Source organism: Glycomyces algeriensis, assembly GCF_027622855.1.
GTDB lineage: Bacteria > Actinomycetota > Actinomycetes > Mycobacteriales > Micromonosporaceae > Glycomyces > Glycomyces algeriensis.
In genome coordinates this window covers 226,006-340,440 of the sequence record NZ_JAPZVR010000001.1, presented here as the reverse complement: position 1 = coordinate 340,440, position 114,435 = coordinate 226,006, and the positions used below count along the sequence as shown (strand labels likewise).

The 114,435-nt window shown below is 71.0% G+C and carries 89 protein-coding genes (1 of these 89 only partly in view); 44 read left to right on the top strand and 45 right to left on the bottom strand.

What is annotated here, in order from left to right:
- Positions 1–96 precede the first annotated feature (96 nt).
- The 4 genes from O2L52_RS01310 to O2L52_RS01295 all read right to left on the bottom strand — a co-directional run bounded on the left by O2L52_RS01310 (position 97) and on the right by O2L52_RS01295 (position 4,523).
- Positions 97–786: a YesL family protein gene (locus O2L52_RS01310; RefSeq protein WP_270113484.1), complete on the bottom strand. Its 690-nt coding sequence runs from the start codon at positions 784–786 to the stop codon at positions 97–99.
- Between the two features lie 25 nt (positions 787–811).
- Complete coding sequence (locus O2L52_RS01305) at positions 812–1,735, bottom strand: carbohydrate ABC transporter permease (protein ID WP_270113483.1); 924 nt, start codon at positions 1,733–1,735, stop codon at positions 812–814.
- A complete protein-coding gene (locus O2L52_RS01300) occupies positions 1,732–2,751 on the bottom strand; it encodes an ABC transporter permease (protein WP_270113482.1) in 1,020 nt (339 codons plus the stop codon). Before O2L52_RS01300 ends, O2L52_RS01305 begins: the two co-directional genes overlap by 4 nt.
- A gap of 89 nt (positions 2,752–2,840) precedes the next feature.
- Positions 2,841–4,523: an ABC transporter substrate-binding protein gene (locus tag O2L52_RS01295; RefSeq protein ID WP_270113481.1), complete on the bottom strand. Its 1,683-nt coding sequence runs from the start codon at positions 4,521–4,523 to the stop codon at positions 2,841–2,843.
- On the opposite strand from O2L52_RS01295, the gene O2L52_RS01290 reads away from it, so the two are divergent.
- Positions 4,522–4,851, top strand: a complete 330-nt coding sequence (locus O2L52_RS01290) for a hypothetical protein (protein WP_270113480.1) — start codon at positions 4,522–4,524, stop codon at positions 4,849–4,851. The two genes, O2L52_RS01295 and O2L52_RS01290, sit on opposite strands and share 2 nt — an antisense overlap.
- Before the next feature lie 266 nt (positions 4,852–5,117).
- Complete coding sequence (locus O2L52_RS01285; protein ID WP_270113479.1) at positions 5,118–6,221, top strand: PQQ-dependent sugar dehydrogenase; 1,104 nt, start codon at positions 5,118–5,120, stop codon at positions 6,219–6,221.
- Between the two features lie 86 nt (positions 6,222–6,307).
- On the opposite strand, the gene O2L52_RS01280 is transcribed toward O2L52_RS01285, so the two are convergent.
- Positions 6,308–7,297: a LacI family DNA-binding transcriptional regulator gene (locus tag O2L52_RS01280; protein ID WP_270113478.1), complete on the bottom strand. Its 990-nt coding sequence runs from the start codon at positions 7,295–7,297 to the stop codon at positions 6,308–6,310.
- Between the two features lie 593 nt (positions 7,298–7,890).
- On the opposite strand from O2L52_RS01280, the gene O2L52_RS01275 reads away from it, so the two are divergent.
- Positions 7,891–10,149: a rhamnogalacturonan lyase family protein gene (locus O2L52_RS01275; RefSeq protein ID WP_270113477.1), complete on the top strand. Its 2,259-nt coding sequence runs from the start codon at positions 7,891–7,893 to the stop codon at positions 10,147–10,149.
- A 71-nt stretch (positions 10,150–10,220) separates the two neighbouring features.
- Here the strand turns inward: O2L52_RS01275 and O2L52_RS01270 are convergent, their stop codons facing one another.
- Both O2L52_RS01270 and O2L52_RS01265 read right to left on the bottom strand, forming a co-directional pair.
- Positions 10,221–10,976, bottom strand: a complete 756-nt coding sequence (locus tag O2L52_RS01270; RefSeq protein ID WP_270113871.1) for an SDR family oxidoreductase — start codon at positions 10,974–10,976, stop codon at positions 10,221–10,223.
- A 2-nt stretch (positions 10,977–10,978) separates the two neighbouring features.
- Complete coding sequence (locus O2L52_RS01265) at positions 10,979–11,983, bottom strand: zinc-dependent alcohol dehydrogenase (RefSeq protein WP_373897063.1); 1,005 nt, start codon at positions 11,981–11,983, stop codon at positions 10,979–10,981.
- 145 nt (positions 11,984–12,128) lie between these two features.
- Here O2L52_RS01265 and O2L52_RS01260 point away from each other — a divergent pair, with 145 nt between their 5' ends.
- Together O2L52_RS01260 and O2L52_RS01255 are read left to right on the top strand one after the other, a co-directional pair.
- The gene (locus tag O2L52_RS01260) at positions 12,129–13,139 is read left to right on the top strand and encodes a LacI family DNA-binding transcriptional regulator (RefSeq protein ID WP_270113474.1); all 1,011 of its coding nucleotides are present in this window, start codon (positions 12,129–12,131) and stop codon (positions 13,137–13,139) included.
- A 139-nt stretch (positions 13,140–13,278) separates the two neighbouring features.
- The gene (locus O2L52_RS01255) at positions 13,279–14,598 is read left to right on the top strand and encodes an L-fuconate dehydratase (RefSeq protein ID WP_270113473.1); all 1,320 of its coding nucleotides are present in this window, start codon (positions 13,279–13,281) and stop codon (positions 14,596–14,598) included.
- 94 nt (positions 14,599–14,692) lie between these two features.
- Here O2L52_RS01255 and O2L52_RS01250 read toward each other — a convergent pair whose 3' ends face one another.
- The 5 genes from O2L52_RS01250 to O2L52_RS01230 all read right to left on the bottom strand — a co-directional run bounded on the left by O2L52_RS01250 (position 14,693) and on the right by O2L52_RS01230 (position 21,792).
- Positions 14,693–16,957: a glycoside hydrolase family 127 protein gene (locus O2L52_RS01250; protein ID WP_270113472.1), complete on the bottom strand. Its 2,265-nt coding sequence runs from the start codon at positions 16,955–16,957 to the stop codon at positions 14,693–14,695.
- A 70-nt stretch (positions 16,958–17,027) separates the two neighbouring features.
- Entirely contained in the window at positions 17,028–18,035 is a 1,008-nt protein-coding gene (locus tag O2L52_RS01245; RefSeq protein WP_270113471.1) for a LacI family DNA-binding transcriptional regulator, read from the bottom strand.
- Between the two features lie 125 nt (positions 18,036–18,160).
- Positions 18,161–19,813, bottom strand: a complete 1,653-nt coding sequence (locus O2L52_RS01240; RefSeq protein WP_270113470.1) for a type 2 periplasmic-binding domain-containing protein — start codon at positions 19,811–19,813, stop codon at positions 18,161–18,163.
- A gap of 111 nt (positions 19,814–19,924) precedes the next feature.
- Positions 19,925–20,884 (bottom strand): carbohydrate ABC transporter permease, encoded by a 960-nt coding sequence (locus O2L52_RS01235; protein WP_270113469.1) that lies wholly within the window; start codon positions 20,882–20,884, stop codon positions 19,925–19,927.
- A 14-nt stretch (positions 20,885–20,898) separates the two neighbouring features.
- The gene (locus O2L52_RS01230; RefSeq protein ID WP_344474465.1) at positions 20,899–21,792 is read right to left on the bottom strand and encodes an ABC transporter permease; all 894 of its coding nucleotides are present in this window, start codon (positions 21,790–21,792) and stop codon (positions 20,899–20,901) included.
- A gap of 513 nt (positions 21,793–22,305) precedes the next feature.
- Here O2L52_RS01230 and O2L52_RS01225 point away from each other — a divergent pair.
- Positions 22,306–23,709: a glycoside hydrolase family 43 protein gene (locus O2L52_RS01225; RefSeq protein WP_270113467.1), complete on the top strand. Its 1,404-nt coding sequence runs from the start codon at positions 22,306–22,308 to the stop codon at positions 23,707–23,709.
- A 246-nt stretch (positions 23,710–23,955) separates the two neighbouring features.
- Positions 23,956–25,356 (top strand): glycoside hydrolase family 43 protein, encoded by a 1,401-nt coding sequence (locus tag O2L52_RS01220; protein WP_270113466.1) that lies wholly within the window; start codon positions 23,956–23,958, stop codon positions 25,354–25,356.
- A gap of 76 nt (positions 25,357–25,432) precedes the next feature.
- On the opposite strand, the gene O2L52_RS01215 is transcribed toward O2L52_RS01220, so the two are convergent.
- Both O2L52_RS01215 and O2L52_RS01210 read right to left on the bottom strand, forming a co-directional pair.
- Positions 25,433–26,743, bottom strand: a complete 1,311-nt coding sequence (locus O2L52_RS01215) for a ricin-type beta-trefoil lectin domain protein (protein ID WP_270113465.1) — start codon at positions 26,741–26,743, stop codon at positions 25,433–25,435.
- A gap of 256 nt (positions 26,744–26,999) precedes the next feature.
- Positions 27,000–27,770 carry a FadR/GntR family transcriptional regulator gene (locus O2L52_RS01210; RefSeq protein WP_270113464.1) on the bottom strand — a complete coding sequence of 257 codons (771 nt, stop codon included), beginning with the start codon at positions 27,768–27,770 and terminating at the stop codon, positions 27,000–27,002.
- Between the two features lie 139 nt (positions 27,771–27,909).
- Here O2L52_RS01210 and O2L52_RS01205 point away from each other — a divergent pair, with 139 nt between their 5' ends.
- From O2L52_RS01205 to O2L52_RS01170, 8 genes are all read left to right on the top strand, one after another.
- Positions 27,910–29,175 carry an ABC transporter substrate-binding protein gene (locus O2L52_RS01205; RefSeq protein ID WP_270113463.1) on the top strand — a complete coding sequence of 422 codons (1,266 nt, stop codon included), beginning with the start codon at positions 27,910–27,912 and terminating at the stop codon, positions 29,173–29,175.
- A 2-nt stretch (positions 29,176–29,177) separates the two neighbouring features.
- Complete coding sequence (locus O2L52_RS01200; RefSeq protein ID WP_344474225.1) at positions 29,178–30,134, top strand: carbohydrate ABC transporter permease; 957 nt, start codon at positions 29,178–29,180, stop codon at positions 30,132–30,134.
- Entirely contained in the window at positions 30,134–30,961 is an 828-nt protein-coding gene (locus O2L52_RS01195; protein WP_270113461.1) for a carbohydrate ABC transporter permease, read from the top strand. Before O2L52_RS01200 ends, O2L52_RS01195 begins: the two co-directional genes overlap by 1 nt.
- 1 nt (position 30,962) lies before the next feature.
- Complete coding sequence (locus O2L52_RS01190; protein WP_270113460.1) at positions 30,963–32,201, top strand: mandelate racemase/muconate lactonizing enzyme family protein; 1,239 nt, start codon at positions 30,963–30,965, stop codon at positions 32,199–32,201.
- A gap of 35 nt (positions 32,202–32,236) precedes the next feature.
- Positions 32,237–34,657, top strand: coding sequence for an RICIN domain-containing protein (locus O2L52_RS01185; protein WP_270113459.1), 2,421 nt, complete (start codon positions 32,237–32,239; stop codon positions 34,655–34,657).
- 192 nt (positions 34,658–34,849) lie between these two features.
- Positions 34,850–35,284, top strand: coding sequence for an RbsD/FucU family protein (locus O2L52_RS01180; protein ID WP_270113458.1), 435 nt, complete (start codon positions 34,850–34,852; stop codon positions 35,282–35,284).
- A gap of 2 nt (positions 35,285–35,286) precedes the next feature.
- On the top strand, positions 35,287–36,501 hold the full coding sequence (locus O2L52_RS01175) for an alpha-L-fucosidase (protein ID WP_270113457.1): 1,215 nt from the start codon (positions 35,287–35,289) through the stop codon (positions 36,499–36,501).
- 316 nt (positions 36,502–36,817) lie between these two features.
- Complete coding sequence (locus O2L52_RS01170) at positions 36,818–37,501, top strand: EF-hand domain-containing protein (RefSeq protein WP_270113456.1); 684 nt, start codon at positions 36,818–36,820, stop codon at positions 37,499–37,501.
- 41 nt (positions 37,502–37,542) lie between these two features.
- Here O2L52_RS01170 and O2L52_RS01165 read toward each other — a convergent pair whose 3' ends face one another.
- From O2L52_RS01165 to O2L52_RS01130, 8 genes are read right to left on the bottom strand one after another with little or no spacing between them, the layout of a single operon-like run.
- The gene (locus O2L52_RS01165; RefSeq protein ID WP_270113455.1) at positions 37,543–38,550 is read right to left on the bottom strand and encodes a glycosyltransferase family 2 protein; all 1,008 of its coding nucleotides are present in this window, start codon (positions 38,548–38,550) and stop codon (positions 37,543–37,545) included.
- Positions 38,544–39,950, bottom strand: a complete 1,407-nt coding sequence (locus O2L52_RS01160) for a cytochrome P450 (RefSeq protein ID WP_270113454.1) — start codon at positions 39,948–39,950, stop codon at positions 38,544–38,546. Before O2L52_RS01160 ends, O2L52_RS01165 begins: the two co-directional genes overlap by 7 nt.
- The gene (locus tag O2L52_RS01155) at positions 39,947–41,041 is read right to left on the bottom strand and encodes a hypothetical protein (RefSeq protein ID WP_270113453.1); all 1,095 of its coding nucleotides are present in this window, start codon (positions 41,039–41,041) and stop codon (positions 39,947–39,949) included. The genes O2L52_RS01160 and O2L52_RS01155 overlap by 4 nt, the downstream gene beginning before the upstream one ends.
- Entirely contained in the window at positions 41,031–42,260 is a 1,230-nt protein-coding gene (locus O2L52_RS01150; protein ID WP_270113452.1) for a glycosyltransferase, read from the bottom strand. Before O2L52_RS01150 ends, O2L52_RS01155 begins: the two co-directional genes overlap by 11 nt.
- On the bottom strand, positions 42,257–43,492 hold the full coding sequence (locus O2L52_RS01145) for an MFS transporter (RefSeq protein ID WP_270113451.1): 1,236 nt from the start codon (positions 43,490–43,492) through the stop codon (positions 42,257–42,259). Before O2L52_RS01145 ends, O2L52_RS01150 begins: the two co-directional genes overlap by 4 nt.
- Before the next feature lie 4 nt (positions 43,493–43,496).
- Positions 43,497–44,120, bottom strand: a complete 624-nt coding sequence (locus tag O2L52_RS01140) for a flavodoxin family protein (RefSeq protein WP_270113450.1) — start codon at positions 44,118–44,120, stop codon at positions 43,497–43,499.
- Positions 44,117–44,713, bottom strand: coding sequence for an anthranilate synthase component II (locus O2L52_RS01135; RefSeq protein WP_270113449.1), 597 nt, complete (start codon positions 44,711–44,713; stop codon positions 44,117–44,119). The genes O2L52_RS01140 and O2L52_RS01135 overlap by 4 nt, the downstream gene beginning before the upstream one ends.
- Positions 44,710–46,239: an anthranilate synthase component I family protein gene (locus O2L52_RS01130; protein WP_270113448.1), complete on the bottom strand. Its 1,530-nt coding sequence runs from the start codon at positions 46,237–46,239 to the stop codon at positions 44,710–44,712. Before O2L52_RS01130 ends, O2L52_RS01135 begins: the two co-directional genes overlap by 4 nt.
- A gap of 679 nt (positions 46,240–46,918) precedes the next feature.
- On the opposite strand from O2L52_RS01130, the gene O2L52_RS01125 reads away from it, so the two are divergent.
- Genes O2L52_RS01125 through O2L52_RS01100 form a run of 6 tightly spaced genes read left to right on the top strand, consistent with a single transcriptional unit; the run spans position 46,919 to position 55,034 of the window.
- The gene (locus tag O2L52_RS01125) at positions 46,919–48,154 is read left to right on the top strand and encodes an ATP-grasp domain-containing protein (RefSeq protein WP_270113447.1); all 1,236 of its coding nucleotides are present in this window, start codon (positions 46,919–46,921) and stop codon (positions 48,152–48,154) included.
- Positions 48,151–49,860: a carbamoyltransferase N-terminal domain-containing protein gene (locus O2L52_RS01120; RefSeq protein ID WP_270113446.1), complete on the top strand. Its 1,710-nt coding sequence runs from the start codon at positions 48,151–48,153 to the stop codon at positions 49,858–49,860. The genes O2L52_RS01125 and O2L52_RS01120 overlap by 4 nt, the downstream gene beginning before the upstream one ends.
- A 33-nt stretch (positions 49,861–49,893) precedes the next feature.
- Complete coding sequence (locus O2L52_RS01115) at positions 49,894–51,630, top strand: carbamoyltransferase family protein (RefSeq protein ID WP_270113445.1); 1,737 nt, start codon at positions 49,894–49,896, stop codon at positions 51,628–51,630.
- A 2-nt stretch (positions 51,631–51,632) separates the two neighbouring features.
- Positions 51,633–52,580, top strand: coding sequence for a diiron oxygenase (locus O2L52_RS01110; RefSeq protein ID WP_270113443.1), 948 nt, complete (start codon positions 51,633–51,635; stop codon positions 52,578–52,580).
- 19 nt (positions 52,581–52,599) lie between these two features.
- Positions 52,600–53,823 (top strand): ATP-grasp domain-containing protein, encoded by a 1,224-nt coding sequence (locus tag O2L52_RS01105; RefSeq protein ID WP_270113442.1) that lies wholly within the window; start codon positions 52,600–52,602, stop codon positions 53,821–53,823.
- On the top strand, positions 53,820–55,034 hold the full coding sequence (locus O2L52_RS01100; protein ID WP_270113441.1) for an MFS transporter: 1,215 nt from the start codon (positions 53,820–53,822) through the stop codon (positions 55,032–55,034). Before O2L52_RS01105 ends, O2L52_RS01100 begins: the two co-directional genes overlap by 4 nt.
- 87 nt (positions 55,035–55,121) lie before the next feature.
- Here O2L52_RS01100 and O2L52_RS01095 read toward each other — a convergent pair whose 3' ends face one another.
- The 3 genes from O2L52_RS01095 to O2L52_RS01085 all read right to left on the bottom strand — a co-directional run bounded on the left by O2L52_RS01095 (position 55,122) and on the right by O2L52_RS01085 (position 58,334).
- Positions 55,122–56,447, bottom strand: coding sequence for an ABC transporter substrate-binding protein (locus tag O2L52_RS01095; RefSeq protein WP_270113440.1), 1,326 nt, complete (start codon positions 56,445–56,447; stop codon positions 55,122–55,124).
- Between the two features lie 82 nt (positions 56,448–56,529).
- Positions 56,530–57,447, bottom strand: coding sequence for a carbohydrate ABC transporter permease (locus O2L52_RS01090; RefSeq protein WP_270113439.1), 918 nt, complete (start codon positions 57,445–57,447; stop codon positions 56,530–56,532).
- Positions 57,447–58,334, bottom strand: a complete 888-nt coding sequence (locus O2L52_RS01085; RefSeq protein WP_270113438.1) for a carbohydrate ABC transporter permease — start codon at positions 58,332–58,334, stop codon at positions 57,447–57,449. Before O2L52_RS01085 ends, O2L52_RS01090 begins: the two co-directional genes overlap by 1 nt.
- Positions 58,335–58,519: 185 nt before the next feature.
- Here O2L52_RS01085 and O2L52_RS01080 point away from each other — a divergent pair, with 185 nt between their 5' ends.
- Positions 58,520–59,596, top strand: coding sequence for a LacI family DNA-binding transcriptional regulator (locus tag O2L52_RS01080; protein WP_270113437.1), 1,077 nt, complete (start codon positions 58,520–58,522; stop codon positions 59,594–59,596).
- Here O2L52_RS01080 and O2L52_RS01075 read toward each other — a convergent pair whose 3' ends face one another.
- Together O2L52_RS01075 and O2L52_RS01070 are read right to left on the bottom strand one after the other, a co-directional pair.
- Positions 59,597–61,828 carry an RICIN domain-containing protein gene (locus O2L52_RS01075; protein ID WP_344474470.1) on the bottom strand — a complete coding sequence of 744 codons (2,232 nt, stop codon included), beginning with the start codon at positions 61,826–61,828 and terminating at the stop codon, positions 59,597–59,599.
- Between the two features lie 156 nt (positions 61,829–61,984).
- Positions 61,985–62,593: a TetR/AcrR family transcriptional regulator gene (locus tag O2L52_RS01070; RefSeq protein ID WP_270113435.1), complete on the bottom strand. Its 609-nt coding sequence runs from the start codon at positions 62,591–62,593 to the stop codon at positions 61,985–61,987.
- Positions 62,594–62,682: 89 nt separating this feature from the next.
- Between O2L52_RS01070 and asnB the strand changes: the two genes are divergently transcribed.
- Entirely contained in the window at positions 62,683–64,500 is a 1,818-nt protein-coding gene (gene asnB, locus O2L52_RS01065; protein WP_270113433.1) for an asparagine synthase (glutamine-hydrolyzing), read from the top strand.
- A gap of 36 nt (positions 64,501–64,536) precedes the next feature.
- Here the strand turns inward: asnB and O2L52_RS01060 are convergent, their stop codons facing one another.
- Positions 64,537–65,403, bottom strand: coding sequence for a deoxyribonuclease IV (locus O2L52_RS01060; RefSeq protein ID WP_270113432.1), 867 nt, complete (start codon positions 65,401–65,403; stop codon positions 64,537–64,539).
- Positions 65,404–65,482: 79 nt separating this feature from the next.
- Between O2L52_RS01060 and O2L52_RS01055 the strand changes: the two genes are divergently transcribed.
- Both O2L52_RS01055 and O2L52_RS01050 read left to right on the top strand, forming a co-directional pair.
- Complete coding sequence (locus tag O2L52_RS01055; RefSeq protein ID WP_270113431.1) at positions 65,483–65,752, top strand: glutaredoxin domain-containing protein; 270 nt, start codon at positions 65,483–65,485, stop codon at positions 65,750–65,752.
- 215 nt (positions 65,753–65,967) lie between these two features.
- Positions 65,968–70,560 carry an ATP-dependent helicase gene (locus tag O2L52_RS01050; protein WP_270113430.1) on the top strand — a complete coding sequence of 1,531 codons (4,593 nt, stop codon included), beginning with the start codon at positions 65,968–65,970 and terminating at the stop codon, positions 70,558–70,560.
- 149 nt (positions 70,561–70,709) lie between these two features.
- Here the strand turns inward: O2L52_RS01050 and O2L52_RS01045 are convergent, their stop codons facing one another.
- The 3 genes from O2L52_RS01045 to ku form a co-directional block, all read right to left on the bottom strand.
- Positions 70,710–72,026 carry a cellulase-like family protein gene (locus O2L52_RS01045; protein ID WP_270113429.1) on the bottom strand — a complete coding sequence of 439 codons (1,317 nt, stop codon included), beginning with the start codon at positions 72,024–72,026 and terminating at the stop codon, positions 70,710–70,712.
- Between the two features lie 88 nt (positions 72,027–72,114).
- Positions 72,115–72,513: a hypothetical protein gene (locus O2L52_RS01040; RefSeq protein ID WP_270113428.1), complete on the bottom strand. Its 399-nt coding sequence runs from the start codon at positions 72,511–72,513 to the stop codon at positions 72,115–72,117.
- A 10-nt stretch (positions 72,514–72,523) separates the two neighbouring features.
- Positions 72,524–73,429 carry a non-homologous end joining protein Ku gene (gene ku / locus O2L52_RS01035; RefSeq protein WP_270113427.1) on the bottom strand — a complete coding sequence of 302 codons (906 nt, stop codon included), beginning with the start codon at positions 73,427–73,429 and terminating at the stop codon, positions 72,524–72,526.
- Positions 73,430–73,605: 176 nt separating this feature from the next.
- Here ku and O2L52_RS01030 point away from each other — a divergent pair, with 176 nt between their 5' ends.
- The 5 genes from O2L52_RS01030 to O2L52_RS01010 all read left to right on the top strand — a co-directional run bounded on the left by O2L52_RS01030 (position 73,606) and on the right by O2L52_RS01010 (position 78,277).
- Positions 73,606–74,178 carry a DNA polymerase ligase N-terminal domain-containing protein gene (locus O2L52_RS01030; protein WP_270113426.1) on the top strand — a complete coding sequence of 191 codons (573 nt, stop codon included), beginning with the start codon at positions 73,606–73,608 and terminating at the stop codon, positions 74,176–74,178.
- A complete protein-coding gene (ligD, locus tag O2L52_RS01025; protein ID WP_270113425.1) occupies positions 74,175–75,119 on the top strand; it encodes a non-homologous end-joining DNA ligase in 945 nt (314 codons plus the stop codon). Before O2L52_RS01030 ends, ligD (O2L52_RS01025) begins: the two co-directional genes overlap by 4 nt.
- Complete coding sequence (gene ligD, locus O2L52_RS01020) at positions 75,116–76,030, top strand: non-homologous end-joining DNA ligase (protein ID WP_270113424.1); 915 nt, start codon at positions 75,116–75,118, stop codon at positions 76,028–76,030. Before ligD (O2L52_RS01025) ends, ligD (O2L52_RS01020) begins: the two co-directional genes overlap by 4 nt.
- A 212-nt stretch (positions 76,031–76,242) precedes the next feature.
- Complete coding sequence (locus O2L52_RS01015; RefSeq protein ID WP_270113423.1) at positions 76,243–76,758, top strand: SigE family RNA polymerase sigma factor; 516 nt, start codon at positions 76,243–76,245, stop codon at positions 76,756–76,758.
- A 16-nt stretch (positions 76,759–76,774) separates the two neighbouring features.
- Positions 76,775–78,277 (top strand): hypothetical protein, encoded by a 1,503-nt coding sequence (locus O2L52_RS01010; protein ID WP_270113422.1) that lies wholly within the window; start codon positions 76,775–76,777, stop codon positions 78,275–78,277.
- 214 nt (positions 78,278–78,491) lie between these two features.
- On the opposite strand, the gene O2L52_RS01005 is transcribed toward O2L52_RS01010, so the two are convergent.
- Positions 78,492–79,109, bottom strand: a complete 618-nt coding sequence (locus O2L52_RS01005; protein ID WP_270113421.1) for a class I SAM-dependent methyltransferase — start codon at positions 79,107–79,109, stop codon at positions 78,492–78,494.
- Between the two features lie 104 nt (positions 79,110–79,213).
- On the opposite strand from O2L52_RS01005, the gene O2L52_RS01000 reads away from it, so the two are divergent.
- The gene (locus tag O2L52_RS01000; RefSeq protein ID WP_270113420.1) at positions 79,214–79,807 is read left to right on the top strand and encodes a helix-turn-helix domain-containing protein; all 594 of its coding nucleotides are present in this window, start codon (positions 79,214–79,216) and stop codon (positions 79,805–79,807) included.
- A 7-nt stretch (positions 79,808–79,814) separates the two neighbouring features.
- On the opposite strand, the gene O2L52_RS00995 is transcribed toward O2L52_RS01000, so the two are convergent.
- On the bottom strand, positions 79,815–81,422 hold the full coding sequence (locus O2L52_RS00995; RefSeq protein WP_344474473.1) for a GH39 family glycosyl hydrolase: 1,608 nt from the start codon (positions 81,420–81,422) through the stop codon (positions 79,815–79,817).
- A gap of 221 nt (positions 81,423–81,643) precedes the next feature.
- Here O2L52_RS00995 and O2L52_RS00990 point away from each other — a divergent pair, with 221 nt between their 5' ends.
- Positions 81,644–82,687 carry a LacI family DNA-binding transcriptional regulator gene (locus tag O2L52_RS00990; RefSeq protein WP_270113419.1) on the top strand — a complete coding sequence of 348 codons (1,044 nt, stop codon included), beginning with the start codon at positions 81,644–81,646 and terminating at the stop codon, positions 82,685–82,687.
- A gap of 68 nt (positions 82,688–82,755) precedes the next feature.
- Here O2L52_RS00990 and O2L52_RS00985 read toward each other — a convergent pair whose 3' ends face one another.
- Positions 82,756–84,177 (bottom strand): endo-1,4-beta-xylanase, encoded by a 1,422-nt coding sequence (locus O2L52_RS00985; protein ID WP_270113418.1) that lies wholly within the window; start codon positions 84,175–84,177, stop codon positions 82,756–82,758.
- 332 nt (positions 84,178–84,509) lie between these two features.
- Between O2L52_RS00985 and O2L52_RS00980 the strand changes: the two genes are divergently transcribed.
- The 4 genes from O2L52_RS00980 to O2L52_RS00965 all read left to right on the top strand — a co-directional run bounded on the left by O2L52_RS00980 (position 84,510) and on the right by O2L52_RS00965 (position 89,216).
- Positions 84,510–86,000 (top strand): non-reducing end alpha-L-arabinofuranosidase family hydrolase, encoded by a 1,491-nt coding sequence (locus O2L52_RS00980; RefSeq protein ID WP_270113417.1) that lies wholly within the window; start codon positions 84,510–84,512, stop codon positions 85,998–86,000.
- A gap of 168 nt (positions 86,001–86,168) precedes the next feature.
- On the top strand, positions 86,169–87,155 hold the full coding sequence (locus O2L52_RS00975; protein WP_270113416.1) for an ABC transporter substrate-binding protein: 987 nt from the start codon (positions 86,169–86,171) through the stop codon (positions 87,153–87,155).
- Positions 87,152–88,186 carry a FecCD family ABC transporter permease gene (locus tag O2L52_RS00970; protein WP_270113415.1) on the top strand — a complete coding sequence of 345 codons (1,035 nt, stop codon included), beginning with the start codon at positions 87,152–87,154 and terminating at the stop codon, positions 88,184–88,186. Before O2L52_RS00975 ends, O2L52_RS00970 begins: the two co-directional genes overlap by 4 nt.
- Before the next feature lies 1 nt (position 88,187).
- Entirely contained in the window at positions 88,188–89,216 is a 1,029-nt protein-coding gene (locus tag O2L52_RS00965; RefSeq protein ID WP_270113414.1) for a FecCD family ABC transporter permease, read from the top strand.
- Between the two features lie 140 nt (positions 89,217–89,356).
- Here O2L52_RS00965 and O2L52_RS00960 read toward each other — a convergent pair whose 3' ends face one another.
- Complete coding sequence (locus tag O2L52_RS00960; protein WP_270113413.1) at positions 89,357–90,637, bottom strand: poly(ethylene terephthalate) hydrolase family protein; 1,281 nt, start codon at positions 90,635–90,637, stop codon at positions 89,357–89,359.
- Between the two features lie 381 nt (positions 90,638–91,018).
- On the opposite strand from O2L52_RS00960, the gene O2L52_RS00955 reads away from it, so the two are divergent.
- A complete protein-coding gene (locus O2L52_RS00955) occupies positions 91,019–91,870 on the top strand; it encodes an SDR family oxidoreductase (RefSeq protein ID WP_270113412.1) in 852 nt (283 codons plus the stop codon).
- Between the two features lie 194 nt (positions 91,871–92,064).
- On the opposite strand, the gene O2L52_RS00950 is transcribed toward O2L52_RS00955, so the two are convergent.
- From O2L52_RS00950 to O2L52_RS00935, 4 genes are all read right to left on the bottom strand, one after another.
- On the bottom strand, positions 92,065–92,478 hold the full coding sequence (locus tag O2L52_RS00950; protein WP_270113411.1) for a nuclear transport factor 2 family protein: 414 nt from the start codon (positions 92,476–92,478) through the stop codon (positions 92,065–92,067).
- Positions 92,469–93,272: an MBL fold metallo-hydrolase gene (locus O2L52_RS00945; protein WP_270113410.1), complete on the bottom strand. Its 804-nt coding sequence runs from the start codon at positions 93,270–93,272 to the stop codon at positions 92,469–92,471. Before O2L52_RS00945 ends, O2L52_RS00950 begins: the two co-directional genes overlap by 10 nt.
- A gap of 132 nt (positions 93,273–93,404) precedes the next feature.
- Positions 93,405–93,893 (bottom strand): MarR family winged helix-turn-helix transcriptional regulator, encoded by a 489-nt coding sequence (locus tag O2L52_RS00940; RefSeq protein WP_270113409.1) that lies wholly within the window; start codon positions 93,891–93,893, stop codon positions 93,405–93,407.
- A 236-nt stretch (positions 93,894–94,129) separates the two neighbouring features.
- A complete protein-coding gene (locus O2L52_RS00935; protein ID WP_270113408.1) occupies positions 94,130–97,495 on the bottom strand; it encodes a DUF5107 domain-containing protein in 3,366 nt (1,121 codons plus the stop codon).
- Between the two features lie 55 nt (positions 97,496–97,550).
- Here O2L52_RS00935 and O2L52_RS00930 point away from each other — a divergent pair, with 55 nt between their 5' ends.
- From O2L52_RS00930 to O2L52_RS00920, 3 genes are all read left to right on the top strand, one after another.
- The gene (locus O2L52_RS00930) at positions 97,551–98,453 is read left to right on the top strand and encodes an AraC family transcriptional regulator (RefSeq protein ID WP_270113407.1); all 903 of its coding nucleotides are present in this window, start codon (positions 97,551–97,553) and stop codon (positions 98,451–98,453) included.
- Between the two features lie 232 nt (positions 98,454–98,685).
- The gene (locus O2L52_RS00925) at positions 98,686–99,639 is read left to right on the top strand and encodes an NAD(P)-dependent alcohol dehydrogenase (RefSeq protein ID WP_270113406.1); all 954 of its coding nucleotides are present in this window, start codon (positions 98,686–98,688) and stop codon (positions 99,637–99,639) included.
- 154 nt (positions 99,640–99,793) lie between these two features.
- Complete coding sequence (locus O2L52_RS00920; protein ID WP_270113405.1) at positions 99,794–100,348, top strand: EF-hand domain-containing protein; 555 nt, start codon at positions 99,794–99,796, stop codon at positions 100,346–100,348.
- A gap of 187 nt (positions 100,349–100,535) precedes the next feature.
- Here O2L52_RS00920 and O2L52_RS00915 read toward each other — a convergent pair whose 3' ends face one another.
- Positions 100,536–101,126, bottom strand: coding sequence for a TetR/AcrR family transcriptional regulator (locus O2L52_RS00915; RefSeq protein ID WP_270113404.1), 591 nt, complete (start codon positions 101,124–101,126; stop codon positions 100,536–100,538).
- A 148-nt stretch (positions 101,127–101,274) separates the two neighbouring features.
- Between O2L52_RS00915 and O2L52_RS00910 the strand changes: the two genes are divergently transcribed.
- From O2L52_RS00910 to O2L52_RS00900, 3 genes are all read left to right on the top strand, one after another.
- Positions 101,275–102,726: an MFS transporter gene (locus O2L52_RS00910; protein WP_344474264.1), complete on the top strand. Its 1,452-nt coding sequence runs from the start codon at positions 101,275–101,277 to the stop codon at positions 102,724–102,726.
- Between the two features lie 103 nt (positions 102,727–102,829).
- Positions 102,830–103,045, top strand: a complete 216-nt coding sequence (locus tag O2L52_RS00905) for a hypothetical protein (RefSeq protein WP_270113402.1) — start codon at positions 102,830–102,832, stop codon at positions 103,043–103,045.
- Between the two features lie 129 nt (positions 103,046–103,174).
- On the top strand, positions 103,175–105,280 hold the full coding sequence (locus tag O2L52_RS00900; protein WP_270113401.1) for an Hsp70 family protein: 2,106 nt from the start codon (positions 103,175–103,177) through the stop codon (positions 105,278–105,280).
- A gap of 92 nt (positions 105,281–105,372) precedes the next feature.
- Here O2L52_RS00900 and O2L52_RS00895 read toward each other — a convergent pair whose 3' ends face one another.
- Positions 105,373–106,767: a hypothetical protein gene (locus O2L52_RS00895; RefSeq protein WP_270113400.1), complete on the bottom strand. Its 1,395-nt coding sequence runs from the start codon at positions 106,765–106,767 to the stop codon at positions 105,373–105,375.
- Positions 106,768–106,963: 196 nt separating this feature from the next.
- The gene (locus O2L52_RS00890; RefSeq protein ID WP_270113399.1) at positions 106,964–107,941 is read right to left on the bottom strand and encodes a DUF389 domain-containing protein; all 978 of its coding nucleotides are present in this window, start codon (positions 107,939–107,941) and stop codon (positions 106,964–106,966) included.
- A gap of 441 nt (positions 107,942–108,382) precedes the next feature.
- Here O2L52_RS00890 and O2L52_RS00885 point away from each other — a divergent pair, with 441 nt between their 5' ends.
- Positions 108,383–109,648 carry a TrkH family potassium uptake protein gene (locus O2L52_RS00885; RefSeq protein ID WP_270113398.1) on the top strand — a complete coding sequence of 422 codons (1,266 nt, stop codon included), beginning with the start codon at positions 108,383–108,385 and terminating at the stop codon, positions 109,646–109,648.
- 88 nt (positions 109,649–109,736) lie between these two features.
- On the opposite strand, the gene O2L52_RS00880 is transcribed toward O2L52_RS00885, so the two are convergent.
- The 3 genes from O2L52_RS00880 to O2L52_RS00870 form a co-directional block, all read right to left on the bottom strand.
- Positions 109,737–110,561, bottom strand: a complete 825-nt coding sequence (locus O2L52_RS00880; protein ID WP_270113397.1) for an alpha/beta fold hydrolase — start codon at positions 110,559–110,561, stop codon at positions 109,737–109,739.
- Positions 110,562–110,796: 235 nt separating this feature from the next.
- Entirely contained in the window at positions 110,797–114,102 is a 3,306-nt protein-coding gene (locus tag O2L52_RS00875) for a DUF4132 domain-containing protein (RefSeq protein WP_270113396.1), read from the bottom strand.
- On the bottom strand, positions 114,099–114,435 hold the final stretch of the coding sequence (locus tag O2L52_RS00870; protein WP_270113395.1) for a DUF4132 domain-containing protein. It continues 2,996 nt past the right edge of the window; only the last 337 of its 3,333 coding nucleotides appear in the window; its start codon lies off the right edge, out of view — the gene reads right to left on this strand; it ends in the stop codon at positions 114,099–114,101. The genes O2L52_RS00875 and O2L52_RS00870 overlap by 4 nt, the downstream gene beginning before the upstream one ends.

Sequence of the window (114,435 nt, the reverse complement as noted above, 5' to 3'; positions counted from 1 at the left end):
GGGGGCCCCCCGCCGGTCCGCCCAAAGGCCGCGGGCCCTCCGGATACCGGCGCGGTATCCGGAGGGCCCGCGGCGAACGGACCGGCCCTGGGGGGGTCAGTCGTGCGCGGTGAAGCGCTTGGTGATGTCGGCGACGACCGGTCGCACCACGAGCCACAGCAGGGCCGCGAACGCCCAGCCGAGCACGAGGAGGAGGCCCTCGGAGCTCACGACCACCGCGGCCGCGGCCACGATGAGCAGCGAGAGGAGGCCGAGCGAGGACTTCCAGGAAAGGAAGAACTCCGCCGCCGCCACCCGCAGCACGTCGCGGAACCGGAACGAGAAGAACGAGGACACCACGAGCAGGTGCCCCGCCCACACGGCGAGCATCACCAGGAGCACGATGCACACCGGCCGCAGCATCCCGCCGCCGGCGACCTGCCCGGCGAACAGCACGTTCACCGAGAGGACCGAGGCGAGCACGAGCACCGGCACCCACCAGGCCAGCGTGTCCCGCAGGTTCATCTTGAGGCCGCGGAAGAGCGGCTTCGCCGGGCTGAGGTCGGGCTCCTCCGCCCACGCCCGCTGCGCGTACAGCGCCGCCGAGAGCGCGGGCGCCACCGGCAGGAGCGCGGCGACGAACCAGACCACGTTGCCCGGGTCAGGGGCGAGCAGCGCCCACAGCAGCAGCGTCGGCACTCCCGCGACCGCGAGGAACACCCCGAGGACGAGGAACCGGTAGACCCCGGCGGTGAACCGCGAGAGGACCCCCGGCCCGATCTCGTCCGCCTGCTGCTGCGTGCTCATGCCGCCGCCCCTTCCCTGGCTCGCATTAACCCTTGACCGATCCAAGCATGACGCCCGACACGAAGTACCGCTGGACGAAGGGGTAGATGGTCAGGATCGGGATGACGGTGAGGATCATCGTCACCGCCTGGATGTTCGCCGAGACCTGCGCGGTCGTGCTGCCCGCGGCCGCCGCCCCTTCGGACGCCGTCGTCGAAGCGCCCGCGATGAGGTTGCGCAGGTACAGCGTGATGGGGAACAGCTCGCTCTTGTCGAGGTACAGGAACGCGGCGAACCAGTCGTTCCAGAACGCGACCGAGTAGAACAGCACCATCGTGGCGATGACGGCCTTCGACAGCGGCAGCACGATCCGGCCGAAGATGCCGTACCAGCCGAGCCCGTCGATCTGCGCGGCCTCCTCGAGCTCCTTCGGCAGGTTCTCGAAGAACGCCTTCATGACCAGCAGGTTGAACACCGAGATCGCGCCCGGGAGCACCAGCGCCCACATGGTGTTCTTCATGCCCAGCGCCGAGATCAGCACGTAGTTCGGCACGAGGCCGCCGTTGAAGAACATCGTGAACACCGCGATGCCGATGAGCACCTTGCGGCCCTTCAGATGCGGCTTCGACAGCACGAACGCGTAGGTCGTGGTCAGGACCATCGCGATAATGGTGCCGACCACCGTGTACAGCACCGTGTTGCCGTAGTTGCGCCAGAAGATGCCGTCCGACATCACGATCGCGTAGGTGTCCACATTGAAGTCGACGGGCAGGAAGTTCACCTGGCCGGCCTTGATCGCCCCGGAAGAGCTGAACGACTGGGCGAGCACCGTGATGAACGGGTACAGCATCCCCAGGCACAGCAGGACGAGGAAGGTGGCGTTGAACGCGCCGAAGACGCGCTCGCCCCTCGACCGCTGCGTCGTCCGCGGCTTCACCGCCGCGAGGTCGGGCGTGCGAATATCGGTCACCACAGGCTCGTTCCCGTCGTCCGCCGCGAGATCAGGTTCGCGGTAAGCACCATCACGAGGCCGATCAGCGCCTGGAACAGGCCGATGGCGGTCGCGTAACTGAGGTTGTTCGACACCAGGCCGACCCGGTAGAGGTAGGTCGAGATGACGTCGGCCGTCTCGTATGTCAGCGGGTTGTAGAGCAGGAAGACCTTCTCGAAGCCCACGTTGAGGAACATGCCGATGTTGAGGATCAGCAGCGTGACCATCGTGGGCCGGATCCCCGGCAGCGTGACGTGCCACGTCTGCCGCCACCGGCCCGCGCCGTCGATCTTCGCCGCCTCGTAGAGGGTGTCGTCGATCGAGGTGAGCGCCGCCAGGTAGAGGATCGTGCCCCAGCCGATGGTCTGCCACACTTCGGAGCCCACGTAGATGAAGCGGAACCACTCCGCGCGCTGCAGGAACGGGATCTCCTCGGCGCCGAAGGCGCGGATGATCTGGTTCGCCGTGCCCTCCAGCGAGAGGATCTGCATGACCATGCCGACGATGATGACGATCGACAGGAAGTGCGGCAGGTACGAGATCGACTGCACGAGCTTCTTGAAGTACTGCTGCCGCACCTCGTTCAGCAGGAGCGCCAGCACGATCGGGAGCGGGAAGCAGACCACCATGGTGAGCGCGCCCAGGACCACCGTGTTCGTGAAGACGTGCCAGAACGACGGGTCGTTGATGAACATCTCGATGTAGCGCACGCCGACCCATTCGTCGCCGAAGATGCTGCCGCCGGGGCGGAACCTCCGGAACGCGATGACGTTGCCGAGCATCGGGCCGTACTTGAAGATCACGAAGAAGATCAGCGGCACGATCGCCAAGGTGTACAGCTGCCAGTCGCGCTTGAACGCGGTCTTCCAGCTCAGCTTGCGCTTGCGGGGTCGCGCCTTCGGGTTCGCCGCAGGCGGGCGCGGCGGCGCCGGGGGCGCCGCGGCGCCCCCGCGGGCCTCGGCCCGCGGGGACTGCTCGTCTTGTGTGAGGGACATAAGCACTCCCTCCCGTCCGTGCCGGGGTAGAGCGGCTGGTTCGCGAGCCCGGCGAAGCCGTGCTCACCAGCCGCCCCCCGGCGGGCGGACTAGGAGTTCTCCTCCTCGAAACGCTGGCGGGCGGTGTTGATGAGGTCGACGTAAGTCTGGAGACCGGCGGATTCGAGCTCGCCGACGTAGGCGTCCCATTCGGCGATGTCGCGGTCGCCCAGGATGAACTGCAGCGTGGCGGTGTCCACGGTGTCCTTCAGCGGGGTGGCCTGGAGCGAGGCCTGCTCCAGCTCCATCTCGTCGAGCGGGGCCGGCGGGTTCGGGTCGCGAGGCGTGCGGCTGGAGAGCACGGAGTCGATGTACTCCACGAAGGTCGGGGAGTTGTAGGACTCCTTCAGCGCCCGGGACTCGGTCGAGTCGGCGAACACCGCGTTCGACCAGCCGAGGTCCTTCTGGATGTCGGTGGGCGCGCCGGGGTTGATGCCGTACGCGTCGAGGCGGAACTCCGGCTTGAGGGTGATCTTGCCGGAGGCGTCCTTGGTGTAGGTCTGGTCGAGCACGCCCCAGCGGAGCAGCTCGCGGGCCTCCGGGTTGTAGTACAGCCAGTCGAGGAATTGCAGGATGGCGATGAAGTTCTCGGAGTCCGCGATCTCCGCGTTCAGCATGAAGCCGTTCCAGAAGTTGCGCGGCTCGCAGATCTGGCCGGCCGGGCCGCCGGGCGGGGCGATCTGCAGGATCTCGTAGTTGCCTTCGCCCACAGTCTCGTTGAGGGCCGTCGCGAACTCGATGGCGGTGCCGGCCGAGCCGGACGCCGCGAACACGAGGTTGGCCGCGACCTTCTCGGTGACGCTGCCGCCGCCGGTGCCGTCGTTCGCCGCGGTCATCGAGTCGGTGTCGAGCAGGCCGTCCTCGACGAGGCCGCGGAAGAACTCGACCATCTGCTTGTAGCCCTCGGTCGCGGCGGTGTACACCAGGCTGCCGGAGCCGTCGTCGATCATGCCGCTGCCGAAGCCCCAGCCGGCCTGCGCGCCGAACGCGTGGGCGGCGTAGTTGAGCATCGACGCGCCCTCGAACCCGTCAGCGAGGGGCTTGGAGTCGGGGTACTCGGCCTTGATCTTGACCAGCGCCTCGCGCATCTCGTCCCAGGTCTGGGGAATGCCGCCGGCGACCGACTCGAAGACGTCCTTGCGGATGACGAGGGTGAACACGGGCACCGACACCTCCTGGAGGCCCGGCAGCATGTAGTACTTGCCGTCGGCCTGCTTGAGGTTGTCGATCATGTCCGCGAGGTCCCACTCCGCCACGTACTTCTGGAAGTTGGGCATGTGCTCGACGTACTCGCTCATCGGCAGGATCGCGCCGGAGGAGACGAACGAGTTCTCCTCGCCCGTGTAGACCAGCGGGATCACGGTGGGGGCGTCACCGGCGCTGATCAGGAGACTGCGCTTCTCGGTCGCGTCGCTGAACGGGATGTTCGTGACGTCGATCGTGACGTTGGTGCGCTTCTCGATCTCCTTGAAGAACTCCCACTTGTCCGTGATGGGAAGGTCGGGCCAATCCGTCCAGAGCACCGAGAGATTGAAGGGCTCCGTAGCCGTGAACTGGGTGTCAGCGGCGAAATTGTCCATCGCGCCCTTGGACTGCGCATCGACGTCGATTTCGTCGCTGCCGCCGTCGTCGCTGCACGCCGCGAGTGCGGCCATGCTCGACGCGGCCAGCGAGAATCCGATGACCCCGCGGCGGGTGGCTCCGATGGGCGAACGCCCGAACACACCTGACATGACTCTCCTCCTTGAGATGGACCAAACAGTCCGCCCCTCCGTCCACTCCGGCGGGCAAGATTTCACTGCCGTAACGATCGAAACTTTCGGGGCTATTTCCGATAACTTCCAGAGCTTAGTGAGAACGAGCAGTGATGTCAATGAATCTCTTTTCGTGATCCGTGAAATACGTTCAGTGATGATCCATGCGGCTCGAGCAATGCGGAGGAACGGCTACAAACCGAGCGATCGGACGGACTTTTCCCAGGCAGGAATGGCCAAAGCGGCGATCCTCCCCCGCTTTTCCGGAACGCCCGCGTTTCGCGCCCGATCGCCGGTTCAAGAGTGAATGCTCCTGCGCTCGGCAAGCCTTCTCCATCGTCGAACACGCGTCGACGGGACCGCGAAACGCCCGGAACTTTCAAAGGTCTGACGATTCCGCGGGTGGGCGGGGCCACTGGGCGCGGTGGGACGCGGGCGGCACAGGAGTCGGACCCGGCCCGTGGAGGCGGAGGGGAGCTCCGGCGCGGCCTGCCGGATCCGTTCGGGCGCACCTACAGTGGAGGCCTCCGAGACGACCGCGCCCGCAGGGGCGACGAGAGCAAAGGACGGGCCATGGCCTCCAGACGTCAGACGCTGCGCTACGCGGGTGCCGCGCTCGCCGGGATCCCGCTGGCCGCGTGCACCGCGGAACCGAACGAGGAAGCCGAGCCGGACACGGGTTCGGCACCCGCCAACGAACCGGCGCCGACCACCGCCGCGACCGCGCTCGGCGAGCCCGAGGTCGTCGCGAGCGGCCTGGAGGCGCCCTGGTCGATCGCGTTCCATGAGGGCACCCCCCTGGTGAGCGAGCGCGACAGCGCCCGCGTCCTGGAGCTGGACGCCCAGGGCGAGGCGCGTGAGGTAGCCGTCGTCGACGGCGTGGCCGGGGGCGGCGAGGGCGGGCTGCTCGGGCTCGCCGTCCGCGACGGCTTCCTGTACGCGTACTTCACCGCCTCGGACGGGAACCGGATCGAGCGGTTCGCGCTCGAAGGCGCCGCGGGCGCGCTGACACTCGGTGCGCCGCAGGCGATCCTGTCCGGCATCCCCTCGGCGGGCAACCACAACGGCGGGCGCATCGCGTTCGGCCCCGACGGGATGCTGTACGCCACCGCCGGGGACGCCGGGAATCCCGAGAACGCCCAGGACCGCGAGTCGCCGGCGGGCAAGATCCTGCGCATGAACCCCGACGGGACCGCGCCGGACGACAACCCGTTCCCCGGCTCGCTGGTCTACACCTGGGGCCACCGCAACCCGCAGGGGATCGCATGGGACGAGGAGGGCGGCATGTGGGCCGCCGAGTTCGGGCAGGACACCTGGGACGAGCTCAACCGCATCGAGCCCGGCGCGAACTACGGCTGGCCCGAGGCCGAGGGCATCGCCGGGATCGGCGACTACACCGACCCGGTCCAGCAGTGGGGCACCGACGACGCGAGCCCCTCCGGCATGGCGATCGCGGGCGGCACCGCCTACATCGCGAACCTGCGCGGCCGGCGCCTGCGCGCGGTCCCCCTCGGCGACCCCGGCACCTCGGTCGAGCACTACGTGGAGGAGTACGGACGCCTGCGGGACGTCGTGAACGCCCCTGACGGGTCGCTGTGGGTCCTCACCAACAACACTGACGGCCGCGGTGACCCCGGGCCCGACGACGACCGCGTCCTGCGGATCGCCCTCACCTGACCGGGCGGCGGTTCAGGGCCTGCCTTGTGTATCAGGGAGCGGGCGAACGGACCGGACGACGACCGGTCTGGTTCACAGGACCGGCCCTAAGCTGTGGACTCGCGGACGACGAGGTCGAACGGGGCCGTGTACTGGCGGGGCGGGGCGGCGGGGTCGGCGATGCGGCCGACGATGAGGTCGAGGGCCCGGGCGGCGATCCAGTGGTGGTCCGGGGCCACGGTCGAGAGCGCGGGGATGACCTGCTCGGCGACCGGGATGCCGTCGAAGCCGATGACGCGGACGTCGCCGGGAACCGAGGCGCCGCCGTCGGTCAGGCCGCGCATCACCCCGATCGCGGTGGTGTCGTTGAACGCGACGACCCCGTCGACGCCGAGGCCGGAGGCCGCAATGTGGCGGCCGGCCTCGCGGGCGCCGTCCCAGGAGAGCGAGTCGAGGGCGAAGCGCAGCTCCGGATCGGGCCGCAGCCCGCGGTCCTCGAGCGCGGCGCGGTAGCCGTTGTAGCGGCGGGTGACCGTGTTGAGCCGGTCCAGGCCCGACCCGGTGACGATCGCGATCCGCTTGCAGCCCTGGTCGATCAGGTGCCCGGTGGCCGCGGCGGCGCCGGCCTCGTTCGGGAGGGTGATGTGGTCGAACCGGCCGCCCGCGCCCTGCTCGCCGAACAGGACGATCGGGAAGCCCGCGTCGGCGAGCAGCGGCATCTGCGGGTCGAGCTCGATCGCCGAGAGGAAGAGGCCGTCGACCTGGAGCCAGCGCGACTGCGCGACGGCCGCGGCCTCGCCGTCGGCGAGCGCGCCGGTCTGGCCGATCGTGACCTCGTAGCCGCGCTGGTGCGCCTCGTCGATGAGGAGGGCGCCGAGCATGCCGTAGTAGGGGTTGCCGACCTGGGGCACGGCGACGCCGATGACGCCGGTGCGGCCGGACCGGAGGCTGCGGGCGGTCAGGTTGACCTGGTAGCCGGAGGCGCGGATGGCCTCGAGCACGCGTTCGCGGGCGGCCTCGCTGACCTTGACGCGGTTGTTGACGACGTTGGAGACGGTCATCGTCGAGACGCCCGCGAGCCGCGCCACGTCGCTCATGGTGACTGTCCTGCGCCGCACCCGTCCTCCAGCCGTCGATGCCGATCCGGTCGGGCCGCGCAGCGCCGCTGCGCTCGGCAGGGGTGTCCGCGGCCGGACCGAGGCTCGAGTCTATCGGCCCGCAACCGGTGGCCGCCGCGCCGAGGCGGAGCGCCCGATGCCTTGGGCCGCAAAGCGGACACAATGGTGCGGACCGGCCCGGCGGGAGTGCGCCCGCCGGGCCGGCCCTCGCCGCCCGCGTCGTCGGGCGGCTGTCGGACAGCTTAGGGACGGCCTGCACTGTCGCACAATGCGATGAGCGGGGCATTTTATCGATTCATCGTCACATAGATGATCTCCCGTCACTCCAGTGCACCGCACGGCTCCTGAAATTGTTGCGCCGCAAGCGCGCTCGGCCGCCCATCGGCGCTAGGAACCGCCGTTGAACTGGCATTTCGCTCATGCTTGCGCATCGGGGCGTTCATCGCTACGCTGAAACGGTTCAAAATATCGATACAATGCAATCTCTCGATATTGAGCGGTCGGCGCGGCGAGTGCGAGACGCAGGCGGCCGAGCGCTCCAAGACCCTCACATCAGCACTCACGGAGTGAACATGCACAAGGCACCATCCCAACGGTCACGGCGACTGCGGGCACCCGCAGTCGCGGTGGCCGGTCTCGTCGCCGCGGCGGCGACGATGATCACCCTGCACTCGGCCGACGCCGCCACGGTCCGCTACGAAGCCGAGAGCGCCCCCGCCACCTGCCAGGGCGCGGTCGAGTCGAACCACGCCGGGCACTCCGGCAGCGGCTTCTGCAACTCGGACAACGTGGTCGGCGCGACCAGTCAGTTCACCGTCAACGCCGCGAGCGCGGGCACCGCGACCCTCGCGATCCGGTACGCCCACGGAGGCACCGACACCCGCTCGGCCGACATCGTCGTCAACGGCGCCGCCGTGCAGACCGCGAGCGCGTTCACCGCGACCGGGGCCTGGACCACGTGGTCGACCAAGACCGTCCAGATCCCCGTCAACGCCGGGAGCAACACCGTCCGCCTCGTCGCCTCCTCGGCCGCGGGCCTGGCGAACATCGACTACGTCGAGATCACCGACGGCGACCCGCCGCAGCAGGGCGACGGCCGGTACGAAGTGGAAGAGCTGACCCGCGGCGTCACCGTCGTGCCCTCGGGCGCCGGGCGGCTCGTCTCGTGGCGGCTCCTCGGCACCGATCCGTCCAATGTGGCATTCAACGTCTACCGGGACGGCACGAAGCTCAACGCCTCGCCCCTCACCGGCGCGTCGAACTACCTCGACAACGGCGGGTCCGCGTCCTCGCAGTACACGGTCCGGTCCGTCGTGAACGGCACCGAGGGCACCGCCTCGGGCACCGAACTGACGTTCAACTCCAGCGGCTACTACGACGTCCCGATCCAGAAGCCCGCGGGCGGCACCACGCCCTCGGGCGAGGCGTTCACCTACTCGGCCGGCGACCTCAGCACCGGCGACCTCGACGGGGACGGCGACTACGAGCTGATCGTGAAGTGGGACCCGAGCAACCTCAAGGACAACTCCCACGCCGGGTACACCGGGAACACCATCATCGACGCCTACAAGCTCGACGGCACCCGCATGTGGCGCATCGACCTGGGCCGCAACATCCGCTCGGGCGCGCACTACACGCAGTACCAGGTCTTCGACTACGACGGCGACGGCCGGGCCGAGATCGCCATGAAGACCGCCGACGCCACCCGCGACGGCGTCGGCACCGTCATCGGCAACGGAAGCGCGGACTACCGCAACTCCTCGGGGTACGTCCTCTCCGGCCCGGAGTTCCTGACCGTCTTCAACGGCCAGACCGGCGCCGCCATGGACACCGTCAACTACAACCCGCCGCGCGGCAACGTGTCCAGCTGGGGCGACAACTACGGCAACCGCGTCGACCGGTTCCTCGCCGGCACGGCATACCTGGACGGCGAGACCCCCTCGATGATCTTCGCGCGCGGCTACTACACGCGCTCGGTGATCTGGGCCGTCGACTGGAACGGCACCGACCTGACCACCCGCTGGACCTTCGACTCCAACAGCGCCGGTTCGCAGTACACCGGCCAAGGCGCGCACAGCCTCTCCATCGCCGACATGAACGGCGACGGCAACCAGGACGTCGTCTACGGCGCCATGGCCGTCGGGTCCAACGGGCAGGCGCTCTACAACACCCGCCACGGCCACGGCGACGCCCAGCACGTCACGGACCACGTCCCCAGCCGTCCCGGCCAGGAGTCGTTCATGGTCCACGAGTGCAGCTGCAACCCGTCCTCCAGCCTCAACGGCTCGAACGGGCAGATCCTGTTCCAGACCAGCGCCAGCGGCGACAACGGCCGCGGCGTTGGCGCGAACATCCTCGCCTCCAACCCCGGCTCGGAGTACTGGTCGGCGAACGTCGGCGGGCTGCTCAACGCCTCCGGCCAGAACATCGGGTCCAAGCCCGGGTCGATCAACTTCCTGTCCTGGTGGGACGGCGACGGCGAACGCGAGCTGCTCAACGGCACCTCCATCACCAACTACCCCTCCGGGACCTCGCTCTCCGGATCCGGTGTGTCCTCCAACAACGGCACCAAGTCGACGCCGGGCCTCTCCGCGGACCTGTTCGGCGACTGGCGCGAGGAAGTGATCTGGAAGAGCACCGACAGCACCCGGCTGCGGATCTACGCGACCCCGCACCAGACGAACCTGCGCATCCCGACGCTGATGCACGACATCCAGTACCGGGTCGCGATCGCCTGGCAGAACACGGCCTACAACCAGCCGCCGCACCCGAGCTTCTACATCGGCAGCGACAAGACCGCGTACGCGTGGCCTGACGTCCACACCCCTTAGAAGAAGCCCCGCGGGGCCCGGACGCCGTGCCGGTACGCCCGGGCCCCGCGGCCCACTCCATGTGCTGGGAGTCAGCGGCCGAGCCAGCCGCCGTCCACCGGGATGACCGTGCCCGAGACGTAGTCGGCGGCGGCGCTGGCGAGGAAGACCGTCGCACCGGCGAGGTCGTCGGCCCGGCCCCAGCGGCCGGCGGGGATGCGCTCGAGGATCGCCTTCGAGCGGTCCGGATCGTCTTGCAGCGCTTGGGTGTTGTCAGTGGCGATGTAGCCGGGGGCGATCGCGTTCACCGTGATGCCGCGGCCGGACCACTCGTTGGCCAGCGCGCGGGTGAGCCCGGCGATGCCGGACTTGGCGGCGGCGTAGCCGGGCACGTTGATGCCGCCCTGGAAGCTCAGGAGCGAGGCGGTGAAGATGACCTTCCCGCCGCCGCGCTCGAGCATGGTGCGGCCGACGGCGCGGGTGAGCGCGAACTGGCTGGTGAGGTTGACCTGGAGCACTTCGTCCCAGTACGCGTCGGGGTGCTCGGCGGCGGGGGCGCGGCGGATCGTGCCGGCGTTGTTGACGAGGATGTCGACCGGTTCGGCGGCGAGGGTGTCGGCGAGGGCGGCGACCTGCTCGGGGTCGTTGAAGTCGGCGCGTATCGCGCGGAAGGCGCGGCCGAGTCCGGTGACCCGGGCTTCGATCGCGGAGCCTTCGGGTTCGATGGTGGCGCTGACGCCGATGACGTCCGCCCCGGCGGCGGCGAGGGCCTCGGCCATGGCGAAGCCGATGCCGCGCTTGGCGCCGGTGACGACGGCGAGGCGGCCGGTGAGGTCGAAGAGGGTCATGGTCACTCACTGTCCTTGGAGGCGCGGTCGGCTTGGACGTCGATGAGGATCTTCATGGCCTGGCCGCCGGTGAGGTCGTCGAAGGCGGCCTGGACGGCGTGCAGGGGGACGGTCCTGGTGATGAGGGCGTCTGCGGGGATCGCGCCGGTGGCGAGGAGGGCGACGGCGGTATCGAAGTCGTCGCGCTGGTAGACGCGGGCGCCGAGGAGGCGCAGTTCGCGCCAGAAGACGCGCTGGAGGTTCACGGGGCGGGGCTCGGGGTGGATCGCGACGACGACGAGGGTGCCGCGCACCTTGGCGTAGTCGACGGCGCCGAGGACGGCCGCGGCGGCGCCGGAGACCTCGAAGACCACGTCCGCGCCCGCGCCGCCCGTCCACTCCTCGACCCAGGCCACGGTGTCGTCGCGGGGGTCGAGGACGGTGTAGCCGAGCTCGGCGATGGCCTTGCGGCGCTTGGGGTCGAGCTCGATGACGACGACCTCGCCGCCGAAGGCGCGGGCGACGGCGGCGATGAGGACGCCGATGGGGCCGCCGCCGATGACGACGGCCTTCTGCCCGGCTTCGAGTTCGGACCGGCGCACGTCGTGGACGGCGACGGCGGTGGGCTCGACGAGGGCCGCGTGCTGGAGCGAGAGGGTCGCGGGGAGGCGCACGAGCAGGTCGGCGTCGACGTTCCAGCGGGTCTGGAGGGCGCCGGGCGAGTCGATGCCGACGAAGTCGAGGTTCTGGCAGATGTGCGAGTTCCCGGCGAGGCAGGCGGGGCAGGTGCCGTCCCAGGCGAGGGGCATGACGGTGACGGGGTCGCCGACGGCCCAGCCCTCGACGCCGTCGCCGATGGCGGCGAGGGTGCCGCTCATCTCGTGGCCGATGACGGCCGGGACGGCGACGCGGGCGTCCATGTGGCCGCTGAGGATGTGCAGGTCGGTGCCGCAGATGCCGTTGTAGGCCACGTTGATCTGGACCTGGCCGGGCCCCGGCGGCGACGGCTCGGCGTCCACCACGGTCATGGTCCGGTTTCCTGCGTACTGTGCGGCGGGCACGGCTGCCTCCTCGGGGGTACGGGTGCGGGTCGGTCGCCGATGAGGATCGCACACATCCCGCGAATGCGCAATCGTTTGCTCAGGCGCGGCGGGGATAGGCGATACTGGAACCGTGGCGAAACTCAGCGATGTGGCGGCCCGCGCGGGCGTCTCGGTCTCGGCGGTCTCCAGGGTGCTCTCCGGCGACCCGTCGGCGCGGCTCAGCGAGGCGACCCGGGAGCGGGTGCGCAAGGCGGCCGGGGAGGTCGGGTACCACCCGAACTTCGCGGGCCGGGCGCTGAAGCTCGCGCGCACCGACGTCATCGCGCTCATCGTCCCGGACGTGACGAACTCGCTGTTCGCCGATCTGACCCGCGGCGTGGAGGACGAGGCGGTGGCGCGCGGCTGCGTGATGCTGCTGGCCCGCAGCGAGGACATGCACCCCGGCGGCGCCATGTTCGACCGGCTCGTGGGCGAGGGCCGGGTCGACGGCATCGTGCTCCAGCCGCGCGACGGCACCGATCCCGAGGAGCTCGCGCAGTCCGTGGGCGGACGCGGGCCGCTGGTCACCATCCACCAGCGGCTGCCCGGGGCGAGCTCGGTGGTCGTGCCGGACGCGCTCGCGGCGCGGCGGGCCACCGAGCACCTGATCGCGTTGGGGCACCGCAGGATCGGCTTCGCCGGCGGACTCGCGGAGTCGCCCACGGCGCAGCGCCGCGCCGCGGGGTACGCCGCGGCGCTCGAGGAGGCCGGTATCGCGCCCGACACCGGCCTGGTCACCTGGCGCGGGTACCGCGAACCGGACGGGCGGGCGTCCACCGCGGAGCTGCTCGCACTCCCCCAGCCGCCCACCGCGGTCGTGGCCGCGAACGTCAACGCCGCGGTCGGCGTCCTCGCCCAGGCGCGGGCGCAGGGCCTGGCCGTGCCCGGCGAGCTCTCGGTCGTCGCCGTCCACGACGCGTGGACCGCCGCCCACACCTGGCCGCCGCTCACCTGCGTGAAGCTCCCCCTCTACGAACTCGGCCGCACGGCCGCCGCCGCGCTCGCGCGGGTCGTGGACGGCGGCCCCGTCGAGCACCTCTCCGTGGAGGACCCGGAGCCGGTGCTCATCACCCGCGAGTCGACCGCGCCGCCGCGCGCCTGACGCTCCTCCCCTTGCGCCGGGCGGCGACCACGGCTAAGGTCAACGCCTGATCAATCGTTTGCGCAAACGGCGGCGCCCCTCCCCGCCGCGCGCCGCCACCGCGCCGCAGACCACCCGACCAGCACCTGAGGACCACCGCATGACCACCATCGAGGCCGTCGAGGCTCACGATGTCCGCTTCCCCACCTCGCAGACCCTCGACGGCTCGGACGCGATGAACAAGGACGGCGACTACTCCGCCGCCTACGTCATCGTCCGCACCGACGACCCCGAGCTCACCGGGTACGGCTTCACCTTCACCATCGGACGCGGCAACAACATCGTCACCGCCGCCGCCCTCCACTGGGCCGTCCGGCTCATCGGCCGCGACCTCGACGCCGTCGTGAACGACCCCGGCGCGCTCTACCGCGATCTCCAGTCCGACTCGCAGTACCGCTGGCTCGGCCCCGAGAAGGGCGTCGTCCACATCGCACTCGCCGCCGTCATGAACGCCGTATGGGACCTCACCGCGCGCGCCGCGGGCAAGCCCCTGTGGCGCCTCCTCGCCGACATGACCCCCGAGCAGCTCGTGGACGCCGCCGACCTGCGCTACCTCTCCGACGCGCTCACTCGCGAAGAGGCCCTTGGGATCCTGCGCGACAAGTACGACACACGCGCGCAGCGCATCGCCGAGCTCGAGGCCCGCGGCGGCTACCCCTGCTACACCACCAGCGCCGGCTGGCTCGGCTACAGCGACGACAAGCTCCGCCGCCTCCTCCAAGAGGCCGTCGACCAGGGCTACCGGCACGTCAAGCTCAAGGTCGGGGCCGACCTCGAGGAGGACCGCCGCCGCCTGCGGATCGCCCGCGAGGTCATCGGCTGGGACGCCAAGCTCATGATCGACGCCAACCAGGTGTGGGACGTGCCCGAGGCCATCGACTGGATCAAGGCGCTGGCCGAGTTCGAGCCGCACTGGATCGAGGAGCCGACGAGCCCCGACGACGTGCTCGGGCACGCGGCCGTGCGCCGCGCGGTGGCGCCGATCGGCGTCGCCACCGGCGAGCACGGCATGAACCGGGTGCTGTTCAAGCAGATGCTGCAGGCCGAGGCGCTCGACTACCTGCAGCTCGACTCCGCGCGGCTGGCGAGCGTCAACGAGATCATCGCCGTGTACCTCATGGCCGCCAAGTTCGGCGTGCCCGTGTGCCCGCACGCGGGCGGGGTGGGCCTGTGCGAGCTGGTGCAGCACCTGTCCATCTTCGACTACGTGGCCGTCTCGGGCACGTTGGAGGACAGGGTGACCGAGTACGTGGACCACCTCCACGAGCACTTCACCGACCCGTGCCTGGTCGAGAACGGCAACTACCTGCTGCCCTCCCGGCCCGGCTACTCGGCCGAGATGTACACCGCCTCGATCGAGGAGTTCAGCTACCCCGACGGCGGGTACTGGTCGGGCCGGGACGAAGCGGCAGTGCGCTAGCACGACCGCCGCCCGGTTTCCTATAGGAAATATCCTATAGGGTTTCAGGCCCGTCCGGAGCGCCGGACGGGCCTGAGTCCTCAGTGGAGTCCGGTCAGCGCAGCAGCCGCACCATGGTCACGCCCGGCGTCGATCCGCCTGCCGGGGCGGTGAACTCGAGTTCGCGCACGGCCGAGCCCGTCCCGGACTCCGCGGGCAGGACGTAGTCGACCTCGAAGGCGCCGTGCTCGCCTTCCCATGCCTCGGTCGCGACGGGCTCGCCGTCCAGTGTCACCGTGACGCCGGTGGTCCCGCCCGCGTGGCGGTAGCCCACGCGGAGGACGCGGCCGGCGCGGCCGGGGTCGTTGAGGCCCACGGACATCCGGGCGGCGGTGGCGCGGGAGCGGCGGCCCTGCGCGTCCACGGACACCTCGGTGGCCTCGCCGCGGAAGCCGTGGTCGCTCTCGGGCTGCTGCTCGCCGAACGCGACTTTGTCCACCGTGGTGGCGTCGAGCGTGAGCGACTCGCTGTCGGCAGCGAGCAGTGCGGCGCGGCGCTCGGCCACCCGGTCGGCGTCGGCCACGGGCCAGTAGACGGTGTAGCGGGTGTCGTGGACCTCGTGGAACGGGACCAGCTCGACCGCGCCTTCCGGGTCGGCGAAGGCCAGCCGGTAGCGCAGGGGCGCTTCGCGGGTGAGCACGTCCTCGGCGGGCGCGTCCGCGACCACAGGGAGGTCGGCGAAGCCCAGCAGCGGGCCGCGCGCGACGTGCCCCATGCGGCTGTCGTCGGCTTCGAGCCCGTCCAGGTGGTGCGCGCCGTCGCGGGAGGCCAGCAGGACCGGGCCGGCGAAGTACGCCTGCCACGGCGAGCCGTCGGGCAGCCGCTCGGCTCGCAGGCGCAGCGGCAGGCGGAAGGCCACGAGGTCCCCCGGCTGCCATTCCCGTTCCAGGACAAGGGCACCGGGGATCGAGGCGGCCTCGACCGGGTGGCCGTTGACCGTGAGACCCTCGAGGCCGTCGCTCCAGTCGGGGACGCGCAGCCGCAGGGCGAACGCGCGCGGCGCGTCGAGGTCGAGCGTGAGCCCGATGTGCTCGTCGGCCGGGAACGCGGTCTCCAGGCGGAAGCGGCCGCCGAACTCGGGCGCGTCCAGCTCGGCGGGAATGTACAGGTTGACCGCGAGGGCGCCCTCGTGCTCGCCGAAGACGAACTCGCCGTACTTGGCCTGGGCCTCGATGCCGGTGCCCACGCAGCACCACATGCCGAGGTCGGCCTGGGAGTAGACCCGGTAGTGGCGCGGGCGCATCGGGGTGAAGTAGACGAAGCCGCCGCGCTCGGGGTGCTGCGAGGCCAGCTGGTGGTTGTAGACCGCGCGCTCGGCGAAGTCCAGGAGGGATGGTTCGAAGGCGGTCTCGGCGAGGGCCTTCGCCAGCTTCAGCATGTTGTAGGTGTTGCAGGTCTCGGGGCCTTCGCGGTCCTCGATCATGGGCGTGAAGTCGCCGAGGGCGTGGAAGTGCTCGCGGACGCTGTTGCCGCCGATGGCCACCGTCCGGTTCGCGACCACCTCGTGCCAGAAGTACCGGGCCGCCTCGAGCAGGTCCTTGTCGCCGCGCACGGCGGCGGTGGCCGCGTACCCGACGGCCTTGGGGATCTGCGTGTTGGCGTGCAGGCCCGTGAGGCCGTCGCGGCGCTCCAGGAGCGGGTCCAGGATCGCGCGGTGGGAGAAGCGGCGGGCCATGTCGGCGTGGTCGCGGCGGCCGGTGATCGCGGCCAGGTCGGCGAACGCCTCGTTCATGCCGCCGAACTCGGTGTCCAGCATGGCTTCGAAGGCCTCGTCGTCGAGCGTCGCCGCCACCCCGAGCCACCAGTCGGCCAGCCGCACGACCACCTCGAGCGCCTGCACGCTGCCGAGGAGGCGGTGCGCGTCGATCAGGCCCGCGAAGGTCTTGTGCAGGTTGTACCAGGGCACCCAGTGGCCGCCGGCCCAGCCGAGCGCGGTCGCCGCCGCGGTGCCGCCGCCGCGCAGGGTCTCGAACAGCGCCGCGCCGCCCGGGACGCCGCCCACGTACCCGGTGCCGAGGGCGTCCTGCGCCCGCGCCAGCTCGGCGACCATGTACTCGAGGCGCCGCTGCGGTTCGGCCTCGCCGGTCGCGGCGGCGAGCAGGGCCAGCGCGGAGAGGCAGTGGCCGCCGATGTGGCCGTCCAGGCCGCTGTCCTCCCAGTTGCCGTAGGAGGCCGCGCGGGGTTCGAGGCCCGACTCGCGCAGGAAAGGGGCGAGGAGCCGGTCCGGTTCGAGGGCGAGCACGTATCCGAGGTCGGTGCTCACGGCGCGTGCGAACGGGCCCTCCAGCAGGGTGACCTGGCTGAGGGAGAAGGTCTTCATCGATGGCTCCTGGGTAGGTGGGGGCCGGGTCCGGAGAAATTTACCGGTAAAGATCGAGTGGGCGCAAGCCCTAGGCCGACTCGCGCCAGAGGATCGAGGACCCGACCCTGCGGTGGATCGGGTCGAGCCGGGCGAAGTCGGCTTTGGCGACGAGCTCGGCGATGTCCATGGTGTGCGAGGCCATGGCGCGCACGTCGAGGGCGATCGAGGTCAGCCTGGGATGGACCGCCTCGCCGAGGGCCAGGCCGTCGATGCCGACGATGCGTACCCGGCCGGGTACGTCGATGCCCCGCGACTGCGCGTACCGCACCGCGCCGAGCGCCATGAGGTCGTTGAACATCAGGACGGTGTCGACGTCCGGGTGCTGCTCGAGCAGCTCGCCGAAGGCCCGGCTCCCTGCGGCGATGCTCTCGTCCCCGATCGTGACGCCGGCGAGCGGCTCGCCCACGGCGCGTTCGAAGTACCGCCGCTTCGGCGAGGGCCCGTACCCGCCGCCCGCCCCGCGGGCACCGTGCGCCTGGAGCGAGTGCGCCGAGTCGACCATGCCGAACCGCCGGGCGCCGCGCGCGCGGAGCTCGGCGACGACCGCGACGATGCCGGACTCGATGTCGAGCGCGACCGAGTGGACGCCTGGCAGGAGGCTCTCGGCCTCGAGGCGCACCACGGGCAGGCCGCCGGCGAACTCGCTCAGCTCGGCACCGGATCCTCCGAAGTGGAGCGCCACGACGTCGGCCTGCGAGGCGAGCATGCCCAGCACCGCCTCGGTGTCGTCCTGCGCGGCCGCCATCATGAGCTGCCAGCCGCGCTCGGCGGCGGCGGTGAGCATCTCGGCGGCGATGCCGGTGTAGTACGGGTTGTCGAAGGAGGCCACCACCAGGCCGAGCGCGTGCTGCTTGCGCCGCGTGACCAGGTTGCGGGCGAAGCGGCTCGGACGGTAGCCGAGTCTCTCGACGGCTTCGAGGACCCGGAGGCGGGTCGCCTCCTTGATGTCGTCCCTGTCGTTCATCGCCCGCGTCACGGTCTGGCGCGACACGCCGGCCTCTGCCGCCACGTCGTGGATCGTCACCCGCTTGGCCACGGAGGCCCCGCCTCTCCTGTAGATCGTTGCTCGGAAGGTACAGCGGGGCACCGCCGCCGCTCGCGGCGGTGGGCCGCCCCCGGTCTCGACCCCTGGGGCGGCCCACCTGGTGGGGAGGAGAAAGCCTACTTCGAGGCGTCCCAGGCCTCTTGGTAGATCTGGACGTACCGCTCGGCGCCGAGGTCGGTGAGGTTCTGCTGGAACTCCGCCCAGTCCTCGTCGCTCTCGATGTCGCGGACGCCGCTCACGAACTCCGCGGCCGCCTGGACCACGAAGCTCTCCACATTGGTCTGGATCGTGGCGAGCTCCGTCGCGGTCTCGCCGGTCACCGATGCCTCCCAGTAGGGGAACAGCTCGTCGGACTCGTGGCCCGCGTAGAGCTCCGTGGCTTCGAACAGGCGGCGCTCGTAGCCTTCGGGCGTGTCGACGTCGGTCGCGGTGACCTGGGAGTTGCGGAACTCCTCGTCGGTGAAGAACTGCGCGATCGGACCCCAGGAGTTGTTCAGGCCCTCGCCCGCGGGCAGTGCGACGACCTTGAAGTTCGGTTCGAGGGTCTCGTCCAGGGCCACGTCGCCCGCCTCGGGCCGGACCCAGTTGACGCCCTCGACGCCGAACTCGCCCTGCAGGTGTCCGTCGTAGGAGATCATGAAGTCGACGATCTGCATGAGCTTCTTCTGCTTCGCCTCGCTGGAGCGGTTCGTGATGACGAAGGTCGCGCCGGGCGAGGCTCCGGCGGCGCCGCCGGTGTAGGTGGCGTCGCTCCCGTTCGGCCCGGTCAGCGGCGGGACCGCGTTGTACTGCGTGTAGCGCCCGTCTTCGTTGTCGTCGGAGACGAACCACGGGTGCATCAAGGCCGCCGATCCGACGATCACGCCCTCGGCGCTGTTGCCCTTCGCGATGAGCGCCTCGCCGTTCTGCGTGAAGGCGGCCTCGTCGATCAGGCCGTCCGCGTACAGGGACGCCGCATAGGAGATGCCCTCGCGCCATTCGTCGCGGGTGGGCTGCATGACGACCTCGCCGCCGACGACGCCGAGCGTGGCCGGGATGGTGCCCTCCGCACCCATCTCCGGGGTGTAGACGAACGGGTTCATCAGGTACGAGAGGAGGGAGCCGCCGCCCGTCGCGGAGAGCGGGATCTCGTCCGCCGCGCCGTTCCCGTTGGGGTCCTGGGTCTTGAAGGCCTCCAGGACCGCGCGCAGCTCCTCAGGCGTGGTGGGCTGCTCCAGGCCGAGCGTGTCGAGCCAGTCGGAGTTCATCCACAGCTTCGAGGGGTAGGAGCAGTGGAAGCAGTCGTTCCAGGTCGGCATGCCCCAGATCTTGCCGTCCGGGGAGGTCGCCAGCTCCTTGAAGCCGGGCTCCTTCTCGAACGCGGCGGTGATGTTCGGGGTGTCCTCGCCGATGAGGTCGTCGAGCGGCATGAGCACGCCCTGGCCGCCGAGCTTCACCAGCTCGTCGCTGGAGAACTGGTCGATCCACGGGATGAGCATGTACGCGTCGGGGTAGTCGCCGCTGGCGAGGGAGATCTGCCGCTTCTCCCCTGCCGCGGCCCCGTCCCAGGTGGTCGTCTCGAACTGGAGGTCGACGTCGAACTTCTCTTCGAGCAACTTCGTGAACGCGTTCTCGTCCAGGTTCTGCTCCTGGCCGGCGTCCTGGGGCGCGAAGATCGTGATCACGTCGTCCGGAGTGGTCTCCGGCTCCGAGGAGCACGCGGCGAACGCGGTGGCGGACACGGCCAATGCCGCTCCGGCCGCTGCCGCTCGGACGAATCTGCTGGTCATCGTTGACTGCCTTTCGATTTGAGGAGTTGATGGGAATGGAGGGGATTCGCCGGCGAGCCGGTCACGGCGAAGGTCGGGAGGCGGGTCAGCCCGCCCCGGGCATGCCTGCGATCAGCCCTTGACGGAGCCGAGCATCACGCCCTTGGTGAAGTGGCGCGCCACGAACGGGTAGACGAGGAGCACGGGCACTGTGGAGATGACGATGAGGGAGAACTTCATCAGGTCGGCCATCTGCTGGGCCGCCAGCTGGTCCGCGAGGTTCGTTCCGGCGCTGTTGTTGACGATGAGGATGTTCCGCAGCACGAGCTGGAGCGGATAGAGCTCTTCGCTGCGCAGGTAGATGAGGGCGCTGAAGTACGAGTTCCACTGCCCGATGCCGTACATGAGGGCGATGACCGCGAGCAGCGGCTTCGACAAGGGCAGCACGACCGACCACAGGAAGCGCAGGTCGGAGGCGCCGTCGAGTTGCGCCGCCTCGTACAGCTCGCCGGGGATCGAGGAGCGGAAGAAGGTCATCGCGATGAGCACCTGCCAGGCGCCGACCGCCGCGGGGAGGATGATCGCCCACCGGGTGTCGAGCAGGCCGAGGGCCCGCACGACCATGTAGGTCGGGATGAGGCCGCCCGAGAACAGCATGGTGAACAGGACGCCGCCGATGAGGACCTTGCGGCCCACCAGTTCCGAGCGCGACAGCGGGTAGGCGATCATCACCGTGAGGGTGACGCTGACGATCGTCCCGACGATCGCGTAGAACAGCGAGTTCCCGAATCCGGTGAGGACGGCCTTGTTGCCGAGCACCGCCTCGTACCCGACGAACGTGAAGTCGACCGGCCACAGGAACACCCGGCCGCCGGACACCGCCGCGGGGCTGGAGAACGAGCTCGCGAGGATGTTGATGAGCGGGATCAGCACGATGAGCAGGAAGGTCGTCAGCAGGATGTAGACGCCGACCATGAAGATCCGGTCCACCGGGGTGTCCTGGACCGGGGTGGGGCGGCGGCGCTTGGGCCTGTTCGGCTCGGACTCCGGCTCGGTGCCGAGCGCCGCGCCGGTCGCGGTCTCAAGGGTCATAGCAGAGGCTCCCTTCACCACAGTCCGTTGCCGGTCACGCGCTTGGACACGGTGTTGACAACCAGGAGCAGGATGAGATTGATGACGGAGTTGAACAGCCCGACCGCCGTCGCGAGACTGAAGTCGGCGTTGAGCAGGCCGATCTTGTACGTGTAGGTCGCGATGATCTCCGCGGTCGAGAGGTTCAGCGGGTTCTGCAGCAGGAACGCCTTCTCGAAGCCGATCGCCATGACACTGCCGACGCTCAGGACCATCACCACGACCACAGTGGGCGCGATGCCGGGCAGGTCGACGTGCCAGATCTTGCGCAGGCGGCTGGCCCCGTCGAGCCGGGCGGCCTCGTACAGGCTCGGGTCGATGCCCGCGAGCGCGGCCATGTAGATGATCGCCGAGTACCCGGCGGTCTGCCAGATGTCGCTCCACACGTAGACGCTGCGGAACGCGTCGGGCTGGGCGAGGAGGTTCGAGTCCATGCCGAAGAACCCGAGGAAGTCGGCCATGAAGCCGATCCGGGGCGAGAAGATCAGGATGAGCATCGACACGACGATCACCGTGGAGATGAAGTGCGGTGCGTACGTGACCATCTGGACGGTGCGCTTGAAGAACCGCGCCCGGACCTCGTTGAGCGCCAAGGCGAGGATGATCGGGACCGGGAAGCCGGCCAGGAATCCGTACAGGCTCAGCATGAGCGTGTTGCGGATCAGGTCCCACGCGACCGGGTTGGCGAAGAACCGCTCGAAGTGGTCGAGCCCGGCCCACGGACTGCCCCAGATGCCCTGGACCACGTTGTAGTCCTTGAAGGCGATCACGTTGTTGGCCATCGGGATGTACTGGAAGATCACGAAGTAGGCCACGGGAAGCACGAGCAGCAGGTACAGCTGCCAGTGGCGCTTGACGCGGTCCTTCACCGACTTCCGGCGCGGCTTCGGGACGGTCCGCGCCGCCGCCGCACGGCTGCCGACACCGCTTCCGACGCCACCTTCGACTCCACCTTGGACCACGGCGCTCACCGCACCGCCGCCTTCACTTCGCGCGCCTGCCGTGGGCGCTCTCGGGTCATCACTCGCACGCTCGCTCGCTCCTTCGCGACCTGGACTTCGTGAACGTTCACGATAGATACGACCAATCAGATCCGTCAATACATTGCACGCGGAAAGATCTGACCTCTTTTGTGGGAGCGATCTCGCAGGCCGTTTTCTGTCCAGATTTGGGCGACGACTTCTGAAATGACGCGGTCATTGATCAGATCTTTTTTGTCCGCATGTTGAGACTCGCAGGTCAGCGGGCATAGACGAGCAGCGACCAGATATCGCCCTATTTACATATCTGGAGGCCGTGCCTAGTCTTACCGGTAACACTCCCTTTCGACGCATCGTCGAAACGCTTCGACACCTGGCGCGCGAGCGCCGGAGAGGTTGCCCATGAGAACCCCGAACGCCGTCCGGCGCAGGCCCGCCGCGATCGCAGCGGCCCTGATCGCCGTGGTCGTCGCGGCCCTGCTGAGCACCGCCGCCGACCCGACGCCCTCCCCCGCGCGGGCCGACAACCCGATCATCCAGACCATGTACACCGCCGACCCCGCACCCCTGGTCCACAATGGTCGCGTCTACCTCTACACGGGGCATGACGAGGACGGCTCGTCCTCCTCGTTCAACATGAAGGACTGGCGGGTCTGGTCCTCCGACGACATGGCCAACTGGACCGACCACGGCTCGCCGCTCAGCCTCGACACGTTCAGCTGGGCGGGCGCGAACGCCTGGGCGGGCCAGGCCGTCGAGCGCAACGGCATGTTCTACTGGTACGTCCCCACCTCCGAGCGGACCACCGGCCAGTTCGCGATCGGCGTGGCCGTCTCCAACAGCCCCACCGGACCCTTCTGGGACGCTCTCGGCCACCCGCTCGTCATGAACGGCGAGATCGACCCCTCGGTCTTCATCGACACCGACGGGCAGGCCTATCTCTACTGGGGCAACCCGAACCTCTGGTACGTGAAGCTCAACGCCGACATGATCTCCTACTCGGGCGCCGTGACCCAGGTCCCGCTCACCACCCAGGGCTTCGGCACCCGGCCCGGGAGCACGGAACGGCCCACCCTCTACGAGGAGGGCCCGTGGGTCTACAAGCGGGGCTCCTTGTACTACAACGTGTTCGCGGCGCAGTGCTGTCAGGAGTTCATCGCCTACTCGACGGCCCCGACCGCGACCGGGCCGTGGACCTACCGGGGGACGGTCATGCCCGCACAGGGCAACGCCTTCACCAACCACGCCGGGGTGATCGACTTCAAGGGAAACTCGTACTTCTTCTACCACAACGGCGCCCTGCCGGGCGGCGGCGGTTTCACGAGGTCCGTGGCGGTAGAGCAGTTCAGCTACAACGCCGACGGCACGATCCCCCAGATGAACATGACCACGGCCGGCCCGCCGCAAGTGGGCACCCTCAATCCCTATGTGCGCCAAGAGGCCGAGACGATCGCCTGGGCCACGGGGGTCGAGACCGAGTGGACCGCCGCCGGCGGGATGAACGTCGGCTGGATCGAGAACGGGGACTCGATCAAGGTCAAGGGCGTGGCCTTCGGTACCGGTGCGCGGACCTTCAGCGCGCGGGTGGCCTCGGCGACCAGTGGCGGGACCATCGAGCTGCGGGTCGACGGACCGAACGGCCCGATCGTGGGCAGGTGCGCCGTCGCGGGCACCGGCGGCTGGCAGACCTGGGCGGACGTCTCCTGCCCGATCAGCGGCGCGACCGGCACCCGCGACCTCTACCTGAACTTCACCGGCGGCAGCGGCTTCCTCTTCAATGTGGACTACTGGCGCTTCGCCGTTTAGCGAGGATGAAAGGACGGGCCTCCCGCGAGGGGGCCCGTCTTTGCTTGCGCAGCAAAGAACGTGCGCCGCCGGCGCCGGGTCGGGCGCAGGGACGGACCCGGGCTCGATATCGACCTATTTACATATCTAGACACTATGGATAGGCTGACCGGTAACACTTGTTTTCGGCACGTCCATCGAAACTTTCGAAGGCGTCCGAGACTCCTGCGTGACACCTGTGGCGCGCGAGCGCCGGAGAGGTTTCCCATGAAGACCCCGAATGCAACCCGGCGCCGACCCGCCGCGATCGCCGCGGCCCTGGTCGGCGTGGTCGTCGCGGCCCTGCTCAGCGCCGCCGCCGATCCGTCGCCCGCCCCGGCACGGGCCGACAACCCGATCGTCCAGACCATCTACACCGCCGACCCGGCCCCGCTGGTCCACAACGGCCGCGTCTACCTCTACACCGGGCACGACGAGGACGGCTCGACCTGGTTCACCATGAAGGAGTGGCGGGTCTGGTCCTCGGACGACATGGTCAACTGGACCGACCACGGCTCGCCCCTGAACCTCGACACGTTCTCCTGGGCGCGCCAGGACGCGTGGGCCGGCCAGGCCGTCGAGCGCAACGGCAAGTTCTACTGGTACGTCCCGGTGATCAACGACGCCACCGGCAGGCCCGCCATCGGGGTGGCCGTGGCGGACAGCCCGACCGGCCCGTTCCGGGACGCCCTCGGGCGCCCGCTCGTCCAGAACGGCGAGATCGACCCGACGGTCTTCATCGACACCGACGGGCAGGCGTACCTGTACTGGGGCAACCCGAACCTCTGGTACGTGAAGCTCAACGCCGACATGATCTCGTACTCGGGATCCGCGACCAAGATCCCGCTCACCACCCAGGGCTTCGGCACCCGGCCCGGGAGCACGGAACGGCCGACCCTCTACGAGGAAGGGCCGTGGGTCTACAAGCGAGGATCCTTGTACTACAACGTGTTCGCGGCGCAGTGCTGCTCCGAGCACATCGCCTACTCGACCGCCCCGAGCCCCACCGGCCCCTGGACCTACCGGGGCACGGTCATGCCTACGCAGGGCTCGAGCTTCACCAACCATCCCGGGGTGATCGACTTCAAGGGGTCGTCGTACTTCTTCTACCACAACGGCGCTTTGCCCGGCGGCGGCGGATTCACGAGGTCGGTGGCCGTGGAGAAGTTCACCTACAACGCCGACGGGACCATTCCGCAGATCAACATGACCACGGCCGGGGCGCCGCAGGCGGGGACGCTGAATCCCTTTGTGCGCCAGGAGGCCGAGACGATCGCGTGGGCCACCGGCGTCGAGACCGAGCGCTCGAGCGCGGGCGGCATGAACGTGGGCTGGATCGAGAACGGCGACTCGATCAAAGTGAAGGGCGCGGCCTTCGGGACCGGCGCGCGCCAGTTCACGGCGCGGGTGGCCTCGGCGACCAGCGGCGGCACGATCGAGCTGCGGGTCGACGGACCGAACGGCCCGGTCGTGGGCCGGTGCACCGTGACCGGCACCGGCGGCTGGCAGAACTGGGCGGACGTCTCGTGCCCGATCAGCGGCGCGACCGGCACCCGCGACCTGTACCTGAAGTTCACCGGCGGCGGCGGATACCTGTTCAATGTGGACTACTGGCGCTTCGCCGTTTAGGACGCGGCAGAACGGGCCTCCCGCGAGGGAGGCCCGTTCGGTCATGCGCGGCGCTGAGGGCGTGCCACCGGTGGTGCTAGACGAACGTCCACTTCTGGCCGTTCGAGCCGTTGCAGCTCGAGAGGACGACGCCGGTGCCGTTGGCGGTGCCGCCGTTCGCGGTCGCCAGGCACAGGCCCGACTGGACGCTGGTGACCGAGCCGTCGGCGTTCACGTTCCACTGCTGGTTCGCCCCGCTGTGGCAGTCCCAGATGATGACCCGGGTGCCGGGGGCCGTGCCCGCGCCTTCGGCGTCGAGGCACTTGTTGCCGTAGACGTTCAGCTGCTTGGCCGAGGTCCGCGTCCACTGCTGGTTCGCGCCGGTGTGGCAGTCCCACAGCTGCGTCAGGGCGCCGTTCGAGGTCGACTGGGCCGCGACGTCGAGGCAGCGGTTCGCCCCGTTGTTGCGCACCTGGTCGGTCTCCGTGGGAGTGCTGGTGCCGAACTGGCTGATGAAGTTCCAGACCTCGTTCTTCACCCAGCTGCGGGCGCCGCTCTCGCAGCCCGTGCAGCCGTCCACCGGGCCCTGCTGGTGCCCGCCGTCGAAGGCGGCCCAGCGGACCGGTTCGCCTGCGCGGCAAGAGTAGTTGGAGGTGATGTGGGTGCCGCTGCCCGAGGCGGGCTCGCGCGGGCTCATCGCCGCGCAGCCGTTGTTGGCCACGAACCGGTCGCGCATCGACCGGGCGTTGGGCATGGAGTCGTTGACACCCTGGATGCCGAAGTACGCCACGGAACCCGTGCCGCCGCTGCAGCCGCTGACCGGGCCCGGGACGGCGATGGCGATCACCGCGCGGAACACGTCCGGCCGCGCGCAGGCGAGGGCGTAGCTGATCGCCCCGCCGTAGCTGAAGCCCAAAGAGAACCGCTGCGACTCGTCGACACAGAGGTCCGCTTCGATCCGGCGGATCATGTCGTCGAAGAACACGACGTCGATGCCGTTGGCGTTGGCCCAGGCGTTGTTCTGGCCCTGCGGGGCGACGAAGATCGCCGATCCGCCCGCCAGCGCGTCGAGCCCGTAGTGGGCGTAGACGGCGCCGTCGGAGCCGCCGCCGGCGACCTGCTCGGCCGTGCCGCCCCACCAGTGGTTGCCGAAGATCAGCTTGTGCGGCTTGTTGCGGTCGTAGTTGGCGGGGACCTTGAGGATGAAGCTGCGGTTCTGGCCGCTGCTCTGGATGGTGTGGGTGCCGCTGTTGAGGGTCGGGGCCTTGCCGCAGCCGGTGCTGGCGGCCGCGGTGACGTCGGCGGCGGTGGCCCGGGGCGCCTCGGCGGCCTGGGCCGTCGCACCCCCGGCCGTCGCCACGACGATCGCGGCCGCGAGGCACGCGAGAGCGGTTCTGAATCTCGACATAGGACGGAACTCCTTGTGGTCAGGCTCGTTGGGAGACCTGCGGGGCGGCATCGCATGAGAGGTCCGTTGCGGAGGGTGCGGCCGGGCGCTTTCTGGAATCGCTCCCAGTCGGCGGGGGAATCAGGCCGTGCGGTGCCTTGAATATCGACGATAGTCTATATACGTTGGATCTATGCGGTCAATACCCGGGAGGTTCCAGAAGTTTAGGGTCCTATGTCCTCATGACGGAGAGCCATACATCGGATCTCTCCGCGGTTCAGCGTGCCAGTCGGTCGGGGTCGCCCTGCTTGCCGCGCCGCACCAGCCAGGCGTCGGTGATGTGGGCGTACATGGCCTCGGCGGCGCCTTCGGGGTCGCGGGCGGCGATGCGCTCGCTGATGCGGCGGTGGCCGCGGTTCGAGGCCTCGCAAAGGGACCGCTCGGTCCGTCCCATGTAGCTGGAGGTGTTGATGACCTGGCTCTCGAGGGAGCGCACGACGGCGCGCGCGATGCGGTTACCCGAGGCGCGCATGACCGTGTCGTGGAAGGCCCGGTCGTGCTCGTGGTAGGACTCCGGGTCGTCCACCAGCTCGTCCATGCGGTCGACGAGCTCGCGCATGCGGTCGAGGGCGGCCTGGTCCGCGGCGCGGGCGGCCACGTTCGCCATGTCGGATTCGAGGAGGCGGCGGGTGACGACGAGGTCGTCGAGGATGCCGAGGGTCGCGTCGTCGTCGATGGTCGCGGCGAGCACGAGCTCGTCGAGCAGGTTCCAGGAGGTCGAGGGCAGCACTGCGGTGCCCGAGCCCTGGCGGATCTGGACCAGGCCCTTCTCCTGCAGGACCTTCACGGCCTCGCGGACCACGGTGCGGCTCACCGAGAACGTCGCGCAGAGGGCGTGCTCGGCGGGGAGCGCGGACCCGGGCGGGTAGTCGCCGCGCACGACGCGGCGCACGAGCTCCTCGGTGACGGCCTTCGCCAGGTTGGCGGGCCGGCGCGCCCAGGCCGGGGGCGCGGGCTCCTGCGCGGCCGGGCGCTGCAATGCCGTCATTCGGTCCTCCGTCCGCCGCCTTCGGGTCGCCGCCCAGTATACGTCATCAGTCCATTGACGTAAGACGTCATACGAGTTATGTTCACTGGCGACCCTGTGAGCCGGACCCCTCCGGCGCCCCTACAGAGAGTGATCTGCAATGAAGCGACGAGCACTGTGGTCGACCGCCCTGATAGCGCCCCTCGCGCTCTACGGATGCGGCAGCGCGGCCGGCCCGGAGTCCTCCGGCGGCGGCGGCGAGGGCGGCACCCTCGTGGTCTGGGACTGGAAGTCCGGGGACGAGACCGCGAAGTCCTATATCGAGGCGGCGAAGGCCGACTTCGCCGCGAAGCACCCGGACGTCGAGGTCGAGTTCGTGGCCCAGCCGTTCGACCAGTACTACAACCTGCTGGGCACCGCCATCCAGTCCGGCGAGGGCCCTGACGTGATGCTCTTCAACGGCGGCGGGCAGCTGCGCGACCGCACCGACGCCCTGCTCCCGCTCGAGGAGTTCCTCGCCGAGGACATGGAGCGCCTGGCTGGCTGGGAGGCGTTCTCCGCCGACGGGCACGTCTACGCCGCGCCCGTCACCCTGCAGGGCCACCCGATCTACTACAACAAGGCGCTGTACGCCGAGGCCGGGCTCGACCCCGAGGCGCCCGCCGCCACCTGGGAGGCGTTCCTCGCGGACTGCGAGCAGCTCACCGAGGTCACCGGCGCGGACTGCTTCGCCTTGGGCAACAAGGAGGGCATCGGCATCCAGTTCTTCCTCTCGGGCCTCGGCTCGGGGGTGCTCACCCCGGCGGAGTACGACGCCTGGATCGCGGGCGACCGCGACTGGGTCTCGCCGAACGTGAAGCGGATCTTCGAGCTGTGGGCCGAGACCGAGCAGGCCGGGCTCAACAACGACGGCGTGAACTCCACTGCGATGTTCAACGACGAGTTCGCGATCTTCGACGCCGGCGACGCCGCCCACGTCATCGGCCTCATGTCCGATGTGGGCCACTGGAAGGACTTCAGCGAGTTCCTCGGCGCCGAGAACGTCGGCGTCATGCCGGCCCCGGTCGTCACCGCCGGCGCCGAGCCGAGCCTCCCGTACGACGGCGGCATCGGCTACGGCGTCGCCGAGTGGACCGAGGACCCGGCGCTCGCGGCCGACCTGGTCCGCTCGCTCTCCTCGGCCACCGCGCTGGAGGCGTTCTACGCCGACGCGGGGGCGATCGCCGCCGACACCACGATCGACGCCTCCAGCTCCGGCCCGGCCACGGCCGAGATCGTCGACATGCTCCCCACCGGCAAGCCCGCCTTGCACGTCGCGCTCTCCGCCGAGACCCTCGAGCTCATGGGCCGGCTCTCGCAGCAGCTCCTGAGCGGCTCGGTCACCGTGGACGACGCGCTCGCGCAGCTCGCCGAGAGCGACGCCTAGGCATGCCGCCACTCGCCACGCCGGTCCGGACCCCCGTCCGGCCCGGCACTCCGACCCCGCGGCGCCGCGTGAGATCCGGGCGCGGCGCCGCGGGCAGGTCCCGGGCCGAACGGCTCGCGCCCTATGTGCTCGTCGCGCCCGCGGCGCTCATCATCGGCGTGTTCCGGCTCTACCCGCTGGCCCTCGGCGTGAACTTCTCGTTCACCGGCGACGGCGACCGCAACGGGCAGGCCGTCGGACTCGACAACTACGCCGCGCTGTTCGAGGACCCGCTGTTCCTGGCGTCCATGCGGAACGTGGGCCTGCTCGTGCTGCTCCTGCCCGTGGCCGTCCTCATCCCCGGGCTCCTCGCCACCTTCATCTACCTGCGGGTGCCCGGGCACCGGGTGTACCGCAGCGTCTACTTCTTCCCCGCGGTCCTCTCCCCGGTGATCATCGGCGCGATCTTCAACCTGCTGCTCGCCTTCGACGGCCCCGCCAACGCGCTCCTCGGCACCGTGGGGCTCGGGCCCGTCGACTGGCTCGGCGACCCGGACATCGCCATGTTCGCCGTTGTGGGCGTGCACATCTGGGCCACCTTCGGGATGGCGCTCGTGGTGTTCCTCGCCGGATTCGCCACGCTGGACGCCTCGCTCATCGACGCCGCCCGCGTCGACGGCGCCTCGCTGCCGCGCGTGGTGCGGCACGTGATCGTCCCCGGGCTCTCGCGCACCATCCAGTTCGTCGTCGTCACCACCATGATCGGCATGCTCACCTCGATGTTCGGCCTGCTCTACGTGATGACCGGCGGCGGCCCGGAGGGCTCGACCTACCTGCCCGAGTACTACATCTGGTTCCAGCAGGGCCAGATGGGGCGCCCGGCCCTCGCATCCGCGGCGTCCACAGTGCTCTTCGGCGTCATGCTCGTCGTCGGACTGGGCCAGATCGCCGTCCTGCGCCGGGCCGGGAGGGAGGACTGATGTCACCGCTCCGCGCGGGCCGCTGGCTCGCCGCGATCCCCATGGCCGCCTTGGCGATCGCCACCGTCTACCCGATGGTGTTCACCGCCAACGTCGCCATGAAGACCCGGCACGAGTACGTGCTCGACCGCTTCGCCCCGGCCGAAGGCCTGCGCTGGGACGCGTTCGCCACCGCCTGGGCCAGCGCCGACATGGGCCGCTACCTCGCCAACTCGATCCTGGTCGTCACCGGCTCGGTCGCGCTCCTGCTGCTCTTCGGGTCCATGGCCGGATTCGCCTTGAGCCAGTTGCGGTTCCGCGGCTCAAGGCTCCTGTTCCTGGCGGTGCTCTCGGCGCTGTTCATCCCGTTCCAGGTCATCATGGTCCCGCTCGCCCGCACCATGGGGCAGGCCGGGCTCATCGACACCTACCCCGGGCTGATCCTCGCCTACACCGCGCAGTTCCTGCCGTTCACGGTGTTCCTGATGACCAGCTACTACAGCGGGATCCCGCCCGAGATCATCGACGCCGCCCGCATCGACGGCAACTCCGTGTACGGGGTCTACGGCCGGATCATGCTGCCGCTGGGGCGGCCCGCGCTGCTCTCGGTGGGCATCCTCAACGCCCTGTTCTGCTGGAACGACGTGCTCATCGCGCTGCTGCTCATGCCCTCCGCCGAGCACCGCACCCTCATGGTCGGGGTCACCTCCCTGCGCGGCCAGTACTCGGCGGACATCCCCACGTTCGCCGGGGGCGTGCTCATCGCGGCCGTCCCGGTCCTCGTGCTCTACCTCTGCTTCCAGCGCCAGATCACCGCCGGTGTCACCGCCGGCGCCACGAAGGGATGACATGCGGATCACCGGTTACCGCACGCTGACGACGATCCAGGAATGGGCGCGGCCCGTCGGCGACGCCAACGGCGTGCTCGCCGACGGCGTCACGACCATCCCGCTCGTCCTGGTGGACACCGACGAGGGCCTCACCGGCGTCGGCATCGGCTCCCATGCGGAGATCGCGGCGGTGTTCGCCGCGATCGAGGGCGAGGACCCGCGGAGCGTCACCGCGCTGTACGACCGGATGCTGCGCCGCACCTTCAAAGCCGGGCACGGCGGGGCGGTGTTCGCCACCATCGGCGCGCTCGACACGGCCCTGTGGGACCTCAAGGCCCAGGCCGCCGAGGAGCCGCTCTGGCGGTTCCTCGGCGGACGCGACCGGGTCGTCCCCGCCTACGCGTCCGGGCTCGACATCGGACTCGGCGATGACGAGCTCGCCGCGGCCTACCGCGTGTACGCCGAGCGCGGCCTGCGCGCGGCGAAACTCAAAGGCGGCCTTGACGTCGAGGCCGACCGGCGGCGCCTCGCCCTGGTGCGGGACGTGCTGGCAGACGCGGGCGCCGCGCGGCCGGGCCTCATGCTCGACGCGAACGAGATGTGGTCGCGCAAGCAGGCCGTGCGGTACGTCGGCGAGCTCGAGCGCACGATCGACCTCGCGTGGGTCGAGGAGCCGGTGCGGCGCTGGGACGCCGAAGGCCTCGCGGTGGTGCAGCAGGGCGTGCGCGCCGCCGTCGCGACCGGTGAGAACCTCACCGGCCTCGAGCAGTTCCGCCCGCTCCTCAACGCGGGCGGGGTCGACATCGTCCAGACCTCCGCGGTCGGCGGCGTCACCCACTTCCTGCGCACGGCCGCGCTGGCGCACGCGTTCGACCTGCCGGTGAGCCCCATCGGGAACGTGCCCGTGGGGCTGCTCCATGCCGCCACGGCGGTACCGAACCACCTGGTCAGCGAGTTGCAGGACCTGCGCCCGCCCGTCGGCGTCACCGCCGACCTCGACATCGAGGACGGCGCGTTCGTCCTCGGCGACACTCCCGGCCTGGGCCTCACAGTCCATGAGGGAGCCATCACCGGACTCGGCCCGAGACCGCGCCACGCGGACCCCGCCGGTCCGGGAGTCCGGCCCGAACGCGCCGGACTGCACCTGCTCGCGACCCCGCGGCAGGGCGACCCGACCCACCGATCCCCTGCTCGCCGCGGTCAGGAGGACCCCGAGGCAACCCCCGCCGAGCTGCGAGTACCCGTCACCGAACCCTAGGACCCGCCTCGCCAACGATGGAAAGGCAACACGCCATGCGGCACTCACCCCCGCTGTGTTCACTCCAGAAACGACTCGCCCTCGCGGCGGTACTGCTTCTCGCCGTCGCCGGAGCCCTCGCGGGCCCCGGCGCTTCCCCGGCACAAGCGCAGACCGCGTACGACTTCTACGTCTCCCCCACCGGCAGCGACACCGGCCCGGGCAGCTCGAGCCAACCGCTCAAGACCCTGACCGAGGCCCAGAAGCGGGCCCGCCAGGCCGCCGGGGCGGGCGACGGCGACGTCTCGGTCAACCTCCTCGCCGGCACCTACCGGCTCACCAGTCCCCTGCGGTTCAACGCGACCGACTCCGGGCGCAACGGCCACACCGTGACCTGGCAGGCCGCCGAAGGCGCGGCCCCCGTGGTGACCGGCGCGCAGCCGGTCACCGGCTGGACCCTCGACGACGCCGCGACCGGGATCTACCGGGCCGACGTCGGCACCGGCTTCGACACCCGGCAGCTCTACGTGGACGGCGTCCTCGCCCAGCGGGCCCGCACGGGCATCGCGCCCTCGGACATGACGCTGAACGCGAGCGGGTTCACCCTCAACAACGGCAACTTCGACTACCTGGCGTCGCTGCCCGACAAGCAGCGCATCGAACTCCAGGCCCTGCTCTCCTTCACCAACCGGTTCGCGCCCGTCCAGGGCATCAGCGGCCGGACCGTGACCATGCAGCAGCCCGCGTGGAACAACAACACCTACGGGTACGACGCGATCCAGAACCCGTTCCGCACACCGCAGTTCTTCCTGCTCAACTCCAAGCGCTTCCTCGACCAGGGCGGCGAGTGGTACCTCGACACGGCCGCCGGGCGGCTCTACTACAAGCCGCTCTCGGGCCAGAACATGGCGAACGCCAAGGTCGAGCTGCCGCGCCTGGAGACGCTCGTCGAGGTCGGCGGCACGTACGACGCGCCGGTGCGCGCGCTCGAGTTCGCCGGGCTCACCTTCACCGGCACCAGCTGGCTGGACTCCAGCTCGAACAACGGGTACGCGAACCAGCAGACCGGCACCTTCATCACCGGCGTCCAGGCCCAGCGGCCCGCCGACGCGTTCACCTCGTGCCGCTCCGGTTGCAAGGGCTTCGAGGCCGCGCGCAACGGCTGGGCGCAGGTCCCCGCCGCCGTGCAGGTCTCGGCCGCCGACGGGATCACCTTCACCGGAAACACCTTCCGGAACCTCGGCTCGGTCGACCTGGGCATCGGCAACGACGCCAACGCGCACAGCACCGGAGTCGGGTTGGGCGCCAAGAACATCAAGGTCATCGGCAACACCTTCACCGCAGGCGCCGGCGGCGGCATCACGGTCGGCGGGGTCCGCCCCGACGCCCACCACCCCTCCGACCCGCGCATGCTCAACAGCGACATCATGATCAGCGACAACAGCATCCACGACACCGCGGTCGAATACCTCGACCAGGTCGCGATCCTCGGCACCTACGCCACCCGGCTCACCATCGCCAACAACTACGTCTCCGACCTGCCTTACAGCGGCATCAACGTCGGCTTCGGCTGGGGCGCCAACGATCCGGGCGGCAGCCCCGAGTACCTCAACCGCGGGCTCTACGACTACCAGCCGATCTACCAGACGCCCACGACCTCGCAGTACGTGAACGTCACCGGCAACCACGTGCGCAACGTCGTGGAGACCCTGTTCGACGCCGGGTGCATCTACTCGCTGTCCGCGCACCCGAACAGCGCCGTCACCGGGAACTTCTGCGAGAACAGCGGCCAGCTCGGCATGTACTTCGACGAAGGCTCGCGGTACTTCAACCTGTCCGGCAACGTCTTCCGCAACACCTACGGCCAGTGGGCCCACGCCAACAACCAGAGCGGCAACCTCACCGGCAACATGTCCGTGACCGGGAACTTCTCCACGAACTCGAGCATCACCGGACTCGTGGACGGCCAGCGCGGCAACACGGTCAGGAACAACACCACGTTCAACGCCGGCTCGCCCCCGGCGGCGGCCTCGCAGATCATGGCGGCCGCCGGACCGCGCGACGGCGGCACACCGGGCGGCGGCACGGGCGCATTGCGCTCGGCCAGCGCGAACCGGTGCCTGGACGTGCCGAACCAGTCCACGACCAACGGCACGCAGCTGCAGATCTACGACTGCTGGACCGGCGCGAACCAGCAGTGGACCTACACGGCCGCAGGCGAGTTCACGGTGTACGCGGACGGGAACCGGCGCTGCCTGGACGCGTCCGGCGGCGGCTCGGCCAACGGCACGCCGGCCATCATCTGGTCGTGCCACGGCGGCGCGAACCAGCAGTGGAACCGCAACGCGAACGGCACGATCACCAACGCCGCGTCGGGGCTGTGCCTCGACGTCTCCGGTGCGGCGACCGCGAACGGTTCCAAGGTGGTGCTGTGGAGCTGCAACGGCGGCTCGAACCAGCGGTGGACGCTGGGCTGATCCCGGTTCGACCGAACACTGATGGCGCGGTCCGCGAGGATCGCGCCATCGGCGTAGAGATCGAATGAAGACGGCCTCAGACTGCCATTAAAGTCTGTTTTCAGGTGAAATATGCCTGTCGATCGCTCGTATAGATCAGATGTATCTTGGTAACGGTCGCGCCTGAGGGCCGACCGACCAGGGAAGGGAAGCATGCTCAAATACCCGCTCATCCACCCGCCGCTCCTCGCGGCGCTGGCCGCGGCCGGCCACGGCTCGCGGATCCTCATCGCGGACGGGCACTTCCCATGCTCGACGCATGCCAATCCGGCGGCGGCGATTATCTACCTCAACCTCCGTCCGGGCCTGCTCACGGGCGACCAGGTGCTGGAGACGCTGCTCGACGCGGCGGCGGTCGAGCACGCGGTCGTGATGGCGTCCGACGGCCCGGCGGTGCCCGCACACGAGGGCTACCGGGCCGCGCTCGGCGACGAGGTGCCGTTCGAGGCGGTCGAGCGGTTCGCCTTCTACGACCTCGCGCGGACCACGGACACCGCCGTCGTCATCGCCACCGGCGACCAGCGCCAGTACGCGAACCTCCTGCTCACGATCGGCGTCGTCGGCGTGACACCACGAAAGGCCTCTTGAACATGACTGCAACGCACCGCGAGCGCCTCCCCGACTGGGCGCAGGAGGCGAGCCTCGGCATCTTCATCCACTGGGGACCGTATTCGGTGCCGGCCTGGGCCGAAGTGGACAACACGTTCGGCGAGGGCGAGCCCGAGGGCGGCTGGTTCAAGCACAACTCGTACGCCGAGTGGTACGCCAACACGATCCGCATCGAGGGCTCCCTGGCCGCGGCGCACCACGCCGAGGTCCACGGTTCGGCGCCGTACGAGGACTTCCTGGACAAGTGGCGGGCCGAGGCGTACGACCCGGCCGCCTGGGCGAAGCTCTTCGCCGGGCTCGGGACGGACTACGTCGTGCCCGTCACGAAGCACCATGACGGCGTGACCCTTTGGGACGCACCGGGAAGCGCGGGCTTCAACACGGTCGACCGCGGCCCGCGGCAGGACCTGCTCGCGCCGCTCGCGGCGGCCGTCCGGCAGGAGGGGATGCGCTTCGGCGTGTACTACTCCGGGGGCCTGGACTGGAAGTTCGCCCCGACGCCGCCGCTCCAGTTCGGCGACGACCTCCACCGCACCCGCCCGGTCGACGCCGCGTACGCCGCCTACGCGACCGCCCATGTGCGCGACCTCATCGACCGGTTCGCGCCGTCGGTGCTGTGGAACGACATCGAATGGCCCGACGCGGGCAAGGAGGACGGCTCGCTCGCCGGGCTCATGGCCCACTACCGGACGGTGGTTCCCGACGGCATCGTCAACGACCGGTGGGGCGCGGACGTGTGGGACTTCCGCACGAGCGAGTACTCCCAGTTCGCGCAGCACGAGACCGGCTCCGGCTGGGAGCACAACCGGGGCCTCGGGCTCTCGTTCGGGTACAACCGGGTCGAGGACGAGGCGCTGACCCTGAGCCCGCGCGCACTCGCGCAGCACTACGCGGACGTGGTCTCGCGGGGCGGGCGCCTGCTGCTCAATGTGGGCCCGGACGCTTCGGGGCGGATCCCGGACGTCCAGCTGCGGACGCTCAACGGCGTCGCCCCTTGGATGCGGGCGGTCAAGCCGTACACCTTGGACCGGAGCGCGCCCGACGCGGCGGTGGCCGTGGCGGCCCCTGACGGCGGCTGGCACCGGGCGTGGCTCAGCGGCGGCAGGCTCGTCGTGGTCGCGGACGACCCCGGGGCCGTGCGGGTCTCCGGTTTCGGCGGCGAGATCGTGCCGGTGGCGCTGCCCGGCGAACGGTAGCCCCGGGTCGCCGATGCGGCGGTGGTGACGGCAACGGCCCCGGGAGCGCCGGGCCGGATCGTGTGTCGCGGTGCTGAACAGGGCGGCGTCTGCGAGGGCGGCGAGGCGGTCCGGGCGCGGGCGGCGGGTGAGCCGCCAGGCGTCGGGACCGCCCCGATGCGGCACCGTCCGCTCGGGACCGGTCCCGGCATCCGGGCCGGATCGGCGGTTTCAGTCCCCCGGGCGCGTCCGCCGTGGCACGATCCGACCTGGACAGCAATCCGGACACTCCCGGACGGGAGTCCAGTCACCGCACACCAGAGGGAACGGAAGCTCCATGAAGAAGCAGCGCAGCAGGGCATTGGCAGTCGGCGCCGTCGCGACCGCGGTCGCGGCCGGAGCGGCGATCGCCATCGCGGTCAGGGCCCAGCGGCCCGCGAACGTCGGCAGGATCCGCCTCAACAAGTTCGACCGCTGGTTCGACACGCTCGACACCGACGGGAACGGCTACATCACCGAGGCGAACCTGAACCATGCCGCCGCCCGCGTCCTCGGTGCGCGCGGCATCCCGGTCGACAGCCCGATGGGCCTGGAGCTGCGCGAGGCCACCGAGCGGCTCTGGAGCGAGTTCATCGCCCCGAAGGCCGACCCCGAAGAGGGCCGGGTCGGGCGCCGGGAACTGCGCGCCGCGCTCGCCAAGCACATGATCGCCGACCAGTTCGCGGCCGCCGCGAAGCTCGCCTCGATCGCGGACGCGTACTTCGCGATCGCCGACGAGGACGGCGACGGCCTCATCGGCTCCGGCGAGTTCGTGCAGCTCCTGCGCAACTGGCACGGCGTGGACTACCAGGAGAGCCACCGCGTGTTCGAGTACCTCGACGCCGACCACGACAACCGGATCTCGCCGGACGAGTGGCGGAGCGCGATCTTCAGCTTCTTCCTCGGCAGCGAGCGGAACCACCCGGCGAACGACCTCCTGGGCAAGGTCGGCAGCCCGATCCTGGCTCCGGCCCAGTTCTGAGCAACGGCTGCAGGCCCCGGGGAACGCGGTTCCCCGGGGCCTTACCGGTCCCCGTAGAGCGCTTCGAGCTCGCGCCGCAGCAGCGGGCTCGCCTCGCCCTCGACCAGCTTCAGGAGCCGGTCGGCCTCGGCCAGGGTCATGGCGTGCTCCCAGCGCCGCCGGAACAGGTAGGCGTCGAGCGAGCGGTGCCGCCGGCAGAAGTGGTCGAGGTTGCGCATCAGCTGGGCGCGCATGACCCGCTGCGCGACCATCGGGTTCGGGTCCGCCAGCGGGTGGACCTGGTGGTAGTTCACGGCGTCGGTGTGCACCGAGAACCGGATGCCGAGGCGGTGCAGCCGGTAGCTCAGGTCGGTGTCCTCCAGTCCCCAGCCGGTGAAGGACTCGTCGAAGCCGCCGGCCTTCGCGATCGCCTCCCGCGAGACGCCCAGGTTCGCCGTGGTCGCCAGCGCCCACCCGAACCGGAAGCCGTCGAGGCCGTGGCCGTACTCCTCGACGATCGCGTGGTAGTTGTCGGGCTCGTCGCCCAGTTCGACGCGGTCCAGGGCCGCTTCGGGGTCGGCGGCGAGGTCGCCCGGGGCGAGGAGGCGGATCGGTGCGCGCAGCTGCTCGGCGCCGCCGACGCGGTCCGCGAGCCGGAGCAGGTCGTCCTCGCCCACGGGGAGGACGCCGGGCCGCCACCAGGTGAGGGCGCGGCGCTTCCAGCCGATGGCCCCGCGCGAGTCGTCGTGCGCGGCGGCGTGGGCGGCGACGAAGCCGGGGGCGGCCATGCGGTCGTCGTCCATGAAGACGACGAGGTCGCCTTGGGCGCGTTCGAGGGCGGCGTTGCGGGCGGCGGCGCGGCCCCGGTTCTCCTGCACCACGAGGGTGAGGTCGAGCCGGTCGCGGAGCGGGTCGACGATGTCGGCGACGCCGCCGGCGGTCCCGTCGTCGCACACGACCACTTCGAACCGCTCGTAGGTCTGCGTGAGCAGGGATTCGAGGGTGAGCGCGAGGTAGTCGCGCTTGTCGCAGGTCGCCATCACCAGGCTGACCTGGGGGTGTTCTACCATCCGAGTCTCCATCGGGTCTCGCCGTCGAGGTCCACCATCTGGTGCAGGTCGCCCGTGACCGCGCTGGGCGGCGGGGCCGGGTCGGTGCGGGGGCGGGCGACCACGGGCACGGGTCCCTTGGGCGCCATCATGAGTCCGACCTGGCGCGAGACGTCGGCGCCGGGGACGGGGTCGAGCCGGTAGCGGCCGAGGACGGCGGCCAGCACGGTCTTCATCTCGAGGTCGGCGAACGCGGCGCCGATGCAGGCGTGCGGGCCGGCCCCGTACGGCAGGTACTGGTACAGGCTGGGCCGCAGGGTCTCCCACCGGGCGGGCCGGAAGCGCAGCGGGTCCGCGAACACCGCGGGGTCGCGGTGCGTGGCGAACTTGCTGGTGACGACCTGGCACCAGGCCGGGATCCCGTGGCCGCCGATCTCGGTGGGCTCCACGGCGATCCGGGAGGTGTTCGGTCCGGGCGGCAGGAGCCGCAGGACCTCCTTGAGCACGTGGTCGAGGCCCGCGGGGAACTCGGGGACGGCGGCTCGGCCCTCGGGCCGTTCCGGAAGGGCCGCAAGGAGCTTGTCGAGTTCGGCGGGGTGCTGTGAGAGCAGCAGGAGCGTCCACGCCAGGGTGTTGGAGGAGGTCTCGTGCCCGGCGACGAGGAGGGTGGTGAGCTGCCCGACGAGCTGGTCGTCGTTGAAGCCGCGGCCGTCCTCACCGCGGGCGTCCATGAGGGACTGGAGCAGGTCGGGCGCGGCGCCCCCGGCGCGCCGGGTCTCGATGATCTCGGCGAGCGCGGCGTCGAGCCTGCGGATCACGGTGAGCAGCCGCCGGTACGGGGTGCCGGGAAGGTCGAACGGGAAGTACCTGATCGAGGAGGCGAAGTAGCGCAGCGCCAGCATGTCCTGGACCATGCGTCCGATGTGGTCGGCCTGCGCGGCGATGTCGACGCCGAAGAAGCACAGGCACGCGATCCTGAGCGTGAGGCGGCGCATCCGGTCGGTCAGGTCGAACGGCTCGCCGGGCGTCCACGAGTCGACCTCTTCGGCGGCGAGGCGGGCGATGAGCTCGCCGTGCGCCAGGGCCGCTTGGGGTTTGAACGACGGGGTGGCGACGCGGCGGGCCCGCCGGTGCTCGGGGCCGTTCATGTTGAGCAGCCCGATGCCGCGCCGGGCGTCGCGGATGCCCTGCGGGATGGCGTACTCGAGCACGGTGTGGAAGGTGTCGCCGCGGGTGAGCACGGTCCGGTTGTGCTCGGGCCCGAACGCGAATACCTGGCGCCGGTCGCCATGTACGAGCCCGCTCACCGGTCCGAACTCGTGGTAGAGGCGGGCGGTGTACCCGACCGGGTCGACGGCGTACTCGTGCGCGTTGCGGCGGCGGCCGAGCCACCGGTGGGGCGCGGGCCCGGGGACGCTCACCGCGGTTCCTCGTGCCAGTCGGGTTGCGGCCGTTCGATGTCCGCGGCGGCGCCGCGCTCGAACGCGGCGATGGCGAGGCGGCCCGCGCTGCCGCGCAGCGCCTCCACTGTAGGCATCGGAAGGTAGCGGCGGAACAGGCCCGGGAACGCGGTGGCGAACGCGGCCTCGGCGTACGGGCCGGACTTGGCTTCAAGCGGTTCGGGCTGGACGAGACCGAGGGCGAAGTGGACGGTCCAGTATTCGAAGAGCGTCAGTTCGCTGGCCGCCTGCGTCAGCGGCGCGCCGACTTCGGCGAGGTCGGCGCGGAACCGCTCGGCCAGGTCGGTCTTGCGGAAGCCCTCGGGCAGCCGCGTGTCGCCGAAGTCCCCCAGCCACGCGTACGCCTCCGGCGACTCGCCGCAGTAGAACCACTCGGCGTGGACCCGCATCCAGGAGGCGTACGGCAACTGGGTGAGCCCGGTCCCGGCGGCGGGCGTGTCGAAGTCCGGCTCCGCCCCGGCGGTCGCAGTGCAGACGGCGAGCCGCGGGCCCTGGAAGCCGTTGGCGGTCAGGCTCAACCGGTCGTCGTGCTCGAGCAGGTTCGGGACGGTGACGAGGTTGTCGATGCCGTTCCCGCGCAGATGGGCGACGAGCGCGAGGTCGTCGGCGCCGCCCGCGTCCTCGGTGGCCGCGAAGGCGAGCGCGGTCCCGCGCGGCATGACCAAACCTTGGGAGGGCGTGTACATGTCGACCGCGCGGGCCCAGCCCCAGCCGCGCCGGGCCGCGACGCGAGCGAGGGTCGCACTGCGCGAACCCCACTCGCAGAACAGGCTGATCGCGGCCTCCGGGCGGGCGGCGATGGCGCGGCGCACCAGCGCGGCGAAGTCGTCGCAGGGGACCACGTCGTCCTGGAGCACCAGGTGGTGCGTGGCCTCCTCCCCCACTGCGGCCCAGGCGCGCAGGGCGTTGCCGAGGTTGCCCCGGCCGGCTTCGGAATCGTCGACGACGACGGCCGGGTTGAGGTCCGGCAGCGATTCGGCGAGCTTGCGCGCGCGGTCCTCGCGGGCCGGGTGGGTCATGATCGCGGTGGAGAGCACGACGTCAGTGTGCACTGGAGACCCCGTTCGCCACGCCCGCAACGGCGGCGCGGTGCAGCGCGACCGCCCGCTCGACGGTCTCGACCATCGCGCCCGCGCCGTCGGCCGCGCGCAGCACCGAGGCGAACGCGTCGTGCGGACCCCGGTCGGCGGCCAGCGCGGACCGGATCGCGGCGGTGACGGCTTCGGCCGGGTCGTCGTCGGCGATCACCGTGCCGAGGCCGAGCCCGGCCACCCGGGCGGCGTTGCCGCGCTGCTCGGCGGATTGCGGCGTGAACACCAGCGGCGTCGCGCAGAGCAGGCCCTCGATCATCGAGGAGTGTCCGCCGTGGACGACGGCGGCGGCGCTGCGCGCCATGAGGTCCACCGCGTCGTGGCGGAACGCGGCGACTTCGATTTCGGCGCCGCCCGCGGCGGCGCGCACCTGGTCGGCGAGCACGTCGCTCTCGGGCCCTTCGACGCCGAGGGTGACCGCGAGGCGCACCCCGAGGCCGCTCGCGGCGGCCACCACCCGCAGCAGGTCCTTGTCCCCCGCTCCGGAACCGCCGAGCGTGATGTTGAGGACCGGTTCGCGCTCGATCGCGGCGGGCGGCGCCAGCAGCTCCTGCGGCACGAGTGGTCCGATGTGGCGGATCTCCGCGGTGAGGCCGGCCATGAGTCCGGCGGTCTCGGCCGGGACGCCGCTGAGCGGGTCGAGCAGCGGCAGGTCCGGCACGAGCACCGCGTCCCCCAGGGGCGCACGGTGCTCGGGCTCGACGCCGATCGCCTCGAGGGTCGCCAGGATCTCCGGGAGCACCGCGTGCATCGGGTGCTTGAACAGGCGCAGGTTGTGGCAGGTGAAGCTCGGCAGCCCGCGCATCGAGGCCGCGACGGACGCGGTGTTGCGCATGTCGCTGACCACGGCGTCGGGGGCGAACTCGTCGATGGCGCGCAGCTCGTCGCGCAGGGAGGCCTGCACGTAGATGGGGCTGGCGAGCCGCGTGCGGGCGAAGGCGCGCAGGCTCGCGACGTCGCTCATGCCGCGCCAGGCCGGGGCGGGCCCGATCTCGTCGATGCCGATCCATGCCAGGCCGGCGTGCTCGATGAGGTGCCGGACCTCCTCGTGGGCGGCGACGGCGACGGTGTGTCCGGCGTCGGCGAAGCGCCTGGCGGCCGTGCGCATGCGCGTCACGTGGCCGAGGCTGGAGCGGCTGAAGGCCACGAAGAGCACCCTCAGTGGACGGGATGAGGTCATGTGTCTGCTTTCTCAAGAAGTGCGTTGTCCGTGTGCAGCGCGCTGGGGGCGCGCAGGGCGGTGACGAGGCTCGCGAACGCGAACGCGCCCAGGGCGGCCAGTGCCCACCGTGGACCGATGAGTTCGGTGAGGCCGCCGCACAGCAGCGTACCGAGCGGCACTGAACCCCAGACGATCATGCGGCCCACGGCGTTCACGCGTCCTTGGAGCCGCTGCGGTGTAGCGGTCTGGCGCACCGAGATGCCCACCACCAGGAAGCAGGTGTGGACGGCGTTCCAGGACAGCAGCAGGACGGCGGCGAGCTGCCAGGACGGCGCGGCGGCGTACGCGAGCAGCAGGAGCAGGTCGAGGCCGGTCATCCAGCGGGCCGCCGGGATCGGCGGCACGCCTTTGAAGCGGCGGGCCGCGATCGCGCCCAGCAGTGCGCCGACCCCGGAGGCCGCGACGATCCACGCGACCCGGTAGTCGTCGCTGGGCAGGCCGAGCGCGCGGGAGGCGAAGACGACCAGCATCCCGTAGACGGCTCCGGCGCTCACCCCGACGCCCACGTTCACCGTGGTGTAGGTCCGCAGCAGCGGGTGGCCGGCGAGGTACTTGAGGCCGGCCCAGACCGCCCCGGGTTCGGGCCGGGACGGGCCGGCCGTGTCCGGGCGCGGCCGGATGGCGGCGATGAGCGCCGCCGAGAGCAGGTAGCAGGCGGCGAGGACCGCGAAGGTGGGGCCGAGCCGGAGCGTTTCGAGCAGGAAGTACCCGACCGGTGCGGCCACGGCCGTGAGCACGGTGGTGGTCATCCAGAGGTAGCTGTTGGCGCGGAAGACGCCGTCGGCCCCGGCGAGTGCCGGGACGAGCGCGGCGCTGGCCACGTCGAACCAGACGTAGGCGGTCGCGGAGGCGAACCCGATGGCGCACAACACAACCGGGCCCGCGCCGACCGTGGCGGCCAGGAGCGGCACGCACAGCAGCACGGCGGCGTTGGCGACTTCCATCCAGGCCATGACCCGCACCGGCGAGGAGCGGTCGACGGCGGCCCCGGCGAGGAGCCCGAAGAGGAGGAACGGGAGCACGTTCGCCGCGGACGCCAGCGCGGTCAGCAGGGCCGAGCCGCTGGCCTGGTAGACGTAGAGCGGCAGCAGGACCCAGGAGGTCGCGTAGGCGACGGTGGAGGCGGACTTGCTGCCGATGAGGAGGCCCAGGCCGCCGGTCCGGGCCCGCGGTGCCTGCGTGACGGTCACTCGGTCAGCTCGTCCTTCCGACGCGCCGCTCGACCTCGGACGGGCGCGGGAGCCGCGTCCCGGACTCGGCGAGGGCGTTGCCGATGTCGATGATGCGGTCGACGGTGCGGTGCAGCGCCTCCATGCCCTCGGTGTCGGAGAGGACGCCCTGCTCGCCTCCGGAGTGGATGGTGACGGGGAAGCCGCTGCCGACGACGATGAAGCGGTTGAGCAGCAGGTTGTGCAGGAGTTGAGCGTGCACGTCGAGGTGGCCGTAGCGGCGGCCGATGACGACGGCGGCGCCGATGGTGTTGGTGAGGGGCCGCTCGAAGCGCAGATGCCCGACCCCGGCGCGCTCGACGAAGGTCTGCATGAGCGAGGAGAGGCCGAAGCCGTGGACGGGCGCGGCGAGGAAGACGGCGTCCGCTTCGACCATGGCGGCGACGATCGTGCCGACGTCGTCGTCGACGGGGCAGGGGTCGGTCCTGGAATTGCAGCGGCCGCAGTCGCAGCGGGTGACGCGCTGCTCGGCGAGGTCGACTTCGCGGGTCTCGCAGCCGCGGGCGCGGGCGCGCTCCACGATGGCCTGGACGGCGAGCCAGGTGGAGCCGCGGGACCGCTCGGAGCCGTTGATGGTCAGGATCTTCATGCGCGGGCCCCGGCGGGCTGGGCGCGGACGGCGGCGGCGAAGCCGGCGAAGAGGCCCATGCCGGATTCGGTGAGGATCGACTCAGGGTGGAACTGGACGCCCTCGATGAGGAGTTCGCGGTGGCGCACGCCCATGACGTAGCCGTCGTCGGCGGCGCGGGCGGTCACCTCGAGTTCGGCGGGGAGGGTGTCCTCGACGACGATGAGCGAGTGGTACCTGGTGGCGCTGAAGCGTTGCGGCGCATCGGTGAAGACGCCGCGGCCGTCGTGGTCGATCGTGCTGGTCTTGCCGTGCATGAGGTGGCGGGCGGGCCGCACCTGCGCGCCGAAGGCGACGCCGACGGCCTGGTGGCCGAGGCAGACGCCGAGGACCGGTTTGACGCCGGCGAGGGCGCGGACCATCTCGACGTGGCCGGAGTCCTCGGGGGTGCCGGGTCCGGGGCCGAGGAGGACGAAGTCGGCGTCGTGGGCGAGGGCCCCGGCGGGCGCGATGTCGCCGGAGCGGATCACGTCCGTGTCGATGTCGAGGACGCGCAGGTACTGGTAGATGATGTGCGCGAAGCTGTCGTACGCGTCGATGAGCAGTGCCTTCATCGGGTGTCGCCCTTCGGTGCGGAGTCGGTGGCCGCGTCGTGTCCGACGACGGCGTGGATCGATGAGCCGAGTTTCGCGAGGGTCTCGCGCCATTCGCCCTGGGGCGAGGAGTCGGCGACGACCCCTGCGGAGGCCCGGGCCGTGTAGGCGTCGCCGGTGGCGACGATGGTGCGGATGCTCAAAGCGAGGTTGGTGAACCCGCCGAAGCCGATGACGCCGAACGCGCCGGCGTACATGCCGCGGCGGCTGGTCTCGGTGGTCTCGATGATCTCCATGGCGCGCAGCTTCGGGGCGCCGGTCATGGTGCCGGCAGGGAAGGTCGCGCGGATGACGTCGTAGGCGTCGAAGCCGGCGGCGAGGTCGGCCGTCACCGTGGAGACCAGGTGCAGTACATGGGAGTAGGCCTCGACGTTCATGAGGTCGTCGACCTCGACGGAGCCGGGGTCGGCGACGCGGCCGAGGTCGTTGCGGCACAGGTCGACGAGCATGATGTGCTCGGCGATCTCCTTCTCGTCGCCGCGCAGGCGCGCGGCGCGGGCCTCGTCCTCGGCGGCGGTGGCGCCGCGGCGGGCCGTCCCGGCGATGGGGCGCATGGTGAGGTGGTCGGCTTCGATGCGGACGTGGAGCTCGGGGCTGGCGCTGAGGAGCGTGAGGTCGTCGAAGGGCACGAACCCCATGTACGGCGAGGGGTTGTTGGCCCGCATCCGCAGGTAGACGTCGAGGTCGGAGCGTTTGCCGCGCATGCGGACCTCGTGTCCGATCTGGACCTGGTAGATGTCGCCGGCGCGGATGCGCTCCAGGGAGCGCTCGACGCGTTCGCCGTAGGACTCCGGGGTGATCGTCAGCTCCGGTTCGACGTCGCTGAGCGGCGGTTCGGGGACCTGGTTCGCCTGCGCCGCTTCGGTGGCGAGCGCGGCCTCGATGCCGCGGTGCACGTCGGCCGGGTCGGGCTCGTCCCAGTCGGGGCAGTGGGCGACGTGGAGCTGGGCTTCGCGGCGGACGAGGTCGATCTCGATGACGGAGCGGTAGATCCGGAACACCGCGTCGGGGACCCGGTCGTGGGCCTCGATCAGGCGCGGCAGGGTCTCGATGTAGGTCACCGCGTCGTAGCTGAGGAGGGCGACGAATCCGAAGCCGAAGCCCTGGTCGTCGAGACCGTCGACGTCGAGCCCGCTTTCGAGGTGGCGCAAGGCCTCCCACAGCGCGGTGCGCTCGTGGAGGCGGTAGAACCGCTCGCCCTCGGGCCGCGCGCCGCCGAAGCCGGCCATGCGACGCAGCGCCCAGTCGAGCCACGGCCCCCGGCCGTCGAGTTCGAGCACCCCGTCGCGGACGACGACGTCGAGCAGCGGGGTCGCGCCGATCATGGCGCGGGTCTTGTCGGCCGCGGGGCCGGCGAGTGATTCGAAGAGGAAGACGTTCTGTTCGCCTTCTGCCGCGCGCAGTCGAATGAACGATGCGAACGGGTCTTCGGCTTTGGAGAGAAAGCGCCGCAATGCGATCTTGGGTCGGTCGGCAGCTGCGCTCATCAATACGGACCTTTCGCCGGTCTGGGGGATCGGGCCAGATTAGCATCGGCAAGCCAAAACCGTTGTGCACCGCTCCCACCGTATTGGGTCGATTGGGAAGCACTGCATCCATTGAGGCTCCTGTTGCGAAAGTCGCCATGGCCGGGACGACTCCCGACAGTGACGATCCCCATGCTCAGCGGCGGCGAAATGCCCCGCGACCCAGGGTTTGTGACGGTGGTCATAGATCCGGCGTTCGGGACACTCCGCCCGGAACGCACGGGCCACTGCCGTCCCTTGTGCGCTCACTCTGGTCACAATGGAACCATTGTGTCACTGAAATGCCAGCTCATGCACTCGAGCCACTATGGAAGCGCCTTCCAGGGTGTGCTTGACACGGACCCCCGCGTCTCATACGATCGTCACCGGCCTGACACGTCGTGTCACCGCCCGGAACCCGATACCCCCATAGCCGACCCGCGCGCATGCGGGTCCGGATCCCTTTCCCCCGCGTTCTTCTCGTTATCACAGTAGGGAGACGACTGTGCCTGGAAAAAAGGTGCTCTTCGTCTATTCTCGCGGCGGCGCGCCACTCGAGTACGCCTTTCCGAAAATTGCGGCCAAAGCCGAGTTGCACGTTCTCGCGCTCAAACCGCCGCCGACTCATACCGAACCACTGTGGAGTCCCCACTGCACTTCGGTGACACCCCACTGGGAGACCGAGCGCACCGGTGACGACCTGGTCGGCCTCATCGTCGAAGAGGCCGAGCGGATCGGCGCCGACGCGATCCTGACGCTCTCGGAGTACGCCGTCATCGCCGTCGCCGAAGCGGCCGAGCGGCTCGGCCTGCGCGGCGCCGGCCCCAATGCGGTCAACTCCCGCGACAAGCGCCGGATGCGGCAAGTGTGGGAGGACGCCGGAGTCCCCGTGCCGCGGTTCCGGTCCGTCGACTCCGCCGCCGATCTCCGCAAGGCCTTCCGCGAGCTCGAGGCCCCGATGCTCCTCAAGCACGCCTGGGGCGCCGGGGCCATCGGCCAGCTCGTGCTCGAGACCGAGGCCGACATCGAATCCGCCTGGGCCCAGGCCAACGAGGCGATGATCCGGGCCCGCGAGCGCGGCTACACCGAGATGCAGGTCGCCGGCGCCGACGCGGACTTCCTCGTGGAGGAGATCATCCAGGCGAGCACCGAGTCCTGGTGGGACGCGGACAGCGGCTACGGCGACTACCTGAGCGTCGAGGGCGTGGTCGCGGGCGGTGTCTACCACCCGGTCTGCATCACCTCCCGCATCCCCACGATTCCGCCGTTCACCGAGTTGAGCAACCTCGCGCCGTGCGCGCTTCCCGAAGCGGCCCAACGGGAGATCGAACGCGTCTCCCGCGCCGCGGTGGACGCCCTCGGACTCGACTACTGCGGCACCCACACCGAACTCAAGCTCTGCCCCGACGGGAAGCTCTCCGTCCTCGAGTCGGCCGCGCGGCTCGGCGGCGTCATGGTCGCCGCCGAGATCGAGCACTGCTTCGGCGTCGACATCGTCGGCATGCTCACCGACGCGCTCCTGGGCGAGCCGATCGACCCGCCCGAGCGGATGCTCCTCGACACTGACGCCACGGGCGCGGCCGGATCGCTGTCGCTCATCGCGACCGACTCGGCGGGGCGGCCGTGGACCGAGCACCCCGTCTGGGACGAGTCCCTCGTGGACTGGACCGGCGTCGTCGACCCGGGGACCACCGTCACCGCCGTCCCCGGCCTGTGCATCCCGGCCGGGACCCCCATGCCCGCCTACGACCTCAGCACCGGGGCGCTCGGCTACGGCGGCATCTTCATGCTCCGTGCCGCCTCGGCCGACACCCTCGTCGCGGACTCCTACCACGTCCTCGACAACCTGGAGGCCCTGCTCGCCAAGGGCCACGAATCGAGAAGGACTGACGCATGATCGTCTGCGGCCTCAAACTCACGCACGACGGCGCGGTCGCGCTCATCGACGGCGACCGGCTGGTCTTCAGCGTCGAGATGGAGAAGCTCGGCAACGGCGCCCGGCACGGCCAGGTGGCCGACCTCGCCGTCGTCACCGAGCTGCTCGCCGACTTCGGCTACCGGCCCGACCAGGTCGACCGGTGGGTCGTCGACGGCTGGGACGGCGCCAAGTTCGGCCAGGTGAGCCTCGAATCCGACGGCGAGCCCGTCCTGCTCCAGCTCGCCCCCTACCGCGAGACCGAGGCGGTGCCGAACCTGTTCGAGCCCGGCTTCGACGGGACCCTCCCCATCGGAGGGAAGGCGCGGCCCTACACCAGCCACGTCCACGTCGCCGGTCACGTGGCGAGCTCCTACGGCCTCAGCCCCTTCGGGCAGCGCCGCGAGAGCGCGCTGGTCCTGGTGTGGGACGGCGGCAGCTTCCCGCGCCTCTACCACGTCGACCCCGACGGGACCGTCGAGAACGGCGGCGCGCTGTTCCCGCTCACCGGCCACACCTACGCCGTCGCCGCGCACCACTTCGGACCGTTCCACTGGGACGAGCGCCCCGCCTCGGTCAACGAGGACCTCTCGGTGGCCGGCAAGCTCATGGCGTACATCGCGCTCGGATCGCCCAAAGAGGACGTCATCGCCGTGCTACGGGAGAAGTACGAGGAGAACTTCCTCGGCTCCGAGGCGCTGGCGGTCGGCTACCGGCATGCCGTGGGCGGCTTCGGATCCACCTCCGAACCGGTGCTCGACTACCTCCACCACTACTTCCGCGAGGTCAAGCGGATCGTGCGCGGCGACGGTGCCAGCGGCGCCTCCGACGCGGACGTCCTCGCCAGCGTCCACGTCTTCCTCGAGCGGCTCCTCTCCGAGCAGCTGCGGGCCCGGGTGCGCGAGTGGAAGGGCGAGGGCCCCTGGAAGCTCTGCTTCGTCGGCGGCTGCGCCCTGAACATCAAGTGGAACTCCCGGCTCCGCGCGCTCGACGAGTTCGAGGACGTGTGGGTGCCGCCGTTCCCCAACGACTCCGGATCGGCCATCGGCGCGGCGGCCCTGGGCCGCGAGAACCCGGCCGCGCCGGTCGACTGGCACGTCAAGCTCGGCCCCGCGCTCAAGCCCCTCGACGAAGTCCCCGAGGGCTGGAGCGCCGCCGCAGTGGACGAAGCGGAGCTCGGCCGGATCCTCCACCGCACCGGCGAGCCGTGCGTGGTCCTCGACGGCCGCGCCGAACTCGGGCCGCGCGCGCTCGGCAGCCGGTCGATCATCGCCCCGGCCACCTCGCCGAAGATGAAGGACCGCCTCAACGAGGTCAAGGACCGCGAGCCCTACCGGCCCGTGGCGCCGATCTGCCTGGAGGAGGCCGCTCCCGGCGTCTTCACCCCCGGCACCCCGGACCCGTACATGCTCTTCGACCACGAGGTCCGCCCCGAGTGGCGGGCCCGTATCCCCGCGATCGTCCACCTCGACGGCACGGCCCGGCTCCAGACCGTCGGGCGCGGCGACGGCGCCGTGCGGCGCCTCCTCGAGTCCTACTTCGAGGCCAGCGGCATCCCCGTGCTGTGCAACACCAGCGCGAACCTCAAGGGCAGCGGGTTCTTCCCCGACGTCGCCTCCGCCCTCGCCTGGGGCCGCGTCGACCTCGTCTGGAGCGAAGGCACCCTCTACCGCCGCAACAGCGGCTGACCCACACCCCAGCACCGGAAGGAGCGCGCACCGATGACCTACATCCTCGGCGTCAACCTCAGCCACGACCGCTCGGCCGCCATCGTCAAGGACGGCGAGGTCCTCGCCGCGATCGAGGAGGAGCGGCTCGACCGCATCAAGCACTCAGAAGGGTTCCTGATCCAGGGCCACTTCGAGCGCCTCACCAAGCTCATCCCGATCAAGTCCATCGCCTACTGCCTCGACGCCGCCGGGATCGGCATCGACGAGGTCGACCTCATCGTCGGCAACCGGCCGCTCGGCGACCGCACGGTCCCGCGCATCCTGCGCGACCTCCCCCTCAAGGACAAGAGCAAGGTGCGGGCCTTCCCGTTCCCCTCGCACCACCTGGCGCACGCCGCCACCGCGTTCTACACCTCGCCGTTCGAAAGCGCGGCCGTGCTCATCGTCGACCAGGCCGGCAGCCGCACCGACGGCATGGTCGAGAAGCACACCCTGTTCACCGGCAGCGGCGTCGAGATCACCCGCGTCGCCGAGACGGCCTACCCGGTCGACTACAGCGACATGAGCATCGGGCTGTTCTACGACTTCTTCACCGCCAAACTCGGGTTCACCACCCGGTACGGGACGCCCGACTTCGGGGTCTTCGAATGCGGCGGCTACCCCGAGGCCGGCAAGACGATGGGCCTGGCGCCCTACGGCGAGCCCCGGCCCGACTGGGGCCGGTGGCTCACCTTCGACGGCTTCGACATCACCGTCTCCCAGGCGGGGCTCGAGCAGATCTGGAAGGACATCGTCGCCTCCGACGGCGCCGAGTGGGAGTCGCTCACCGAGCGGCGCTGGGACTGCCAGTTCGCGAAGGACGTGGCGCGCAAGGTCCAGGACGAGCTCGAGGAGGCCATGCTGCACCTCGCCGGGGAGGCCCACCGCCGCACCGGCGAGACCAGGCTCTGCCTCGGCGGCGGCGTCATGCTCAACTCGGTCGCCAACCACCGGGTCCTCGCCGAGGGCCCCTTCGACGAGGTGTTCATCCCGGCCCCGGCCGGCGACTCCGGCGTCGCCATCGGCGCGGCCCTGTACGGCTGGCACCAGATCCTCGACGGCGGCACCGAGCGGCGCGGGCGGATGACCACCGCCGCATACGGTCAGCGCTACTCCGAGGAGCGCGTCCTCGAATCGCTGCAAGCGTACGAAGGCAGGCTGGAGTGGCGGAAGGCGCCGATCAGCGACGTGGCCGACCTCCTGGCCGAGCACCGGATCGTGGCATGGGTGAACGGCGGCTCCGAGATGGGGCCGCGCGCGCTCGGGCACCGGTCGATCCTCGCCGACCCGCGCCACCCGCGCGTCCGCGACTACCTGAACGACACCGTGAAGCACCGCGAGCCGTTCCGGCCCTACGCGCCCTCGGTGCTCGCCGAGGCCGTCGAGGACTGGTTCGACTTCCGCGGCGCCAGCCCGTTCATGCTGCTGGTCCCCTCGGTCCGCGAGGACCGCCGCGACGGGCTGCCGGCCATCACCCATGTGGACGGCACCGCCCGCGTCCAGACCGTGGACGCCGAAGTGGACCCGGAGTACCACGAGCTGATCTCGCTGTTCGCCGCGCGCACCGGCGTGCCGATCGTCCTCAACACCTCCTTCAACGACAACGGCGAGCCGATCGTCGAGACCCCCGAGGACGCGCTGCGGACCTTCGCCCGCACCGAGATCGACCACCTCTACATCGAGGGGTACCTGGTCGGCAAGCCCGGGCGCGAACTGCCCGCCGGCCACCCCGCGCGGGCCCGGGAGTAGCCGTGTTCGCCGGCGACGCCCCGATGCCCCGCATCGAGGCCTTCCGCAACTGGTACGAGCGCGCGGGGGTCCGGGCCGAGCGCCGCAAGATGCTCGCCCCCGAGGACGACATCCACAAGGCGTTCTTCCCCGAGCACCTGGTGCCGCACCTGGACCACCCGCTCCTCGACCAGGAGGACCTGGTGCTGCGCCGGTATCTGACGGCGCAGCACGCGTACCAGTGGCTGCGGTTCACGATGCACTTCGAGGTCGCGGTGGTCGTGCGCGCCTCGCAGAAGATCGCGGACGGCTCCAGCGGGCTGCACCTGCACGAGACCACCCGCATGGACGCGTACAAGATCGTCGTCGACGAGGGCTACCACTCGCTGTACAGCCTCGACGTCCAGCACCAGCTCGTGAACCGCTCCGGGATCCCCGCGCTGGACTACGACTTCGGGCCGTTCATCTCCGGGCTCGACGCGGTCGGCGAGGAGTTCCCGCAGCACCGCAAGCTGGTCGAACTGCTCCAGGTCGTCGTGTTCGAGACCCTCGTGACCTCGATCCTCTCCGACATCCCGCCGGACGAGAGCGTCGTGGACATCATGCGCGACACCGTGCGCGAGCACGCGATCGACGAAGGCCGCCACCACGCCTTCTTCAGCGCGTTCTTCAAGCACCTGTGGAGCCAGCTCGACCCGCCGCTGCGGCAGCGGGTCGCGCACTACCTGCCGCCGCTCGTCCTGCGCTCGCTGCGCCCGGCCACCGACCCGGCGCGCGACGCGCTCCTGTCGACCGGGCTCGGCGAGACGCAGGTGAAGGACGTCATCGCCGACTCGTTCTCGAACGAGCGGGTGCTGGCCGGCATCCGGCACTCGGCGGCGAAGACCCTGCGGCTGTTCGAGGAGGTGGGCGTCCTCGACCAGCCCGGCGCTCGGGACGCGTTCACCGAGCAAGGCCTGATCCTGCCCTGACCAGAATGGAGCGACGCCGATGGACCTGCTGCTGATCATGGGCACCGGGCACGAGCTGTTCCGCGAGTACCTGCTGGCCTCCGCCGCCAGGGAGGGCACTCCGCTGTGGGCGCTCGACCCGGCCGAGCCGACCTGGCAGGCGCCGTACCTCGCCGGGCACACCGTGTGCGACGTGTTCGACCCCGCCGCCGCCCGCGAGGCCGTGCGGCGGGTCGCCGCCGAACACCACGTCCTGGGCGTGTTCTGCTGGCACGAGGCCGCCATCCAGGCCGCCTCCGAAGCCGCCGCCGAACTCGGCCTGCCCGGGCCCGACCCCGAAGCGGTGCGGGCCGTCCGCGACAAGTCCGCGACCCGCCGCCGCCTCACCGAAGCGGGCGTCCCGCAGCCCGCGTTCCACGTCCTCGCACCAGGCGACGACGGGACCGAGGCCGCCGCCGCGATCGGATTCCCGCTGGTGGTCAAGCCGATCGCGCTCGGCGCCAGCCAAGGCGTGATCAAAGTGGACGATTCCGGGAACCTGGCCGCGGCCGTGGCGGCGGCCCGCGGCACGCAGCAGGCGGGCATGCGCAACGACGGCACCCTGCTCCTGGAGCAGTACCTCACCGGGCCCGAGATCAGCGTCGACGCCGCCGTCATCGACGGCGAGTACCTCCCGTACGCGCTGGCGCGCAAGCAGATCGGCCCCGAACCGTACTTCGAGGAGATGGGGCACACCGTCGACCCGCACGATCCGCTGCTGGCCGACACGGCGCTCACCGGGATGCTCGCCGCCGCCCACGAAGCGGTCGGCTGGCGCCACGGCAGCACCCACACCGAGGTCAAGCTGACCCCCGAGGGCCCGGTCCTGGTGGAGATCAACGGCCGGCTCGGCGGCGACCTCATCCCCTACCTCGGCATGCTGGCCAACGGTATCGACTCCGGCGTCGCGGGCACCCGGCTCGCCCTCGGCGCACGGCCGGACCTCGCCCACCGCCGCGAACGGCACACCGCCATCCGGTTCCTCGTGCCGCCCTGCAGCGCCGTCGTGGACAAGATCGCGCTCCCGCCCGCGCGCCCCGGCGAGCTCGAGACGGTCCAGGTCGCGGCCCCCGGGGACGAGCTCCTCATGCCCCCTGACGGGTACATCGCCCGGTACGGCTGCCTGATCGCCTTGGGCGCCAATGCGAGTGAATGCCAGGAGATCCTCGACCGCGCCGAAGCCGAGACGATCTTCGAGTGCACGCCCCTGCGGGGAGCCGCATGAGCGGGACCCGCGCCCCCGAGGAGGCCGCCGACGGCGTCTGGTCCACCCTGCGGGACCTGCCGCCGTCCGTCATCACCCTCCTCGTCGGCATCGCGCTGAGCCGCACCGGCACCTTCATCGCGGTCTTCCTCACGCTCTACCTCACCGCGCGAGGCCACACCCCCGCCAGCGCGGGGCTCGCGCTCACGGTGTTCGGCGTCGGCTCGATCGTCGGGAGCTTCGCCTCGGGGACGGTCACCGCCTGGTGGGGCGCCAGGCAGGTCATCGTCGGGTCGATGCTCCTTTCGGGACTGGCGGTCCTCGGGGTCGCGTTCGCCGAGGACTACCGGCTGCTCGTGGCGCTCGCGTTCGCGGCGGGCCTGTTCGGGCAGATGTACCGGCCGGCGGCCGCGGCGATGATGGCCGCCTTGACGCCGCCGCAGCGGCTCGTCATGGTCTCCGCCGCGGCGCGGCTGGGGCTGAACGTGGGCGCGGCGCTCGGTCCGATGCTCGGCGTGTGGCTGCTGACGCATTCGTTCGCGCTGATGTTCGTGGTGAACGCGTTGACGCACCTGGCGTTCGGTCTCATCGCGCTGTTCCTGCTCCCGAACGCGCGCGAGGGCCAGGAGTCGTCCGACGAAGCGCCCGCGGTGAGTTACCGGGACGTCTTCAAGGACTCGAAGTACGTGCTGGTGATCGTCGCGATGTTCCTGACGGGGTTCATCGAGTCGCAGTACCAGGCGGTGCTGCCGCTGCAGATCCTGAGCGAGGGCCATCCGGCGTGGCTGTACGGGACGATCGTGACCTTGAACGGCGCCATCGTGATCCTGTTCGAGCTGCCGGTGACCCGGTACACGCAGCGGCTGCCGATGCGGACGACGATCGCGTTCGGCAGCCTCTTCATCGGCGCGGGCCTGGCGCTGTTCGGGGTCCCGGCGGGGATCTGGGTGTGCTTCGCGGGGGTCCTGGTGTGGACGTTCGGCGAGATCATCTCCGCGCCTTCGGTGGTGGCGTATCCGGCGCTCGCGGCTCCCACGGACCGGCACCGCAGCCGTTACATCGGGGCGATCACCACGGCCCAGATCGGCGGCTACGCGCTGGGTCCGGCGGTGGGCACCTACCTGTTCCAGATCGAGCACTCGTTCGTGTGGATCATGTGCGCCGCAGTGGGTCTCGTGGCGTTCCTCGCGATGTGGAGGGGCGTGCGCGAACCCGAGCAGGCGCTCGCCTGAGTCCTTATTGGTGCGGCTGGAAGGCTGCGCGGCCGCGGCCGAGACGAATCACCGCGGCCGCGCAGCCGCCGTCCAGGTGCCCTGAGGTCAGTTCACCTGGAAGCCCTGGGCCTCGCCGTAGCCCTCCAGCGACTCCTGCCAGGCTTCGAGGCCGGCGTTGAGGTCGCCCTGCTCGGTGTAGGCGGCGCCGACGGTGTCGGGGAAGACGCTGTTGGCGTAGACCTGGAACGGCAGGTACTGGAATCCGGTGGCGACGTTCTCGGAGGCGGCGACGCACACCTCGTTGATCTTCTGGCCCCCGAAGTAGTCCGGTGCGGTGCCGGTGAACTCGGGCGAGGCGAGTTCGGCGGTGGTGGAGGGGAAGCCGCCGTTCTCGAGGAACACGGCGATGCTCTCCGGGGAGCTGTTGAGCCAGCGCAGGAAGGCCGCGGCGAGGGCCGGGTCCGCGGACTGCTTGAGGACGGACTGGGCGCTGCCGCCGTTCTCGGCGGTGACGGGGGTGCCGTCGTAGCTGGGGACGGGCGCGACGCGCCAGTTCCCGGCGCCTTCGGGCACGGAGCCCTCGAGGATGCCGGGCATCCAGGAGCCGCTGATGAGGCTGGCGACGGTGCCGTTGGAGAGGGCCTTCCACCAGTCGTCGCTCCAAGTGGGGATGGGGGCGAGGAGGCCGGGCTGGAGCATCCGGTTCCACAGGTCGGCCCAGCGGCGGGTGCCCTCGTCCTGGAGGTCGATGCCGACGTTCGTGCCGTCGACGGTGTAGGGCCGGCCGCCGGCCTGCCAGATGAGGGGCTGGGCGAAGCCGGGGTCGCCGGCGTCGTTGGTGAGGAACCGGTTCGGGTCGGCGGTGTGGAGGGCTTCGGCCGCGGCGACGTACTCGTCCCAGGTGGCGGGGACGGTGAGGCCGAACTCGTCGAAGACGGCCTGGTTGTAGAGCATGACCATCGGCCCGGAGTCCTGGGGCAGGCCGTAGACGCCGCCGAGGTCGACGGCGGCCCATGTCGAGGCGGTGTACTGGGGTTCGAGGTCGGCGAGGCCGTACTGGCCGAGGTCCACGAGGGCGTCGGAGAGGACGAACTGCTGGAGCGCGTAGTACTCGATCTGGGCGACGTCGGGTGCGCCGGAGCCGGCGGCGACGGCGTTCTGGAGGGCGGTGTACTCGTCGGTGGCGGTGCCGGCGTTGACGACCTCGACCTCGACGTTCGGATACTGGGCCGTGAAGGCCGCGGCCTGGGCTTCGCCGGAGGGGGTCCAGGTCCAGTAGGTGAGCTTGCCGCCTCGCTCGAGGGCGGCGTCGAGGTCTTCGGGGCTGCCGGCGGCGGCCGGTTCGGTGTCGTCGCCGCAGGCGGCGAGTGCGCCGGTGGCGAGGGCGGCGGGGACGGTGCCGATGACGGTGCGGCGCTTCAAAGTGGACATGTGCGGGTTCCTTCACTTCGTTGTGCGGGGGTGCGGAGACTCCCGGGGCTGGGCGGGATCGGGCGGGGCCGGAGGGGTCCGGTCAGCCCTTGACGCTTCCGGCGCTGAGGCCGGACTGCCAGAAGCGCTGCAGGAGGATGAAGACCGCGACGATCGGGACGATCGTGAGGAGCGATCCGGTCAGGACGAGGTTGAAGATCGGTTCGGCGGCGACGCCGGACGCCTGCTCGCTCCACTGGTTGAGCCCGACGGTGAGCGGGTACCAGTTCGGGTCGCTGAGCATGATGAGCGGCAGGAAGTAGTTGTTCCAGGTGGCGACGACCGCGAAGAGGGCCACGGTGACGATGCCGGGGGCGAGCAGCTTGGCGGAGATGGTGAAGAAGATGCGCATCTCGCCGGCGCCGTCGATGCGCGCGGCCTCCAGGAGCTCCTTCGGCACCGATTCGAGGGTGTAGACCCAGATCAGGTAGAGCCCGAAGGGGCTGATGAGCGAGGGGACGATGATCGCCCACGGGGTGTTGGTGAGTTCGAGCTCGCTGAACAGGAGGAACGTGGGGACGGCGAGAGCCGTGCCGGGCACGGCGATCGCGCCGAGGATGACGGCGAAGTAGGCCTTGCGGCCGGGGAAGGCGTACTTGGCGAGGCCGTACCCGGCGAGGGTGGCGAGGAGGGTCGCGCCTCCGGCGCCGAGGACTACGTACAGGAGCGTGTTGCCGAGCCAGCGCAGGAAGATGCCGTCGTCGTAGGTGAAGGTGCGGACGATGTTGTCCCACAGGGCGAAGGAGTCGCCGAAGGCGAGCCCGAAGCCGCTGAAGAGGTCCGCCTGGGTCTTGGAGGCATTGATGAAGAGCCACGCGAGCGGCACGAGCGCGTAGGCCAGGAAGAGTCCCATGAGGAGGGTGAGGGCGAGGGACTTGCGCGGCGAGGCGACCGAGTGGCGCGGCCGGCGCGCCCGGTGGTGGATCGTGCGGTGCCTTGGGGCGGCGAGTGCGGTGGGCATCAGCGGTCCTCCCTGCGGGTGCCGCGCAACTGGACCGCGTAGGCGATCGCGGCGGTGATGACGCCCATGACGATCGCGATCGTGGCGGAGTAGTTGTACTGCTGGCCCGCGAAGCTGAGGTTGTAGGCGTACATGTTGGGCGTGAAGTAGCTGTTGACGACGTTGTTGGCCAGGGGCTTGAGGACGTTCGGCTCGTTGAAGAGCTGGAAGCTGCCGATGATGGAGAAGATCGTGGCGATGACGACGGCGCCGCGGACGGCGGGCAGTTTGATCGCCTTGAGGACCTGGGCGCCGCGGGCGCCGTCGATCTCGGCGGCCTCGTACAGCTCGAACGGCACGGTCTTCAGGGCCGAGTAGAAGATGAGCATGTTGTAGCCGACGTACTCCCAGGTGACGATGTTGCCGAGGGAGGCGAGCATCCAGTCGGGGGCGAATGGCCGCAGGTCGGTGCCGAGGAGCTCGTTGAGGTCGGCGGTGAGGCCGAAGTGGTCGCCGTAGATGAAGCCCCACATGAGGACCGCGACGACGGCCGGTACGGCGTAGGGCAGGAAGATCACCAGCCGGAAGAGGCCGGTGGCGTAAAGCCGGGCGCCGTCGATCGCGAGTGCCGCGACGAGCGCGAGAGCGAGCATGATCGGGACCTGGACGAGGAGGAACAGCGAGACGCGCAGGAAGCCGTCCCAGAACTGGGGGTCGGTCAGCGCGGTCCGGTAGTTCTCGAGGCCCACGAACGCGTTGCCGCCGACGAGCCGGTTCTGGAAGAGGCTCAGCCACAGCGCGTACGCGAGCGGGGCGATGAACACGAACACGAACACGGCGGCGAACGGTCCGGTGAACTGCCAGCCGCGCCAGTCGCGGCGTGGCCTTCGGGAGGGATGAGGGGGCATCGCGTGGTCGCTCCGTTGCTGTTTCGGATGAGGCAGGTGTGTACGCTAACCCAGAATGTTTTCGAAAACAAGACGAGTTTACCAAGATGTTTTCGATAAACTCGACCGCGCGGGCCAGACTGGGCGACACCGCGCCCCACACGGCACAATCAGGTGCACAGGCACCGGACTTCGGAGGTAAGCGGATGGCAGTGGACGCGGCCGGCGAGACGACGCCCTCCTCGGGAACGCCCGGCGAGGCGCCCGCAGAGGCGGCTTCGAAGCCCGCCACGATCTACGACGTCGCCCGCGCCGCCGGCGTCTCCCACCAGACGGTGAGCCGCTTCCTGAAGGGGTACAAAGGCATCCGGCCGCACACGCAGGAGAAGGTGGCCAAAGCGCTGGCCGAGCTGCGCTACCGGCCGAACCTGACCGCCCGCTCGCTCAAGAGCGGCCGACCCCACCGCCTCGCCGCCCTCACCCACGAGATCGAGCAGGTCGGCCCCAGCCGGATCATCCAGGGCGCCAGCGCCGCGGCCCGGCAGGCGGGGTACCTCCTCGACATCATCACCTTCGACATGACCGACGCCGACGCGGTCGACGAGGCCGTCCGCCTCGCCGCGAGCCAGGACGTGGCCGGCATCCTCGCGCTCGCCTCCACCGACGCGATGACCGAGGTCTTCGAGCGCACCGACTTCCGGGTCCCGGCGCACATCGCCGCCGAAGAGGACGACGAGGTCACCGGGCACCGCACCGAGCTGAGCGACGTCGGCTTCCCGTCGCTCATCGCCTACCTGGCCGGGCTCGGCCACGAGCGGTTCCTCCACATCGCCGGGCCGTCCGCGTACTCCGCGGCCCGCAACCGCGCTCGCGCGTACGAGCGCGCGCTCGCCGACCGGGGACTGGCGTCGGCCGGGACGATCCACGGGGACTGGTCGGCCGAATCCGGGTACGACGCGGTCATGGGCCGCGGCGCCGACCTGGGTGCGACGGCGGTCGTCGCCGCGAACGACCAGACGGCGCTGGGGGCCATGCTCGCCTTGCGCGAGCTGGGCCTGCGCATCCCCGAGGACGTCAGCGTCACCGGCGTGGACGACATCCCCGAGGCCGCGTACTTCGCCCCGCCGCTGACGACCCTGCGCGTCGATTTCGCCGCGCAGGGCCGCTCAGCGGTGCAGGAGCTGCTCAGCCGGATCGATCAGGCGCCGCCGCCGCGCGTGCCGTCGCTGCAGACCGAACTCGTGATCCGGGCCTCCACGGCGTGGGCGGCGAAACCGCGCTGATCAGGCTGGGGCCCAGGTGAACTGCTGGTTCTGACCGCCGTTGCAGGCGTACTGCTGCAGCCGGGCGCCGTCGGCGAGCGCACTGCTCGGCACGTCGAGGCACTTGCCGCTGTGCCGCGCCACGAGCCGGATGTGGCCGCCTCCGGCGTCGACGACCTCCCACTGCTGGTTGCGGCCGCCGTTGCAGGTCCACTGGACGACCCTGGCGGCGTCGGCGGTCGACGCGGCGTTCACGTCGAGGCACTTGCCCGAGTGGACCGCCGTGATCTGGTGGTAGCCGTTGCCGAGGGCCTGGAACCGCCAGGACTGGTTCGCGCCGCCGTTGCAGCCGTACTGGGCGGTCTCGGCGCCGTTCGCCGTGGAGGCGCCGACGACGTCGACGCACTTCCCGGAGTGGCGCGCCGCCAGGGTCACCGCACCGGCCGTCCCGTCGGACAGCCGCCACTCCTGGGAGCCGTTGTTCGTCAAGGGCTGCAAGGTCGCCGCTGCGCCTTCAGCGCCGCCGGTCAGGTACAGGGCCGGGTTCGCGGTGGACTGGAACCGGTGGAAGCCGTCGCTGGTGGGGACGAGGTTCCAGGTGCCCGTGGCGGTGTCGTCGACCCACTGGCCGATCCGCTGGCCGGCCGTGGCGCTGCCGGTCCAGATGCCGGCGGCGCGGCCGCCCGACTTGTTCAGCAGCGTCACCGAGCTGCCGCCCTTGGTCGCGAGGTGCCAGAACTGGGTGTCGGGCTCCGGAGTCGCGCCGGCGTCCTCCAGGACCACGTCCGGGACGTCCCCGTTGCCGAGGTTCGCGTCGGTGGTGTTGCCGCCGGTGCCGAGGACCTGCCCGGTCTGGCGGTTCACCAGCTGGTGGTAGGCGCCGTCCGAGTCGCCGAGGTCCACTTCGCCGAAGCGGATGACCGCGGCGCTGGTCGGACCGCCCCACGTGCCCTGGAGGATCACGACGCGGCCGGTGCCCTCCACGTACTGGAGGGTCCGGCTGTACCCGGCGCCGATGTTGGTCTGGTGCTCGGTCCAGGTGCCGGTGCTGGAGCCGGTCTCGTTGACCCAGACGCTGGCGCTGCCCGCGGCGTTGTACGCGATGCGGCCGTCGGGGAGTCCGATGAGGACCGGGCTGCCGCCGGTCGAGAGGGCGCGTGAGCCGCTCGCGACCGGGAGGGCGCCGATCTCGGCGCCCGCCTGGCCGCCCACGGTCCTGAAGTCGAGCGGGCTGTTCGCGACCTTGTAGCGGATGTTCGCTCCCCCGCCCCAGTACTCGTAGGTGATGAGCCACTTGCCGTCCGAGGTGGGCGCGACGGTGGTCATGCCCGGGCGGCCGCCGCCGATCACGGTCTTGCCGCCGCCCATGCCCTGCGTCAGGCCCTGCACGTCGACCACGGGGCTGGACCAGGCGGCGCTGGTGCCGTTCCAGGTCTTGTGCACCAGGATCTGCCCGTGCGAGTCCGGTGCGGTGGCGTTGGCGGGGTCGAGGATCGGGACGCCGGCGGCGGTGACGCCGATGTAGTCGTTCTCGTCGGAGTAGTACGCCACGAGCTGTCCGTTGTAGACCATCAGGAACGGCTCCCAGATGGGGTCGACCTGCCGGTAGGTGTTGGCGGCGGCGACGTTGACGCCGGTGGCGCCGGCGCTGCCGCCCTGCCAGCCGCCGGTGGCGATGATGTTCACGACCCGCCAGGTCGCGCCCTCATCGTCGCTGGCGTACAGGGCGAGGGCCATGTCGGAGCGGTCGCCGTCGTTGGTGGGCACCCAGTTCGGGTCGGCGGCCTTGCGTTCGAGGTAGTAGTGGTCGTCGCCGGTGACGACGCTGGCGAGCAGCAGTGTGCCGGCGGCGAGGTTCCCGACCCGCTGCGGAAGGGCGTAGAGGTACGGGCTGCCCCAGTGGCTGATGTACCTGTCGTACGCGGGGTCGGCGGAGAGGTAGGCGGGGGCGGGCACCTCGGCGAGGTGGCTCCAGCTGGTGCCGCGGTCGTCGCTCTTGTAGACCGGCAGGGTCTCGCCGTCCGCGCTGCCGGAGGGGGCGACGACGGCGTTCTCGAAGGCCGCGACGAGGCGGCCGCTCGGCAGCTGCGCGGACTTCGGGTAGACCGCGCAGTTCCCGAGGCCCTTCAGGCAGTCCCGGTCGCCGAGGTCGTAGAGGACCCCGCCCATCGGGTTGTAGGCCTGGGCCGGGGCCGATGGTGCGAGCACCAGCGCCGCCGCGGCGACGAGCGCGGCCAGCGCCCTCCACCACATGGATCTGTTCGGCTTCATCGCCACTCCTCAAGGGGTCGCTTGCGGTGGGTCGGGCCTCTGCGCCGGCGCCCGCACCCGGTTCGTGGCTCAACCTAACAGAAATGTTGTCGAAAACATAGACCGTCGTCGACCCCTTCTCGGCGGGGCGCGGCGTCGCTAGCCGGCCGCCGCCTGGAGGTGGCGCGTGATGTGGCCGAGGGCCCGCCGCAGCGACTCCTCAAGGGGGAGACCGGACTGGAGCGCGGTCTGGACGGCGGCGCTGCCGGCGCCCATGACGGCGCCGACGAGGGCCGCGGCCTCGAGTTCGCCGAGGCCGGGGTCGGTGGCGCGGAGGGCTTCGGCGAGCTGGTCCTGGATGTCGAACATCCGCTGAAACATGAGGCCGCGCAGCACGGGCGAGTCCATGACGATCTCCAGCCGCAGGCGCTCGCGGTCGGAGCCGGCGTCGAGGCCGGGGGCGTCGAGCATCGCCAGCACGACTCGGACCAGGGCCTCGATCGGGGGTTCGGCGGGCTCGCGCGCGGCGATGGTCCGCGTGCCCTGCTCGATCAGGGCGGTCCGGTCGTTGAAGAGGACGGACTCCTTGGCGGGGAAGTGGTTGAAGAACGTGCCGGGCGAGACGTCCGCCTCGGCGGCGATCTCGTTCACCGTCGTCTGCTCGAAGCCGTGGGCGGCGAACAGCCGGTACGCCGCGTCCTGGATCGACTCCCGGGTGCGCTGCTTCTTGCGTTCCCGCCGTCCCGGATCGGGTTGCTCCGCTGCCATGCCGGAATCCTACTGCACTCGCTTGACAATTAGAGTTACTACATTATTGTAGTCACTACAGTGATTGCTCCGAGAGAGGACGGCACGACATGTGCGGATTCGCAGGATGGATCTCGTTCGGCCGCGACCTGGCCGGGCACCGGCCCGAGGTCGAGGCCATGACCGCGACGATGGCCTGCCGCGGGCCGGACGCCGCGGGCGTCTGGATCGACGGCCCGGCGGCGCTCGGCCACCGGCGCCTCGCCGTGATCGACATCGACGGCGGCGCGCAGCCGATGCGCGCCGACACCCCCGACGGCCGAGTCGCCATGGTCTACGCGGGCGAGGCCTACAACTACCGGGAGCTGCGGGACGACCTGCGCCGCCGCGGCCACCGCTTCACCACCGAGTCGGACACCGAAGTGGTCCTGCGCGGCTACCTCGAATGGGGCGCGGCCGTCGCCGAGCGCCTCAACGGCATGTACGCCTTCGCGATCTGGGACGCCCGCAGCCGCGAGCTCGTCATGGTCCGCGACCGCATGGGCGTGAAGCCGTTCTACTACTTCCCCACCGAGGACGGCGTGCTGTTCGGTTCCGAGCCGAAGGCGGTCCTCGCCAACCCGCTCGCCCCGCCCGTCCTCGACGCCGAAGGGCTGCGCCCGGTCGTGGCCCTCATCGACGACCCGGTCGACGGGTTCTGGCGCGGCATGCGGAAGGTGGAGCCGGGCACCGTCGTCACCGTGTCCGCCAACGGCATCCGCACCGAGCGGTACTGGACGCTGCGGACGGCCGAGCACACCGACGACCTCGACACCACCGTCGCCACGGTCCGGGAGCTCCTGGAGGACATCGTCGAACGCCAGCTCGTCTCGGACGTGCCGCTGTGCTCGCTCCTGTCCGGCGGCCTCGACTCCAGCGCCCTCACCGCGCTCGCGGCCCGCCGCTCCCCGGAGCCGCTGCGCACCTTCGCGGTCAGCTTCACCGAGCCGGGCGCGGAGTTCGTCCCCGACGAGCTGCGCGCCACCCACGATGCCGCGTTCGCCCGGGAGCTGGCCGCCCACGCCGGCACCGACCACCGCGAGATCGTGCTCGACCCCGCCGGCCTCGCCGACGCCGGCCTGCGCTCCACCGTGGTCCGGGCGGGCGACATCCCGTACGGCTACGGCGATTCGTACGCCTCACTGCACCTGCTGTTCAAAGGCGTCCGCGAGCACTCCACAGTGGCGCTCTCGGGCGAGTCCGCCGACGAGGTCTTCGCCGGGTACCGGTGGACCCACGCCGAGGCGAGCGGGGGCACCCGGACCTTCCCGTGGCTCAACATGGTCCCCAGCCGCGCGCCGGTCCTGCGGCGGGACGTCCAGGACGCCCTCGCGCTCCCCGAGTACGTGCGGGACGCCTACGGGTCGGCCGTCGCCGCGGTCGAGCGCGCTCCGGGCGAGAGCGACCTCGAGTTCCGCATGCGGGAGGTCTCCCACCTGCACCTCACGGGCCTCCTGCGCATCCTCCTGGACCGCAAGGACCGCATGAGCATGGCCACCGGCCTCGAAGTGCGCGTGCCGTTCTGCGACCACCGGCTCGTCGAGTACGTCCACAATGCCCCGTGGGCGATGAAGACCTTCGACGGCCGCGAGAAGAGCCTCCTGCGCGCCGCCGTCGCTGACGTCCTGCCCGAGTCGATCGCGCAGCGCGTCAAGAGCCACTACCCGCAGACCAACGACGCCGCTTACGCGACGGCGATCCGCGCGCAGGGCCGCGGCCTCCTCGACACCCCCGGGCACGGCGTGTTCGACCTGGTCGACCAGCAGTGGCTCAAGGCGGCCGTGGAGGAACCGAGCGCGGCCATGCCGATCGAGGTGCGGCTCGGCCTCGAACTCGCCCTCGACCTCGCCGTCTGGATCGACGACTACGCCCCGGTGATCCGCATGTGAGCGCATCCGCCGCGGCCCGGCGACCGGGTCGCGGCGTCACCGGCCGGAGGCGGCCTCACTGACGAGGCGCTTGGCGTGCGCCACGTCGCGGGCCTGCGTCGCGGTCTCCACGATCAGCGGGATGCCCGCCAGCGCCGGACTCGCCGCCACCGCCCTGAGGCCGTCGTCGCCGAGCAGGCCCTCGCCGAGCGCCTCGTGCCGGTCGCGGCGCGAGTCCCGGGGGTCCTTGCTGTCGTTGTAGTGCACCAGGCCGACCCGGCCCGGCCCGGCGGCCGCGCTCAGCGCCTCCAGCGACGCCTCGAAGCCGTCCCTGTCGGACAGGAGCTCGCCCGCGGCGTGCATATGGCAGGTGTCCAGGCACAGGCCGACCTCGGCGATGCCCACGGCCTGCAGGTACTCCCCCGCGCTCACCAGTGTGGACGCCATCGAGTTGGCGCCGCCGGCGGTGGGCTCGACCAGGAGCCGGACCGAAGGCGGGGCGTCGTCGAGGACGGCGCGGAACGCGGGCGCGAGGCGCTTGAGCGCGGCGGCCCGGTCGCCGTCGATCGAGGAACCGGCGTGCACCACGACTCCGGCCGCGCCGATCCGCTCCGCGGAGGCCATCGCCACACGCAGGTTCTCCACCGAGCGGTTCACGGTCTCGGCCACCGGCGAGGCGAGGTTCAGCAGGTAGGCGGCGTGCACGTAGACGGGCCAGCCGCGCGCGGCGCACTGCTCGCGGAAGTCGTCGGCCACGTCCTGGTCGAGGCGGGGCGGCGCCCAGCCGCGCGGGGAGCCGATGAACACCTGCAGCGCTTCGACCTCGAACGCGACCGCGTTGGGGATGCCGCGCTTGACCAGGCCGCCCGCGACGGGCACGTGCGCGCCCACCGGGTGGCCCACTGCACTCTCGACCGACCCCACCCGGCGCCTCCCGTTCACTCGCTACCGCCTGCACTCACAAAGGATTACGGTAGCGGAGGTCAACAGGAGGGGTACGGACATGGCGAACGACGAAGGCACCGCGATCCGCGTGTACGGCGCCGAGTGGTGCGGGGACTGCCGCCGCACGAAGCGCCGGTTCAGCGAGCTCGCCGTCGACATCGACTACGTCGACCTCGAGGCCGAGCCGGCCGCCGCCGACGAGGCGCGGCGCATCTCGGGCCGGACGAACATCCCGGTCGTGGTGTACCCGGACGGGACGCACCAGGTCGAGCCGAGCAACGCGGACGTCGAGGCGAAGCTCCGCGAACTCGCGATCCTCGGCGTCTAGGGGTTCTGCGGGCAGTACCGGCCATCGCCCGCTCGTCGGGCGTCGGCGAGGCTCGCGAGCCGCCGACGGCGCGGAAGCGCATGGGTGCGGATGCCGGCTCGCCGAAACCGCGCGAACGTCCCCGATCCGCCCGCCCGAGCCGTCTCCGGCACGGGCGGCGCGCGGTTCGCCGAACCGGGCCGGTCGTGTCGGCCGTCCGGGGCACGATTGTCGGTATGGCCTCACCTCGCAAGTCCGCGCTCGACCGCTTCTCGCCCGCGACCGCCGCATGGTTCACGGGCGCGTTCGAGGCGCCGACGCCCGCGCAGGAGAGCGCCTGGCGGGCCCTCGCCGAGGAGAAGGACGTCCTGGTCGTGGCCCCCACGGGCTCGGGCAAGACCCTGGCCGCGTTCCTCTCCGCGCTCGACGCCCTCGCCTCCGCGCCGCCGCCCGAGGACCCGAAGCTGCGCTGCCGGGTCCTCTACATCTCCCCGCTCAAGGCCCTCGGCGTCGACGTCGAACGCAACCTCGCCGTCCCTCTCGCGGGCATCCGCGCCGAAGCCGCCCGGCTCGGGCTCCCCGAGCCGCAGATCCGCGTCGGGGTGCGGTCGGGCGACACCCCGCCCGCCGAGCGCCGCTCGCTCGCGGTCCGGCCCCCGGACGTCCTCATCACCACCCCCGAGTCGCTGTTCCTCATGCTCACCTCGAAGGCGAGGGAGGCGCTGGCCGGCATCGAGACGGTCATCCTCGACGAGGTGCACGCGGTCGCGGGCACGAAGCGCGGCGCGCACCTCGCGCTCTCCCTCGAGCGCCTCGACGAGCTGCTGGCGCGGCCCGCCCGCCGGATCGGCCTCTCGGCCACAGTGCGGCCGGTCGAGGAGGTCGCCCGCTTCGTGTCGCCGCAGCGGCGCACCGCGATCGTGCAGCCGCCTTCGGCGAAGGTCTTCGACCTCTCGGTGGTCGTCCCGGTCGAGGACATGGGCGACCTGGCCGAGGCCCCCGCCCCGTCGGCCTCCCCGTCCGGGGCCGCCCGCGCGGCCCGGTCGATCTGGCCGCACGTGGAGGAGCGCATCACCGACCTCGTGGAGCAGCACCGGTCGACGATCGTCTTCACCAACGCCCGCCGCGTGGCCGAGCGGCTCTCCAGCCGGCTCAACGAGATCGAGTACGAGCGGCGCACCGGCGAACGCCTCCCCGAGGACCACGGCCCGGCCGAGCTGATGGGCGGCGCCTCCGCGACCCCGGGCGCGCCGCCAGTCCTGGCCCGCACCCACCACGGCTCGATCTCCAAGGAGCAGCGCAAGCTGGTCGAGGAGGACCTCAAGGCGGGCCGGCTGCGCGCCGTCGTCGCCACCTCCAGCCTCGAGCTCGGCATCGACATGGGCGCGGTCGACCTCGTCGTCCAGGTCGAGGCCCCGCCGTCGGTCGCGTCCGGGCTGCAGCGCGTCGGCCGGGCCGGGCACCAGGTCGGAGCGGTCTCGCGCGGCGTGTTCTTCCCCAAGACCCGCGGCGACCTCGTGCAGTCCGCGGTGGTCGTGGAGCGCATGCGGGAGGGCGCGATCGAGGCGCTCAAGATCCCCGCGAACCCGCTCGACGTGCTCGCCCAGCAGATCGTCGCGATGTGCGCGATGGACGACTGGGCCGCCGCGGACCTGCTCGCGGTGGTGCGCCGCGCCGCCCCGTTCGCCTCGCTCCCCCAGTCCGCCTTCGACGCCACATTGGACATGCTGGCGGGCCGGTACCCGTCGGACGCGTTCGCGGAGCTGCGGCCGCGCCTGGTGTGGGACCGCGCGACCGGGAACCTCACCGCCCGCCCCGGGGCGCAGCGCCTCGCCGTCACCTCCGGCGGCACCATCCCCGACCGGGGCCTGTTCGGCGTCTTCCTCGCGGGCACCGACCCCAAGCGCGGCGGCGGCCGGGTCGGCGAACTCGACGAGGAGATGGTCTACGAGTCGCGGGTCGGCGACGTGTTCTCGCTCGGCACCTCCTCCTGGCGCATCGAGGAGGTCACCCGCGACCGCGTCGTCGTCTCGCCCGCGCCCGGCGTGCCCGGCCGCCTCCCGTTCTGGATCGGCGACTCCCTCGGCCGGCCCCTCGAACTCGGCCGCGCCCTCGGGGCGTTCACCCGCGAGATCGCCGCGCTCCCGAAGGAGCAGGCCCGCAAGCGCCTCAACGCGGCGGGCCTGGACGACTTCGCCGCCCGCAACGCCCTCGCCTACCTCGAGGAGCAGGCCGAGGCCACCCGCCACGTCCCCGACGACCGCACGATCGTCGTCGAGCGCTTCCGCGACGAGCTCGGCGACTGGCGCGTCGTCGTTCACTCCCCGTTCGGCGCGCAGATCCACGCGCCCTGGGCGCTCGCCCTCGGTGCGAGACTGCGCGAACGACACGGCGTCGACCCGCAGCTCATGCACCACGACGACGGGATCGTCCTGCGCCTGCCCGACACTGACGACTTCAGCTTCGACCCCGCCGACCTGGCCTTCGACAAGGGCGAGATCACCGGCATCGTGACCGAGGCCGCCGGGAGCTCGGCCCTGTTCGCCTCCCGCTTCCGCGAGGCCGCCGCCCGCGCCCTGCTCCTGCCGCACCGCCAGCCCGGCAAGCGCCAGCCGCTGTGGCAGCAGCGGCTGCGCTCCTCCCAGCTCCTCGAGGTCGCCGCGCAGTACCCGTCGTTCCCGATCATCCTCGAAGCGGTCCGCGAAGTCCTCCAAGACGTCTACGACGTGCCCGGCCTCGCCGAGCTCATGGGCGACATCGAGGCCCGCCGCGTGCGCCTCATCGAGGTCGCGACCCCCGAGGCCTCCCCGTACGCCCGGTCCCTCCTCTTCGGATACGTCGCGCAGTTCATGTACCAGGGCGACACCCCGCTCGCCGAACGCCGCGCCGCCGCGCTCTCCCTCGACTCGCACCTGCTCGGCGAGCTGCTGGGCGAGGCCGAACTGCGCGAACTGCTCGACCCGGACGCCTTGGCGCAGTTGGAGGCCGAGCTCCAGTGGCTGACCGAGGACCGCCGCGCGCGGGACGCCGAGAGCGTCGCCGACCTACTGCGCCTCCTCGGCCCGCTCCAGGACCGCGAACTCGCCGAACGCGGTGCGGAGCCCGACTGGGCCGCCGAGCTGGCGGCGGCCGGCCGGGCCTTCAAAGTGGACATCGCCGGGCATGGGCACTGGGCGGCCGTCGAAGACGCGGGCCGCCTGCGCGACGCCCTCGGCTCCGCGCTCCCCGCCGGCGTCCCGGCCGCGTTCCTCGAGCCCGTCGCCGATCCGCTCGGCGACCTCCTCGCCCGCTACGCCCGTACCCACGGCCCCTTCACCTCAGGCGACGCCGCCGCCCGCTTCGGACTCGGCGTCGCCGTCACCGACGGCGCCCTCCAGCGCCTCGCCGCCGACGGCCGCCTCGCCGGAGGCGAGTTCCGGCCCGGCGGCGAAGGCCGCGAATGGTGCGACGCCGGAGTCCTGCGGCGCCTGCGCCGCCGTTCCCTTGCGGCCCTTCGGAAAGAACTCGAGCCCGTGGCCCCTGCCGCGCTCGCCGCGTTCCTGCCCGAATGGCAGCACCTCGGCGGCGACCTGCGCGGCGTCGACGGCCTCGCCCGCGCCGTCGAGCAGCTCCAAGGCGCCCCGGTGCCCGCTTCGGCATTGGAGAAGCTCGTCCTGCCCTCGCGCGTCGTCGACTACAGTCCCGTGCTGCTCGACGAGCTCACCGCCTCCGGCGAAGTCCTGTGGGCCGGAGCGGGAAGCCTCACCGGCAAGGACGGCTGGATCGCGCTCTACCCGGCCGAGACCGCATCGCTGCTCCTCCCGGACGCGGTCCCGTTCGAAGCCGGACCGGTCCACAACGCACTGCTCGACGCCCTGGCGGGCGGGTTCGGGCTGTTCTTCCGACAGCTCGCCGAGCAGGTGCGCGCCGCACACCCCGAGGTCCCCGAATCCCAACTCGCCGAAGCACTCTGGGACCTGGTCTGGGCCGGACGCCTCACCAACGACACGCTCGCGCCACTGCGCGCCCACCTCGGATCCGGCAGCTCCCCCGGCGCCACCGCCCACCGCGCCAAGCGCGCGGCCCCGCGCGGGCGCTACTCCCCCGGGGTCGGCTCGGGCTGGCGCGAACTCAGGGCCGGCACCGGCATCGCCGTGATGCCCACTGTGGCCGGACGCTGGTCGCTGCTGCCAGCGCCCGCGGGCGACGCCACGGTCCGCGCCCACGCGCTGGCCACCACCCTCCTGGACCGGCACGGCGTGGTCACCCGCGGCGCGGTCGCCGCCGAGGACGTCGAGGGCGGGTTCGCGAAGGTCTACCGGGTCCTCTCGGTCTTCGAGGAGTCGGGGAAGGCCCGCCGCGGGTACGTGGTCGAAGGTCTCGGCGCGGCCCAGTTCGCCGCAGACGGGGCCGTGGACCGACTGCGCGCCTTGGCCTCCCGGCGCGAGCGCGCGGAAGGGCTCGACGCCGTGGTCCTGGCCGCGGCCGACCCGGCCAGCGCCTACGGCGCGGCCCTGCCCTGGCCCGAACCGCCCGCGGGCGCGGCCCACAAGCCCGGCCGCAAGGCGGGTTCGCTCGTGGTCCTGGTGGACGGCGCGCTCGTCCTCTACCTGGAGCGCGGCGGCAAGACGCTGCTCGCCTGGCCTGCAGGCGAATCGGCCGACGGGGAGGCCGACGCGCGGCTGCGGGCCGCCGTGGACGCCTTGGCGGGCGCGGCCCGTGCGGGCGCCACGGGGCCCCTGTCGATCGAACGCGTCAACGACGAACCGGCGCTCTCGGCCCCGATCGGAGCAATGCTGGAGGCGGCGGGCTTCCGCCCCACGCACAAGGCGTTCCGGTTGCGGCCCTGAATGATCACGCCTCGCCGGCGAGGAAGTCGCGGTTGCGACTGAGGCGGCACGCGGCAGGACCGCGCACGCGCGGCGGCACCGGCACGAACTTGTCGGACACCGACGGAGCCGTCACGCAGCTGGGGGAACTTCGAAGCGAGGCCTTGCCGTCACTTAGCCGGTGCCAGCAGGGCGGCGTTGCATTCGCGCTGGAGCGCTTCATCGGTCCACATGGGATGTTGCGGGGCGGCGTTGGAGCAGACGATCGAGCCCCAGGCGCCGACCCGCACCGAGTGGGCGACGGCGTCGCGGCAGAGCTGCGCGCCGACCGGGCCTTCCTCGAAGCGGCCGTCGCGGGGCGTGTAGCCGACCCAGCCTTCGCCGAAGAACAGCGGCACAGCGAGGCGTTCCGCGTGGTCGGCGGCGACGTCGATCCAGTCGCGCAGGCGGTTCGCCATCGCGATCCGCTGGGGGCCGTAGTGGTCGTAGAGCCAGCGGTCGAACTTCTCGGGGTCGCACCAGTCGTGGACGTAGATCTCGGCGGGCTGCATGATCGAGGCCTTGAGCTTCCACGCGTGCGCCTCCGGCAGCCGCCACTCGGCGAGGGTCGGGGCGCCGGGGCGCAGCAGTTCGGCGTCGGCGCGCTCCTGCGGGAACTCGGCGGGGTCGCGGCGGAGGCCGAACTCCTCGATCAGGTCGTCGAGCACGCCGTAGACGTACGGGTGGAAGGCGAGCGCGGTCGCGTTGCGCGGCAGGCTCCGCAGGGACCCGGTCGGGACGCCGCCGTAGTTCGGGGCGCAGAGCACCTCGGGGTGGCGGGCCTGGAACGCGGCGATGCCGGCTTCGAGGCGGTCCTGGAGTTCGACGACGGCGTCCGCAGCGCCGGGGAGCCCGGCCGTGAGGTGGCCGATCTGGACTTCGTTGTGCGGCTCGACGCAGGCGAGGACGTGGGCGAGGCCGTGCTCGGCGAGCAGGTCGACGAGGTCGGCCTGGGCTTCGGCGAGGACGGTGAGCCGGTCCTCGGGGTCGACCGCGTGCAGCGCCTCGTACCAGGCGGGGTCGTCCGCGAAGGCGGGGCTCTGCTGGTACTCCCATGAGGAGGAGATGACCTTCACCCCGTGGCGGTCGGCGGCGCGGAAGAGGTCGAGGAGGTGGGCCTTCGCGTCGATCACGGTGGTCTGGCGGACGTCGTACCAGCGGACGCGGGAGCCGTAGCCGTCCGGGTCGCCGCCGAGCGGTTCGAGGCGCAGCGCGGTGGTGTCGAGGCCGGACCTGAAGAGCAGGAAGGGCATCGCGCAGATACGCACGGCGTTGTAGCCGAGGTCCACGGCCTTCGCCAGCGCGGCGTCGAGGTCTTCGAAGGGCTCGCCGGGGCCGGTGCGCACGTACCAGGAGAAGTCCCAGAGGGTGATGGCGAGGCGTTCGGGGAGGTGCGCGGGGATCGCGGTCGCCTGCGGGGAGGACGATTCTCGGCTCTTGGGTGGCATGTGCTCGACCTTATGAGGTCGTGACGTGGCTGTCGATGGTCGTTTCGACGGCGGATATGGACGAACCGCCGATGCCCGCGGGTGGCCGTCACGCGCCGTAGCTCCGGGCCTGGAGGTCGAGGTGGCGGTGGTAGGCGCGCAGGAGGTCGCGGTAGCGGTCCGGTTCGAGCGTCTCGCCGGGTCGGGTCAGGGTGAGTTGGGAGATGTAGGAGACGAGGACGTCCCCGGGGTAGCTGTAGCCGTCGGTGTCGCAGTCGCGGAGCCAGGCCAGGAAGGGCTCGAGGGCGCCGCGGGCCGCCATCGTGACCTGCTCGGCGTACTCCCGCAGGGCCGAGGGGCCTTCGCGGTCGGGCCAGCGGTCGGTCTCAGTGGCGAGCGAGTCGGCGACGGCCTGCGTCAGCTCCTGCTTGAACTTGGAGTCGACCACCCATTCCGGCAGCGGGTACCGGTCCTGCAGGGCTGCGGTCGCTGGGAGTTCCGGGGCCATGGGGCACCGCTCAGGCGCTCTTCTGCTTGCGTGCGGCCGACTTCTTGGCGGCCTTCTTGGCCGTCTGCTTGCGCGGGGCGGACTTCTTCGCGGCCTTCTTGGCGGTCTTCTTGGCGGTCTTCTTCGCCGCCTTCTTCGCGGGCCGGCGCCCGCCCTCCTTCGCCTCGACGCTCTTCTGCAGCGCGTCCATGAGGTTGATGACCTTGGCCTTCGGCGCCTCCTTCTTGGACTTCGAGGGCGTCTTGCGCCCGCGCGCCTTGGCGTCGATGAGGGCCCGCAGCGCCTCCTGGTACGCGTCCTCGTACTCCTCGGGGTCGAAGTCGCCGGTCATGGTGTCGATGAGGGTCGCGGCCATCTCCAGCTCCTGCTTGCGGGCCTCGCCTTCGAGGCCGCCGACCTCGGGGCGGCGGATCTCGTCGGGCCACAGCATGGTGTGGAGGACGAGCACGTCGTCGCGGGGCCGCAGGGCGGCGAGGCTCTCGCGGCGGCGCAGCGCGACCTTGACGATGGCGATCTTGCCCGAGTCGAGCAGCGCCTCGCGCAGGAGCACGTACGGCTTGGCCGCGGCCTTGCCGGGGTCGGCGTAGTAGGACCGCTCGTAGTGGATGGGGTCGATCTGGTCGCCGCTCACGAACTGGACGACCTCGATGGTCTTGGACGAGCTCACCGGCAGGTCGTCGAGCTCGTCGTCGGCGATGAGCACGGTCTCGCCGCTCTCGTGGTCGACGCCCTTGACGATGTCCTCGGGCGGCACGACCTCGTCGTCGAGTTCGCAGACCTTCTGGTAGCGGATCCGGCCGCCGTCGGACGCATGGTACTGGTGCATCGAGACGTCGTGGCTCGATGTCGCCGACCGCAGGCTGACTGGGATGCTCACCAGCCCGAACGCGATCACTCCGGTCCAGATCGCAGGCATGACCACAGCATGGCACTTACAGTGATCATGTGATCGCGATATGTGATCTTTCTTCGGCTCAACTGGGGACAAGGCCGGAACCGGCTTGTGTTTCGCCAGTTCAGAGGGGGTGTCCAGGCGTGGACCGAACGGGCGCGACGGTTTTGCCGGGTCGTCGGCCGGGTATCTCAGCCCGCATGGCACGGGGGGATCGGCTGGACGAGTACCGGGCGAAGCGCGACCTGGCGAAGTCCGGCGAGCCCGCGGGCGGGCGCCGCAAAGGCGACGGCGACCGGTTCGTGATCCAGCGGCACGAGGCGAGGCGGCTGCACTACGACCTCCGCCTCCAGGTCGGGGACGTGCTCGTCTCCTGGGCCGTGCCGAAGGGCCCCTCGCTCGACCCGCGGGACAAGCGGCTCGCCGTCCAGACCGAGGACCACCCGCTCGACTACGCCGAGTTCGAGGGCCGCATCCCCGAAGGCGAGTACGGCGCGGGCACCATGATCGTCTGGGACGCGGGCACCTACCGCAATGCCACCGCCAAGCGCGGCCGCCCGATCGCGATGGCGGACGCCGTCGAGCACGGCCACGTCTCGTTCTGGCTCGAGGGCGAGAAGGTCCGCGGCGGCTTCGCACTGTCCAGAATGGGCGAAGGCCGCGACTGGATCCTCATCAAGAAGGACGACGAGGGCGCCGACCGCCGCCGCAAGCCCGCCAAGACCCGGCTCGAGTCGGTGCTCACCGGCCGCACCAACCGGGACCTGGCATGACCGGCTTCCAGGAACTGATGAAGGCGAGCCTCACCGAGCGCCGGTTCTCCAAGGACGACTGGCTGTTCGAGCGCAAGCTCGACGGCATGCGCGCGCTCGCCACCCGCGACGGGGGCCGCCCGGAGCTGTGGTCCCGCAACGGGAACCGGCTCGACGAGCGCTTCCCCGAGCTCGTCGACGCGCTCGAGGCGCTCGGCGGGCCCCGGTTCGCCGCGGACGGCGAGATCGTCGCGTTCGACGGCCGGATGACGAGCTTCGCCCGCCTCCAGGCGCGCATCCACCTCACCGGCGCCGCCCGCATCGCCGCCACCGGCGTCGAGGTCTACTACTACCTGTTCGACCTCCTCTCCTTCGAGGGCGAGGACCTGAAACGGGAGCCGCTGCGCGACCGCAAGCGCCTCCTGCGCGCGGCCTTCGACTACCGCGACCCGCTGCGCTACTCGGTGCACCGCAACACCGACGGCGAGGCGTTCTTCGCGCAGGCCTGCGAGCGCGGCTGGGAGGGGCTCATCGCCAAGCGCGCGGACTCGCGGTACCGCGCGGGCCGCTCGAAGGACTGGCTCAAGTTCAAATGCGTGCGCGACCAGGAGTTCGTGGTCGGCGGCTTCACCGACCCGCAGGGCTCGCGCGCCGGGTTCGGGGCGCTCCTCGTGGGCTACCACGACGGGCGCGGGGCGCTGCGGTACGCGGGCAAGGTCGGCACCGGGTACGACGAGCGCACCCTGCGCGCGCTGCGCAATCGCATGGACGCCTTGGCGCAGGACGAGAAGCCGTTCGCCGACCCGGTGCGCGAGAAGCACGCCCACTGGATCCGCCCCGAACCGGTGGTGCAGGTGGGCTTCAGCGAGTGGACGCCCGACGGGATGCTGCGCCACCCGCGGTACCGCGGCGAGCGCATCGACAAGCCCGCCCGCGACGTGGTGAGGGAGACGAGCCGATGACCGTGCTCCACGTCGCCGACCGCGACATCAACGTCTCCAGCCTCGACAAGGAGCTGTTCCCGGACGACCATGTGAGCAAGGGCGACATGCTCCTCCACTACGGCACCGTGTCCGGCGCGATGGTCCCCCACCTGGCCGGGCGCCCGCTGACCCTGCGCCGCTACCCGCACGGCATCGGGACCGAGGGGTTCTTCCAGAAGCACCCGTCGGGCCTGCCCGACTGGATGCACGTGATCGAGATCGCGCACAAGCGATCCGAAGGGTCCGACCCCTACGTGATCTGCGACGACGCCGCGACGCTGCTGTACCTCGCGAACCTGACCGCCATCGAGTTCCACATCTGGACCGCCACGGCCCCCGACATCGAGCGCCCCGACCGGCTCGTGATCGACATCGACCCGCCCGCGGGCGTCACGGTCGCCGAGCTCCGCTCGATCGCGAGGCGGGCCAGGGACCTCTGCACCGCGATCGGTCTGACGCCGTTCCTGCAGGCCACGGGCGGGCGCGGCTACCACGTGGTCGCGCCGCTCGACCGCTCCGCCGACTTCCAGGCCGTGCGCGCGCTCGCCGGAGGCATCACCGACCGGCTCGCCGCCGCCGACCCGGAGCGGCTGACCACCGCGTTCCGCAAGAACCAGCGCGGCGACCGGATCTTCCTCGACGCCAACCGCAACGGCTACGGCCAGACCTTCGTCGCGCCCTACTCGCTGCGGGCCCGCCCCGGCGCCGCGGTCGCCACCCCTCTCGACTGGAGCGAGCTCGGACGCTCCACTCCGGACGGCTACACCACCGCGGCGATCGGCAGGCGCCTCGCCCGCAAGACCGACCCTTGGGCGGACATGGACGACCACGCCGCCGCCCCGGCCGAGGCCCAGGAGCGACTGGACGCCCTCGACGGCGAGTCGGCCTAGCCGCCAGTCCGGTAAAGGGACGTAGACCTTTCGCGCGGTCGAAGCCGGCCCCGGTGAAACACGCGCGCCGCACCCCGCTCCGCGGCTGAGAAAATATTCGCGCCGGACCGACAACGGGACGCCTCCCCGCGGAGTACTGACAACGCCGGGTTCCGCTCCATCCACCGCAGGGGGCGGGACCGGGCTCCCCACCCGTCATCCGAAAGAGGCCTATGAAGAACAGGGAACGGCACGAGGCCGAGTTCGAGGCGTTCGCGCTCGCGCAGCGCGAGAGCCTCCAGCGGTTCGCGTACTACCTGTGCGGGGACTGGCACGAGGCCGACGACATCGTGCAGAAGGCGCTGACGAAGCTGTTCACCGCCTGGCACCGCGTCGAGCTAGGCGGCGCCCCCGCTTACACCCGCCGCATCGTGACCAATGTGTTCTTCTCGCACCGCCGCCTGGCCTGGGTGCGGCGCGAGAAGACCGCGGAGACGCTGCCGGTGCAGGCGGTCGACCGTCCACAGGAGGAGGTCGACCTGCGGCTCACGGTCCTCGGCGCGCTCCACCTGCTCTCGCCCCGGGAGCGGGCCACGCTCGTCCTGCGGTACTGGGAGCAGCTGTCGGTCGCCGAGACCGCCGAGGCCATGGGCTGCTCCGCGGGCACGGTCAAGAGCCAGACCTCCAGGGGCCTGAACAAGCTGCGCAGCGCGCTGTCCGAGACCGCCGTCCTCACCACGACCAGATGAAAGGAGTCGTCGCCCGATGAACCCGCAGGACGACGTCGCAACCGTGTTCGCCGAGGCGAGGCCCGACGATCCGCCGCCCGGAACCGCGCTGGACATCAAGCAGGTGATGCGCGACGGCTACCGCGCCCGCCGGAGGAACCGCGCCGCCGTCGCCGGAGCGGCCGCCGCGGGCGTCTGCGCCGTCGCCGTCGTGCTCGCCTTCTCGGTCACGGGGCTGCCCGGCCCCGATACCGAAGAGCGGCAGCAGCTCCCGGCCGCGGACTTCGGGTTCGACCCGGCCCTGGCCGGCTACCCGAGCGACACCTGGGACTGGGGGGTGGCGCAGCCTGAGCTGCAGGAGGCCGCGAACGACGTGCTCGGCGGCCTCGCGGTCGAGGCGGGATTCGTGGACGCGGCGGCGCTGGAGTACGACATGCCGTCGCAGGACGCCGTCGAGGCCGAGATGGCGGAGCAGGACCTGGGCTACTTCGGCGCGCTCTCAGAACTGGGCTATCTCAACCACCCGCTCCAGTTCAGCGACTGGAACACCCCGGGCAACGCAGGCCAGGTCCAGCTGCGCGGCTACGTCGCCCGCGACGGCGACGAGGAGGCCGACCGGTCCTCCTTCACCGTCACCGCGATGCAGCCGGGCGGGTGGACCGCCGAGCCCGGGCCGACCGGCGAGGACGTGTTCCCCCAGCACCTCCTCGGCGACGAGGCCTCCTGGTCTGAAACGGCCCCCGAGTTCACGAGCGAGGACCTGGACGACGGCCGCACGCTCATCGTCGCCGACCACGGCTGCGCGCTGGAGGCCGTGGTCGTCTACCCGAACGCATCGGCACTGAAGTCCACATGGGATGTGGACTGCGAGGGGCAGGGCCGCGACCTCACGGTGGAGCAGTTGAGTGCCGCGATGCTCGCGATGCCGCAGATCGAGTACGACACCAGCGAACTGCGGCCGATCACCGGACTGGTCGAAGTCCCGCCCGGCTGGCCTTATTCGGAGGACTGGGAGACCGAGGCGGCCCCGGACGCCGATGCCAGCATCGATGCGGCCACCGCGGTCCTCGACGGAGCCTTCCCGGGTGTGGAGCTCACCTCCTTCCAGCCGAACCAGGCCGACCCCGGCTACTCCGGTCGACGCGCCTACGCGGCCGACTACAAGATGCCGTTCGAGGACGCCTCGGGCTACCCGGTGCACGCCCATGTGCGCTACTACCTGCCCGGCGGATGGCTGCCGGGCCTCCCTCCCGAGGGGTCGAGCGCAGAGGCGTACCTGCTCAACTGCGGCGGGCCGGGCGACGACAAGGACGACGTCTGCGAAGAGACCGAAGTAGACGGTCGCATGGTCGTGACCAGGTCCTGGGGGCTCGGCGACAGCGTTTCGACCTGGGTGGCGGTGTACGACCCGGCCGGCTGGGCGGTCGAGTTCAACACGATGGCGGAAGGCGATGTCGACGGATACGCCCACGGGGACCTCGTGGCCCTCGCGGCGTCACTGCCCGCGCCGGTCTACGACCCGCAGGAGTACGAGCGATAGCGGAACCGGCCGCCTCGGTCGCGTAGGCGACCGGGGCGGCGGAACCTCCGCTGATCCGCTGAGGTCCTTTCAGGAGCATGCTGGGGCCGCAGAGCGGACCAACGCGAGTTCCCGAAGTGGCGGTGCTGGTCCCAATCGCCATGCCCGAGGAGCCGGCATCGTCCAGGTTCGACTCCCGAACGGGCCCGCTGCAACCGGCTCGCACCAGAACGGTTCAGCGATGCCTGACCGCGCGGACGACCACGTCGTGGAGCTCGGCAGCATGGCCGGCGACCGTCCGAACGGGTTCGGCGGCCGTCTCGATCGTCCACTGGGCACCGTCGAGGCGGTCGACCACTGCCGCGGCGGTGGTCGAGGCCGCCTCCGGATGACGATGGCCCTGGCCGGGCGGCGACGCGAGGTGGCCGACGATGAGCAGGGTGCCGCCGGGGGCGACCCAGGACGCGAGCCGGTCATAGAACTCGCCGTGCGGCATGGCCGGGTGCGCGTAATGGGTCGTGACCAGGTCGAACCGGGATTCCGGGTCCCAGGTGGCCAGGTCGGCGCGGATCCACTCGACGCGGTCGGCCGCCGGGTGCCCCACCGCGCTCCGGCCCGCGAGGGCGAGGGCTTCGGCCGAGAGGTCGACGGCGGTGACCTGCCAGCCGGCCGCGGCCAGGTGGAGCGCCTCTGCTCCGGCCCCGCACCCCGCGTCCAGGGCCGCGCCCGGAGGCAGCTCGGCGGCGGCCGCGGTGAGGTACGGGTTCGGCGGCGGCGCCGGCGCGGCCCCCCTCGCCCGCCAGCGCTCTTCCCAGGCGTCACGGTTGAAGGCGGTGCTGTCGAATTCGTGCATCGGTCCCTCCTCGCGGGCTCGTGCCCCGGCGCGGGGCACCGCACGATGGTGCCGCGATGCCCTGAAAAAGTGCAAAGAATTTTGCCGAATGGCAAAATGGGGGGATGGGAAACGATCCGGCATCGACGCTCGACGCGGTCGGGCCGCGCCTGAAGCGCCTGCGGCAGAGCCGCGACGTCACGCTGCAGGACCTCGCGGCGGAGACCGGGATCTCGGCGAGCACGCTGTCGCGGCTCGAGGCGGGCCTGCGGCGGCCGACGCTCGAGCAGCTGCTGCCCCTCGCGCGGGCCTACGGGGTCACGCTGGACGAGCTGGTGGACGCCCCGCCCACCGGCGATCCGCGCGTGCACCTGCGCGCGATCACGAGCCCGGACGGGGCGCAGGTCCTGCCGCTCACGCAGCGGCCGGGCGGCATCCAGGCGTACAAGTTCGTGCTGCCGGCGGGCCGGGACGACGCGGAGCCGGATCTGCGCACGCACGAGGGGTACGACTGGGTCTACGTCCTCAACGGCCTGCTGCGCCTGGTCCTGGGCGAGCACGACCTGCTGCTGAAGCCCGGTGAGGCCGCGGAGTTCGACACCCGCACGCCGCACTGGTTCGGTGCGACCGGCGCCGGCCCGGTCGAGTTCCTCAGCCTCATCGGCAGGCAGGGCGAGCGCGCGCATGTGCGGGCCGCGCCCGCCCGCCGCGAGAGTTGAGCCGCAATCAGTCCGACTGGCGCAGGGACGTCACGGCCCAGGGGGCGAGCTCAAGGTCGATTTCGAGGACGCCGTTCTCGGGGACGGTGAGGGTGTCCCGAAGGAGCGCGTCGGCGACCTTGGCCAGGTGCCGGGTCTCGTTGCGGGACAGGTTGACCGGGCTGCCCATGGCGTACCAGGCCTCGGCGGGGTTGCCGTGGTCCCAGTCGACGGTCTCGACGAGGAAGGCCGTGCCGGGTTCGAGCCCGGCGATCGAGTGGCGGATCCGCCTGCTCGGGCCCTTCCGGGCGAGGTGGCGGGTGTCCTCGTAGGAGTTCGCCGAGCCGATGGAGTCCGACCCCATGTCGTCGGGGTAGTTGAAGAACACGGCCGAGACCGCCGAGGTGCGGCTGTCGCGGGTGACCACGCCGTGGGGCGTCGAGAGGAGCAGCCGGTCGCCGAGGCGGTTGAGCATGCTGAAGGCGTGGAAGGTCGGCTTGTGGATGCCCTGCTCGTTGACCAGGCCGAAGCCGCCGTGGAAGGGGCCGATGCCGGCGCCGCCTTCCTCGAAGACGTCGGTGAAGGCCCAGTAGGAGATCGACTCGGCGAGGGTCGCGCACTGCAGGAGCGAGCGGGTGATGGAGGCGGCCGCGAACACGGTGTCGTGCATGCGGTCCCGGGATGAGGGGGAGGTCGACCACTCGGTGATGTGGACTTCCGCGTCGGGGTAGGCGCTGTCGGCGATGAGCCCGCGCAGGAGGGCGAGGTCGTCGCGGGTGGCGTCGATGTAGCGGGAGAGCGGCACGCCCACGCCGTTCGCGTCGAACGCGTAGTCGGTCGGGTAGGTGTGGGTCGAGAGGAAGTCGATCGGGACCTGCCGCTGCTCGCACCAGGTCATGAACTCCTCGATCCAGACCGGGCGCCACTCGAGGGCGTCCACGTCGTCCGCGGCGGCGGTGGCGTGCTCCTTGGAGCGGTCCTGGGTCTCGCCCTTGTACCGGTCGTCGGGGACGAAGACGCTGGTGGAGGGTCCGCCGACCCGCAGGCCGGGGTCGATCTCCTTGATCGCGACCGCGGTGGCCTCGTACAGCTCGAAGTACTGGGTCCTCGTGCCGGTCCAGAAGTGGGGCACGAGGTTCGGCTCGTTCCACACCTCGAACCGCCACTGCCGGACCTCGTCGAGCCCGTACCGGTCGATCCAGTGCTCGACGGTGGTGGTCACGAGTTCGACCCAGCGGGTCATGTCCTTGGGCGGGCTGCAGTGCGCCCGCCACCAGAACAGGGTCTCGGTCTGGGTGGCGAGCGCGCGGGGCATGAAGCCGAGCTCCACGAAGGGGCGGGCGCCGCTGTCGAGGATGAAGTCGAAGACCTTGTCCACGTAGCTGAACGTGTAGGCCGGTTCGTCCAAAGGGGAGTCGGGGCCGAAGCCGCCGCCGTAGGTCTCGCGGTACACGAACATGTCGTCGTGGAAGACGCCGTGGAACCGGAGGTACTTGAAGCCGAGGGTGTCGACGGCTTCGGCGAACTGGCGCTGCCAGTCGGCCCGGAGGCCCTCGTTCGCCCGTCCGGCGCCGACGCACTCGCTCCAGACGTGCGGCAGGGCGGTCTCGTCGCAGGGCCGGCCGTCGATGGCGATGGGGGTCGCGGGGTCGCGGGGTCGCTTGTCATGGTGTCACTTCGTTCGGAGCACGGTTCGCTGTCTCGAAATGTTTTCGAAAAGCATTCGGTCGCGGACGACGCTACCGTTTGCGACGCCGCGAGTCAATGCGCATCTGAACTGGTGATTCCTCGGGCTGTACATCGCAGGCGCGTGGCTGCTAGGATCGAAATGTTTTCGGAACGTCGAAAGGATTCCCGGTGAGCCGGCAGCCCCGAACCGAGAAGGTCACCCTCGCGGACGTCGCCCTGCGGGCCGGGGTCTCGCCGGCCACCGTCTCGAAAGTCCTCAATGGACGCAGCGATGTGTCGGCGAGCACCCGCGAGCACGTGATGGACGTCGTCGCAGAGGTCGGCTACCAGCCGACGACACTGCGGCACGACCGGCCCCGCAAGCCGGCGATCGTGGTCGTGCTCGACTTCGTGGCCTCCCCCTACGCGGGCACCGTGCTGCAGGAGATCCTCGCCGCCGCCACCGAGGCGGAGACCGACCTGCTGCTCCGGCTGCCGCCGGACCCGTCGGTCGGCGCCAGCGCCGAGTCCGCCCGCGAATGGATCGTCCGGCAGCAGGCGTCAGGGGCCATCGGCATGGTCGAGCTCGCGGTCGCCTCCCCCAGCGCGGTGCTCAACGCGGCCGGCGACGCCCGGCTGCCGGTCGTGATGATCGACCCGATCGGCATGGCGGACTCCCGCGTCGTCACGATCGGCGCCACGAACTGGGCGGGCGCGCGCTCGGCGGCCGACCACCTGATCCGCTTCGGCCACCGCAGGATCGCGTGGATCGGCGGTCCGCTGAACTCGGCCCCCTCGGCCGAGCGCTTCCACGGCTACCGGGCCGCCCTCGACGCCGCCGAGCTCGAACCGGAGCAGGCGCTGATCCGCCACGACGCGTTCACGGTCGAGGCGGGCTTCAGGCACGGGCTCGAGCTGCTCGCACTCGATGAGCCGCCGACCGCCGTCGTCGCGGGCAACGACGAGATCGCGATCGGCGTCCTCGCCGCAGCGAAGGAGCTCGGCGTGGAGGTCCCCGGCCGGCTGTCGGTCACCGGATGCGACGACACGCCGCAGGCCGAGTGGACCGCGCCGGGCCTCACCTCGGTGCGCCAGCCGCTCGCGGGGATGGGCCGCATGGCGGTCGACACCGTCCTGGCGATGGCGAAGGGCGCCAAGCCGGCGTCCCGCCACCTGCAGCTGGCGACGGCCCTCACCGTCCGCGACTCGACGGGCCCGGTCCCCGAAGGCTGAGGCGGGCAAGGGGATCGCCGCCCGGGCGACCTAGTCGCGGCCGGGCGGCGATCCGTGTGGGGTAGGGCTTACAGGGTCCAGCGTTGGTTGGTGGCGCCGGTGCAGGACCAGAGTTGGACCTTCGAACCGTTGGCTGTGGCGGCCGCCGCGACGTCGAGGCACAGGCCCGACGCGGCATTGGTGATCGTGCCGTTCGCGTTCACGTTCCAGCGCTGGTTCGCGCCGCCGTGACAGGACCAGATGATCGCCGCCGTACCGTTCGCAGTGCCGCCGCCGGAGGCGTCCAGGCACTTCTTCGAACCGCCCGAGTACACCGAGATCTCACCGTTCGCGACCGTCCACTGCTGGTTCGCCCCCGTCCAGCAGTCATAGATCTGCAACTGCGTACCGTTCGTCGTCGACTGGTTCGGCACATCCAGACACCGGCCCGAGGCCGCGGAGGTGATGTGCTCGCCGCCGCCACCGCCCGGGTTGCCGTTGTTCAGCGCGGCCAGCACGGTGTGGTAGGCCTGCTTCTTCTGGTAGTTGCCGTCGAAGAGCAGCGGGTTGTCGTCGCGCCAGGAGTACTTGTCGGTGATGCCCCAGACGGTGATGCCCGTGCAGCGGGCGACCGCCATGCAGGCGTTGGTGACCGTGCCGTACGTGGCCGCCTGGTTGGAGCCCTGGCCGACGTCGAGCTCGGTGATCTCCACGTCCACGCCGAGGTCGGCGAAGCGCTGGAGGTTGGCCTGGTAGGTGCTCAGGTTCTCGTTGTGGGCGATGTGGGTCTGGAAGCCGACGCAGTCGATCGGGACGCCGCGGGACTTGAAGTCGCGCACCATGTTGTAGATGCCGGTGCTCTTGGCGTTGATGCTGTCGGTGCCGTAGTCGTTGTAGCAGAGCCTGGCGGTCGGGTCGGCCGCGTCCGCGGCGCGGAAGGCCTCCTCGATCCAGCCGTTGCCGAGCTGCCGCTGGAGGTTCGACTGCCGGCGGCTGCCGTCCCACTCGAAGGCCTCGTTCACCACGTCCCAGGCGAAGACCTTGCCCTCGTAGTGGTTCGCGACGCCCGCGATGTGGTTGGTCATGGCGTTGCGCAGGTTCTGGCCGGTGAGGTTCTGGGCCCACCCGGGCTGCTGGGCGTGCCAGACGAGGGTGTGGCCGCGGACCTTCATGCCGCGGGCCTGCGCCCAGCTGACGAGCTGGTCGCCGCCGGAGAAGTTGAACTGGCCCGGGTTCGGCTCGGTCGCGTCCCACTTCATGGCGTTCTCGGCCACGACCGAGTTGAACTCGGCCGCAAGGGTGTTGGCGTACCCGGACTCGCTCAGGTACTGCGTGGAGACGGCGGCCCCGAAGTAGCGGCCGCTCTCGGCCGCCGAGGCGCCGAGGGTGGTGCCCGCCTGGGCGGTCCCCGGGGACATCAGGAGCGCTGTCGTGGCGGCCAGGCTCGCGGTCGCGACTGCGGCGATCGTCGACCAGGCGCGGCGCCGTCGCCGCGGTGTACTGGTGATCATGGTGGTCCTTCGGTGCTCGCGGGAAGGGTCGTAGGAGGAGATTTTCGAAAGTTTCGATGATTGATCCGAAACTTACGTCTTCGAACTATAGATATGTTTCGATATCGCGTCAAGTAGGACAGTGGCGCCGAGCGAGGCGGGGCCGCCGCCGCCCGCCGCGGGCGCGCCGCCGGGACTCCGGCCCGGGGAATTCACATCGATCTATTTACATGTGGCGAATCGTCTGCCTATCCTGTGTGTACATCGCATGTTTCGGTCGTCAGACCGAAACTTTCGCAGCCCCGATGTTGTTAGCGATAACCACACCGGACACCTGATCAGAGAGGCAACCCATGAGGCATCAGACCCGATGGCGGTCGTGGATCGCACTGCTGGCGGCGACGCTGGCCGCGGCCCTCGCCGCAGCGACCTTGAGCGCCGCCCCGGCACAGGCCGCCCCGCTCCCCTCCTCCTTCCAATGGACTTCGACCGGCGCGCTGGTCGCCCCCCAGCAGACCGCCCCGGGCCGGACCCTGGTGTCGCTCAAGGACCCGTCGGTGGTCCAGGTCGACGGCAAGTACTACGTCTACGCCACCACCGCCGACACCAACGGCGGCTGGTCCCTGACCTCCTTCGGCGGGTTCACCGACTGGTCCCAAGCCGCGCAGGCCCCGCAGTACCACCTGTCCCGCACCCCGATCGGCGGCGGCTACCGCGCCGCCCCGCAGGTGTTCTACTTCGAACCCGACAACCAGTGGTACCTGATCTACCAGACCGGTCTGCCCTCGTTCTCGACCCTGACCCACCCCGGGCAGCCGCAGAGCGCCTCGGCGCCCCGGAACTTCATGCCCAACCACGGGATCGCCGACGCCGGCTCGTCGTACATCCTCGACTACTGGGTCGCCTGCGACGAAGTGAACTGCTACCTGTACTTCAACAACGACAAGCAGAAGTTCTACCGCGCGCAGACCACCGTGGCCGAGTTCCCGAACGGCTTCGGCGACGTCGAGCTGTTCATGGAGGCCCCGAACCAGAGCCTGTTCGAGGCCACCAACGTCTACAAGCTCGGCGACACCGGCCAGTACCTGCTCGTCGTCGAGGGCATCGGCTCCAACGGCGCCCGCTACTTCCGGTCCTGGACCTCCAACAAGCTCGACGCGAACTTCAGCGAGTGGGTCCCGCTGGCCAACACCCAGTCCAACCCGTTCGCCGGCGCCGCCAACGTCTCCTTCCCAGGAGGGTCCTGGACGCAGGACATCAGCCACGGCGAGGCGGTCCGCGTCGACGGCAACCAGACCATGGAGATCGACCCCTGCAACATCGACTACCTCTACCAGGGCAGGAACCCGAACTCCAACGGCATGGAGTACTCGCAGCTCCCCTACCGGCTCGGGCTGCTGAACCACACCAACCCGACCGCCGACTGCGGGAGCGGCAACCCGGGCGGCGGTGACTCGGGCCAGCTGCGCGGCACCGGATCGAACCGGTGTCTGGATGTGCCGAACCAGTCGACGACGAACGGTACGCAGTTGCAGATCTATGACTGCTGGACGGGGGCGAACCAGCAGTGGACGGTCGCGAACGGTGAGATCTCGGTGTACTCGGGCGGTTCGAAGAAGTGCCTGGACGCCTCCGGCGGCGGCACTGCGAACGGTACGGCGGCGATCATCTGGTCCTGTCACGGCGGCGCGAACCAGCGCTGGAACGTGAACGCGAACGGCACGATCACCAATGCCGCGTCGGGCCTGTGCCTCGACGTCGCGGCGGCCGCCACAGCCAACGGTTCGAAGGTCCAACTCTGGTCCTGCACCGGCGCCACCAACCAACGCTGGACCCTCTCCTAGTCACGACTCGATCCGAGGGCCCCGAGCGTTCCGCTTGGGGCCCTTCGTGTCAGCACCGCAATTTCGACGAGCGGTGGGATCCGGCACTACTCCGGCGCACGGCGACGGGCACGCGAACCGCCTTCATATAAGGTATGCCTAAGCTAACTTTGCCGGAAGGAAATCCCCATGCGCCGCCCCCTGTTCGCAGCCACAGCCGCTGCGGCACTGCTGCTCTCCGGCTGCTCGGCATCCGATTCCGATGCCGGCGGCGACGAGGTCGCCTGGTCGTACACCTCCGGAGACGGCGAGACCTACACCGCCGCCGAGATCCCCACCCGCATCATCGCCGAGGCCTCCTCGGCGAAGGCACTGATGGAGTTCGGGATCGAGCCGATCGGCATCTGGGCCAGCAACCCGATCGAAGAGGACGTCTCGCTCCAAGGCGTCGACTTCTCCGGCATCGAGGTCCTCGGCGAGGAGTGGGGCAAGATCGACGTCGCCGCCGCGGCCGAACTGCAGCCCGACCTCATCGTCGGCGACTGGTGGCCCGTCGAGGAGGCCTACAGCGGCCTCGAAGCCGGCGTCGAGGAGGAGAGCAAGAAGCTCGCCGAACTCGCCCCCGTCGTCGGCCCCGCCCAGAGCGACTCCGTCGTGACCCTCATCGAGGGGTACGCCGAACTCGCCGAGACCCTCGGCGCCGACCCCGACCAGATCGCCGAATCGCGCACCGCATTCGATGCGGCCGTAGCGGACTTCCAGGCGGCCACCGCAGAGAAGCCCGGCCTCACCGCGCTGGCGGTCAGCCCCTACGACACCAGCTACGCGATCGCCGTGCCCGAGCACGCGCCCGAACTGCTCGACTTCCAGCAGTGGGGGCTCAACGTCATCGATCCCGAAACCCCGGACCCGGACTTCCCGTACTGGGAGACCCTCAGCATGGAGAACGCCGACAAGTACCAGCCCGACCTGCTGCTGTTCGACGACCGCTGGCACCCCGGCAACGAGGACACCCTCGCCGCCGCGCCGATCTCCTCGAGCATCACCGCCTTCGCGGCGGGCCAGACCACGACCTGGCCCGGGTACTGGCTCCACACGTACAGCGACTACGCGTCCGAGCTGACCCGCCTCGCCGGGGTGATCCGCAGCGCCGACGAGAACCTCGTCCAGGAGTGACCGCGACCGCGGTGGTCCCGCCCGCATCGATGGCCCGCTCATCGGTGCGGGCGGGCGTCCTGCTCGCCGCGACCGGCGGGCTCGTCCTGCTCGCCCTCCTGAGCCTCACCCTCGGCTCGCGCGACGTCGCGCCGTTCGAGGCCCTCCGGGTGTTCACCGACCCCACTCCGAGCGCCGACGCCACCGTCATCCGCGAGATGCGGCTGCCCCGCACACTGATCGCGATCGGGGTCGGTGCGGCCCTTGCCGTCAGCGGCGCGATCCTCCAGAGCCTGGCCCGCAACCCGCTCGCCGACGCCGGCGTCTTCGGCATCAACGCCGGCGCGGCCGCCGCCGTGGTGGTCTCGGCGTTCGTGTTCGGGTCCATGCCGGTGAGCGGCTCGGTCTGGTTCGCGTTCCTCGGCGCGGGCGCGACCACCGTCGCCGTGTACGTCATCGCCGCGGTCGGCAGGGAAGGCGCGACACCGGTCAAACTCGCCCTGGCCGGGGTCTGCATCACCGCGCTGTGCGGCTCGGTCACCTCGGCGCTCGTCCTCGCGGACCCGGACGCACTCGAAGAGCTGCGCATGTGGCAGGTCGGCGCGCTCGGCGGCCGGTACTTCCCCGTGCTCACGCAGGTCGCGCCGTTCCTCGTCATCGGACTCGTCCTCTCCCTGTGCACCGGGCGGATCCTGAACCTGCTGTCCCTGGGCGAGGACCTCGCCCGCGGGCTCGGCGTGCGCACCGGCGCCGCCCGGGCGGGCCTGTTCGCCCTGGTCGCGGTCCTATGTGGCGCGGCGACCGCCGCCTGCGGCCCAATCGTGTTCGTGGGCTTGATGGTCCCGCACGCCGCGCGGCTGATCACCGGGCCCGACTACCGGTGGATCCTCGCGTACTCGGCGGTGCTCGGACCGGCGCTCATGCTGGGCGCCGACATCATCGGCCGCCTCGTCCTCCCCGGCGGCGAGATCCCGGTCGGCGTCGTCATCGGCGTGCTCGGCGCCCCCGCCTTCGTCCTGCTCGTCCGCTACCGCAACCTGGTGGAGCTCTGAGATGACCGCCGTCCTCACCGTGAGCGGGCAGCGCGTGCTCGCCCACCGCCGCATCAGACTGGTCGCCGCCGGGCTCGCCCTGACCGCGGCCGGCCTGTTCTGGCTCGCCATCGCCATCGGCGGCGAACTCCTCCCGCCCGTCGAAGTCCTCACCGGCCTCACCGGCACCGGCGAGCCGTCGACCGTCTTCATCGTCCGCGAACTGCGCCTGCCGCGGGCCGCCGCGGCGCTGCTCATCGGGCTCGCGCTCGGCGCGGCGGGCACGCTCTTCCAACGGGTGCTGGGCAACCCGCTCGCCTCGCCGGACTTCCTCGGCGTCACCGCGGGCGCCGGGACCGCCACGGTCACCGCGATCGTCTTCGGCGCCTCGAGCGCCCTGCTGCTGCCGACCGCCGCCCTCGCCGGAGGCGCGCTGACCGCCATGCTCATCTACCTGTTCGCCTGGCGGCGCGGCATCTCCGCCTACCGCTTCATCCTCGTCGGCGTCGGCGTGGCCACCTTCGCGCAGTCGATCACCTCCTACCTGGTCGCCCGGGCCGAGATGCGGGACGCGCGCGAAGCGCTCACCTGGCTCGTCGGCTCGGTCGGCATGGCGTCGCCGGAAGCGCTGACCCTGCTCGCGGTCACCATGGCGCTCTTCATTCCCGCCGCGGTGTACGCCTCCCGGGTGCTGCGGGCGCTGGAGCTCGGCGACGCGACCGCCCTGGTGCTCGGCTCCCGCACCCAGCGCGACCGCGTCCTGGTGCTGGGCATCGGGGTCGTCCTCATCGCCGTCGCGACGGCGGCGGCGGGCCCGATCGCCTTCATCGCCATGCTCGCGGGCCCCTTGGCCCGCCTCCTGCTGCGGCGGGCCGGCCAGAGCATCGCGGCCGCCGCGCTCATGGGGGCGGTGCTCCTCCAGACCGCGGACCTGCTCGCCCAGCACGCCCTGCCGTGGCCGGTCTCCACCGGCGTGGTCACCGGCGTCTTCGGCGCCCCTTACATCGCCTGGACCCTGATCACCGCGGCTCGCCGCTCGGACCTGCGCTGAGCCGGTGCTCAGACCGGTCCGCGGGCGAAGCGCCGGTCGGTGTCGCCACCGCACCGAGGGCCTGAACAATCTGAACAGTGCACCGGACGCCACGTAGCGGCCGAGGCACCGGAGCTCCGGTGCCTCGGCCGGCCTCTGCGCTAGGTGAGGGTCCAGCGCTGGTTGGTGCCGCCGTTGCAGGACCAGAGGATGATGCGCGTGCCGTTGGCGGTGCCGCGGCTGTCGGCGTCCAGGCACTTGCCCGACTGGGCGTTGGTGATGGTGCCGTTCGCGTTCACGTTCCATTTCTGGTTCGCGCCGCCGTGGCAGTCCCACAGGATCGCCCTGGTGCCGTCGGCGGTGCCGGAGCCCTCCGCGTCGAGGCACTTGCCGTTGACGCGCAGTTCACCTGCGGCAGTGCGGGTCCAGGCCTGTCCGGTCCTGCTGGTGCTGCAGTCCCACAGCTGGGCCGGCGTCCCGCTCGTGGCGTTGGGGACCTCGATGCAGCGGTTCGACGCCGCACCCACGATCGAGCCCTCCTCGGGCTCGCCCGGTCCGCCCGGGCCGCCGGGTTCGAACCCGCAGGTGTTGCTGTAGCTCGCGACGCCGGTGTTGTCGGCCAGGCCGGGGCACATGAACTGGGTGTAGCGGGTGTCGTTGTCGATCCAGATCTTCAGCCAGGGGATCACCCGCCGCGTCACCTCCGAGTTTCCCCAGGTAGGGAACCCGTGGCCGCCGCGGGTGAGCGAGACGTACGCGGCCTCGGTCGAGGCGGGCTTGGAGTTGTACAGCGAGGTGATCGACGAGTGCGTGACCGTGCCGTCGTCGCGCGCGCCCATGAGCAGGGTGGGCACCGAGACGTTGGACATGTTCTGGGAGAACGAGGCCGGCGCGAACGGGACCGCCGCCTGCAGGCTCGGCCGGCGCATGGCGGCGTTGACCGCCCCGCCGCCGCCCATCGAGTGGCCCATGACGCCGAGCCGGGTCGAGTCGACCCGGTCGCGGACGGGGCTCGCTTGCGTCAGGTAGTCCAGCGCGGCAAGCAGCTGCGTGCCGCGCGCGTCGTCCCAGTCGTTGGGGCTGTTGGTGTCGATGCCGATGACCACGAACCCGAACGAGGCGAGCCAGTGGCCCATCCAAGCGCCTTCGGCGGCCCAGGAGGCGGTGTAGCCGGGGACCACCGCGATCGCGCCGAACGTGCCCTGGCTCGTGTCGGTCGGGTAGTAGATCTTCCCACCCTTGAATCCGTGCCCGCCGCCCACGGTGAGCTCAGCGGTGGCGAACGTGCCTCGTTGCGCTGCAACGCTTTGCACCGTGGGGTCGGGGCCGCGCTGGTAGGGATTCTGCTGCGCGGACGCCGGCTGGGCGACGACCAGGCCGGCGATCAGCGCGGCGAGGGCCGCCAGCGCGGCCACCGCGAACCGTCTCGTTCGGAGTCGCATGAGATTGCTCCTTTATGGACAGAGATTCGAGACGCGGCTGCCCGCCGCGACACGTCTTTCAGGTGAACGTTTCGACATACATCAATACGAACTCAGCATAGGCGCGCGCCGCAGTCCGAGACAAGGGTCAATCCATAGAATTTTATCGATCTATTGCCGTATTGGACACCTTGTGCACCAGAGACACCAAGCGCTGCGATCGACTGGGGTCGCCGCACCATCGAAGTGCAGGTCGAGAGCTTGACCATCGACCATGATGCCGCGAGCGTCGGTATATCGATACACCAATTCACCGGCCGCTTCAACGGTTCCAGCGCGAGCGCCCGCGCACGGCGGGGATACTGGCGGATGGTCGCCAACGCACAAGGAAAGGGCCAGCGCATGGGAATCATCGCCGTCACCGGTGCCACAGGTCAGCTGGGGTCGAGGGTCGCCCGGATGCTCGCCGAACGCGGTGCGCAGCAGCGGCTCGTCGTGCGCGATCCCTCGCGCGCGCCCGAACTGGACGGCGCTGAGGTGGCGGTCGCGTCCTACGAGGACCAAGCCGGGCTGCGCGCTGCCCTGGAAGGCGTCGAGACCCTGTTCATGGTCTCCGCGCACGAGAGCCGGGACCGGATGCCCGAGCACCGCAGCGCCGTGCGGGCCGCGGTGGAGGCCGGGGTCGAGCGCGTCGTCTACACCTCGTTCATGGGCGCGTCCCCGGAGGCGACGTTCACGTTCGCGCGTGAGCATTCGCGGACCGAGCGGCTCATCGCCGAGTCCGGGCTGCGGCTCACCGCCCTGCGGAACTCGCTGTACGCCGACATGCTGCCGCTCTTCGTGCAGGACGGTGTGATCCGCGGTCCGGCCGGACAGGGCCGGGTCGCCTGGGTCGCCCGGCACGACGTCGCCCGCCTCGCGGTGGAGGCCCTTGTGGATTCCGCCCACGCCGACCGCGTCTACGACGTGTCCGGGCCGGATCCGCTCGACCTGCACGAGTCCGCGCGGATCCTCAGCGCGGTCACCGGCCGCGAGATCACCTATGAGGCCGAGACCGACGAGGAGGCCCGCGCCTCCCGGGCGGGCGCCGAGGACTGGCAGATCGCCGGATGGGCGGGCTCCTACAAGGCCATCGCGACCGGCGAGACCTCGGTGACCAGCCACACTGTCGAACACGTCACCGGAACGCGCCCTTGGGGACTCGAGGAGTTCCTGAACAACGAGCCGGACTCCTGGAGCCATCTCGTCGAGTGACGCGCTTCGCAGCGCGAACGCGTCAGGCCGGTTACCCCGATATCCGCTGATGCGGAAGGGAACGCAGCCATGAGCGAGGTCTGGTTCATCACCGGTTCCTCCCGCGGTCTCGGCCGCCAGTTCGTCCCGCCCTCTCGCGGGTCCAGATCGCAGTCCGGGCGCGCCGGTCCGAAGGGCCGGCGCGCCTGGACTGCTCAGGACATGGCGTCGCGGACCTTGGCGGTGTCCACGAACTGCTCGAAGCGCACGATCAGCCCGCCGCGGACGGTGAAGTGGTGGGCGACGCGGACGTCGATCGGTTCGCCGGTGGCCTTGTTGGCCGCGGTATAGCGGGCCAGGACCACCACGTTCTCGCCGTCGACCACGTAGACGTCGTCGTGGGCGGTCCAGTCGATCCAGTCCGCCCCGAGTCGCTCCATCACGTTCGCGGTGACGCCTTCGGGCGTGCGGTAGGTCCCCGCGAGGGGGAAGCCCGCCATCTCGGTCCATTCGACGTCCGGTGCGAGCGTGGCGCGCAGCGCCTCCAGGTCGCCTGCGGCGGAGGCCAGGTACTGGCGGCGCACGACGTCCCGCGGTGCGGTCGACGCCTCGAAGTCGCTCAGCCCCATGCCATCTCGCCCTTCGCGACCTTGCCGCCGATCTGGGCGGCGACGAGCAGCTGCGCGTCAGGGTAGCGGCGGACGAGCTCGCCGGTGACGGCCTCGCCGTTCGGCTGGTCCTTGAGGACCTCCTCGAACGCGTCCAGGTAGTCGCGGGTGTGGCGGACGGCCTCCACGGTCGCGGCCGCGCCGGGAGCGCGGTGGCCGGGCACGACCAGGGCCGGGTCGAGGGCCTCGATCTCGTCGAGCACCCCGCGCCAGACGGCGCGGGCGGCCTCGTCGGTGTCGGCGGTCCACACGTGCTGGCCGGAGAAGACGAGGACGCCGCCGAGGACGGCCCGCTGCTCGGCCTGCCACAGGTAGTGGCGGTCGGCGAGCCCGGGGGCGCCGCCCTTGAGCTCGAAGCGGTGGCCTTCGAGGTCGATGTCGCCGTCGAGGACGTCGAGGTCGACCAGGCGGGTGGGCAGGTTCGCGCCCGATGCCGCCCAGGCCTTGCGCTTGCCTTCGTAGGAGTGCTCGATGTGCTCGATGACGGGCGCGGTGGCGACGAAGCGGGCGTCCGGGAAGGCGTCCGCGAGGACTTCGGCGCCGAAGTAGAAGTCGGGGTCGCCGTGGCTGATGAAGACGGTGGTGAGCGTCTTGCCGGAGTCGAGGACGGCGGCGGCGAGGCGGTGGCCGTCGGCGCGGGTGAACCCGGCGTCGACCAGCAGCGCCTCGGATTCGCCGGTGACGAGCGTGGCGGTCTTGGCCGGGTTGCCGGCCGGGAAGTCCAGGTCGTGGATGTGGAAGTCGAGCGCGGCCATGAGTGCTCCTCGTATCGCGTGCGGGCCCCGCGCGGCACGGGAACCATTCATCTGACACAACAGTATCTGAGTAGTCAGATATTTCCTTCCGCCCGTCCGCAGTGCGGATCACACCCGGCGGAGCACTCCCGACTATCGCAGACGCCCGACCGCGTCGCCCGCCGAACGACTGAGAATCCGCAGGTCCTCGGCGAACACATCGTGGTGCTCGGCGGGCAGCGGCTCCAGGAAGTAGCGGCGGATGTTCTCCACGTGGACGCGGGAGGCCTCGACCGCCTTCGCCTCGCCGGCCGCCGTCAGGCGCACCATGCGCCCGCGCCGGTCGTCCGGGTTGGCGCCGCGCTCGACCAGGCCCGCGGCCTCCATCCGGTCGATCAGCCGCGTCACCCCGCCGGTCGTCAGCACCTGCTCGCGGCTGATCGCGCGCATCGGCAGGCCCGCCTCGTCCGCGCGGGCCAGGATGAGCAGCACCTCGAACATCAGGTGCGAGATCCCGCACGCCTCCTCGATCGCCCGCCCGAGCACGTGCTCCAGCCGGTTCGCCGCCCCCAGGAACCGTCCGAACGCCACCACCAGCTCATTGCCGGCGGCCTCTTTCGCCGACCCGATCGCCTCGCCCACAATGACCTCCCGTAGCCGCCGTCCACCCTACGAGACCGGAACGGACCCGGTCTCCGCGGCCACTCGACCCGATGCAGCCGCCAGCCGCGCGGAGCCGGGCCCTGCCGACCCGGACGCGGCGACGGTGATCGTGACGCCGCTTTCGCCGTAGGGCGGGTGGCCCGTAGTAGCGGCGGAACAGCGCCGACGTGCAGCTCGCGGGCGTCCGGTCGGTCATGTCGTTCCTTTGCGGAGGGTCATCGGGCTGCGGCGCGCGCGGCGCCGTTCAGCGGATCGCGGTCGAGCGCGGCTCCGGCCAGGGCGCCCGCGCGGTCGGTCGCACCGTCCAGCATCGCCAGCTGCGCCCGCAGCACCAGGACCCGCGTGTCGTGGGCGGCCTGGATGTCCGCGTTAAACAAGAGCATGGTCGGCAGCGAGGTCGCGAAGTACTCGATTCGGGCCGTCACCTGCGCCTGCGCCTCGATGTAGCGGGCGAGGTCGTCCCGGAGCGCCTGCGCGGCATCGGTCTTGCCGAGGCGCCGCAGCGCGGTGACGGCGGCGGCGGTGTGCTCGGAGTGGGCCTGCACCCGCATGGTCTGGAAGTCCCCCTGCTGGGCGGCGGCCCGCTCCCAGGCGGCCCGCGCACCGAGGGCGTCGCCCGCGGCAGCGAGCGCATCGCCGAGGACGAGGTGCAGGTCCGCGGTGTTCGCCAGGAGGTGGCGGGCCTCGCCGAGACCCGCCACGGGGGTCAGCGCGGCTTCGGCGTGGCGCACGGCGCGGTGCGGTTCGCCGGCGTCGAGGGCTTCGCGGGCCAGCGACAGGTGGGCCTCCTCCCAGGCGGCGAGGACGCGGCCTTCGCCGCCTTCCCAGGGCTGGAAGGCGCGGGTTTCGAGAACGTCGAGGGCGTCGTGCGCGCGGCCTGCGGCGGTGAGGAGCTCGGCGAGCTGGACCGAGAGGTCGTCGCGCTGGTCGACGAGGTCGCGGCGTTGCGCAAGGGCGGCAAGGCGTTCGCGCGGGGCCGTGCCCCGGCGGGCGGCGAGCTGGTCGGCTTCGTAGAGGAGCCGGGCGTCGTCGGGGGCGGCGGCGCGGGCGCGCTCGTACCAGGCGGCGGCGCGCTCGGGATCGCCTTGGACGTTGTGGGCGGCGACGCCGAGGTTGCGCAGGACGACCGGGTCGCCGGTGGGTGCGGCGGCCTCCCAGGCGGCGATCGCCTCGTCGCGGCGGCCTGCGGCGTAGAGCCGGTGCCCGGCGAGGCCCGCGAGGACCGGGTCGCCCGGGCGGCGTTCCCGAAGGCGCGCAAGGGCATCGTCCTCAACGTGCGAGGGGAAGCACCAGGTGCGGTCGAGCTCGCGGACCGTCTCCAGTGCGCGGTCGGCGGCCGGTTCGTCGCCGCGTTCGAATGCCAGGTCGGCGCGGTGGAGCCAGGCGAGCGGGGCGACGTTGACCTGCCCGCGGGTGAGCGGCAGCCTTGCGGCGGTGTCGAAGAGGGCGATCGCGGCTTCGTCCTCACCGATCGAGCGGTATTCGAGGGCGACGTCGAGCGCGATGGTCGGGTCGGCTGTGGGCTCGGTGTCCCGGCACCGCGGAGCGGCGAGGCGCAGTCGGGCGGCGAGGTCGCGGGCCCAGGCGTCGAGCGGGTTGTCCCGCAAGGTCTCGGCGGTGAGCGCGGCGGCGCGGGCCCGGTCGCCGCGGCGCAGCAGCGCCACCGCGAGGAGGTTGCGGGCCTGCGTATGACGCGGGCTGCGGCGCACGACCGCTTCGAGTCCGGCGGCCGCGTCGTCGTCGTGTCCGGCGGCGAGGTCGATCCGGGCGGTCGCGACGGCGGCGGGGTCGGCCCAGGTCGCGTCCCATGAAGCGGTGCCGAAGGCGGCCTTGGCTTCCGCGTCGCGGCGCTGCCGGGCGAGGACGAGGCCGAGGCGGTAGTGGGCCTCGCCGTCGCGCGGGTTCGGGTTGCGGCGGGTCAAGCGCTCCACGGCCGCGCGCAGGTGCGCCTCGGCCTCGACGAGGCGGCCGGCGTGCGCGAGCCGCGCGGCCAGCGCCGTGTTGGAGCGGGCGTCGCCGGGGTCGCGGCGCAGCGCCTCCGCCCAGTAGGGCTCGGGTGCGCGGGTGGCGTGCCGGTACTGGGCGAGGTGGAGGCCGGTGAAGTAGAGCTCGTCGACCGAGTCGACGTCGGCGGGAGCGGGCGGTTCGGTCGCGGCGTCCACAGTGGGTGGTGCTGTCGTTTCGGGGCGAGGGCGCCAGGACACGAGCACGCGGTCGCCGTGCTCGACGGTGAGTTCGCAGGCGGTCGGATCGACGGTCTCGGGCAGGCGTACCTCGCGCATGTAGGGGGCGCCGGGGGCCAGGTCGGCGGTGTCCTCGTGCAGGGTGCGGTCGCCCTCGCGCAGGACGACGCGGGCGCCGGGGCGGGGCGCGGTGACGGCGGCGGCGATGCGGGCGCGCGTCCCGTCGTCCTCGAGGTCGAGGCGGACGGCGGCGTCGAGGGTGGCCTGGTGGACCGGGCCGGTGTCCTGGATCGGGTACCAGTGCTGGGAGAACGTCTTCGTCTCCCCCGGCCGGATGAAGGCGAAGTCGGGCTGGTTGTCGGTGAAGACCCCGGCCATGAGCTCCACATAGGGCCCGTTGGTGTCCGTCAGGTGCGCGTCCCAGGCCCGGCCGAAGGGGGCGTTGCCCCAGGTCCACTGCTTCTTGCCGGGGGCGGTGCGGTGGTCGGCCCAGTGGACGAAGCCGGCGCGGGCGGCGTGGTCGTAGCCGCCGAAGAAGTCGTCGTCGGTGCCCAGGCACATGTACGAGGTGGGCACCGGGATGTTGCGGTACCAGTCGAGCCGGTCGCCGTCCGGACGGTCGGCCGTGCGCCGCCCGGGGTAGTCGACCCCGTAGTAATGGCCTTCGGCGGCAGGGAAACTCGTGGTGGCGCGCTTGGCGTGGTCGGCGACCACGCGCACGTCGGTGGGGAAGAACGACTGGTACCGGTCGTGCGCCTCGGCCGCCACGTTCGCCCACCACAGGAACGTCTGGGTCTCCGCCGAGCGGTTCACGAGGTGGCCGCGCAGTTCGATGAGGGCGCTGTCGGGCCGGAGGCGGATGCCGTGCATGCCCTGCATGCGGGCGAACGGGTCGTGGTCGGAGCACCAGACGGTGGCGGCGCCGTCGTCCTCGTGCTCGATCGCGGCCTCGGTCGGCAGGTGGGTGGCGGGGCGGTGGTGCTGGGGCCAGTTGAACTCGACGCCGCCGGAGACCCACGGCCCGGCGAGGCCGACGAGGGCGGGCTTGATGACGTCGTTGCGGTAGAAGAAGTCGTAGCCGCGGGTCTTGTCGAGTCCGATGTGGATTCTCCCGCCGAGTTCGGGGAGGATCATCAGCCGCACGTACTCGTTCTCCAGGTGCACCGCGTCCCAGTCGCGCGGGGCCTTCTCGCGGGCGACCGCGTCGATGAACGGCAGCGGGTAGACCGCCCCGCTCGAGCCCTGGTAGACGCGCTGGTCCAGATAGGCCGGGTAGCGGTCCGGGGCGGCAGGCGCATACGTGTCGATCGCGACCGCCTCGCGCCAGGCGCGTACGGGCCGGTCGGCGAGCTCCGCGGGGGCTTCGGGCAGGACGATCCTCGACGCTTCGGATGGCATGCACTGAACCTATGAGCACTTGACATGCCTGTCGATGGTCATTTCAATGGAGGATATGGATGAATCGATGGTCGCCGTGGATCCGGGTGCCATCCCCGAGGGCTTCGCGGGGCAGCGGATGCTCGTGGTCCCCCGCCTCGCCGTCGAGCGGGCGCTGCGGCACCCGGTCACGGGGAAGCTGCTGGTCACCGATGCCGGATGCTTCCCGCACGCGGCCCGGCACGGACGCTCGCGGCCCCGCGGCGCGCCTGAGCACGTGTTCCTGGTGTGCACCGACGGCGCGGGGTGGTGCCGGATCGACGGCGTCCACACGGCGGTGGCCAGGGGCGGGGCCGTCATGATCCCCGCCGGCCGGGCGCACGCCTACGGCGCGTCCGATGCGGATCCGTGGACACTGTGGTGGTTCCACTTCACCGGCGCTGACGCCGCGGACCTGGTCGGCGCCGCGAACGCCGCCGCGAGCGGCCACGTGACCCACCTGCGCGATCCGGCGCCGGTGGCGAGCCTGATCTCGCAGGTCATCGACGCCCTCGACTCGGGTCCGACCGTCGCGGGCTTCACCCGGGCGACCGGCGCGGCCTGGCACGCGCTCGCGCACGTCATCGCCACCGGCCGCCGCAACCCCGGGACGAGCCTGAGCCCCCTCGAGCGCGCCGTCGAGCACCTGCGGGCGACCTCGCCGCAGCGCACCACGGTCCCCGCGCTCGCGTCCATGGTGGGGCTGAGCGCCTCCCAGATCAGCGCCCTGTTCCGCGAGCACCTCGGCGTCTCGCCGCTCCAGTTCCAAGTGCAGCTGCGCATGTCCCGGGCCCGCGAACTCCTCGACGGCACCGAGCTGCCGATCGCCGCGGTGGCCCGCGAGACCGGCTACGGCGACCCCATGTACTTCTCCCGCCAGTTCACCCGCATCCACGACATGACCCCGACCGCCTACCGGTCGCGCCCGCCTGGGGCGTAGCCCGCTCAAAGCCCAGTTGAGGCAGGTGCATCCCTCGCTTGCCTTTGCCCCGCTTGGGCATGGAGGCGTGGCCAGATCGGCCACGGCCGCCGGTTGGCGGCGGCCTTCGGTGACTACCCGCGCATGATCGACCGCCTCCTGGCGGTCCGCTGACCCCTGGCACAAGCCACCGGCGCGAGCCGGACCTGACTACAGTGGAGAGATTCGCCGCTGCAGGACAGGAGCCCCCCACATGAGAGCGGTTATCCAGGATCGATACGGATCGGCCGAGGTCGTCCGCGTCGGCGACCTCCCCGAGCCGGTGCCCGCGGACGACGAGGTGCTGATCCGGGTCCGCGCCGCGTCCCTCAACGGATCGGATCGGGAGAACCTCGCCGGCAGCCCCTTCTACGCGCGCCTGGGCGGCCTCCGCCGCCCGCGCCATCCGGTGCCCGGGTCAGACGTCGCCGGAGTCGTAGCCGCCGCCGGGAGCGCCGTCACGGCATTCGCCGTCGGCGACGAGGTGTTCGGTGAGCTGGCCGGATACCGCGGCGGCCTCGCGGAGTACGTGGCGACCTCACCGCGGCTGCTGGCCCGCAAGCCGTCCGGCCTGTCCTTCCTCGACGCGGCGGCGATCCCGCAGGCGGGCTGCATCGCCTACCGATCGACCCGCGGGATCGAGCCCGGAGACCGGGTCCTGGTCAACGGCGCGGGAGGCGCCGGCGGCGCGCTCATCGTCCGCCTCGCCAAGCACCTCGGCGCCGCAGTCACGGCCGTCGACCGCGGGGACAAGGCCGAATACCTGCTGCAGCTCGGCGCCGACGACACGATCGCGTTCGAACACGAGGATTGGGCCGACCGGCGCGACCGGTACGACCGGGTCATCGACCTTGTCGGGCACCGCTCACCGTTCCAGGTCCATCAGGCACTGCGCCCCGGCGGGCAGTACCTCATGGTCGGCGGGCACGCCCGCGTCCTGCTCGCGATGTTCACCACCGGCTGGTCGATCCGCAAGCAGGGCAAGCGGGTCAAAGTCCTGGCCGTGCCGCAGTCACGCGCCGACCTGGAGGCGGTCACGGCTGCCGTGGTCAACGGCGACGCCACCGCCGCGGTCGACCGGACCTACTCCCTCGAGGAGGCGCCCGCGGGCTTCGCGAGACTCGCCGCCGGGGACAACCTGGGAAAGATCCTCATTGAAATCCCATGACCGGCACGGGAACCGCCTCCCAGGCGTGCGGTCACCGGGAATGGGAATATTCACCCGATCGAGTTACAAAGACGCGCACCGATGTAGGTTCCACCCGTAGTCGACTTCTGTCACTCTTACTCCGTTCAGTCCACAAGGCAACGGAGGCAACCGCATGACCGACATCCTGACCGCCAAGATCGCGCACGGCTTCGACTACCTCGACGCCACGGGCGACGGGCACCTCACCGAGCAGGACCACGTCGAACTGGGGCAGCGCGCCGCGACGGGGCTGGGACACGCGCCCGGGTCGCCCGAGGAGGAGCGGATCATCGCCGCGTTCACGGCCATCTGGGACAACATCCACCGCCCGCACCTGCCCGAAGGCCGGGACCAGATCGACAAGGAGACGTTCATCGCCGCCACCCGGTCCCTCGAGCCGGAAGCCGCCGACGCCACCGTCGGCGCGATGGCGCGGACGTTCCTGGCGATCGCCGACAGCGACGGCAACGGCGTGCTCAGCGCCGAGGAGTTCGCCGTGTTCCAGCGCGCGCTCTTCCCTGAGATCGCGCAGGACGACATCGACAAGGCGTTCGCCTTCCTCGACCGCGACGGCAACGGGCACCTGACCGCCACCGAGTTCACCACCGCGGTCCTCGAGTACTGGAACAGCACCGACCCGGACGCCCCGGGCAACTGGTACCTCGGACAGCCGGTCTACGAGCGCTGATTGAAAGCGGCCCAGGCGAACGCCTGGGCCGCTTCACATTCCTCAGAGGCCGCGGCGCGCACGCGAACCCGACGCCGTCCGGTCGTCACGCCCACCCCTCCCCCGCCGAGCGAGACGGACGGTGCACTCGACTCGCTCGCCGACGGCATCCCGGCGGTCTCGCCCGGCACGCCCCTCACCGCCGCGGCTATGCGCCAGATCCGTTCTGCGGCAACAGCAGTCGATCGACCAGCCCGTCGATGTAGCCCGGGGCGAGCGGCACCATGCCGAACAGGACCCGGATGTACATGGGGGCCAGGATGTGGTCGAGGACGCCGTACGCGTCGGGGGCGTCCTCGCCGCGGTCGCGGGCGCGGTCGAGCATCGACTGGAGCTGGCCCATGCGCTCGGCGCGAATGTCCTCCGCGGCCTTCGAACCCTCCTGGCCGTCGCCCGACAGGGCGACCGCCAGGCGCACCACCGCCAGGCCGTCCGGCCCGGTGATCTCGCGAGCGACGTTGGCCGCGTAGGTGCGCAGGTCGCCCTCCAGACTCCCGGTGTCGGGCATCGGCGACTGCGCGTTGAGCCGGTTGAGCGTCACATCGGCGAGCAGGGTCTCCAGGTTGCCCCAGCGGCGGTAGATGCTGCTGTCGGCCACGCCCGCCCGGGCGGCGATCTCCCCCACGGTGAAACCGCTGTAGCCGCGCTCGCTGATCAGATCGGTGACGGCCTGATGCACCGCCGCTGCGACCTTGGCGCTGCGCCCGCCCGGTCGCCGGGTTCGCTGTGGCTCGTTCATGCGCTCACCTTAACGCAGTCGAGACTTGCGTTTGCGAGTCGAGGCCTGCTACGGTCACTAACGCAGTCATTGACTGCGTTAGTGTGCTCGGCTGTCGCGACACCGTCGTCGACCGCGGTCGAGCCCATGTAGCGATCGAAAGGAACTCATGCCCGCATCGCATGCACCCGTTGGCAATCGGCCGAATCGGGCCGTGCTGCTCACGGTGACCTGCCTGGGCCAGTTCATGGTCCTGCTCGACAACACGATCGTCGGAGCCGCGCTGCCCGACATGCAGCACCGGCTGCACACGGGGCTGACCGGTCTGCAATGGATCGTCGACGCGTACGTGCTGCTGGTCGCCATGCTGCTGCTCTCCGGCGGCGTCTTCGCCGACCGGTTCGGCCGCAAGCGCGTCTACCTGACCGGCGTGGCCGTGTTCACCGCCGCGTCGGTGGTCTGCAGCCTCGCGCCCTCGCTCGACTGGCTCATCGCGGGCCGGGTGCTGCAGGGCATCGGGGCCGCGGCCCTGAGCCCCGCCTCGCTCGCCCTCCTCGTGGCCGCCTATCCCGAGCCGCGGGAGCGGGTCAAGGCCATCGGCCTGTGGGCCGGACTCAGCGGCATCGGCCTGGCCGGAGGCCCCGTGGCCGGCGGCGTCCTGACGGACGCCTTCGGCTGGCCCGCCATCTTCCTGGTGAACCTGCCGATCGGCGCGCTTCTGCTGCTGCTGGGCCTGCGCAGCCTTGCGGAGAGCCGCAATCCGAAGGCCCCCGCGATCGACGTCCCGGGGACGGTGCTGTCCGTCCTCGCGGTGGGAGTGCTGACCTTCGCCCTGATCGAGGGCGGCGCCCGAGGCTGGAGTTCACCGGTGATCCTGGGGAGCTTCGCCGCCGCCGCGGTCCTGCTCGGCGCGTTCATCGCCGTCGAAGCGCGCCGTCCCGATCCGATGCTGCCGCTGCGGCTGTTCCGGCAGCGCCTGTTCACCGTGTCCAACACCGCCATGGTCGTGGTGGGCTTCGCGCTCATGGGCTCGGCGTTCTTCTTCTCCCAGTTCTTCGTCCACGTCCAGGGCAGCTCGATCCTGCGCGCCGGACTGCAGACCCTCCCGCAGTCCCTCGCCATGGTGATCGTCAGCCCGTACGCGGGCCGACTCGCCGCCCGGTACGGCTTCCGCATCGTGGTGACCGGCGGCCTGGCCCTCGCCGGCCTCGGACTGCTGGCGCTCGGCACGGTGCACGCCGACACCGAGTACGGGAACGTGTGGTGGCGCATGGCGGTCGTCGGCTGCGGTTTCGCCCTCACCCTGTCGCCCTTGACCGGCGCCGCCATCCAAGCGGTCAGCCCGCAGGAAGGCGGCCTCGCCTCCGGCATCAGCAGCACCGCCCGGCAGATCGGCGCCGTCCTCGGCGTGGCGGTGCTCGGAGCCGTGGCGCGCGCCGGGCAGTCCGACGGCGCGTCCTTCGAGACCGGCATCAACAGCGCGTTCCTCACGGCCGGAGCCGTCACCGTGGCCGCCGCCGTATGCACCGGACTGTGGCTGGCGAGGTCCGGACCAGCACGTCCTCCCCGCACTGCTCGATCCCCCTGCCGGCCGCTGCCGGAGGCCCGTGCTCGGTACTGACCCGTTCAGGTGAGACAGGGCGCCACCCGCGTCCGAGCGTCGGACCCGCAGGGAATACTGGACGTTGCACCACAAACTCCGTCCCCGATCGAAAAGAGCACCGATGACCGCAGCTGACCGCGTCAAGGCAGTGGCCATGAGCGAGAGCACGGCCGACATGAGCACAATCGACACGAACACCGTCGAACTCCCGCTGTTCCTCGCCCCGCCCCCTACCGCACAGGCCAGCGCCCGCGCCGCGCACATCGCCGAGGCTCGCGCAGCAGCCGAGGACAACCTCAGCTCGCCGCCCGTCCTGCGGTTCTCCGCCGGCAACTGATCCGACCCCTCCGCTCGGTGACGCGGACCGAGCGGGGTGCACCGGTTCGGCACGGTCCTCACTCGGTCTCGAGTGAGGGCCGCTCGCCCCACCTCGGGATTCTGACGCGTCTTCTTTAGGATGCTGCTCATGCATGGTCAATTCAGCCCCAGGTCCGGGCGAGTCGCGATCGACTTCGGCACTTGCCATACCGTCGTCTCGGTCCGCCGAGGCGACGGGCGGATCCACCAGCTGCTCTTCGACGGCTCGCCGCAGCTCCTCTCCGCGGTCAGCCTGAGCGCCGACGGGTCGCTGATCGTCGGCAGCGATGCCGTCCACGATGGACGACGCCGTCCCGAATGCCTCGAGCCCCATCCCAAACGACGCATCGACGTCGACACCGTGCTCCTCGGCGACCGCGAACTGCCGACGCGGTCCCTCATCGCGGCCGTCCTCGGCCGGGCCAAACGCGAGATCGACCAGGCCTTGGGAACCCCCGAGGCCGTGGTCGTCACCGTGCCCGCCGACTGGGGCCCGACTCGCCGCCAGGCGCTCGCGGACGCTGCGCACGAGGCCGGCCTGGGCGCCTTCTCGACCGTTCACGAGCCGGTCGCGGCCGCCACCTACTTCGCCGTCGCACTCGGGAACGAGGTGCCGATCGGCAACGGCGTCGTGGTCTACGACTTGGGCGGCGGCACCTTCGACGCCACCGTGCTGCAGCGCCACGCGCACGGCTTCGAAGTCGCCGCGGTGGAAGGCGACAGGGGCCTCGGCGGCGTGGACATCGACCAAGCGCTGGCCGAGCACATCGCGGCCACTGTCAGCCCTGGTGACGAACGGTGGCAGCGGCTTCGCGAACCGCAGTCCACCTCGGACCGGCGGCACCGCGTCGCCTGGATGGAGGAGGTCCGGCAGGGCAAGGAGCGCTTGTCCCGGCAGGCGAGCGTCGAGTTGACCGTGCCGCTGCTGGACCTGGACGTCCACCTGACCCGCGACGAACTCGAGACGGTCGCCCGGCCGCTGCTCCAGCGCACCGTCCGCATCACCCAAGGGGTCGTCCGCGAATCCGGGCTGCGCGCCGACCAGCTCACCGCGCTGTTTTTGGTCGGAGCCGCGAGCCGGATGCCGTTGGTCGCGAGCATGCTGCACCATGAGCTCGGCATCGCCCCGGCGGTCATCGAGCAGCCCGAACTGGCGGTCTCAGAGGGCGCGCTCAACGCCGTGCCGCTGACGCAGATGACCCCCCAGCCCCAGTTCCCGACCCCGGCACCGCCTCTGACCCCGGCGTATCCGCACGCGGTTCCCGGATACCAGCCGTCCCCGCAGCCCGCCATGACCACCCCGCCGCCGTTCGCTCCCGCCGGTCCCGGCCCCTACCCGGCGCCGCGCCGACCATTCGGTGCATGGCTTCGATCCACGACCGGCATCATCACGTCGATCGCGACCGTGCTCGCGGTGATCGGCGCATCGGTCCTGATCTCCTTGGGCCTCAAGGGCCTCAACGACCCCGACACCCCGAGCGGCGGGCAGGATGACCTCGCCGCCGGAGTCGATGCCGAATTCGAGGCGCTGGTCGCCGATGCCCAGAACGCGGCGGACCGCTGCAGCGGTTTCGATCCCAGCGGTGAGGGCGCGCTCGTCGCCTCTGACGGCTCGACGGACGGGCTTCCGGCGCAGGACGTCTACCTGGAGTGCGTCCAGTTGAGCGTCCCGGACGCCTCGTCAGGCGAGACGTGCTCGTACGCCCCCCTCAGCGGCTCCGAGCCGACCCCGCAGGCCCGCCAGCCCGCTGCCGGGACGCAGGAGATGACGATCGTGACCAACCTCGGCGTGATCGAGGTCGGCGTCGACACCGCCGGCGCTCCGTGCACCGCCGGCTCGTTCACCTTCCTTGCGATGCAGGGCTACTTCGACGAGCAGCAGTGCCATCGCCTCGTCACGGACGGCATCTGGGTCCTCCAGTGCGGCGACCCCGACGCACGGGCCGCGATCGAGTCCGGCACGCCCGGGATGGCCGGCACGGGCACGCCCGGGTACATGTTCGGGGATGAGAACCTCCCGGCCGAGACCGAGGCGAACTACCCTGCGGGCACCTTCGCGATGGCCAATGCGGGACCGGGGACCACCGGAAGCCAGTTCTTCTTCGTCTACGAGGACACGACCCTCCCGGCCGGCTACACCATCCTGGGCGAGGTCACCTCGGGCATGGACGTCGTCGATCAGGTCGCCGCTGCGGGGGCGGTACTAAGCATCTGATAGCGCCGGCCCGGGCGCTCGACGGCTTACAGTGCCGAGGCAGTCGCCCGCGCCCAAGTCGAGCCCGGTGCACCGAGCCCGGCTCTATGACCTCACTTGGACGTCCGGTTCCGGGCGGCGGGCCGTCGGCTTCGCGGGCGTTGACGCTCCAGGCCTTGGTTGGGGCGCTTGATCTTGCCTTCGCCGTTGACGGACGGGAAGGGCTGCCGGGGCCAGCGTTCCATGAGGGCGTTGCGCAGCTCGCGGCCGCGTGCGTTCGCGATGCCGGTGCCGACCGTGGCGGCGAGGAAGAGGCCCGCCGAGACGAGCATCGCGATGAGCGCCTCGGTGCGGTAAGCGGCGAACTCCTCTTGCGAGCCGAGCCCGAAGCCTTCTCCGAGCATGTAGGCGGAGATGCTGAACACCAGCCCGGCCCCTGACAGCGCCGAGCCGACGCGCGCCAGCGGATGCGCGTGCCGCTCCACGTGGTAGGCGAGCAGGTCCTTGTCCGGACTCGCGGCCCGCGGGCCCGCCAGCAGGTCGAGCAGGTCGGCGCGCTCGGCCCGCCGCTGCTGCCACTCGAGCAGCACGCCGACCACCGCGAACAGCACGGCCAGGGGCACCGCGACCGCGAAGATCCAGAATCCCCAGGAGAGCACGCGCTCGATGAACGACGAGTAGTAGACCTCGTCGCACTCGGACTGCCCCCGCGCCGGGAGGGTCCCGCAGCGCATCACCATCGAGGCCAGCAACGCGATGAAACCAACGGCGCAGAACACGCCCGCGAGGTAGACGAAGCTCGCGCCCCTTGCAGAGCCCGGCGGCGCCTGCTTGCCGCCGCCGCGCCGGCCCGCCGACCTCGCCCGCTTCCATGCCCGGGCCTCGTCCTCCGCGGTCCAGTGCGCGGCGATGCGGACCCGGCGCCGCTCATGCGTCCGGGGCAGCCACTCCTGGCAGGCGTATCCGAGCAGGCTCATGACCGCCGCGTAGCCGAGGGCGACCAGCGTGATCATCCAGCCTTCGGCACTGCTCTCCATCAGCACGACGAGCAGGCCGACCACACCCAGAACGCCGGCCAAGGCGGCGTTCGCCCACCCGAAGTACTTGAGCGGCGCCGCCGGTTCGTTGATGACCGACGCGACCTGATCGGGTGCGGGCACGGCACGGCTCGACGCGCCGCGCTCGGCGGCCCTGACGAGCGCCTTGGAGGTGGTCACCTCCCGCAGATAGCTCGCAACGACGGCAACGAATGCCGCTACCAGCACGAACACCATCAGGAGGCCGACGCTCAAACGCATGAGGTGGTCGATGGCCGATTCGAGGCCGGGATCGCCGAGCAGGTTCTCCTCGGCGAGGATGCCCGCGCCCAGGATCAGCGCGAAGGAGCATCCCAGCCCGACCAGGAACGCGTTCAGAGACCGGGCGCACGCATGCGCCACCTCGCCGGCCGGCCCGACGCCGTACTCGTGCCAGTGCCAGCCACTCGACCGGCTGCCGTCGTCACTCACCGGGGACTCCTTCACTCGGGATCGGCCTCCGCCGCATCCTACGAGCGGATGACCACCGCCGCAATCCGGCTGTACCCCGTGCTCGTCGTCCCCCTGCTGCGCCTGCTGACCTGGCGTCGGCGCCCTGGACCGAGTCGCCCTTCGACCGGCCGGTGTCGGCGGCGCCACCCACCCGGGGCGGTCGGCTACCCGGAGGTCACCGGTCGATAGGGGCCCGGTCTCCGGATCCTTTGAGGAGGTTGGGAGTCATGATGCGAAAGTCGAAGCGGGTCCACAGGACCCGCTGCACCAGCAGGGTGCCGATGCCGGCGACGACCAGGCCCGCGAGGTTGACGCCGAGCTGGACGAGCGAGGCGCCGACCTCTTCCCAGTGCGCCAGCGCGATCGCGACGGCGATGTTGCCGGCGGCCGGAACCGTCGTGACCGAGATGAACACGCCGACCAGCGCCTGGGACTTGCGGGCGGTCATCGACAGGATCCCCGCGACCCCGGCGAGCACGGCCACGATGAACGACCACCGGTCGGGGTGCACGATGAAGCTCGTCAACGGTCGATTGTCCAGCATGGTCGGTTCGATCCATCCGACCAAGCGGCTGACCAGGGCGCACGCCAAGGTCACCGCGATCGCCAGCGCGAAGCCGACGACGAGGGTGCGCGTGGCCCGCCCGATCTGGCCGAGGTCGCGGCGGATGACGCCGAAGCACCAGGCGGCGACGGGGCCGAAGTCCGGGCCGAGGACCATCGCGCCGACGATGAGGATCGGCTGGTCCAGCAGGGCCCCGATCGCCGCGATCTGGACCGCCAGCGCCAGGAACACCAGGTAGGACCAGGTCAGGCGGGTTTCGGCGGCGGTGCGGGAGGCGAGCTCCTCCCAGATGACGGCGTCTTCGGAGTGGCCGGGGGCGGCTTCCATCGCCTCGTCGGCCGCGTCCGAGATGGACAGGTCGATCTCCTCGACGGTGATGCCGCCGGACTCCTTGAGCCCCAGTCCCCGGAGGTCGGCGAGTACTTCGTTCGCGCCTTCACGGGCGAGGTCGAACTCGACGCAGTCTCCCGCCGGGTCGATCGCCGCGCCGGGCAGCCGGACCACGTTCGCGACCGCGGCGCTCGTGACGGCTATGCGGACGACTTCGTCGGTCAGGCCGACCGGGGTGATGACTCGAACATGAAGCACGACCGGAATTCTGCCCCACGCAGTCCAGCGCCTCGGCGGCCCGGCACCTGGGGGAACGCGCTCGGGTCGGCTTTCTCGCGAGGCCCGGCGGCGTCCTGAACGCCCAGCTCACGCCGGATTACAGATCACGGCGAGGGCCGCGACGGGGCCGTGCGCTCGTCTCGGAAACCGCTGGGCGTCAAGAAAATGTCAAAACTCGCGGTGAAGCCCCGGGCCGGGGACGATTGCCGCAGGTAGGCGGCGTCGTGTCGCGTTCGGCGGCGAGGCCGCGGCGGTATCCTGCACGCGGCGGCGCGGTCCCGCGCCGCGATCGCCGAGAATCCAGAGGGCCGTGCCCTGCAACCCGCGCCGCGCGCCGTACTCGACGGCTTCGTCCGAAGTCCCGTCCGCATCGTCCCGGTCGCGTTCGCGTTCGCGATCGCGATCGCCACCGGGCTGCTCATGCTGCCGGTCGCGCAGACCGAGCCGGGCGGGACCCGGTTCATCGACGCCCTGTTCACCGGGACCTCGGCGATCAGCGTCACCGGCCTCGTCACCGTGGACACGCCGACGCACTGGACCGGATTCGGCGAAGCGGTCATCCTCGCGTGCATGCAACTGGGCGGCCTGGGGATCATGACGACCGCGGCGTTCCTCGGCATGCTCGTCAGCCGCAGACTCCGCCTCCGGTCCAAGCTCATGACACAGGCCGAACTGCATCCTTCGATCAGCCTCGGCGACGTCAAGAGCGTGCTGCGCTTCGCCGTGCTGTACACGCTCATCGTCGAGGTCGCCCTCGCCGCGATCCTGAGCCTGCGGTTCCACTTCGCCTATGACTTCGGTGCGGGCGAATCGATCTGGCACGGGGTCTTTCACAGCGTTGCTGCTTTCAACAACGCCGGGTTCGCCCTGTTCAGCGACTCGATCATCGGCTTCGCGACCGACCCGTGGATCAGCCTGCCGCTCATCATCGGCACCGTCCTCGGGGGCCTGGGCATCCCCGTGGTCTACGAGCTCTCGCACCGCCGCCGCCTGCGCATCGGCCCGCGCAAATGGTCGCTGCACACCAAGATGACCCTCGCGGGCACGGCCGTCCTCCTCTTCGGCGGCTGGCTCGTCCTGCTGGCCCTGGAATGGGCGAACCCCGGCACGTTCGGCCAGTACCCGTGGCAGGACCGGTTCCTGCCCGCGTTCTTCCAGTCGGCGGTGCTGCGCACCAGCGGCTTCAACTCCATCGATGTGGGTCAGTTGAACGACGACTCGCTGCTGGTGTCGATGGTGCTCATGTTCATCGGCGGCGGTTCGGCCTCGACCGCCGGCGGCATCAAGGTCACCACGTTCTTCCTGCTGATGCTGGTGATCTGGGCCGAGATCCGCGGCGAGCGGGACGCCTCGGCCTTCCGCAGGCGCCTGCCGACGACCGTGGTCCGCGAAGCGCTCACCGTCGCCCTGGTCTACGTCGCCCTGAACGTCACCGCTGTGATGCTCATGCAGCGCTTCGAACCCGACATCATGCTGGCGCCCATCATGTTCGAGGTGGTCTCGGCCGCGGCCACGGTGGGGCAGTCTACCGGGATCACCTACGACCTCAGCGACCCGTCGAAATGGCTGATCACGGCGGTCATGTACGGCGGCCGGATCGGCCCGGTCCTGTTCGCGACCTCGCTGGCGATAGCCACCCGCAAGCGCCACTACCGCTACCCCGAGACGCGGCCGCTCGTCGGCTGAACGCAATGCGGAGCGGCCATCGATGCGATGGCCGCTCCCGACTCGCGTCGAACGTGATCGTCAACGATGGCGCGCCGTTCGCTCCGGATCAGTGCCCCGCGGCCTCCTCGACGCGGTCCAGCCATTCGTCCAGGAAGGCGTCGAGCAGCACCGGCTGCTCGAGCTGCAGGTTGTGCCCGGCCCGGTCGAGGACGGTGAAGGTCGCGCGCGGGTAGTGCTCAAGCAGCGCATAGACATCGGCGTAACCGGTGTTGTCGTCCTGCCGACCCGTCACGATCAGCGTCGGCCGCTCGAACGGCGCGCCGGATTCGGGGGCGGTGCTCAGCTCGTACCGCCGCGCCACCCGCACCAGCCCCTCGTCGTCCGCCAACGCCAGCCCCGGCGCGATCTCGTCGCGGAAGCGGCGGAACGTCTCCGGGGACTGCACGACCGCGAGCTCGCCGTAGGAGGCGGCGTCGGCCGGAGGCAGCCCGGCCATGAACGCGGGGTCGGCGGCGATCACGGTGTGGGGCGGGAGGGTCCGCCTGGAGTGGCGGGCCTCTTTCCCGATGGGGCACACCAGGGCGAGGCCGAGCGCCTGCTCGGGGCGGGAGTTGGCGACGGCGCGGGCGAGGTAGCCGCCGTAGGATTCGCCGACGACGATGAACGGCACGTCGCCGATCATGTGGTCCACGAAGCCCTGGACGGCGTCGAGCATGTCGTCCGACCCCTGGTACTTCTCGGTGATCTCGGTCTGCCCCATGCCGGGAAGGTCCGGGTAGAGGCGGCGGTAGGAGGTGCCGCCGGGGCGCGCGGCGGCACGGCGGGCGAAGAACGGCTCCAGGAAACCGGTCATGAGGCGGTGGTCGGGGGTCCAGCCGTGGAGCGCGAGGACGGGAGTCCCGCTCCCGTGCTTGACGAAGTGCATTGGCATGAGCGCAACCCTAGGGCCTGTCCGGGGAATCAGGGAGCGGCGGTATCCGAGTCCGTTTGTTCGCTCGCTCCACCGATTGACGGCTCGCAAGCGTCGCCGAGACCGGGGAAGGCCCTCCGAATACCGGTGTTGTATTCGGAGGGCCGACAACGCAGCGAGCGGGCGAACGGGCCGGATAACGGCCGGTCTGATTCAGAGGACAGGCCCTAAGCGCCCTCGTCGGGGAGGTCCACGTTCAGTCCTTCGCGGTGATTCGGGTGAGGGCGGCCAGGACTTCGGACGCGGTGACCGGGTCGATGTCCCGCGGGTGGTTCCGGTCGGCGGCGCGGGCGGTGCGGTTCCACCAGTAGTCCTCCGTGGCCGAGATGCGGACCATGTCAAGGGTCTGGACCGGGTTCTCGGCGACCATGCCGACCCAGATGCCCGGGTCGAGGGCGACGGTGACGTATCCGCCGCCGGGCAGCGGGAAGTACATCCCGGGTTCGACGCCGGCGTCCTCTGGTGAGGCGCGGTGCCAGCCGCGGCTGGTGAGCCCGAGGAGCTTGCCGACCTCGACCTTCGCGCCGATGAACCGCTCCAGCAGACCGGTCTCCGACTCCTCGGGAGTGAACGCGAGGACGGGCCGCGAGAGCTGGTCGAACGGTTGGAGGATCTCGTAGTCGGCGAACAGCTCGGCCCAGTCGGCGGCCTTGTCCCCCAGGCGAACCGGGTGGTCGAGGCGGATCACGGCGTCGTCGGGGATCGCGAACGCCTCGTCGTCCGCGTCGGTGTAGGTGCGGTCCTCGGCGACGCGGAAGCCCGACACGGCTCCCCCGGCCTCGGCGGACCAGACGAGACGCCGCGTGAGGTGCCAGGTCAGCGGATGGCGCACGTAGTACCGCTCGAACTCGTCCTTGGTCCAGGTGCGGCCGTTGACCATCGCCGCTTCGAGGCGCTGGACCTGGTCGGCGGCCACGGTGCGCAGTTCCTTCTTGAGCGCCGCGAACCGCTTGTAGGCGGCGTCGGCGATCTCGGCGTCGTCCTTCGCGCCGGGCTTCGGAAGGCTCTTGCGGGGCTTTCCGGAATCGTCCTTGACGAACGGCTTGAGCTGCTCGTCGAAGACCACGGTAAACCGGCGCGGCCCGTAGTCGAGGACGAGCGCGCCCTCCTCGCCGAGGCCGAAGTCCGGCAGGAGCCGGTCGGCGAGCTGGTCGCGAGTGAGGCCGAGGCCCTCAGCGATCGCCGCGATCTGGACGCGCGCCTCTTCCTTGAGCGCCTTGAACTTCACCTTCTCGGCGATGCCCTGGATGGCGCGCAGTGCCGCCTCGGAGCCGATCGCGCCGAGCACGCCCAGGCCGGTGACGGCCCGCTTGTGCTGGGACTGGCCGGGCCACTCGCGGATCAGCGGGGCCAGGAGGCGGACCGTGTCGTCGTCGGCGAAGTGCGAGAGCTGGGTGAGCGCCCAGCCGTCCTTCGAGGGCGCGCCCATCGAGAGCCACAGCTGGAACAGGCCCCGGCTGAATCGGGTGAGCGAGCCGCGGTCGAGCGCCTCGGCGACCACGTCGAGCCCGGCGTAAGGGTACTCCGGTGAGGACAGTGCCAGGACGGTGATGAGGTGGCGCACCGAGTCGGCGGGGAGCGCGTGGGTCTTCGCGGCGGTGAGGACCTCGGGGAGCATCGCCGGCGAGGCCCAGACGTCGGGTTTGGGGAGCTTGACGCCGCGCGGTTCGAGCGGGTCGCCCGCGAGGAGTTCGGCGATCGCCTCGGCCGCTTCGGGCCCGTAGGGTTCGGCGGCGCGGACGACGGCCTCGGAGCCGTGGCGGAGCGCGATGTTCCACAGGGCGCCTTCGGCATTGCCGCGGCGCTTCTTGTCGGCGCCGAGGGCGTCGGGGATGAGCAGGGCCGCGCCCTCGCCGCCGTGGCGCGCGAACCAGGCGATGGCGCTGGCGCGGGCGCCCTTGAGGCGGGCGTACCAGTCGGCGGCGAGGCGGGCGGCCTCGACGCTGCGGAGCGGCACGAGGGCCTCGTGGTGGTTCGGGTTGGCGCGCAGTGCGGCCACGAGCTGCGACGCGGCCGCGGTTCCGAAGCGCGCGGCGATGACCTTGAGGTCGCCGGCGATGTAGGCGTTGAAGCTGCCGTCCCACTTGTGGAGGGCGCGCAAGGCGATCGAGGTGGGCGCGAAGGTCACGATGGTGGAGTAGCGGGTGCGCGAGCCGTTGTTGTGGCCCTTGTCCAGCATCCGCTCCCAGTCGGCATCGCTGGTGCGGCTGAAGTAGTCGTGGTCCGGTTTGACCCAGCGGTCGAGCTCGCCCTCGGCCCAGGCCATGGCCGGGCTCGCGTCCGCGCTCAGCTCCATGACCTTCGGTTTCCGCTTGGAGCCCTTGACGGTCCAAGGCGGGGCGGTGAGGAGCTGCGGCAGCAGCGCAGGGTCGGCCACCGGGGTCGGCGAGGGTGCGAGGAGCGCCTCGACGGCGGCCTGGTCGGCTGCCGAAAGGGTCTCGCGGTGTGCGGCGGGGATGTCCGCGGCAAGGGCGGTGAGGCGGGGCCGCAGTTCGGGGACGGTGCTGTCGGCCGCGGCGGCGACCGTCCGGAGGACGCGGCGCGGGAAGCGCTTCGCGGCCGCGACGGCGGCCTGGTACATGTGCTCCTCGCCGAGGCGCCCCACGAGGTGGGCGGCGGCGTCGTCGCTGGGCAGGAGGGCGATCGCGTCGAGGAGGAGGTGGCGCTCGCGGCTCCCGATCTGCTGCTGCAGCGACGCGGTCAAGAACGGGAGGGCGTCGGCGCCGAGGTTGCGCAGGACCGCGCCGACGGTCTCGGGGTTGATGAGCCAGTCCCCGATCCGCGTCAGCCCGGCGGCGGTAAGGAGGTCGGCGCGGTCGATCGTGAGCCACAGCAGCGCGTCGGTGCTGTAGTCCCCGTTGCCCTTGTACTCGCGGCAGACCTCCTCGGCCCAGGCGCTCTCGTCGGGGAACAGGAGTGTGGTGAGGAACCGCTCGACCGGGTCGTTCCGGGGTGCGGCCGCCGCAGCCGCAGCGTATGCCGCTTCGGACGCGTGCGCGAGCAGGCCGCGGAGGACGCGAATGCCCCGGTCGAGCTCCCAGCGGACCGAACCGAGCTCGCCGAGGGTGAGCGACCGCAGGGTGGCGTCGCGCATCGTCGCCTTGTAGGCCCGCCAGGCGCGCAGCTGGAGCCGGACCACCGTCGCGGTCACCGCGAACGGGAGTCCGTGCTCGGCCGCCCAGGCGTCGATCTCGGGGCGCAGCAGCGACTCCTGGCCGTTGCGTTCGCGCGAGGCCACGATCGCGGAGACCACGCCCGCGCCGACGGGGTTCGGCTCACCGTCGAGGTGGCGCAGCGCCGCGCCGGCCCAGGCGCGGGTGCCGTGCTGCGCGAGGACGTGGCGGGCGTCGTCCTCGTTGAAGCCGATGAACCGCGCGACGTCCTTGGGGCCGTTGGGGTCGAGGACGGGTGCTTCGCCGGGGGCGGAGCGGCGCGGGAGGGGTTCGGTCCCCCAGTGGGAGGAGAGGTCGAGGCGGTCCTCTTGGGCGGCTTCGTAGGTCATGGCGTTCCTTCCGGGGTCCAGGAGCCGGCGAGGCGGGCGAGGGCGCCCAGGGCTTCGGCGGCGGCGACGGGGTCGACGGGGGCTTTCGGCGGGACGGGGTCGGCGCCGAAGCGCTCGAAGTCGGCGAAGTACACGGACTTCAGAGTCTGCTGCGGGTGTTCGGCGGCGTGTCCGATCGGGATGCCGGGTTCGACTTCGAGGATCAGGAAGCAGCCGCTCCCGAGGACGTACGCGAACCCGGGCACGAGCCCGCCGACGCCAGGGTAGGCGCGGCGCCAGCCGCGCTTGCCGAGGCCGAGGACGCGGCCGGTCGCGACTGTGGCGCCGGCGAAG

Excerpts from the sequence above, each read along its gene's own strand:
- O2L52_RS01310 (WP_270113484.1), bottom strand. The coding sequence starts at position 786 with ATGAGCACGCAGCAGCAGGCGGACGAGATCGGGCCGGGGGTCCTCTCG.
- O2L52_RS01300 (WP_270113482.1), bottom strand. The coding sequence starts at position 2,751 with ATGTCCCTCACACAAGACGAGCAGTCCCCGCGGGCCGAGGCCCGCGGG.
- O2L52_RS01290 (WP_270113480.1), top strand. The coding sequence starts at position 4,522 with ATGACTCTCCTCCTTGAGATGGACCAAACAGTCCGCCCCTCCGTCCAC.
- O2L52_RS01295 (WP_270113481.1), bottom strand. The coding sequence starts at position 4,523 with ATGTCAGGTGTGTTCGGGCGTTCGCCCATCGGAGCCACCCGCCGCGGG.
- O2L52_RS01285 (WP_270113479.1), top strand. The coding sequence starts at position 5,118 with ATGGCCTCCAGACGTCAGACGCTGCGCTACGCGGGTGCCGCGCTCGCC.
- O2L52_RS01280 (WP_270113478.1), bottom strand. The coding sequence starts at position 7,297 with ATGAGCGACGTGGCGCGGCTCGCGGGCGTCTCGACGATGACCGTCTCC.
- O2L52_RS01275 (WP_270113477.1), top strand. The coding sequence starts at position 7,891 with ATGCACAAGGCACCATCCCAACGGTCACGGCGACTGCGGGCACCCGCA.
- O2L52_RS01270 (WP_270113871.1), bottom strand. The coding sequence starts at position 10,976 with ATGACCCTCTTCGACCTCACCGGCCGCCTCGCCGTCGTCACCGGCGCC.
- O2L52_RS01265 (WP_373897063.1), bottom strand. The coding sequence starts at position 11,983 with ATGACCGTGGTGGACGCCGAGCCGTCGCCGCCGGGGCCCGGCCAGGTC.
- O2L52_RS01255 (WP_270113473.1), top strand. The coding sequence starts at position 13,279 with ATGACCACCATCGAGGCCGTCGAGGCTCACGATGTCCGCTTCCCCACC.
- O2L52_RS01250 (WP_270113472.1), bottom strand. The coding sequence starts at position 16,957 with ATGAAGACCTTCTCCCTCAGCCAGGTCACCCTGCTGGAGGGCCCGTTC.
- O2L52_RS01240 (WP_270113470.1), bottom strand. The coding sequence starts at position 19,813 with ATGACCAGCAGATTCGTCCGAGCGGCAGCGGCCGGAGCGGCATTGGCC.
- O2L52_RS01235 (WP_270113469.1), bottom strand. The coding sequence starts at position 20,884 with ATGACCCTTGAGACCGCGACCGGCGCGGCGCTCGGCACCGAGCCGGAG.
- O2L52_RS01225 (WP_270113467.1), top strand. The coding sequence starts at position 22,306 with ATGAGAACCCCGAACGCCGTCCGGCGCAGGCCCGCCGCGATCGCAGCG.
- O2L52_RS01220 (WP_270113466.1), top strand. The coding sequence starts at position 23,956 with ATGAAGACCCCGAATGCAACCCGGCGCCGACCCGCCGCGATCGCCGCG.
- O2L52_RS01215 (WP_270113465.1), bottom strand. The coding sequence starts at position 26,743 with ATGTCGAGATTCAGAACCGCTCTCGCGTGCCTCGCGGCCGCGATCGTC.
- O2L52_RS01210 (WP_270113464.1), bottom strand. The coding sequence starts at position 27,770 with ATGACGGCATTGCAGCGCCCGGCCGCGCAGGAGCCCGCGCCCCCGGCC.
- O2L52_RS01205 (WP_270113463.1), top strand. The coding sequence starts at position 27,910 with ATGAAGCGACGAGCACTGTGGTCGACCGCCCTGATAGCGCCCCTCGCG.
- O2L52_RS01200 (WP_344474225.1), top strand. The coding sequence starts at position 29,178 with ATGCCGCCACTCGCCACGCCGGTCCGGACCCCCGTCCGGCCCGGCACT.
- O2L52_RS01195 (WP_270113461.1), top strand. The coding sequence starts at position 30,134 with ATGTCACCGCTCCGCGCGGGCCGCTGGCTCGCCGCGATCCCCATGGCC.
- O2L52_RS01190 (WP_270113460.1), top strand. The coding sequence starts at position 30,963 with ATGCGGATCACCGGTTACCGCACGCTGACGACGATCCAGGAATGGGCG.
- O2L52_RS01185 (WP_270113459.1), top strand. The coding sequence starts at position 32,237 with ATGCGGCACTCACCCCCGCTGTGTTCACTCCAGAAACGACTCGCCCTC.
- O2L52_RS01180 (WP_270113458.1), top strand. The coding sequence starts at position 34,850 with ATGCTCAAATACCCGCTCATCCACCCGCCGCTCCTCGCGGCGCTGGCC.
- O2L52_RS01175 (WP_270113457.1), top strand. The coding sequence starts at position 35,287 with ATGACTGCAACGCACCGCGAGCGCCTCCCCGACTGGGCGCAGGAGGCG.
- O2L52_RS01170 (WP_270113456.1), top strand. The coding sequence starts at position 36,818 with ATGAAGAAGCAGCGCAGCAGGGCATTGGCAGTCGGCGCCGTCGCGACC.
- O2L52_RS01165 (WP_270113455.1), bottom strand. The coding sequence starts at position 38,550 with ATGGTAGAACACCCCCAGGTCAGCCTGGTGATGGCGACCTGCGACAAG.
- O2L52_RS01150 (WP_270113452.1), bottom strand. The coding sequence starts at position 42,260 with ATGACCTCATCCCGTCCACTGAGGGTGCTCTTCGTGGCCTTCAGCCGC.
- O2L52_RS01140 (WP_270113450.1), bottom strand. The coding sequence starts at position 44,120 with ATGAAGATCCTGACCATCAACGGCTCCGAGCGGTCCCGCGGCTCCACC.
- O2L52_RS01135 (WP_270113449.1), bottom strand. The coding sequence starts at position 44,713 with ATGAAGGCACTGCTCATCGACGCGTACGACAGCTTCGCGCACATCATC.
- O2L52_RS01130 (WP_270113448.1), bottom strand. The coding sequence starts at position 46,239 with ATGAGCGCAGCTGCCGACCGACCCAAGATCGCATTGCGGCGCTTTCTC.
- O2L52_RS01120 (WP_270113446.1), top strand. The coding sequence starts at position 48,151 with ATGATCGTCTGCGGCCTCAAACTCACGCACGACGGCGCGGTCGCGCTC.
- O2L52_RS01115 (WP_270113445.1), top strand. The coding sequence starts at position 49,894 with ATGACCTACATCCTCGGCGTCAACCTCAGCCACGACCGCTCGGCCGCC.
- O2L52_RS01105 (WP_270113442.1), top strand. The coding sequence starts at position 52,600 with ATGGACCTGCTGCTGATCATGGGCACCGGGCACGAGCTGTTCCGCGAG.
- O2L52_RS01100 (WP_270113441.1), top strand. The coding sequence starts at position 53,820 with ATGAGCGGGACCCGCGCCCCCGAGGAGGCCGCCGACGGCGTCTGGTCC.
- O2L52_RS01095 (WP_270113440.1), bottom strand. The coding sequence starts at position 56,447 with ATGTCCACTTTGAAGCGCCGCACCGTCATCGGCACCGTCCCCGCCGCC.
- O2L52_RS01090 (WP_270113439.1), bottom strand. The coding sequence starts at position 57,447 with ATGCCCACCGCACTCGCCGCCCCAAGGCACCGCACGATCCACCACCGG.
- O2L52_RS01085 (WP_270113438.1), bottom strand. The coding sequence starts at position 58,334 with ATGCCCCCTCATCCCTCCCGAAGGCCACGCCGCGACTGGCGCGGCTGG.
- O2L52_RS01080 (WP_270113437.1), top strand. The coding sequence starts at position 58,520 with ATGGCAGTGGACGCGGCCGGCGAGACGACGCCCTCCTCGGGAACGCCC.
- O2L52_RS01075 (WP_344474470.1), bottom strand. The coding sequence starts at position 61,828 with ATGTGGTGGAGGGCGCTGGCCGCGCTCGTCGCCGCGGCGGCGCTGGTG.
- O2L52_RS01070 (WP_270113435.1), bottom strand. The coding sequence starts at position 62,593 with ATGGCAGCGGAGCAACCCGATCCGGGACGGCGGGAACGCAAGAAGCAG.
- asnB (WP_270113433.1), top strand. The coding sequence starts at position 62,683 with ATGTGCGGATTCGCAGGATGGATCTCGTTCGGCCGCGACCTGGCCGGG.
- O2L52_RS01055 (WP_270113431.1), top strand. The coding sequence starts at position 65,483 with ATGGCGAACGACGAAGGCACCGCGATCCGCGTGTACGGCGCCGAGTGG.
- O2L52_RS01050 (WP_270113430.1), top strand. The coding sequence starts at position 65,968 with ATGGCCTCACCTCGCAAGTCCGCGCTCGACCGCTTCTCGCCCGCGACC.
- O2L52_RS01045 (WP_270113429.1), bottom strand. The coding sequence starts at position 72,026 with ATGCCACCCAAGAGCCGAGAATCGTCCTCCCCGCAGGCGACCGCGATC.
- O2L52_RS01040 (WP_270113428.1), bottom strand. The coding sequence starts at position 72,513 with ATGGCCCCGGAACTCCCAGCGACCGCAGCCCTGCAGGACCGGTACCCG.
- ku (WP_270113427.1), bottom strand. The coding sequence starts at position 73,429 with ATGCCTGCGATCTGGACCGGAGTGATCGCGTTCGGGCTGGTGAGCATC.
- O2L52_RS01030 (WP_270113426.1), top strand. The coding sequence starts at position 73,606 with ATGGCACGGGGGGATCGGCTGGACGAGTACCGGGCGAAGCGCGACCTG.
- ligD (WP_270113425.1), top strand. The coding sequence starts at position 74,175 with ATGACCGGCTTCCAGGAACTGATGAAGGCGAGCCTCACCGAGCGCCGG.
- ligD (WP_270113424.1), top strand. The coding sequence starts at position 75,116 with ATGACCGTGCTCCACGTCGCCGACCGCGACATCAACGTCTCCAGCCTC.
- O2L52_RS01015 (WP_270113423.1), top strand. The coding sequence starts at position 76,243 with ATGAAGAACAGGGAACGGCACGAGGCCGAGTTCGAGGCGTTCGCGCTC.
- O2L52_RS01010 (WP_270113422.1), top strand. The coding sequence starts at position 76,775 with ATGAACCCGCAGGACGACGTCGCAACCGTGTTCGCCGAGGCGAGGCCC.
- O2L52_RS01005 (WP_270113421.1), bottom strand. The coding sequence starts at position 79,109 with ATGCACGAATTCGACAGCACCGCCTTCAACCGTGACGCCTGGGAAGAG.
- O2L52_RS01000 (WP_270113420.1), top strand. The coding sequence starts at position 79,214 with ATGGGAAACGATCCGGCATCGACGCTCGACGCGGTCGGGCCGCGCCTG.
- O2L52_RS00985 (WP_270113418.1), bottom strand. The coding sequence starts at position 84,177 with ATGATCACCAGTACACCGCGGCGACGGCGCCGCGCCTGGTCGACGATC.
- O2L52_RS00980 (WP_270113417.1), top strand. The coding sequence starts at position 84,510 with ATGAGGCATCAGACCCGATGGCGGTCGTGGATCGCACTGCTGGCGGCG.
- O2L52_RS00975 (WP_270113416.1), top strand. The coding sequence starts at position 86,169 with ATGCGCCGCCCCCTGTTCGCAGCCACAGCCGCTGCGGCACTGCTGCTC.
- O2L52_RS00965 (WP_270113414.1), top strand. The coding sequence starts at position 88,188 with ATGACCGCCGTCCTCACCGTGAGCGGGCAGCGCGTGCTCGCCCACCGC.
- O2L52_RS00960 (WP_270113413.1), bottom strand. The coding sequence starts at position 90,637 with ATGCGACTCCGAACGAGACGGTTCGCGGTGGCCGCGCTGGCGGCCCTC.
- O2L52_RS00955 (WP_270113412.1), top strand. The coding sequence starts at position 91,019 with ATGGGAATCATCGCCGTCACCGGTGCCACAGGTCAGCTGGGGTCGAGG.
- O2L52_RS00950 (WP_270113411.1), bottom strand. The coding sequence starts at position 92,478 with ATGGGGCTGAGCGACTTCGAGGCGTCGACCGCACCGCGGGACGTCGTG.
- O2L52_RS00945 (WP_270113410.1), bottom strand. The coding sequence starts at position 93,272 with ATGGCCGCGCTCGACTTCCACATCCACGACCTGGACTTCCCGGCCGGC.
- O2L52_RS00935 (WP_270113408.1), bottom strand. The coding sequence starts at position 97,495 with ATGCCATCCGAAGCGTCGAGGATCGTCCTGCCCGAAGCCCCCGCGGAG.
- O2L52_RS00930 (WP_270113407.1), top strand. The coding sequence starts at position 97,551 with ATGGATGAATCGATGGTCGCCGTGGATCCGGGTGCCATCCCCGAGGGC.
- O2L52_RS00925 (WP_270113406.1), top strand. The coding sequence starts at position 98,686 with ATGAGAGCGGTTATCCAGGATCGATACGGATCGGCCGAGGTCGTCCGC.
- O2L52_RS00920 (WP_270113405.1), top strand. The coding sequence starts at position 99,794 with ATGACCGACATCCTGACCGCCAAGATCGCGCACGGCTTCGACTACCTC.
- O2L52_RS00915 (WP_270113404.1), bottom strand. The coding sequence starts at position 101,126 with ATGAACGAGCCACAGCGAACCCGGCGACCGGGCGGGCGCAGCGCCAAG.
- O2L52_RS00910 (WP_344474264.1), top strand. The coding sequence starts at position 101,275 with ATGCCCGCATCGCATGCACCCGTTGGCAATCGGCCGAATCGGGCCGTG.
- O2L52_RS00905 (WP_270113402.1), top strand. The coding sequence starts at position 102,830 with ATGACCGCAGCTGACCGCGTCAAGGCAGTGGCCATGAGCGAGAGCACG.
- O2L52_RS00900 (WP_270113401.1), top strand. The coding sequence starts at position 103,175 with ATGCATGGTCAATTCAGCCCCAGGTCCGGGCGAGTCGCGATCGACTTC.
- O2L52_RS00885 (WP_270113398.1), top strand. The coding sequence starts at position 108,383 with ATGCTGCCGGTCGCGCAGACCGAGCCGGGCGGGACCCGGTTCATCGAC.
- O2L52_RS00880 (WP_270113397.1), bottom strand. The coding sequence starts at position 110,561 with ATGCCAATGCACTTCGTCAAGCACGGGAGCGGGACTCCCGTCCTCGCG.
- O2L52_RS00875 (WP_270113396.1), bottom strand. The coding sequence starts at position 114,102 with ATGACCTACGAAGCCGCCCAAGAGGACCGCCTCGACCTCTCCTCCCAC.